Here is a 108,660-nt window from a genome sequence, read left to right as displayed (position 1 = left end):
AGCTCGAGCCACGCCTCGGTGCCCTCCGATGGCTGACGCAGCGCAACCGTGACCTCGGCGGACGATGCCCCGGAGTGCTTCACCACGTTGGTGAGCGCCTCACTCGCGACGAAATAGGCGTTCCGTTCGATCTCCTGCGGAAGCACCGTTCCGTCCGGGAGTCGGTCGACGACGGTGGTGGGGACCGCACTGCGCACCGCGGCCGACTCCAGCGCGGCAATCAGGCCGCGATCCATCAGGATGGGCGGCGCGAAGCCGCGCGACAGTGCCCGCAACTCGTCGAGCGCATCCTTCGACTGCTCCATCGCCTCCGCGATGAGGCCGCGTGCCTTCTCCGGGTCGGCAGCGAGTTGGCGATCGGCCGCGGCAAGGTCCATCTGCAGGCGTACCAGGCGCTGTTGCGGACCATCGTGGATGTCGCGCTCGAGCCGGCGCAGGGAGTGCCCCTCCGCCGAGATCGCCGCCCCGCGGGACTCGCTGAGGGTCGCCACCTGGCGCTCGAGGGCGTCCGACTTGAACGCTCCGAGCAGACCGCGGGCAATGCCGTGGTGCGCCAGGGTGAGGCCGCGAGTCACGAAGGGCAGGGTGACGAGCAGAACGACGCCGCCCAGGAAGTAGAAGAACGGATCCCACGCGATGTAGTCGGACTGCGACGCGCGCCCGCCGAAGAGCCACAGCACGGACTGCGAGAGGAACCAGCCGTCGTTGTGGGCCCGCGCCGGGAGGAATCCGTCCCAGAACCAGTAGCTGACGCCGCCGAGCCCCGCCGAGACCCAGACGACGGTGATCGTCCAGGTGACGGTCGCGACCACGTAGTTCACGATCATCGTGTGCACGAGGTAGAGCCAGTAGTGTCCATTGCCGAGCACCGCACGCAGCCAGCCGAAGAAGCCGGTCTTCGCCCTCGCGTCCTGCCATTCCGGCCTCTCGATGGCCGGACGACCGGCCCATGCGAGTCGAGTCAGTTCCAGGATCCCGAAGGCACGGGACACGTACAGCGCCGCGATTGCCAGGACGACGCCGATGAAGAAGGTGACGAGCGTGCCGACTCCGGCGGAGAACAGGCCGATGGTCACGGCGAAGCCCGCCGTCGCGAGCGGCAGCCCGAGCAGAAGGAAGCCGAGTTCCCTCGGCACGAGGCGCCAGAGACGAATGTAGGAGTTTCTGTGGAAGGAGTCGCTCACGGGCGTGGGCGTGACAGATCGCGCTGCCCGGGTGTCAGTTGTCGTCATGAATCCAGCATCGCGACGCGGCCTCCCCACGGTAATCCGGACACCCGACGAACCGGAGGTGGGGTTATCCCCCTTATTGTTCAGGCCCACAGCTCAGGCCTGGTCGGTCGGGCACCAGTAGAGCTTGCGGCCTGCCGCCATCTCCATGACGATGTTCGTTCCGCACACCCGGCACGGGAGCCCTTCGCGGTGGTACACCCAGTGTCGGTCGGCGCGATTGGCCAGAGCCCTGCGATACGCCTCATCGTCGAGACCCTCCATCGTGAGCATCTGTCCCGTCTCGACACCGATCGCCAGCAGATGGGCCCAGTCACGCCACAGAGCGCGCACCATCTCCTCGGGTACGAGCTTGCCCGGGGTGTGCGGATTGAGCCGCGCCCGGAACAGCAGCTCTGCGCGATACACGTTGCCGATTCCGCTCACGACGGACTGGTCCATGAGCAGCAGGCCGATCGGGGTCTGCTTCTTTCGCACCGTCGCGGTGAAGCGATCCTCGGCCTCGCGGGAGTCGTCCACGAGCGGATCCGGGCCGGACTTCGCGACGATCGCCGCGACTTCGGCGGACGTGAGGACCTCGCAGGCGGTCGGCCCGCGCAGGTCTGCCACGGCATCCGTGGTCAGCAGCCGCAGCCGAACCTGGCCGATGGGCTCCGGCGGGAAGGACTGGATGTCGTCCTCCACCTTTTCCTGCTCGGCCATGCGCAGACGGGTCCGGCGTGGCGCTCCGATGCTGTGCAGCGAGTCCTCGCCCGCGCTGTCCCGAATCCCGCCGCTGTCCCGTGACGCATCGTCGAGCGTCGTTCCCTGCTGGTTGGTCTGCCCCATCCGCCCGTTCGCGGATGCCGTGGTCGCGTCTGCGGTGATGTCACCGGCGAAATCCCAGGCGCCGTATATCCCCAGATGGACCCTCAGGAACAGCTCGTTGTCGAACTCGAGGAACAGCTGTTTTCCAATGGCCCACGCGTCGATCATCCGGCGCCCGGTGATCTCGGCGGCACCGGCCGCGAACCTGCCCTGCGGGGATGAGGCCGCGACCTCGTGCCCCACGAAGTGAAGAGCAAACTGTCTGGCGATGCGGTGAACTGAATGGCCTTCTGGCATATTCACTGTCTACCATGCGGCACCGGCACGCGAGATCTCCGTCCACGGCCGTCGCCAAGACGAATAAGTTTCTCGGAATGCGAGCCGCGGCACGCTATCATGGCAGCTTAAGAGGGCTGCCTTTTCATGCCCTGATTCCGCCAGAATCCACCTGTTGTCGGCGGGGTTGGAGATCAGGCCGCGCTCGACGCAGAGGAGTTTTCATTGACCGCCTATGACGACAATGTCATCGAGTTCCGTCGAGCCATCCGTGGATACGACCCGGCAGACGTCGACCGCATCGTGGCCGAACTCTCCGAGAGGGTCGAGCGCTACGAAGCCGAGCGACTGGAGAACGGGCGACTGATCCAGCGCCTCACCCGCGAGCTCGCGGAGGCGCACGAGCGCTCCGCGCAGGTGAAGCCGAGCTTCGCAGAACTCGGCACCGCGTTCGAGGAGACCCTGCGCGTCGCAGAGCGCCAGGCGGGCAAGATGCTCGCAGACGCCGCGGAAGAGGCCTCAGAGCGGCTCTCGAAGGCGCGCGCGGAAAGCACGAGACTCCGCACCCAGAGCACCCGCGAGAGCCAGACTCTTCTGGCCGACGCCCACCAAGCCGCGGAAGAGCTTCGTCTCGAGACCGAGCGCGAGGTCGCGCAGGCCAGGCAGCAGGCGGCAGACGAGACCGCCAAGGCACGCAACACCCGCACCCGCGCAGAGCGCAGCAGCGCCACCATGATCAGCCAGGCCGAGCGCCAGGTCGCACAGCTCCAGGCCGAGGCGAGCCACCAGGCTGAACTGACCAAGCGCGAGGCGGCGGAGCTGCTGCACGAGGCGCAGCAGAAGCTCGTCACGACCGAAGCGATCATCCGCGAACAGCAGGACGAGGCGGAGACCGCCCGCGCCGCGATCCACGACGAGGCAGAACGCTACGCGCAGAAGGCCTACGCGCAGGCCGATGCCCACGTCAGCGCTGCAGTCCAGCGCGCGGAAGACCTCAGCGTCGAAGCAGAGTCGATCGTCGCGCGCGCCACACAGCGCGCCGAGGAGGAGACCCAGAACGCCCGCGCATACTGCGAGCGTCTCGTCTCCGCCACGATCTCCCGCGCCACGGCTGTCAACCGCGACACCGACGAACTGCTCACCTCGATGATGATGGATGCCGAGACGCAGATCTCGGACCTGCGCCGCCAGCAGCACACGCTGAACCAGTACGTGCAGCGGATGCGCGCCTTCTCCCTCGCGGACGAGACCGAGTCAAGCGACGACATTCCGGATTACACGCCTCCGGGACCGCGCGGAATCAGCGCCTGAGCCACATCGGCGCGTAGGCGGCATCCGTGCCTGCGCGGTCGGCCATCACTCGATGGGGTGGCCGGCGATCTCTCCTGTGCGCTCGTACTCTGCGAGCTGGGCGATGCGCCTGGCGTGACGCTCCTCCCGCGAGAACGGCGTGGCGATGAAGTGGTCGATGAAGCTGACCGCCTCCTCGACCGTGTGCTGCCTCGCACCGATGGCGATCACATTGGCGTCGTTGTGCTGGCGTGCGAGTTCGGCCGTCGAGATGTTCCAGACCAGCGCGGCGCGCGCACCGAGCACCTTGTTTGCCGCGATCTGCTCGCCGTTGCCTGAACCGCCGAAGACGATGCCGAGTGCCTCGACTCCGGAGTTCTGGTCCGCGACCACCGCGCGAGCGGCACTGATGCAGAACGACGGGTAGTCGTCGAGCGGCTCATAGCTCTGCGGCCCGTGGTCCACGACCTCGTGCCCGGCATCCCTCAGGTGTTTCTGCAGGTCCTGGCTGAACTCGAGGCCGGCGTGGTCCGTGGCGATGTGGATGCGCATCCCCTCATTCTAGAAGTTGCGCACCAGCCCGAATCACGGAACCCAGTAGCCCGTCTTCCCGAGCAGCTGCACCTCACGGTTTGCTCCAGCGGGCACCTCGACCTCCGGGCCGAACACCCCCATCGAACGCCACATGTCGAGATTCGGCGCGAGCATCTCCCACAGTGCGTCGACGAGTTCGGGCGACAGCGAGAACTCGATGCCCAGGAGCTTCGCGATCGACCACGCCTGGAACGCACGGTAGATCGACATGTGCTCGAGCGCCTCCCCCATCGTGAAGTCGCCGTAGCTGAGGTGCGCCGTCGCGCTCGGATCGTCGCTTGCGACCACCGCTGCCGTTGCCAGGTCGTTCAGGCGGTCATAGGCGGCGATGGGGTCGCTTCCCAGCAGATCGCCGGAGTAGCGATCGTCGACCTCGGCAGCGGTGCGGCCCGCGAGGACGTCGGGAACCCAGGCCTCGTCGAAGGCGTGGGCCGCGAGGATATCGCGCAGCGTGGGATTCTCGACGCGAGACCACTCCGCGGGAACCGCGAGCGCGAGCTGCTCCGGGCGAATCCGATCGATCACGGATCGCAGTGCAGCATCGGACTGGAGGAACAGTTCTTTCTGATTCATCCGGGAAAAGTAGCACCGTCTGCTGACAACGACAACGGCGGGCTGAGCCGCCGGGTCATGAGTCGAATCCGAGCCCCACGGCATCCAGCGTCCTGAGCAGGAGGTTTCTCCTGCCCTCGTTGTGATCTGCGCGGTTGAGCGCCCACCGGGATGCCTGCACCCCCGCGTAGGCCGCAGGCTCCGGCGGGAAGGGCACGGGCATCGATTTCACCATCTGGAGGTTCGTGCGCTCGGTGTCGAGCCCGGCCAGATGGTCGAGCATGACGTTCGCGGCGAACCTGCTCGCCCCGACGCCGAGGCCGGTGAAGCCCGCCGCGTGCGCAACCCTCCCCTGGCGTGCCCTGCCGAAGAAGGCGCAGAAGCGGCTCGAGGTGTCGATCACTCCCGCCCAGCGATGGGTGAACTTCACCCCTTCGATCTGTGGAAAGGTCGTGAAGAAGTGTCTCGCGAGCTTCTCGAAGCTGTCTGGGCGATCCTCATACTCCGCGCGGATGCGCCCGCCATAGTGGTAGATCGCGTCATAGCCGCCCCACAGAATGCGGTTGTCGGCGCTCAGCCGGTAGTAGTGGAACTGGTTTCCGGTGTCGGCGATCCCCTGCCGCCTGTCCCAGCCGATGCTTGCCAGCTGCGCATCGCTGAGCGGCTCGGTCATGAGCACGTAGTCGTAGACAGGCACGGTGTGCAGGCGGAAGCGCTTGAGGAGCGAGGGAAAGACGTTGGTCGCGAGTGCGACGCGGTCCGCTGCGACGAATCCGTCTTTCGTCATGACGCTCACCGGCCCACTGCGAAGCTCGCTGTCGAGCCCCGTGACGAGCGTGTTCTCGAAGATCTCGACCCCGGCATCCGTGCAGGCTCTGGCGAGCTCCATCGCGAGCTTCGCCGGATGCACCATCGCGGTCTCCCGCATGCTCCACAGGCCACCGAGGTAGGTGGGCGAATTCACCTCGGCGCGCATCGCCTCCCCGTCGAAGAAGATCTCGGTCGTGCCGTTATGAGCGGCCCGCAGGTCCTCGAGCTGGTACTTCTCGAGGGCGACCGCGAGTGCACCGGTGCGCTCGAAGTCGCAGTCGAGGGAGAGCTCGCGCACAGTGGTCTCGATCTCGTCGAGGTTCTCGACCCCGAGGCGCGTGAGCTGCTCGAGCTCCCGCGGAAACCGGTTCTCGCCGTTGAGCTCGCCATGGGTGAGCGACGCCTCGCAGAATCCGCCGTTGCGTCCGGAGGCCGCCCATGCGATCGACTTCGCCTCCAGGATGACGACCCGGGCATCCGGGTCACGCTGCTTCGCCTGCAGCGCAGTCCACAATCCCGTGTATCCGCCGCCCACGACGACGAGGTCCGCGCTCCTGGTACCCGAGTACCGCGGGAACGCCACGCGCCGTGGCAGGTCATCGAGCCAGAACGGTTTCAGCCGTGACCCATCCAGTGCGGCCGCGACGATTCGTTGGTCCGGGCGAGAACGCTCAAAAACGGTAGTGGCCATGCCCTAAGACTATCGAAACCGTAGCAAAAAGGCCCACGATCCGACTGAATCCGTTGTCAAACTGCTATTCAAAGATCGGATCCCGAGTGCGCGAACGTTTGAGTTCGAAGAATCCGTCGTAGCCGGCGAGACCGACGACGTTGTCCCACAGCGCGGCGGCCTGCTCCCCGCTCGGTGCGGGCGAGATGACCGGGCCGAAGAAAGCGCTGTCTCCGACCGCGATCACCGGCGTGCCGACATCCTGACCCACGCGGCCGATGCCGTCGAAGTGTGACGCTCGCATCTGCGGGTCGTACTCGTCCGAGTCGGCGTAACGCGCGAGGTCGGCGGAGAGCCCGGCCTCGGCGAGCGACTCCGCGATGATCGCGTCGACGTCCTTGCGGTGCCCGGGGTGGATGCGCGTGCCCAGTGCGTCGTAGAGCGGCTTGACCGCCTGCTGCCCCTGCAACTCGCGAACGGCAGCGACGAGCCGCGTGTAGCGCAGCGCCCGGGGGAAGAAGGCCCGGTGCTCCTCGTCCACGTCGTTGTTCTCGTTGAGCACGGCGAGGCTCATGATGTGCCACGTGACGTCGATGGGTCGGTATTTTGCGACCTCGTCCACCCAGCGACTCGCCATCCATGCCCAGGGGCAGGAGGGGTCGAACCAGAAATCCACGGTTTGCGGTGCAGCGCTGCTCTCACTCATGTCGTGTGTCAACCTACTCCGCCCTCCCGCTATTCCTGTGTGAAACCCGTGTCGGCCGTTTAGCCTCTGGCTTCCGCGCACAACTCGGAGGAGACTGGAAGGAGAGATTCCCCGGAGGTCGAAATGCCGAAAAGCGAGTCGCCTGTCATCATGCCCGTTCTGTCGGCGGGCAGGCATAGAAGTCCGCGTCGAGGCGCCTGCTTCATGGAGTTCGCGTCCTGGCTTGCGGGCGAGCGCTGGAGTGATCACCCCGCGTGCACCCACCCCGCCTTGGCGTCGCTCGCCAGGCTCGTCAACGACTGCAGCACGAGAGACGGTCGCGCTGGCCTGGTCGAACTCATCCCCTCGGTCATCGGACTCGTCGATGACGAGCCACTCGCCGGAGTGCTCGTCGCGGTGCGCGCCGCCCGCACGGCCATTCCGATCGCGAACGATGACCGGCAGCGCGCACTCGCCGTGGGGCTCCTCTGCTTCGAGCGCCACCTCAGCACACTGGATGGGCCGGTCGCTGACAGGGCACGGGCGCTCATCCGGGATGGGCTCGCTTCAGCGCCAGCCGCTAAGCGCTGGGCCGAAGAGTTCTCGCTCGGCCAGCCGCTGCCACGGGAGAAGGACGTGGATCGCGTCTGCGTCGCCGCGCTGCGCGTCTCGGTCATCGGCATCGCGGAGGCGTGCGTCGAGAATCCGGATGCCGTGCTTCACGGGCTCCTCGCGGATGCCATCGATGACTTCGGTGCGCGTCAGCGGCCCGTCGGAACGGTCGCTGCTCGCGAGTTCGCAACCGGGCAACTTTCGTCCGTGAGCTGAATCCACAGGCGAACGGCGGTGCTCAGCGAATCCAGCTGAGGCTCTGGCCGTGGCCGCCGGCAAACGCGACCGGGAGGCCGTCCTGCGCGAGAACGAAGAGCGCGGGGTCGGGCGGCGCAGCCTTCAGCCGCTCCTGGACGCCTGGCACCACGGATAGCCCCTCGTTCGAGATCCAATGGCCGCCCAGGCCCGCAACCAACTCCACGAAGGAGTTGCGATCATCCGCCGTGAAGTAGGCGAGCACCGCGCTGTGGAAGACGACGAGCGTGGCATTTCTCGGGGCTTCGGCGGCGAGAGACGAAAGCGTATCGAGCGCGTTCGCCCGCTCGATCCTGGGCGGCTCGCGCCGCACGATGTCGATCGCGTTGTGGAGTCGTTCCCTGCGCTCGTCGTGCTCCGGCCAGACCAGTGCGTCGAGCCAGGCGACGTCCGTCTCCGATGAGACGTCGAGCGGATTGAGGTCGACGCCGACCCGCCAGGCGATCTGCGGCACGCGCTCAGGCACCGGGACCGGCCCATCGAGGCGGGGCGCCAGCGTGACGGTGCTCGGGCCGTCCTGCGGGTGCAGCATCGCGTCGCCATACCGGTAGCTGTACCGGTCGGGATACAGGCACAACCCCGCGGATGCGCCGACTTCGATCAGGGCGAGCGGCTGCGGTAGCGCAGCCAGCAGGGGAAGCAGTACGGCACAGCGGGCGGCCTCGTTCGTCTGCGTTGCTCGGGTCATGGCGATCTGTCGCACCTGCTGCCAGTGCTCTATGAGCCATTCACGGAAGCCCTCATAGTTGGTCTCCGGCACCCCGGCGGCCCGCGCCGCAGAGAAGACGAGGTTCACTTGGCGTCTCGCCCGGGGCAGTTCGTCGATGAGAGCGATGACTTTCGGGTCATCGGCCACGCCGCCCGCCCAGGCCTCATACAACGGCGACAGGCCACGCGCCTCCACCAGGGCGAAGTCGCGATAGCGCGTCGCGGTGTCCGCCGTGGGATCGGTGACCGGTTCCATGAATCGATTCTGAATGGTCCATGGATCCTGCGCTACTAGTCTTGATTCGGGACACAATCCGCGTCAGACAAGGAGGAGCGTAAAGCGTGCCAGGAGAGAACCTCACCAGGGTCGAAGCACAGGAGCGCAAGGCGCTCGTCTCGGTCAGCAGTTACGACGTCAGCCTCGACCTCACGACGGGTGACGAGACCTTCCTCAGCACGACGGTCGTGACCTTCTCGGCCGCCTCCGGCGCATCCACCTTCATCGACGCGTTCACCCGCACGGTTCGCTCAGTGAACCTCAACGGCGTCGAGCTCGACGCTGCTGCCGTGAGCGACGGCGTGCGCGTCCAGCTGGACGGCCTCGCGGACGACAACGTGCTCACGGTCGTCGCGGATGTCGCGTACACGAACACGGGCGAGGGCCTGCACCGCTTCGTCGACCCGGTCGACGGTGAGGTCTATCTCTACTCGCAGTTCGAGGTGCCGGACTCCCGCCGCGTGTTCGCGGTGTTCGAACAGCCGGACCTCAAGGCGCGATTTACCTTCACGGTCACCGCACCCAGCCGCTGGGCTGTCGTGAGCAACTCTCCCACGCCCGAGCCCGTCGTGCACGGGGACTCCTCAACCTGGCACTTCGCGCCGACTCCGGTGATCTCCTCCTACGTGACCGCGATCGTCGCGGGGCCGTACCAGTCCGTGCACAGCGAGCTGACCAGCCGCGACGGCCGCACCATCCCTCTCGGAATCTACGTGCGGGCATCCCTTGCCGAATATCTCGACGCCGACTACATCTTCGAGAAGACCCGCCAGGGCTTCGCGTACTACGAAGAGAAGTTCGATCACCCCTACCCGTTCGAGAAATACGACCAGTTGTTCGTCCCGGAGTTCAACGCCGGGGCGATGGAGAATGCGGGGGCGATCACCTTCACCGAGACCTACGTGTTCCGTTCGAAGGTGACCGACGCCATCAGGGAGCGTCGCGTCGTCACGATCCTGCACGAGCTCGCACACATGTGGTTCGGTGACCTCGTCACGATGAAATGGTGGAACGACCTCTGGCTGAACGAATCGTTTGCAGAGTGGGCGTCCACGATCGCGACGGCAGAGGCGACCGAGTGGACCGAGGCGTGGACCACCTTCCAGGCGATGGAGAAGAGCTGGGCCTACCGCCAGGACCAGCTGCCGTCCACGCACCCCGTGGTCGCCACCATCAACGACCTCCAGGACGTGCAGGTCAACTTCGACGGCATCACCTACGCCAAGGGCGGCTCGGTCATCAAGCAGCTCGTGGCCTGGGTCGGGCGCGAAGCATTCTTCTCCGGGGTCGCCGCGTACCTGAAGAAGCACGCCTGGGGCAACGCCGAGCTGAGCGACCTGCTGGTCGAGCTCGAGGCCACGAGCGGCCGCGACCTCACCCAGTGGGCCAAGCTCTGGCTCGAGACCGCGGGAGTGAACACCCTGCGACCGCAGATCGAGACGGATGCCGCGGGCACCATCACCGCGTTCTCCGTGCTGCAGTCCGCGCCTGAGGACCAGCCCACGATTCGCCCGCACCGCCTCGCGATCGGCTTCTACGACCTCGTCGACGGCTCTCTCGTGCGGGTGCACAGGGTCGAGACCGACATCGACGGCGCCGCAACGGCCATTCCCGAGCTCGTCGGGCTCGCCAGGCCCGCGCTCGTGCTGGTCAACGACGAGGACCTCGCCTACGCGAAGATCCGGCTCGACCCGGAGTCGCTCGTCGTGGCGATCGAGAACCTCTCCGCGATCAAGGATCCGCTCGCCCGGGCACTGGTGTGGGGCGCCGCCTGGGATGCCACGCGCGACTCCGAGCTCAAGGCGAGCGACTACGTGCGGCTGGTTCTCGGCAACATCGTGACCGAGACCGAGAGCACGACCATTCGCACGACTCTCGCGCAGCTCGGCACGACGGTGCACTTCTACGTCGCTCCCACGCGCCGCACCGCCGCGATCGCGCAGGCCGGGGATGCTCTCTGGGCGCTCGCCCAGTCTGCTGCCCCCGGATCCGACGCCCAGTTCCAGTTCGTGAAGTATTTTGCGAACCTGGCCTCGACTCCCGACCACGTCACCGCGCTGCGAGGGCTCCGCGACGGTTCGATCGCGCTCGACGGCCTCGCGATCGACACCGACCTCGGCTGGGAGCTGCTGGAGGGCCTCGTGCTCAACGGCGCGGCCGGCCAGTCCGAGATCGACGCGGCACTCGCGAAGGACAACACGGCCAATGGGCAGCAGGCCGCCGCCCGAGCATCAGCGACCATTCCGACGGTTGCGGGCAAGCAGGCCGCCTTCGATTCGCTGGTCACGAGCGACGACCTTCCGAACTCGATCGTGCGCAACGTGACCCTCGGCTTCCAGCACACCAACGACGCGAGCGTGCTCGAGCCGTTCGTGCCGCAGTACTTCTCGATGCTGGGCGACATCTGGAACAACCGCAGCTACAAGATCGCCGAGTACATCGTGGTCGGCCTCTACCCGGCTTCGCTCGCCTCGGCGGAGCTTCGAGATGCCACCCAGGCCTGGCTCGACGCGAACCCGGAGGTGCCCGCCCTGCGCCGACTCGTCACCGAGAATCTCGCGGGCGTCATCCGCGCCCTCAAAGTGCAGGCGCGCGACGCGTAAATAGCGCGTGCGACGCCAATACACTGAACGCGCAGCGTGAACCTGCAATGACCGGAGTGGGTGAGCAATGACCTGGAACAGCTTCTGGACGGTGATCGCCGGCTTCTTCTCGACCTCGCCGTGGGGAAAGCTGTTGTCGATCGTTGTCATCATCGTCGTCACGCTGCTGCTGCGGTGGGCGCTGCACTTCGTGCTGCGCTACGTGGTCAATCGCATCGTCAACGGTGTGAAGAAGAAGCAGGGCGCTGAGGACACCCAGGCGCTCATGGTCTCGCCGCTGGCCGCCGTGCGCCTCGTGCAGCGCACAAGGACGCTGGGATCTGTACTCGGCAACATCCTCAGCATCCTGCTGTTCATCGTTGCCGTGCTGCTCATCGTCAACACGGTCGACTCGACCATCCTCGGCTCGTTCGCGCTGCTCACCGCAGCCCTTGGCGCGGGGCTGGGCTTCGGCGCGCAGAACATCGTGAAAGATGTGCTGGGCGGTCTGTTCATGGTGATCGAGGACCAGCTCGGGGTCGGCGATGTCGTGGACCTCGGCTCGGCGACGGGCGTCGTCGAGTCGGTGGGCATCCGGGTCACCCAGGTGCGTGACGTCAACGGAACCCTGTGGTTCGTGCGGAACGGCGAGATCCTGCGGGTCGGCAACATGTCGCAGGGCTGGGCGCGCGTGATCGTGGACCTCAGCATCCCCTATGAGACGGATGTCGACGCAGCACAGGAGGCGATCCTCGCCACCGCACAGGACCTCGCCCAGAACTCGAAGTGGCGCAGCCGCATCCTCGAGAAGCCGGAGCTCTGGGGGCTCGAGTCGATCTCGGCGGACGCCCTCGTCATCCGACTCGCGATCAAGACGCGATCGACCGCGAGGGATGACGTGGCGAGGGAGCTGCGCACGCGCCTCAAGAAGAGCCTCGACGCCCTGGGCGTGCACCTGCCCGCCCTCGACACTCCCATGCTCACGGGCTACGAGGGTGCGGGCTCCGTGACCGGATCACGGCCACCGAAGACGAGACCGCTGCCGGTCACCCCGGCCGCACCGCGCGCCCCCCGCGCACCACGCAAGCGCGAGGACTCATGAGCGACGCATTCCAGCCCAGCACCAGGGAACCCGGCGAGACGAGCACCTTCTACCAGCGGGTCGGAGGCAGGGCCACCTTCGAGCGGATCGTGCGGCTGTTCTACGCCGGCGTCGCCGCAGACGAGGTGTTGCTGCCGATGTATCCGGAGCAGCCGGATCTCGAGGGCGCGATCCAGCGTCTCACCGGCTTCCTCGAACAGTACTGGGGCGGCCCGGAGACCTATAGCCAGAAGCGCGGGCACCCGAGGTTGCGCCTGCGGCACCAGGCATACAAGGTCAACCCGGATGCCCGCGATCGCTGGCTAGGACACATGCGAGTTGCCCTCGACCAGATGGAACTCTCGCCGCTCGACGACGAGACGCTGTGGAACTACCTCGAGCGCTCGGCACACCTCTTGGTTAACACCTTCGAGGAATAGCACCCGACCGGTCTCGATACATCGCGGCGCGAGCACTCGACCCGCGATCGATCACCCTACGCCGAGGCCGATGCCGTACTCGGAGTCATCCTGAACCGCAGGTTGCGTCTCTGCCGTCGGCGTGTCGCCGCTGTCTCCCGAGGACGCCGGCTGGTTTGTACAACCAGTCATGAGCATCCCCAGGGTTGCCGCTACGGCCAAGCCGGCCATCATGCGTTTATTGAGCTGCCTTCCATGCTGTGACTCGGCGACGCCGCTCAACTGCGGCCTGGCTCGTCGCGAAGAGCGTCCCGACACTACCCCGATAGTTCCCGGAGTGTCGCGCACTTTTGTGCGAAATTCGACGTTTAGAACGTCATATCCGTGTCACGTCCTCCTTTTCTTTGGAGGACAACCGCCGATTCCGTCGTTTCGGACGGATATGCGGACAAAACGGTCCGAACCAGCGGCACTCCCGGCCGGTACGCGAGGTGGACATAACTCGGTGCATCGAGGACGACCAGGTGCGCCTTCTTGCCGACGGCCAGCACGCCGATGTCCGAGCGCTCGAGGGCCGCCGCTCCCCCGGCGGTCGCCGCCCAGACCGCCTCGGCCGGGCTCATCCGCATGTTCCGCACCGCGACGGCGATGCAGAAGGCCATGGACGTCGTGTAGCTGGAGCCGGGGTTGCAGTCGGTGGCGATGGCCACGGTGACGCCCGCGTCGAGCAGCCTGCGGGCATCCAGGTAGCGCTGGCGGGTGGAGAACTCCGCCCCGGGAAGCGCGGTGACGACCGTGGTGCCTGCGGCCAGGGCGTCGATGTCTGTCTCGCTCAGGAAGGTGCAGTGGTCGACGCTCGCCGCGCCGAGCTCGACCGCGAGCTGCACGCCACCGGAGACGGCGAGCTGCCCAGAGTGCATGCGGGTACCGAGCCCTTTCGCCCGCCCGGCCAGGAGGATGCTCCTGGCCTGGTCGACGCCGAACGCTCCGCCCTCGCAGAACACGTCGATCCACTTCGCGTACTGAGCGCAGGCGTCGAGCATTGCGCCCGTCACGAGGTCGACGTATCCCGCCGGGTCGCTCGCGTACTCGCGAGGCACGACGTGAGCACCGAGGTAGGTCGTCTCCTCCGTGAGCTGTCTCGCGATTCTCAGCAGGCGTGACTCGTCGGCCGTTGTCAGGCCATAGCCGCTCTTGATCTCCACCGTCGTCGTGCCCTGTGCACGCATCTCGGCGACCAGCCGGGACGCGCCTTGCAGCAGGGTCTCGTCGCTCGCCGCCCGCGTCGCCGCGACGGTGCTGTTGATGCCGCCCGCAGCATAGGACTGCCCGGACATGCGGCGTTCGAACTCTTCTGCCCGGTCTCCGGCGAAGACCACGTGGCTGTGGCTGTCGACGAAGCCGGGAATGACGCAGCGGCCACCGGCGTCGATGCGGTCGTCGGCATCCGGGGCCCTGGTGCTGTCTCCGAGCCAGGCGATGCGGCCGCCCTCGATCACGATCGCTGCGTCTCGGCGCTCCGCGGTGAGGTCGCCCATCGCCGGGTTGTTGGTGACCAGGAGGCCGATGTTGTCGACCAGAGTTGTCTTCGCTGTGCCGCTCACTGGCGCATCCTCACGGCCGCGGCGAGCTCGAGCACGCAGAGCGCGACGAGTCTCACCGTTCTGCCATCGGGAGTGTCTGTCGATGCGTCGACCTCGGTCAGGTCCACCGACTCGACGAGGGGATGCGCCCCCGCGACCCTCGCCGCCGCGCGCAGCTCGTAGGCGGAGATGCCTCCGGGCAGGGCGGCGGGGCAGGCCGGGGCGACGGAGCGGTCGCACACGTCGACGTCGAGATCGACATGGATCGGGCCGCCCGCGGACCCCGCGATCTCCAGGGCCTCGGCCATGACATCCGCCATGGGCCTGCGGGCCACTTCGTCGCGGTGGATCACCGTGAGTCCCAGGTCGGCCGCGCGCGCCGCGTATTCCGCGGAGTTCGCGAAGTCCGCGATGCCCACCTGCACGACACGGGTGCCGCCCAGCCCCGCCTCCACGAGCCTGCGCACGGGAGAACCGTTGCTGATGCCGTCGCGCAGGTCGTGATGCGCGTCGACGGTGACGAGGCCGGCCGTGCCGATTCGGTCTCCCCAGACGCCGAGAGCCGCCGGAACAGTCGCCGCGTTGTCACCTCCGAGCACGACGAGCAGGCTCGCCGCCCGCGCTGCTGCCGCGACGGACTCGATGGCTCGTGCCTCGCCCTCGGCGCCGTCCGGCTCCTCGCAGTCGCCCCAGTCCTCCGCCACGAGGGCGCGAGCATCCACCCGCCGGGTTGCCGAGCGATCGACCGGCCAGTACTCGCTGTAGTAGTTGAGCGCGGCACGCACCGCCGCGGGTGTGCTCCCCGCGCCGCCGGGCGTGATGGACGTGCGCCACGTGGGGACGCCGAGCAGGGCCAGATCGACGACGGGCCCGCCGGAGGGCGATGGCCAGCTTCCCGCGCGCGGCCACAGTGGATCGTGCGACAGCGTCATTGCTCCCCTTCGCGCATCGGAATCCGTACGTGCAGGCGCTCAGCGACCTCGATGGCTTCGTCGTATCCGGCGTCTGCGTGTCGAATGACACCCATCGCCGGATCGTTGCCGAGAACCCTAGCCAATTTCTCAGCCGCAATGGCGGTGCCATCTGCAACGGTCACTTGGCCGGCGTGAATCGAGCGGCCGATGCCTACCCCTCCCCCGTGATGAATTGAGACCCAGGTCGCGCCGGAGGCCGTGTTCACGAGCGCGTTAAGCAGCGGCCAGTCCGCGATCGCGTCCGATCCATCCTTCATCGCCTCGGTCTCCCGGTACGGGGAGGCAACGGAACCGGAGTCGAGATGGTCGCGGCCGATCACGATCGGTGCCTTCAGCTCGCCCGAGGCGACCATCTCGTTGAACTTGAGGCCCGCGCGATCCCGCTCGCCGTAGCCGAGCCAGCAGATGCGAGCGGGCAGGCCCTGGAAGTGCACTCGCTCGCGCGCCATGTGGATCCACTTGGCGAGCGACTGGTTCTCGGGAAACAGTTCGAGGATCGCCCGGTCGGTCGCGTAGATGTCTTCGGGGTCGCCGCTGAGGGCAGCCCAGCGGAACGGCCCCTTTCCCTCGGAGAACAGCGGCCGGATGTACGCCGGCACGAACCCGGGAAACTCGAAGGCCCGCTCGAAGCCCGCCGTCTTGGCCTCCGTGCGGATGTTGTTGCCGTAGTCGAAGACCTCGGCCCCGGCGTTTTGGAAGCCCACCATCGCCTCCACCTGCACCGCCATCGACGAGCGGGACCGGTCTGCGAAGCCGGTCGGATCCGCCTCGCGCGTCGAGTGCCAGTCGTCGAAGGCGATGCCGAGCGGGAGGTAGGCGAGCGGGTCGTGCGCGCTGGTCTGGTCTGTGACGATGTCGATCTCTGCGCCGCTCGCGAGCATCCGCGGGAACACGTCTGCCGCGTTGCCGAGCAGGCCGATGGAGAGCGCCTCCCTGCGGTCGCGGGCGGCGTAGGCGAGCTCTAGCGCGTGCTCGAGGGAGGTGGCCTCCACGTCGAGGTACCGGTGCTCGATGCGCCGGTCGATGCGGCTCTGGTCGACGTCGACGCAGATCGCGACGCCGTCGTTCATCGTGACGGCGAGTGGCTGCGCGCCGCCCATGCCGCCGAGGCCGCCGGTGAGGGTGATCGTGCCGGCGAGCGTTCCGCCACTGTGCTCGTCAGACCCGCCCTTGCGGGCGGCGAGCTTGTTCGCGACGGCGGAGAAGGTCTCATAGGTGCCCTGCAGGATGCCCTGGGTGCCGATGTAGATCCAGGATCCCGCCGTCATCTGCCCGTACATGGTGAGACCGAGCTGGTCGAGCCTGCGGAACTCGTCCCAGTTGGCCCAGTCGCCCACGAGGTTCGCGTTGGCGATGAGTACGCGCGGTGCCCACTCGTGGGTGCGCATCACGCCGACCGGCTTGCCGGACTGCACCAGCAGGGTCTCGTCGCTCTTCAGTGTGGCCAGCGAGCGCGTGATCGCGTCGAAGCTCTCCCAGTTGCGGGCCGCCTTTCCCGTGCCGCCGTAGACGACGAGCTCGTCGGGGTGCTCGGCGACCTCGGGGTCGAGATTGTTCTGCAGCATCCTGAGCGCGGCCTCCTGCGGCCAGCCGAGGGTGTTGAGGGTGCTGCCACGAAAGGCTCGCACGGGCCGGGGCCCGCTGGTGGTGCTCATAGAAACTCTCCTCCGTGCTTCGAGACGACGGATGCTGCCGCCGCCAGTAACGATCCGTCGACGACCAGGCGGTGTGCGGCCGCGATCTCGGGCGCCAGGTAGCGGTCTGCTCCCGGGCCGTCGACGTCCCGGCGCAGCCGTGCCTTCACCGCAGCGGACACCGGCCCGGGCGTCAGCGGTGCCCGGAGGTCCATGGCGCGGGCGGAGGTGAGCAGCTCGATGGCGATCACCCTGCTGAGCCCGTCGATCGAGCGGCGCAGCTTGCGCGCCGCACTCCAGCCCATCGACACGTGGTCTTCCTGCATGGCAGAGGAGGGAATCGAATCGACGCTCGCGGGAGCAGCGAGCCGCTTGAGCTCGCTCACGATCCCCGCCTGCGTGTACTGCGCGATCATGTGGCCCGAGTCCACGCCGGGATCGTCCGCGAGGAACGCGTTCAGGCCATGGCTGCGATTCGCATCGAGGAACCGGTCGGTACGCCGCTCGCTCATGCTCGCGAGGTCCGCGGTGACGATGGCGAGGAAGTCGAGCACGTAACCGACCGGAGCGCCGTGGAAGTTCCCGTTCGACTCGACCCGGCCGTCGAGCGTGACGACAGGGTTGTCGATCGCGGACGCGAGCTCGCGGGCGGCAACGGAGGCAGCGTGATCGATCGTGTCTCGCACCGCTCCGTGCACCTGCGGAGCACAGCGCAGCGAGTATGCGTCCTGAACGCGGGTGAAGCCCTCGGGACGCGAGAGCATGGGCGAGTCCGCGAGTACCGCGCGCATGTTGGCGGCGGAGTCGCGCTGCCCCGGATGCGGCCGCAGCTCCTGCAGGTCGGCCGCGAACACGGCATCGGTGCCGGTGAGACCCTCCACGCTCATGGCCGCGGCAAGATCGGCCGTACTCACGAGCGCGCGCAGGTCTGTGATGGCGAGCACGAGCATCCCGAGCATGCCGTCCGTGCCGTTGATGAGGGCGAGTCCCTCCTTTTCGCGGAGCTCGAGCGGGGCGATGCCCACTGCCTCGAGCACCTCGGCAGCCGGGCGGAGCGTGCCTGCGGCATCCCGCACCTCTCCCTCACCCATCGCGGCCAGGGCACAGTGCGCGAGCGGGGCGAGGTCGCCAGAGCAGCCGAGGCTGCCGTACTCGTAGACGACGGGGGTGATTCCGGCGTTGAGCATGGCCGCGTAGGTCTCCGCCACGACGACGCGCACGCCCGCGCGGCCGGTCGCGAGAGTGGCGAGGCGCAGGAGCAGGAGCGCCCGGACGACCTCCCGCTCGACTTCCGGACCGGAGCCCGCCGCGTGGCTGCGCACGAGCGAGCGCTGCAGCTGGGCGCGCAGTTCGGTGGGAATCTGCTTCGCGGCGAGTGCGCCGAACCCGGTGGAGACGCCGTAGTGGGGAACGGTATCTTCTGCGAGCGCATCGATGACGGCGCGGCTGGACGCCATGACGGATCTACTCTCGCCCGCGAGCGCGACGGGCGCCTCGTGGCGTGCCACGGCGACCACCTCATCGAAGGTCAGGGGGCCGTGGCCGAGGACGACAGTATCCATGTACTCATTAGAGCCTCAGAACGATCCCTGCCACTCGGCTTTGGGCGATATGGTGTCTGGGATACGAGACAATATGGAGGGCGTGTGAGTTCTGTTCCCGCGGCACGAGACGTGCTCCGCATCATCAAATACCTCGCCGGTCACAGCGGCCCCGTGCGCGCGGCAACCATCACGCGCGATCTCGAGCTACCTCGCTCGACCACCTACCACCTGCTCAAGGTGCTGCAGGGCGAGGGTTTTCTGCTGCATTCCCCCGAGACCCAGAGCTACGTGCTCGGACCGCTGATCTCCGACATCGGCTCCTCCGTGCTCAGCGCGAACACGCTCGCGAGGCTCGCAGGCCCGCTGCTGGAGCGCCTGGTCTCGGAGACGCGGATGCCCGTGGTCGCCCACCTGGGCGTGCTCAACCACTCGGATGTCGTCTACGCCTCCAAGGTCTCGGCGAACCGTGCGCCCGCGGTGGTGACGAGTATCGGCGTGAGGCTGCCCGCACACCTGACGGCGACAGGTCGCGCGATGCTCTCGGCCCTGCCGGAGGCACAGCTCCGCGCGCTCTATCCCACCGCCGCGTCGCTCGTGACCCACGCGGGCCCGGGGCCGACCACGCTCGCGGAGCTGGACCTGATTGTCGCCGAGGTGCGCGAACGCGGCTGGGCACGGGAAGACGGCGAGATCACTCTCGACTACGCTTCCGTGGCCACCGCGGTTCTCGACCACAACGGGTACCCCGCCGCCGCGATCGGGCTCACCTTTCGGGGCGCGACGGTCGATCAGCCGCAACTGCAGCGCCTGGGACTCGCGACGGCCAGGGCCGCAGCTGCGCTGAGCCAGCGCATCCGGGGCAGGATCTGAGCGAACGACCGCGGTTCTCGTGGTCAAATAGCTCATGACCCTCGCGCCCTACCTGGCCTTCTGCGGCCTCTGCCTGCTGCTCGCGCTCACGCCGGGGCCCGACACCTTTCTCATCCTGCGATTCAGCATGCGCCGGTCCAGCACGGGCATCGCGGCGAGTATCGGCTCGGGGGTCGGCTCCATCTTCTGGGCTGTGCTCGTCGGCGTCGGGCTCGCCGCGCTCATCGAGCAGTCTGCGGAGGCCTACCGCATCGTCAAGATCCTCGGCGGCCTCTACCTCGTCTATCTCGGCATCCAGGCCTTCCGCCAGTCGCGGGCTGCGGTTTCGGGACAGGTCTCTCTCGCGCCCGCGATGCATCGTGCCCGGTTCTCGGCGTTCGGCGCTGGCCTGCTCTCCACCGCGATGAATCCCAAGGTCGGCCTGTTCTTCCTCGCCGTCGTGCCGCAGTTTCTCCCGGCACACGGCGACCGTTTTGCCATCACCATGCTCCTCGGCGCGACGGATGCCGTGATCGCGATCGTCTATCTGTCGGTGCTCACCGCGGTCGCTGCGAAGGCCAATGCCTGGCTCAACCGGCCGAAGGTCACCACGGTGTTGGAGCGCACCTCCGGCGGAATCCTCGGCGCACTCGGTCTCGGCACGGTCGCACTCGGCGTCGCCGAATAGGGGTTACCGGCTCATCCGCACGACGCGCTCCGCGTGGCGCAGCACGGGGCCGTCGACCATCTGGCCGCGAAAGCGGAAGACGCCGCGCTCGTTCCGGGCCGCCTCGAGCAGCTCGCGAGCGAAGGTCAGTTGCCCCTGCGTCGGCCGATAGGCCTCCCGGATGACCCCGACCTGGTCGGGGTGGATGCACGCGGTCGCGGCGAAGCCGATGGCGGCGGCGTCCTCGGCCTCGGCGGCGAGACCGTCGAGGTCGGCGATCTCGAGATGGATCGTGTCGATCGCGGCCTTGCCCGACGCCCCGGCCGCCACGAGGATGCTCGAGCGGGCGTGTTGGGCGATGTGACGATAACTGCCGTCGGCGAACCTCGTCGACGAGCCGCCGAGGGAGGCCACCAAGTCCTCCGCACCCCACATGAGCGCGATCACGTTCTTTGTCGTTGCCAGAGCGGGCGCGGCCAGCACCCCCCGCGCCGTCTCGCACAGGGCGATCACCCGGTAACGGTCGAGCCCGGAGAGTTGCTCCGGGTCCTCCGACTTAGCCACCATGACGGTGCGGTATGCGGTCTGCCCGAGAGCCATGAGGTCGTCGGCGAAGTAGCCGGAGTCGAAGGCGTTGACGCGCACGACGGTGGTGTCCGGGTCGAGCGGGTGCGCGACCATGGCGTCGCGGGCGGACGCCTTGCGGGAGGCGCCGACGGCATCCTCGAGGTCGAGGATCACCGCATCCGACCGTTCGGCGGCCTTCTCGTAGCGGTCTGGACGATCCGCCGGGCAGAACAGCATCGCGGGGCCGAGGTCGAAACTCATTGCTCGACCTCCGCAGTCGGAGCACACCACATGAGCGCAGAGCGCACGGCGCGCGCGACGATCACGCCGTCCTGATTGCGGGCGAGGTGCTCGAAGGTGACGATGCCCTGGCCGGGCCGTGACGTCGACAGGCGCTTGCCCAGCACGGTCGATTCCGAGTACATCGTGTCTCCATGGAACAGCGGATGCGGGAAGGTGATCTCGCTGAAGCCGAGGTTGGCGACGGTGGTGCCCTGGGTCAGCTGGCCGACCGAGGCGCCGACCATGGTCGCGAGAGTGAACATCGAGTTCATCAACCGCTGGCCGAAGGGCTGGGTCGCCGACCACGCTGCATCCAGATGCAGAGCCTGCCCGTTCATCGTGAGAGTCGAGAACAGCACGTTGTCCGCCTCTGTCACTGTGCGGCCCGGGCGATGCAGGTAGCGGACGCCGGGCTCGAGCTCCTCGAACCAGAGGCCGCGCTGCACGACCTCGCGGGGAGCATCCGCCTTCTCGTTCTCGTTCATCAGGCCGCCTTCGTGGGTACGGTGGGGTGGGTCTCGCCGAGACCGAGGGAGCGCGCGATGATCATGAGCTGCACCTCGTTGGTGCCCTCGCCGATCTCCAGGATCTTGGAGTCGCGGTAGTGGCGGCCGACGAGGCTCTCGTTCATGAATCCGTAGCCACCGAAGATCTGGGTGGCATCCCGCGCGTTCTGCATTGCGGCGTCGCTCGCGACGAGCTTCGCCATCGCGGCCTCGGTCTTGAACGGCAGTCCCGCATCACAGCGGCGGGCCGCGTCGTACCAGGCGAGTCGTGAGGTGTAGACCCGCGCGCGCATCTTCGCGATGGTGAAGGCGATGTACTGGTGGGATGCCACGGGAACTCCGAAGACGACCCTGGACTTCGCGTAGGCGATCGCCTCGCTGAGGCAGCCCTCCGCGGCCCCCGTGGCGAGAGCGGCAATCGCTACGCGGCCCTCGTCGAGCGCCTCGAGAAAGTTCGCGAACCCCCGGCCGCGCTCCCCGAGGAGGTTGGATGCGGGCACCCGCACCTCGTCGAAGGTCAGCGGATGCGTGTCCGAGGCCCGCCAGCCGACCTTGTCGTAGGCGGGTTCGACCGTGAACCCCGGGGTACCGTGCGGCACGATGATCGTCGAGATCTCCTTGGCCACGCTGCCGTCGGCCCTCGTGCGCTCTCCCGTGACCGCGGCGACCGAGACGAAGCTCGAGATCGATGTGCCCGAGTTCGTGATGAACTGCTTGCTGCCGTTGATCACCCACTCGTCGCCGTCGAGCCTCGCGGTCGTGCGGGTCGCCCCGGCATCCGACCCCGCTTCGGCCTCGGTGAGTCCGAAGCCGGCGAGCGCACGGCCTGCCACGAGGTCGGGCAGCCACCTGGACTTCTGCTCGTCCGTTCCGTGCCGATAGAGAGGAAGGACTCCAAGTCCCACCGCCGCTTCGAGCGTGATGGCGAGCGACTGGTCGACCCGGGCGATGGCCTCGATCGCGAGGCACAGGGTGAGAAAACTGCCGCCCTGCCCTCCGTGCTCCTCGGGAACGGGGAGTCCGAACAGCCCCATCTCGCCCATCTGCGCGACGATGTTCATCGGCAGGCGGTGTGCGCGGTCGGCCTCGTACGATGCCGGAGCGATGACGGTGTCTGCAAAGTCCCTGACCGCGTCTGCGAGGTCCTGTTCGTCCTCGGTGAGACCGCAGCTGAGGGTTGGGGCGAGCTTGTGGCTCATGATTCCTCCTTGGTGCTGAACTGATCGGTGCTGATGGGGTCGGTGGTGGCGGGGTCGGTGGTGATCGTCGCGAGCAACTGGTCGAGCCTGACCAGGTCGCCCGGGGCAGCCGTCGTCCGGACGATCCCTGTGACAGGGGCGGTGAGCCGGTGCTCCATCTTCATGGCCTCGACGGTGAGGATCGTGTCCCCCTGCCCGACGCGGGTGCCGTCGGTGGCCGACACGGTGACGACCGTTCCCGGCATCGGCGAACGCACCTCGGGGCGCGTCGGCTTCTCGGCCCTCTCGATGCCGTCGAGCATCTCGGCGATCTGCGTCTCGCGACTCATGATGCCGAGGGGCCAGCTGAATCCCGTCTGCCCGAGCCACAGTGTGTCGCCGTCGCGCGCGACGACCCAGGCGCTCGAAGCACCGTCGAGTTCGAGGCGCGCTGTGCCCGCATCCGCGACATCGATCCGCGCACAGTGCTGCACTCCGTCGATCGTGACGGTGTGATCGGTGGCGGTGCCGTCGGAGACGAGCACCTCCGCGCGACCGGTGCTCGAGGTCGCGAAGGTGTAGCGGCGAGCGCGCGGAATGCCGCTCATCCGCCAGCCGCTGCGGGACTGCCAGACGCCGACCGGGTGCGGCTGCGCATCCAGGTACAGCGCCGCGGCGGCCAGCAGCACGACATCCGGATGCCGGAACGCGAGGGTAGGGAGTCTGCGCTCGATGAGCGTCGTGTCGAGGTCGCCGGCGCGCACATCCGCGTCGGCGAGCAGGGCCCGCAGATACTCGAGGTTCGTGCGGACGCCGAGCACGGTGGTGTCGCCGAGCGCGCCATCCAGCCGGTTCAACGCCTCGGCCCGGTCGGTACCCCAGGCGATCACCTTGGCGAGCATCGGGTCGTAGTGCGGTGATACCGCAAGGCCGGTGACGAGAGAGCTGTCGACCCGAATTCCCTCGCCCTCCGCTTCGGCGAGCGCGATGATCGTTCCGGTGCTCGGGAGGAAGCCGCTCTCCGGGTCTTCCGCGTAGACGCGGGCCTCGATCGCGTGGCCGGTGAGAGTGACGTCGTCCTGCGCGATCGTCAGGTGCTCCCCCGCGGCGACGCGAAGCTGCCACGCGACCAGGTCGAGTCCGGTGACGAGCTCGGTGACCGGGTGCTCCACCTGCAGCCGGGTGTTCATCTCCATGAAGAAGAACTCGTCCGGGTGGTCGGCGGAGACCAGGAACTCGACCGTGCCGGCACCGACGTAGTCGACGCTGCGGGCCACAGTGCACGCCGCCTCGCCGATGCGCGCCCTCGTCTCTGCGCTGAGCAGCGGCGACGGCGCCTCCTCGATGACCTTCTGGTGGCGACGCTGCAAGGAGCACTCGCGCTCACCCAGGTGGATGACGTTTCCGTGCGTGTCTGCGAGCAGTTGCACCTCGATGTGCCGGGGCGCCGTGACCAGACGTTCGAGCAAGAGCGTGTCGTCGCCGAAAGCGGAGGAGGCGATCCTGCGGGCGGTCTCGAGCGCTTCGGTCAGCTCGGAGGCGGCGTGCACGGGCACCATGCCCTTGCCTCCCCCGCCGGCCGAAGGCTTCACCAGAATCGGAAAACCGAGCTCGATCGCCGCCGCCTCGAGTTGCTCGTTGTTGAGGCCCGGCGAGGAGACGCCCTGAATCACCGGAACACCGGCCTTTGAGACGTGCTGCTTGGCGCGGATCTTGTCGCCCATGAGGCCGAGGGCCTTCACTCCTGGCCCGATGAAGACGATGCCCGCAGCCTCGCACCTGACGGCGAAGTCCGCGTTCTCCGAGAGGAAGCCGTATCCGGGGTGGATGGCCTGCGCTCCGCTCGCGCGCGCCGCGGTGATGATCGCGTCCGCGTCGAGGTAGCTGTCGTGCGCGGGCGCCGGGCCGATGCGCACGGCCTCGTCCGCCAGCGCGACATGCCTGGCCCCGCGATCCGCGTCGCTGTAGACCGCGATGCTGCGGATGCCGAGGGCGCGCAGAGTGCGGATGATGCGGCAGGCGATCTCGCCGCGGTTGGCTATGAGGACTCTCTCGAACATCCGCGTCACATCCTGAACAGGCCGAAGGAGGTCTCCGGCAGCGGAGTCCTGGAGCAGATGTCGAGGGCGAGGCCGAGAACCATCCTGGTGTCGGCGGGGTCGATGATGCCGTCGTCCCAGAGGCGCGCGGTGGAATAGTATGGGCTGCCCTGCCGCTCGAACTGCTCCGCGATGGGCGCCTTGAACGCCGCCTCGGCATCCGCTGACCACTCCTCGCCGCGGCGCTCGAGCTGTTCACGCTTGACGGTGGCGAGCACCGAAGATGCCTGTGGACCGCCCATGACCGAGATACGACTGGCGGGCCACATCCACAGGAAGCGCGGCGAATAGGCGCGCCCGCACATGGAGTAGTTGCCCGCACCGAAGGAGCCGCCGATGACAACGGTGAGTTTGGGGACGCGGGTCGTGGCGACAGCGGTGACCATCTTCGCGCCGTGCTTGGCGATGCCGTCGGCCTCGGCGTCCGTTCCGACCATGAAACCGGAGATGTTCTGCAGGAAGACGAGCGGAATGCCGCGCTGGTCGCACAGCTCGATGAAGTGCGCGCCCTTCTGCGCTGACTCGCCGAACAGCACGCCATTGTTGGCCACGATGCCGATCGGATGCCCGTGCAGCCGAGCGAACCCGGTCACGAGCGTCGTGCCGTACTCACGCTTGAACTCGTGAAACTCCGACCCGTCCACGAGTCGCGCGATGACCTCGTGCGCGTCGTAGCCGGCCTGCACGTCGACCGGGACGACGCCGTACAGCTCGCCCTCGTCGACGACCGGGTCACGGCTTTCGGTCACGTCCCAGGCGGGCTCCTCCGGCTGCGGCAGCGTCGAGACGATGTCACGCAGAATCTGCAGCGCGTGCTGGTCGTTCTCGGCCAAGTGGTCGACGACGCCGGAGGTACGTGCGTGCAGCTCACCGCCGCCGAGTTCCTCTGCCGTGACGACCTCGCCGATGGCAGCCTTCACGAGTGGCGGCCCGCCGAGGAAGATGGTGCCCTGGCCGCGCACGATCACCGTCTCGTCGCTCATCGCGGGAACGTAGGCACCGCCGGCCGTGCAGGAGCCCATGACCGAGGCGAGCTGCGGGATCTTTGCGGCCGACAACCGGGCCTGGTTGTAGAAGATGCGACCGAAGTCGTCCACGTCGGGGAAGACCTCGTCCTGCAGCGGCAGGAACGCGCCGCCTGAGTCGACGAGGTAGAGGCAGGGCAGGTGGTTTTCGAGCGCGATCTCCTGCGCCCGCAGGTGCTTCTTGACGGTCATCGGAAAGTAGGTGCCGCCCTTGGCCGTGGCGTCGTTGGACACGACCATGACGTGGCGACCGTTTACCAGGCCGATGCCGGCGATGAGACTCGCGCCCGGCGCATCGTCGCCGTACATGCCGTTCGCGGCGAGCGGGGCAATTTCGAGAAACGGGCTGCCGTCGTCGAGCAGCTGTTCGACCCGCTCGCGCGGCAGCAGCTTGCCCCGGGCGATGTGGCGCTCGCGGGAGCGCTCCGGTCCGCCGAGGGCAGTGACTGCGAGTCTCTCCTGCAGTTCGGCGACGAGTGCGCGCTGGGCCTCGTTATTGCGCCGGAACGCGTCGCCTGTCGCATCCACCTGGCTGCTCAGGATCTCCATCGGCACTCCTCAGCCTTCTGCACCGGCGTTTGTGCGCCCTGTACGCTCTCGCGGTGGTGCCTGTTCGCACCGTTGCGCTTTTCAGTTAGTTGTGACTAACTGGCTTTTAGGTTAGTCATGATTAACTGGAATGTCTACAGTGTCGAGCGGTTAGTCGAGAAGGGGCAGCATGAACGAGGATGTCGCCACGACGTCGCGCGGTCGCGCCAAGGCCGACCGCCGTCAGGCCCTGCTGAGCTCCGCCGCCCGGCTGTTCGCCGAGAACGGTTTCGCCCGCGTGTCGCTCGAAGACCTGGGATCTGCCGTTGGCGTGAGCGGCCCGGCCGTCTACCGGCACTTCGACAGCAAGCAGGCCGTGCTCGCGGCGCTCCTGGTCGGGGTGAGCGAGAGGCTCGTGAGCGGGGGGCAGGGAGTCGTCGCCGGAGCCGCGGACGACGAGGACGCGCTGCGCTCGCTCATCCGCTTTCACGTCGAGTTCGCGCTCGTGAACCCGGATGTGATCCGAGTGCAGGATCGCGACCTCGACAGTCTTGCCGACGACGACCAGCACACTGTGCGCGCGCTGCAACGCGAGTATGTCGAGCTCTGGGTCGCGGTGCTCGGTCGCGTTCACCCGGGGACAGACACGGAGTCGCTGCGCATCCGCGCGCACGCCACCTTCGGGCTCATCAACTCGACTCCGCACAGCGCCCGCGCCCACGCCACGCAGGCGACCCGCGCCATCCTCGAGCAGATGGCCCTCGCCGGGCTTTCCTGACTCTCTCTCCCGCAGGTCGAGCTTGTCGAGACCTCACCCACGAGCTGCTTCTCCGGGAGGTCTCGACAAGCTCGACCACCGGTAACAGGCTCGACCAGCGAGAAATTAGTCAGCGGTGCAGACGCAGAGTTCGTTGCCCTCGACATCGGCCAGCACCCACCAGTCCGGTGCGTATTGGTCGGTCATGAGGGTGCCGCCCGCCTCGATGGTGGCCTGCACCCGGGATTCTGCGTCGGCCGTCGGAACGTAAACGTCCACGTGGATGCGATTGCGATCGGTGCGCGGCGGGTCCATCTGCTGGAACCAGATCGTCGGCGCGATGCCGCGCGGATCCACCAGCTCTACCCAGTCATCCGTCCGCTTCTCCTCGTAACCCATGCCCACCCGCCAGAAGTCCCGGATGCCGTCGGCATCGATCGTATCGATGGCGATCGTGTAGCGGGCGGGCGGTCTCGTGTCTGCGCTGGCCTCCATCGAGTCGGCAATGGCCTGAATACGCGCAGCAAGTTCCAGATCGCGATCGGTCACTCCACCCGCATCGTGCGAGCTGAGCTCGAAGGCGACGGAACCGTAGCCGAGCCTGATCTCGGGATGGTGATTCAGCTCATCCGCAACGCTCGCCACCTGCACCACGAACGCGGTCGCGGTGGCGAAGTCAGCCGTCTTATATGAGGCGTAGAGCGAGGGAGGCAGGTGCACGAACGCGGTACCCGCCAGACGTTCGGCTGTGTCGGAGGAAGTGAGCGTTGAATTGGCCATACTCAACTCTGCCGCGCCAGCCGTGGCGGTGGCCACTTGTTCAGAGAATTCCAAGGAGCGACACGATGACCAGCAGCAGTGAGATTCTGACGGATGCGATGGCTCGCGTGAAGGGTTCCGTGCATGGCGCGGTCAAAGACCTCGATGCGGCACAGCTGGCGACGAAGCCATATCCGAACGGAAACACCGTCGCCTGGCTCCTGTGGCATCTCACGAGGATCCAGGACGACCATATTGCCGATGCCGCGGGTTTCGAGCAGCTATGGACTTCCGACGGCTGGTATGAGCGCTTCGGCCTGCCCTTCGAGCCGGAGGCGACCGGGTACGGCCAGGGCCCCGCGGAAGTGGCTGCGGTGCAGGCCGATCCGGCGCTGCTCCTCGGGTATCACGACGCGGTCAGTGCACGAACCACGGAATGGCTCGGCAGCCTCACCGAAAGCGACCTCGACCGCGTAGTCGACGAGTCCTGGGATCCGCCGGTGACGCTCGGCGTGCGCCTGGTCAGCGTGCTCTCTGACAATCTGCAGCACGCCGGCCAGGCCGCCTACCTGCGCGGGCTGCTCCTCGCGCGCTAGACCATCGTGAGCAGCATGCCGGGGTCGGAGAGGATCGCACCGACGTCGGCAAGAAACTTCGAGCCCTGCTCCCCGTCCACGAGGCGGTGGTCGAAGGAGGCACTGAGCGTCACCACCTGGCGAAGCGCGATCTCGTCGCGGAACTCCCACGGCATCCGCTTGACCGCACCCATGGCAAGGATCATGGCCTCGCCCGGATTCAGGATGGGCGTGCCCGCGTCGATACCAAAGACCCCGATGTTCGTGATCGAGATGGTTCCACCGCCGAGGTCTGCCGGGCTCGCCTTGCCCGCCCGCGCCGTCTCGACCAGGCCGGACAGCGCCTCGGCCAGCTGCGCCAGGCTCAGACGGTCGGCATCCTTCACGTTCGGCACGACGAGGCCGCGCGGTGTCGCCGCCGCGATCCCGAGGTTGACGTAGCCGAACTCGACGATCTCCTGCGCCGCATCATCCCAGTGCGAATTGACGGATGGCGTGCGCGCCACCGCGATGCACAGCGCCTTCGCGACGACCGTGAGCAGGTTCACCCTGAGCCCCGCGAACTCGCGGGACGCCTTGAGCTTCGCGATCAACTCCATCGTCGGCGTGACGTCGACCGTGAGGAACTCGCTCACGTGCGGGGCGGTGAACGCACTCGACACCATGGCCGCGGCGGTGTGCTTGCGCACGCTACGGATCGGGATGCGGGTCTCGCGGGCGCGGTCTCCGGCCCGATTGCCAGCCGGTGTCGGCTGGGGCATCGCGGATGCGTGGGCCGCGCGCTCGACGTCTTCGCGCGTGATCAGACCGCCATCGCCGGTGCCGGTGAGGTCGGTCAGCTCGACGCCGAGGTCTCGCGCGAGCTTGCGCACGGGCGGGGTGGAGCGGGGGTTGCGGGACGGGGTCTCGGCAGGCGTGATCCGCGGAGTGGGCGCGCCATCGAACACGCGCGCCTTGCGCGCTGGACGGGCTCCGCCCTCGACGGGAGGTCCGTAACCGACGAGAACGGGCTCGCGCTCGACCGCGGCATCCGCAGCGGCATCAGTAGTGGCATCCGAAACACCGGCACCATCGCTGACCTCGAACGCGGCGATCCGCGAGCCGACCTGCACAGTCGTTCCCGGCTCCGCGTAGAGCTGCGCGATCGTGCCCGCAAAGGGCGACGGCAGCTCGACCAGTGCCTTGGCGGTCTCGACCTCGGCGATGATCTGGTTGAGCTCGACGGCGTCGCCGATGGCCACCCGCCAGGAGACGAGCTCTGATTCCGTGAGACCCTCCCCCAGATCGGGCAGGGCGAAGTCCCTGACGGCCATCTACTTGCCCCATCCCGTGAGTGAGTTGCGCTTGTACATGACCCGGTCGACGGCGTCGAGCAGCCGGTCGAGGTTCGGCAGGAAGTGCTCCTCGAGCTTCGCGGCCGGATACGGCACGTCGAAGCCGGTGACCCGGGCGGGGGCGGCCTGCAGATAGTCGAAGCACCGCTCGGTGATGCTCGCGGCGATCTCCGCACCGAGCCCTGCGAACTGCGCGGCCTCGTGCGTGATCACCAGCCGTCCGGTCTTGCGCACGGATGCCTCCACCGTCTCGAAGTCGATCGGCGCGAGCGAGCGCAGGTCGATCACCTCGATCGAGACGCCGTCCGCCTCGGCCGCGAGCGCGGCATCCAGCGCGGTCGACACGAGCGGTCCGTAACAGACGAACGTGACATCCATGCCTGGTTTGACGACGCGGGCCTTCTCCATCGACAGCGTGTCGGGGCCGAGTTCCATCGAGACCTCACCCTTGGCCCAATACCGACGCTTCGGCTCGAAGAACAGCACGGGGTCGTCACAGGCGATCGCCTGCCGGATCATGGTGTGGGCGTCCTGCGGGTTCGAACAGCTCACGACGCGAAGCCCCGCGGTGTGTGCGAAGTAGGCCTCGGGCGACTCCGAGTGGTGCTCGACGGCGCCGATGCCACCACCGAAGGGCACGCGGATGGTGATCGGCATTTTCACCGCGCCCTGGGTGCGATAGTGCAGCTTCGCCACCTGCGCGACGATCTGGTTGAAGCCGGGGTAGATGAACCCGTCGAACTGGATCTCGCAGACCGGGCGATAGCCGCGCATGGCGAGCCCCACCGCCGTTCCGATGATGCCGGACTCGGCGAGCGGCGTGTCCATCACCCGGCGGTCTCCGAAGTCGCGCTGCAGCCCGTCCGTCACGCGGAAGACACCGCCGAGGGTGCCGATGTCCTCGCCGAGCAACACGACCTTCTCGTCGTCTTCGAGCGCGCGCCGCAGCCCGGAGTTGATCGCCCTGGAGAGGGTCAGTGTTTGTGAACCGCGCGTCTCGGTCGCACGCTCCGCCATCAGTGCCTCGCTCATTCCGCACCTCCGAAGGTGCCGAGGTAGGCGGCATACTGGCTCTTCTGCCGGTCGACCCAGCTGTTCGGCGTCGCGAAGACGTTGTCGAACACCGTGAGCGGCTCCGGGTCGGGAAGGCCGAGGCAGGCGTCCCTCAGTTCCTTCGCCGCGGCATCCGCCTTTTGCCGAACGGAGGCGGTGAACTCGCCGGTCATCGCACCGAGCGAGCCGAGCAATGACTCGACGCGTGCAATCGGGTCCTTCGCGGCCCACTCCGCCTGCACGGCGGGGTCGACGTAACGACTCGGGTCGTCGGATGTCGTGTGCGGCCCCATGCGGTAGGTGACGGCCTCGATGAAGGTCGGCCCTCCACCGCTGCGGGCCCGCTCGAGCGCCACGCGGGTGGCCGCCATCACGGCGAGCACGTCGTTGCCGTCGACGCGCATGCTCGGGATGCCGAAGCCGGGGGCTCTCTCGGCGATCGGGCGCTGCGCCTGCAGTCCCACCGGCTCGGAGATCGCCCACTGGTTGTTCTGGCAGAAGAAGATGACCGGGGCGTTGAAGCTGGCCGCGAAGACCATCGCCTCGTTGACGTCGCCCTGGCTGGTCGCTCCGTCGCCGAAGTACGCGACGGCGACCGAGTCGACGCCGTCCATCGCGCAACCGAGCGCGTAACCCGTGGCGTGCAGGGTCTGCGCGCCGATGATGACGGCCGGAGTCGCCATCCCGATGTCGTAGGGGTTCCACCCCGACGAGGCCGTTCCACGCCACACCGGCATGAGTTCGGCGAGGCTCGCGCCGCGACAGTATGCGACGCCGTTCTCGCGGTAGCTCGTGAAGACGAAGTCGTCCGCTCGAAGGGTGCGGGCCGAGCCGATCTGCGCCGCCTCCTGGCCCAGCAGCGGAGGCCACAACCCGAGTTGGCCCTGACGCTGCAGTGCCGTCGCCTCGGTGTCGATGCGGCGCACGACGACCATGTCTTCGTAGAGGGCCTTGAGTTCCTCTGTGCCGATGTCGGCGACCAGAGGGTCGAAGCGCGGATTCGTCACGCGCGTTCCGTCCGGCGTCAGAAGCTGGACGAAGTCGAGACCGAGCAGTTCGGTCTCCAGGTGTTCCTCGGATGCGGTCGTGCGCAACATGGTTCTCCTTCGATCGCCGCCGCCCCGGCAGGTGAGCCGGGCACTGCACGATCTATCACGGCAGCGGTGGATCGCATCGCTGCCGGCTCCAGGCCTCGTTGCCCGGAGTTAAGGCGACGTTACCCGTCGATCCTGAGATTGACAAGCATGCGCGCCGCGCCAACCGCCCGCTCATCTGCCACCTGCCACCTGCCACCTGCGTGCACAAAACACGTGTGGCGGGAATAACCGTCTCGCGGAGGGAGTCACGACTCCAGCCGTGAGAGGTTTTCTCCCGCCACGAGGTGCTGAATGGCTCGAGCGGCTCTGGCAGACTGGCGAAGTACCTTTCACGCGAAACAAAGGAGTTTCCGGATGCCCGACAAGCCTGACGCGGCAACGCCCGTTCCGAGCGGCACCGCTTCGTCTCCCGCCTCCGCTTCGTCCCCCGACTCCAGCGACGCGATCGTCGTCGGTGCCGGTCTCGCGGGGCTCGTGGCCGCATCCGAGCTTGTGGACGCGGGCAAGCGCGTGCTCATCGTCGAGCAGGAACCTCCCGTGAACTTCGGCGGCCAGGCCTGGTGGTCGTTCGGCGGGTTGTTCCTCATCGACTCCGCAGAGCAGCGCTTCATGGGGGTGAAGGACTCTCTCGAGCTCGCGCGGCAGGACTGGTTCGGCACCGCGGGCTTCGACCGCGACGAAGACGAATGGGGCCGCCAGTGGGCCGAGGCCTACCTGCGCTTTGCCGCCGAGGAGAAGCGGGCCTGGCTGCGCGGCATGGGTGTGAAGTTCTTTCCCGTCGTCGGCTGGGCCGAGCGCGGCGGCTACACAGCAACCGGTCACGGCAACTCCGTGCCCCGCTTCCACATCGTCTGGGGCACTGGCCCGGGCGTACTCACCCCGTTCATGCGAAAGGTGCGCCTCGGCTCGGAGCAGGGGCTCGTCGACGTGCTGTTCCGGCACCGCGTCGACGAGCTGATCGTCGAGAACGGCGCGGTCGTCGGCGTGCGTGGTGCGACCCTGGCACCGGATGACGCGGCCCGCGGCGAGGCGAGCAACCGTGACGAGACGGGCACCTTCGAGCACCGCGCCGGAGCCGTGATCGTCGCGAGCGGCGGCATCGGCGGCAATCACGACCTCGTGCGCAAGAACTGGCCGAAGCGGCTCGGCACGCCACCGAAGCACATGCTCACCGGAGTCCCCGCGCACGTCGACGGACGGATGCTCGGCATCAGCGCGAAGGCCGGCGCGCGCCTCGTGAACGAGGACCGCATGTGGCACTACGTGGAGGGCGTCGAGAACCACGCTCCGGTCTGGGCGAGCCACGGCATCCGCATCCTTCCCGGCCCGTCGTCCCTCTGGCTGGACGCCACCGGCAGGCGGCTGCCCGTCCCCCTGTTCCCAGGATTCGACACCCTCGGCACTCTCGAGCACATCGTGTCGACCGGCTACGACCACAGCTGGTTCATCCTCACCCAGAAGATCATCGAGAAGGAGTTCGCCCTCTCGGGCAGCGAGCAGAATCCCGATCTCACCGGGAAGGACATCGGACTGCTGCTGCAGCGGGTGAAGAAGGGCGCGCCCGGCCCGGTCGAGGCGTTCAAGGCCAAGGGCGCGGACTTCATTGTCGCGGACACCCTGGCCGAACTCATCGAGGGGATGCAGAAGCTCTCCCCCGACGCGCCGCTCGATGCGCAGCAGATCGAACGCGAGGTGCGCGCCCGCGACCGCGAGTTCGACAACGACTTCTCGAAGGATGCCCAGGTCAACGCGATCAGGCAGGCCAGGCACTACTGGGGTGACAAATTGATCCGCGTCGCGAGCCCGCACAAACTGCTGGACCCGAAGGCCGGGCCGCTCATCGCGGTGAAGCTGCACGTCCTCACCCGCAAGAGCCTGGGCGGCATCCAGACCAACCTCGACGCGCAGGCGCTGGATTCCGAGGGCTCCCCCATCACCGGCCTGTATGCGGCGGGCGAGGCGAGCGGGTTCGGCGGCGGCGGCCTGCACGGCTACCGCGCGCTGGAGGGAACCTTCCTCGGCGGATGCCTGTTCAGCGGGAGGGTTGCTGGCCGAGCCGTCGCCTCGCTCTGATTCGTCGGAATAGCGACACTCTTTGTAGGGTTTTGGTCACCATGACCAATTGGAATGACAACATCATCGCGGAGTTTCACGCTAACGACGGACGGGTCGGTGGCCCATTCGCGGGCGCACACCTGCTCCTGCTCACCACGACGGGAGCGAAATCCGGCCTGCCACGCGTCGCGCCGATGATGTACTTCACCGAGGGCGACTCGATCTATGTGATCGCCTCGAAAGCGGGAGCACCGACGAGCCCTGACTGGTATCACAACCTCGTGGCGAATCCCGAGGTTCACGTCGAGCAGTCGACGGATGCCGGAATCGTCACCTTCGATGCCACGGCAGAGGTGCTCGAGCGCCCAGAACGCGATCGTCTCTTCGCCATCTTCAGCGCCGCGAACCCCGGGTTCGCCGACTACCAGACGAAGACAACGCGCATCATTCCGGTCGTGAAACTGAACCGTACGAACTAGGTAGGCTCAGCGCTGCAGGCTCCAGGCGGGGCGCTTGATCAATACGTGTCCTCGCCTGGTGGTGAGCCTCGTCCACGGGCCGGTCTCGTAGACGCGAACCGCGTCGTCCGGCGCGAGGAAGCCCAGGGTGTGGGCGGCAAAGGAACCACCGGCCGGGATGTGCTCAAGCCCGACCATCGGCCTACCCCACACCTCCCGGCGCACCTGCCGCACCAGCTGCTCGCCCGTGCCGGTCGGAATCGCGGAGGCCACCTCCTCGATGCCGGCCGTCGCCGCGGATTCGAAACGCGCGGGGTCGGCGTCTCCGAGCATCCGCCAGCCTCCCCTGGGCGGAGAGATCGCCGACCAGGTCATGGTGTTCACCTCGATCGGCAGCGTCACCGCCACGGGCGCGTCGCGGTCCGTCTCCGCGCCCTGGAGCCTGCTCAGCCGCTCCTGCAGCGAGGCGAGAGGGACTACGATGTCGAACTGGTCCTTCGTCGTGAGCGCGAAGGTGCGCAGGCCGAGAACTGTCGGCGTCTCGTCGAGAAGAGCCGCCGGATAGAGCACGGCGACGTAGACGGCGAGAACGCCTGAGCCGACGATGAGGCGCACTGAGCCGCCCTCCACTCTGGCCGCGCGTGCGAGGAAGACCTGCAGGTCATCGAGGGAGGGAGAGTCAGCGAGAGAAAGTGTGTGGCTCATGTGACCTCTAAACTACCTACATCCGCGGGCGTATATCCATTTCGGGACTCTCTGGCCGCGACGGCGCACTCGGGAGGCACCATGAACGACCCTCTTGCCAATCTTCTCGAAGCGCTCGATCTCACCGATACGCAGGCGCGCACGGAGGAGGACATCTTCATCGGGCCGAGCCAGTGGATGCCCCAGGGGCGTGTCTTCGGCGGCCAGGTTCTCGCGCAGTCGCTCGTCGCGGCGCAGCGTACGCTCGCTGCCGGACGCATCGTCCACTCGATGCACGGCTACTTCCTGCGCCCCGGCAACGTCGAACTGCCGATCACCTTCTCGGTGGACCGCATCCACGACGGCCGCTCGTTCTCGACCAGGCGAACGCAGGCCTACCAGGACGGCCTGCCGATCCTGTCGATGATCGCCTCGTTCCAGGATGAGGAGGAGGGACTGGAGCACCAGATCGACATGCCGAGTGACCTGCCTGGCCCGGAGTCTCTCCCCTCAGCCGCCGAGGCCCTCGGCGACCTCGACCATCCGGTCGCGAAGTACTGGGCCACCGAACGCCCCTTCGACATGCGCCACGTGGGCACACCGCTGTACCTCTCGGCCGACGGCCCTCGCGTGGCTCACCAGGCCGTGTGGCTCAAGGCGATCGGCACGCTGCCGGACGACCCGGACCTGCACCGCGCCGCCCTCGCCTACATGAGCGACTACTCGATTCTCGAGCCGATCTTCCGTCGTCACGGCCTTGCCTGGTCGACCCCGGGCCTCAAGGTCGCGAGCCTCGACCACGCGATGTGGTTCCACCGCTTCGGGCGCGTCGACGAATGGATGCTGTACGTCGAGAAGTCGCCGACCGCGACGAGTGGTCGCGGACTCTCGCAGGGGCGCATCTACAGTCGCGATGGTGTTCTGCTCGCGAGCGTTGCCCAAGAGGGCATGGTGCGGGTCAAGTCCCGCTAGGGTCTGGGCTCGTTAGGGTCTGCCACGCAGCAGCACCTCGTCGCTGCCGACCGCTCGCACCTCGACCGCCGCGATCTCTTGCACGGTGAGGCTCGTCGTGCCCGCGGGCTCGGCATCCTGGCCTGAGCCCGCCGTCCAGGTGGCGATCTGCGTGGCGTTACCCGCGGCATCCCTCACCCACATCGCGTAGTTGCCCGGCGTCTCGGTGCTGTAGCCGTGCCCGTCGGGAGCCGTCGCGTAGCGGCAGTCCATCTCGACCCTGGTTCCCCACGGCTGCGAGACCAGACGGATGCTCGCCCGCAGTGGGCTCTGCACCACCTGGCTGAGCGAGATGGTCTCCGCCGTGGGCTGAGCTGTGCCAGTGATCGTCACCGGAACGATGAGCACGATGGCGAGGGCTGCCGCCGCAGCGAGGCCGAGTGTCGCGCCCGCCGACGTGACCACGCGCGCACGGACTCGCCTGCGGCGAACCGCGTGCACCAGGCGCGGAAGCAGGGTGTCAGGAACGACGGATGCCGCCTCGGGGTCGGCACGAAGGTGGGCCGCCTCTGCCGCGGGCACCTTCGAGAGCAGCCCGGGCATCCCGGCCAGTTCGGCCACAGCCGCGGAGCACGACTCGCAACCCTCGAGGTGCAGCTCGAACTCACGCCGTTCGATCGGCGTCAGGGAACCCAGCAGGTAGGCGGCGTCCCACTCGCTGTAGCGATCTGTCGCGGAGCTCACTGGGTCACCCCTCTCTCCTGCAGGGCCAGCCGAAGCGCGCGCAGTGCGTAGTGCAGCCGCGACTTGACGGTGCCCTCCGGGATCTCGAGCTCACGACTGATCTCGGCAACGGACTGGCCGAGGTAATAGGAGTGCACGACGACGAGGCGGTGATCCTGCGACAGCCCGGAGAGAGCATCCGACACGAGCCAGGCGTCGAGGAGTGCGTCGGTCTGGTCGGCAGACGCCCGATCGGGCAACACATCCGTCGCAATCTCCCTGCGCGACCTGGCGCTTCGGGCGTTGTCGATCACGATGTTCCTGGCAACCGTGAACAGCCAGGCCCTGGCGGATGCCGCGGACTGGTCGAGCACCCGCGGCCTGCGCCAGGCGCGGAACAGCGTCTCCTGCACGACGTCCTCCGCCAGCTCCCTGTCGCCCGTCAGCCAGACGACGTAGCGCCACAGGGCGGGCGCGTGCTCGTCGTGCAGTGCACGCAGCAACTGCTCTTGGGGCTCCGCCACAACAACACCTCCACTCATGACAACGCTATGGACAGCTCTTCGGTTCAGTCACCTTCGCAGATGCTGAGAGCGGTGAACCGAATCCTCCCAGACGTCGTGGTTATGGTGAAAGGTGCGTTTGTACCCGCACACCCGTTTCCTTCCATACACCAGTTTCAGGATCAAGGACTCTTATGAACTCGTCGTCCCCGCTCTCCCGCCGCGCAGCACTCTCGCTCGGGGGCGCCACCGTTCTCGGTGTGACCACAGTCGGGCTCGCCGCCTGCAGCACCGGCGCGGGAGGTGGAAATGCGGCGGCAAACGGGCCGGAGTTCCCGAAGAACACCACCGTCGCCTCGCTCTCCGACATCCCCGTCGGCGGTACCCTGTCCGCCACTGTCGAGGGCAAGCCGCTGCTGCTGGCACAGCCCACCGAGGGAAAGGTCGTGTGCTTCAGCGCGATCTGCACCCACCAGGGCTGCACCGTGGATGCCGCGGCGAAGGACTTCGAGTGCCCCTGCCACGGGTCGACCTACGCCGCGGCCACCGGCGCCGTCACGAACGGACCCGCCGTGCATCCGCTGGCCAAGGTGAAGGTGACCGTATCGGGCGGCTCGGTCGTCACGGCCTGAGTCCGCAGCGGTGATCGAACCGGGGCGTACGACGTGATCGACTACGAGTTCCTGGGCCTGCCACTGCACATCCTGCTCGTTCACTTCGTGGTGATCGCCGTGCCCGCGGCCGCGTTGTGCCTCGTGCTCGCGACCGCCTGGCCCGCCGCGAGGAGGCGCCTCGGGGTGGTCACGCCGATCATCGCGCTTGTCACCATGATCGTCGTTCCCATCACGACGGATGCCGGCGAATGGCTCGAGGCGCGCGTGCACATCACGCCGCTCATCGCCGCCCACGCGGCACTCGGACTCACGCTGATGCCGTGGGCCGTGGCGGTGTTCATCGTCGCGGTGCTGCAGTGGGCGTGGTTCCGATACGGGAGATCCCGGATGCTCGCGAAGGCCTCCCGGGTGACCATCACGGTGATTCTCGCGGCTGCGGTGGCGGTGACCGCCGCCGGGTCGGTCATCACGGTCGTACAGATCGGCGAGGCGGGAGCGCGGGCGGTCTGGACGGGCAACTTCGACACGACTTCGCAGTAGCGAGGCCAGCAGTAGTGCTGTCAGCGCACGCGAGGTTCAGCCGCGTTTGGTGAACGTCACCGGGTCTTCGACGTAGGGCTCCCAGATGTGGCGCAACTCGTCTGAGATTCGCTGCGGGGTTCCCGTGGCTGCCTTCACCATGACGAGCGTCGTCGCGGCCCTCGTAAACAGCTTGCGTGGCGCGACACCGACGGGGGAATAGAGCTCGTAACAGATCTCGAGGCTCGCTCCTCCGATCCGTCCGATCCACATCTCGATGTCGATCGGTGCGCGCATGTACGGGATGGGCAGCAGGTATTCGATCTCCTGCCTGGCGATGAGCGAGATCATCTCTGCGCCCGGGCGGGAATCGAGTACGGCGGTGGCAGCGCCCGATCCGCCCTCGTCGGGCCTCCAGAACGCCTGGATGCGCGCCTCTTCGAGCAGGCGCAGCATCTCTGCGTTGTTGACGTGGGCGTACGCGTCGAAGTCAGACCAGCGAAGCGGAATCGCGAGGTTGAGACGCGTCACGGGTCAGTCCCTCGTGAGCTTGCGGTAGGTGGAGCGGTGCGGCTTGGCCGCGTCAGGGCCGAGACGCTCGAGCTTGTTCTCCTCGTAGGCCTCGAAGTTACCCTCGAACCAGTACCAGTTCGCCGGGTTCTCCTCCGTGCCCTCGTACGCGAGGATGTGCGTGGCGATGCGGTCGAGGAACCATCTATCGTGGGTGATCACCACGGCGCATCCGGGAAACTCGAGCAACGCATTCTCCAGGCTGCCGAGGGTTTCGACGTCGAGGTCGTTGGTCGGCTCGTCGAGCAGCAGCAGGTTGCCGCCCTGCTTGAGGGTGAGCGCGAGGTTGAGACGGTTGCGCTCGCCACCGGAGAGCACCCCCGCCTTCTTCTGCTGGTCGGGCCCCTTGAATCCGAACTGCGAGACATAGCCGCGGGAGGGGATCTCGGTCTTGCCGACCTGGATGAAGTCCTGGCCGTCGGAGACGACCTCCCACAGCGTCTTGTTCGGGTCGATGCCGCCACGCCCCTGGTCGACGTAGGAGATGTCGACGGTATCGCCGATCTTGAGCTCCCCACCGTCGAGCGGTTCGAGACCGACGATGGTCTTGAACAGCGTGGTCTTGCCGACGCCGTTCGGGCCGATGACACCGACGATGCCGTTGCGGGGAAGCGTGAACGTGAGGCCGTCGATGAGGACGCGGTCGCCGAAGCCCTTTGTGAGGTTCTTCGCGTCGATGACCTGGGCTCCGAGGCGCGGGCCCACCGGAATCACGAGCTCTTCGAAGTCGAGCTTCCTGGTCTTCTCCGCCTCGGTGGCCATCTCCTCGTAGCGAGCGAGACGCGCCTTCGACTTGACCTGGCGCCCCTTGGCGTTGCTGCGCACCCATTCGAGTTCCGAGGCGAGTCGCTTGGCGAGCTTGGCATCCTTCTTGCCCTGCACCTCGAGGCGAGCGCCCTTCTTCTCCAGATAGGTGGAGTAGTTGCCCTCGTAGGGATAGAGCTTGCCGCGGTCGACCTCCGCGATCCACTCGGCGACGTGGTCGAGGAAGTACCGGTCGTGGGTGACGGCGAGAACGGCGCCGTGGTACTGCGCGAGATGCTGCTCGAGCCAGAGCACGCTCTCGGCATCCAGGTGGTTGGTGGGCTCGTCGAGGAGCAGCAGGTCGGGCTTCTGGAGCAGGAGCTTGGTGAGCGCGACCCTGCGCTTCTCGCCGCCGGAGAGGGTGGAGACCGCGGCGTCGCCTGGCGGGGTGCGCAGCGCATCCATCGCCTGTTCGAGCTGGGAGTCAAGATCCCAGGCGTCTGCCGCGTCGATCTCTTCCTGTAGGGCGCCCATCTCGGCCATGAGCGCGTCGAAGTCGGCGTCGGGCTCGCCCATCGCGAGCGAGACCTCGTTGAAGCGGTCGAGCTTCGCCTTGATCGGACCGACGCCCTCCTGCACGTTCTCGAGCACCGTCTTGGACTCGTCGAGCTCGGGCTCCTGCATGAGGATGCCGACGCTGTACCCGGGGCTCAGTCTGGCCTCGCCGTTGCTCGGGGTGTCAAGCCCCGCCATGATCTTGAGGATGGTGGACTTACCGGCACCGTTCGGGCCGACCACCCCGATCTTGGCTCCGGGAAGGAACGACATCGTCACGTCGTCAAGAATGAGCTTGTCGCCGACCGCCTTGCGGGCGCGCACCATCGAGTAAATGTATTCGGCCATGCTGACTAGTCTACGAAAGCCGGAGCGTGCGCCCGACCGCGGACACCGCGGACCGTCCTACCAGTCGATGGGGCGCGTCTTACCGACCAGGCAGGTGCCGCTGGTGAGCGCCGCCTGCACCGAGCTCGTGTACTGCGACCCGCTGAGCTGCCCGAGCAGGCATTCCGTGCCGATGCGCACCGAGAACAACACGGAGTCGACCTTGCGACCGATCGTCGTCGTGTCTGGCGTCACCTGCATGTCGGCCTTGTCGAATCCCGCCGCGACGAGCGCGTCGATCACGTCTTTGCCGCCCGCCGACGGATCGCGCTCGATCAGGGTCGTGTTCACGAAGTCGAAATAGGGTTTGTTTGCCTTGGCCGATCCGCCGGGAATGAACTGCGGCGTCGCAGTGCTCGACGGTGTCGCCTCGGGTGCGGGCGCGGATGTCGTGGTGTGTGCCGACGCGGGCCCAGCCGGTGTGGACTCCGTCGAGCACCCCGCGAGCAGGACGAGTGCCAGCACCATGGTCACGGCTCCGGAGACGGCAGGGGCGACGCGAGGCATGCCGCGAGTCTACGGTGTGCGACTGCTATGCAGATCACGTGCGCTCACCGGGGACTCGTCGAGTGAGCCACTGCCGTCAGAACGGAACGGCAACCGATTCTGCATCGAGTTCTGAGGCGGATGGGAAGCTCTCGTCGTCTGCCGAGCTCGGCTGCGAATCCGAGCCGGACGACTCGGTCTCGACGCCAGCGTTCTGCGCCGCCCCCTCCGCGTCACGAGGCTGGCCACCTCCCGTCGCCGTGGGCGTGATGACGCTGCGGGTGAAGACGGCCGTGCCCCACGCAAGATCGTGGCCCACGGCATCCGCCTCGACCTCGATGTTGATGCCCGAGCGCTCGCCCGCCTCCCACCCGCGGATGCGAAGCCTGCCAGAGACCATCAAACGGTCCCCCTTCTTCACGGAGGTGACCGCGTTGATCGCGAGCTGGCGGAAGGTGCTGATCGTGTACCAATTGGTCTCGCCATCTGACCAACGCCCCTGGGCGCGGTCGAAGCGACGCTGGGTGGAGGCGAGCCGGAAGCTCGTGATCGCCAGCCCTTCGCGGGTGATGAAGTGCTTGGGCTCTGTAGCTACGAAGCCGATGAGGGTGATGTTGTCTGTCATGCGCCCAGTGTGATCCGGCGGGGCAGAGCGCAGGGCCGGCCGCATCCGAATTGGGGATGCGACCGGCCCTGTCGTGTCGGTTGAGGAGTGGTTACCTCGGCCCTCTCGGAAAGTCAGTGCTCCCGGAACTCCGGCCACTCCGCGCCCGGCTCGAGGCTCGCGTAGAGCGCGCTTTTTGCGACCTCGAGCGAAGGATACGTACCGCGGAAGTCATCGTCGGTGAGCAGCTTGAAGGTGTACCCGTCGTCGGTGCGATGAACCGAACCGATTGCTCCGGCGGGCCCGGACGCCACCCAAGTCTTGGCTATGTTCAGTGTTGCCGCCATCAGAAACTCCTTTCATCCTCCGTCATCATCGACGGACATCCAATCGTTCTCCTGATACCTCGAGCCTATGTCTTTACACGCACCATAGGCTGTGAAGATGCACGCAGACTACCTCCCGGCCCAGAACCGCTACGACTCAATCGAGTACGCACGAGTGGGGCGAAGCGGGCTGAAGCTGCCGCCTGTGTCGCTCGGACTGTGGAACAACTTCGGATCGGACCGCCCGCTCGACGCTCAGCGCGCGATCCTGCGCCGAGCCTTCGACCTCGGCGTGACGCATTTCGACCTGGCCAACAACTACGGGCCGGGCCCGGGGGCTGCCGAAAGCAACTTCGGCAGGATCTTCGCCGAAGACTTCCACGCCCATCGCGACGAGTTGATCATCTCGAGCAAGGCCGGCTACGACATGTGGCCGGGGCCCTACGGTGACTTCGGCTCCCGAAAGTACCTGCTGTCATCCCTCGACCAGTCGCTCGGTCGCATGGGGCTCGACTACGTCGACATCTTCTATTCGCACCGTCCGGATCCCGAGACGCCGATCGAAGAGACGATGGGGGCGCTCGCCAGGGCCGTCACCTCGGGCCGGGCGCTGTACGTCGGCATCTCCAACTACGACCCGGAGCAGACCCTCGCCGCGCACAGGGCGCTGGCCGAGCACAAGATTCCCCTGCTCATCCACCAGCCCCGTTACAACATGTTCGACCGACACATCGAAGACGGTCTGTTCCCCGTGCTCGACCAACTCGGCATGGGCAGCATCGTCTTCTCCCCGCTCGCGCAGGGGCTCCTGACCGATCGATATCTCGACGGCATCCCCGCCGATTCGCGCGCAGCCGAAGGTCGCTGGATGACCGCGAAGACGATCGACGACACCTACCTCGAGCGAGCACGCGCCCTGAACCGGATCGCACAGGGACGTGGCCAGAGCCTCGCCCAGCTCGCGCTGAGCTGGGTGCTGCGGCAGCCGCAGGTGACCTCGGCCCTCGTCGGCGCCTCGAGCGTCGCCCAGTTGGAGAACAACCTCGGCGTGCTCTCCGCGGCGCCACTGACCGCCGACGAGATCGCGTCGATCGAACCGCACGCTGTGCACGGCACGGGCTCGAGGTAGACCACCTGGTCCGGCCGGATTCCGCTGGGGCACGCATTCGCGGGTTCCGGCTCTATTGTTAGGACAGACACGCGCATCTGGAGCGGCCGAGCGAGAGCAGACACATGGGGAAATTGGTATACGGGGCTGGAGCCGTTGAGGTCGAGTTCGACGATCGGGCACTTCTTCATCTTCAGATCGTGATCGCGAACAAGCTGCGTCTCGGCGAGAGCTTCATGTTCAGTTGGCGAGACGACGCCTCGGTGGGCGATGGCCGCTCCACCGTCTGGATCGACCGTGGCATCCCGCTGCATTTCAAGTTCTACGGCAGCAAGGTGCCGAACGTTAACCCCCTCTGGCTCGACGCGCTCGGCGCATCGGCAAACAGCGGAACCGGCCTGCTCCTGTCGCCGGAGCCCAACGGCCCCGGCTCCTGATTCATCTCAGCCACGGTCGGCCTGGCCGCGAGGAGGCAGCACGCCGCCGGGGTATTCCGGAATCGGTTCGATATCGGAGGGCACTCCCTTTCCCCCGACCGGCGGAAACGAGGGAACCGGGAAGCGCTCCGCCTCCTCGTCTCCGACGATGCCATCCACGAGGCGACTGTCCAGCTGTGTCGCCGGGCCAATGAGGATCGTGCGCTGCGCGACGACCCCGTTCTCTTCGAGGACGGGGATCTCAAGGCTCACGCTCGTCTCGGCGCGAATCACATACTGGGCGTAGTTGAGGAGCGCTTCGGCCACGGCGCTGCCGGTAGTCAGGACTTCTCCCGCGTACGTCAGTCGTCTCATGTCTTCACAGTAAAGAGATCGATGAGCTCAGAACTACCCCTTGCATACACAGGCGGGACATGCATGTCCGCGTGCGAGATCCGATGGGTCTCGCGACATCAGACAGATCGGTACATGCTGCACCGGATACACCCGCGGCGCTGGTAACCTGAATGCGGGTCGTCGCCACGGAGACAGGAACTCAAATGGGAACAATTTTCTATGGTGATGCGCGCTATCCCGTGCCCGTGGAAGACCGTGCGCTCGCCCATCTGAAGAGTGTGATCATCGCACGACTTCGCCGAGGCGAGTCGTGCACATTCTCCTGGCACCCGGAGGGCCAGGAGCATCGCGAGACCATCTGGATCGCCCAGTACATTCCCCTCAACTTCGTCTTTGAGACGGCGACGCGGCCCAAGCTCAACCGCAACTGGATCGAGCTCATGGTGCAGGCCGCCGCGAGCCCGGCCGGCCTCTATGAGATGCCCGAGCCGCCAGAGGACGAACCCGCGCAGTAGATCCAGCTCGCGCACTCCTCACGCCGAGTTCGGATGTCGGTGGCCGGTCTTAGCCTCATCGTGTCCCACTCGATCGGCCGGCAGAATCCGAAAGACACATCATGTTCAACTCTGTACTCGATGACATCGCACCACGCACATCCGCTCCCCTCGCACCGCGCGTGCGTCCGGGGCTCGCAACAGTTCTCGTGCGCGACGCACTCTGGCGCATAACCCGTAAAGACGGCGAGGTGCTCGGCTACGTGGAACGCATCGACAACCCGCGCGGAGACCGATTCAGGGCCAAGCGACTGGATGTCCTCCGACGTCGTTTCGTCTTTCTCGGCGAGTTCTGGAGCGTCGACGACGCGGTGGACTGCCTCCGTTTCGACTGAAACCACTTTGGAGACTCGCCTTTCAGGTCGCAGTGGCCTCTGGCTGTGCGGGTTAGTGTGCCCACATGCAGTGGTGGAATAACTTCGTTGACTGGTTCGGCTCCGACGATGGATGGCGAGTCTTCTCGACCGCGATCCTCCCGTTCATCGCGATCATCGTCGCGGGCATCATCGCCGCGGCCATCGGCCGCAACTCCACTCGCCGGGTCATCGCGCTCAGCGAGCGGGAGACACGCATCGCCGCGGTGACGGCGCTGCTCTCCGCAGCGCGGCGCGCCTCCATCTGGAACACTCTGACGGCGGGCGAGCAGCCCGCGGCAAACCAGGCCGCGATCGACGCCGAGATCCGCCTCCGGCTTCTGGGTGTGCCCGGTGCGGCCCTTGCGGCGGAGTGGACCGCGCACGAGATCGCGGACATGAAGCGCAACTCTGTCTCGTTCAGCTTCCAGGCCGAGCAGACCCTGCTCACGGTGCGCGACCGCCTCATCGAATGGCAGGCCCGGCCGTCCCGTGCCAAGCGCTTGTTCAAGAACGATGTCGACTCCTGGGCCTACGAGTCCTCACTGAGCGACCAGGATCTGGTGCACCAGCAGAAGGCGTGGAATGCACAGCAGCAGGAGACCGGCACCGGGCCGGTGACCACGGCGGCCGCGACACCGGCGGCATCTGCAGCAGCGCCGACCGTGTCGTCGTTCGCGACCACGGCATCCAGCCCGACCCCTGCTACAACGCCCGCTCCCAAGCAGCCAATCGCGCCGTCGCTGTCTGAACCCGAAGTGCAGGCGAGCACTCCATCTTCTTCGGAGCCCGCGAAGAATGAGTTCTACTCTCGCCCGGTTCCCGCGACGGACGTGAGCAAGCGCATCGCTCCCCCGCCGTCTGACGACGAACTGTAGGTGCCCCCGGCAGGATTCGAACCTGCGACCAAGAGATTAGAAGGCTCCTGCTCTATCCCCTGAGCTACGGAGGCGGGGAAATCGGTTCAACGATACCTGAACGCGCCACGGGGCGGCGTCAGAGTGCCATCGAGAGTGCGGTCAGAACCTGATTGACCGTGGGCACGCCTTCCGCGCGAAACACCTCGTCACCCTCGTCGGTGCACACGATCACGGTGGGCGTCGAACGGATGCCCGCGCGCTCGGCCTCTTTCACATCGCGCACGATGTCGAGCTCCGCGATCTTCGCCGCCGGAACCAGCCTGGAGGCCTCGGCCAGCGCCGCGCGCGTGAGCATGCACGGCTCGCAGAAGGCCGAAGCGAAGAAGAGTACTTGCACGGTGGTCACAACCGAGGATGCCCGCGAGAGATTCCCTACTGCCTGCCGCCGCGATCCTCGGGGTCCTCGACCTTGTCGCTGTCGGCCGCGTCGAAGAGATAGGTCACGTGGTACTGGCCGCCGAGTTCGCGCCACGGGCCGGCGGTGTAGTCGATCAGTGCCTCTTTGCCGTCGACTCCGACGACAACCGTCACAGAGCGATCCCAGGAGCCGTCGGTGCTGATGCGCCGATCGGTGCGGCCATCGTTCGGGCCGCCCTGGTAGTGCACGACATATTCGTCACCGCGGGCCAGCGCTGGAGTGTCTTCGCTCATGTGCCCATTGTCGCATCGAACGCGCGAAACCCAGCGTATGCAACTGCATAACGAAGCTATATAGCTTGGTTATATAATCGAGTAATGGCCGACATCAGTTCCATGATTCACGACGTCATCTTCGCGGCACATCGCCTCACCAGAATTGCAGCACAGTCCACGGGAAGCACCACACCCGCTGCGGTCTGGAGCACCCTGTCGATCCTCAGCACAGACGGCCCGCTCCGCATCGGCGATCTGGCGAAGGCGGCCAGGGTCAGCCAGCCGAGCATGACCAAGCTTCTGCAACACCTCGTCGAAGACGAAACCGTGTATCGCATCGCCGACGTCGAAGACTCGCGGGCCTGGCTCATCGCTATCAGCCCGAAGGGCACCACCGCGCTCGCCGACTGGCGAGTGCAGCTCAGCGAGCAACTCGGACCGATCTTCTCCGACCTGAGCCCGGACGAGACCACCACGCTGCAGAACGCGGCGCGCATCCTCACAGCACGTACCAACACGAACAGGAAGGTGGCCTAGTGGCCCACGAACCCGGAGCCGAAAGCACCGCGAGCATCCTCACTCAACCGAAGCAGGTCTGGGCGGTGGGCTTCGCCTGCGTCATCGCCTTCATGGGCATCGGCCTCGTCGACCCGATCCTCCCGGCCATCGCCGAGAAACTGAGCGCTACGCCCACCGAGACCGAGATGCTGTTCACGAGTTACCTGCTCATCACCGGCGTCGCGATGCTCTTCACGAGCTGGATCTCGAGTCGCATCGGCGCCAAGCGCACCCTCATGATCGGCCTGGCGCTCATCGTGATCTTCGCCTTCGCCGCGGCGGTCAGCGGCAACGTCGAGATGATCATCGGATTCCGCGCCGGATGGGGGCTCGGCAACGCGCTGTTCATCTCGACCGCCCTCGCGACCATCGTCGGCGCGGCCAGCGGAGGTACGTCATCCGCGATCATCCTGTATGAGGCCGCACTCGGTCTCGGCATTGCGATCGGGCCGCTGCTCGGAGGCCTGCTCGGCAACATCAGCTGGCGCGGGCCGTTCTTCGGCACCGCGATCCTCATGGCCATCGGGTTCATCGCGATCGTCGTGCTCCTCGGCAAAGACGAGGGTGCAGAACGGGTTCCTGTGAAGTTCTCCGCGCCGTTCCGTGCGCTCGGCAATCCGGCCATCGCCGTGCTCGCGGCGACCGCACTGTTCTACAACATCGGCTTCTTCGTGCTGCTGGCCTATACGCCGTTCCCGCTCAAGATGACCGCGATCGGGCTTGGATTCACGTTCTTCGGGTGGGGGGTCGCCGTCGCCGTGACCTCCGTCTGGATCGCCCCGTTGTTCACTGCCGCGATGAAGCGCACGACGGTGCTCGCTATCGTGCTCCCTCTTCTCGCGCTCGATCTGATCGCCGCGGGAGTGTTCATCTCCTCGCAGCTCGGTCTTGTGATCGCCGTGATCGTGGGCGGCCTGCTGCTCGGTGTGCTCAACACGGTGCTGACCGAATCCGTGATGGGGGCGACGGACCTGCCGCGCTCCGTGGCGTCATCCGCGTATTCCGCTGTGCGGTTCATCGGTGGAGCCGTCGCTCCACCCCTCGCCGCGGAACTCGCGAACATCTTCCTTCCTTCCACGCCGTACTACTTCGCCGCGGGTTCGGTACTGGTTGCGACGATCATCCTCGTGCTTGGATCTCGCACTCTCTCCCACATCAACGGCGGCGCAGAACCCGCTCTCGTCGAAGCCGAGGCCATCGGGCTGGGTGAAAGTGTCTGAGGCCCGGCGCTGCGTCGTCGGTGTCGCGGCCCGGCGATAGGATCGAAAAATGCCGAATAACTCTGATCGACTCGTCTGGATCGACTGCGAAATGACGGGGCTCGATGTAGAGATCGACGAACTCGTCGAGGTCGCCGTCGTCATCACGGATTTCGAGTTGAACATCCTGGATCCCGGATTCGACATCGTCATCAAGCCCAGCCAGGCCGCGCTCGACAACATGGGTGACTTTGTGACGAACATGCACACCGAGTCCGGGCTCCTCGAGGCGATTCCCGACGGAGTGCCCCTTGCCGAGGCCGAGACGGCAGTGCTCGACTACATCACGAAGTTCGCCCCGACCGAGCGCTCTGCACCGATCGCGGGCAACACGATCGGAACGGATCGCGCCTTCATCGCGCGGTACATGCCCAAAGTCGACAATCACCTGCACTACCGCAGTGTGGATGTCTCCTCCATCAAGGAGCTCTCCCGCCGCTGGTTTCCGCGCGTGTACTTCCACGCCCCGGAGAAGCACGGCGGGCACCGCGCCCTCGCGGACATCCTCGAGTCCATTCGCGAGCTGGAATATTACCGTCGAGCGGTGTTCACCTCCGATCCTGGCCCCACCACGGATCAGGTGCAGGCCATCTCCGCCGAGGTGATCGAGGGCTTCGCACAGCATCTCTGAACCCGTCAGCCGAGCAGCTCGCTCGGGTGTCGGTTCACCCTCCCGCATGTATTAGACTCGTGTGGCTGCTTCATTGCACGCATGGTGGTCGTAGCTCAGTTGGTAGAGCGCTGGCTTGTGGAGCCGGATGCCGCGGGTTCGAGCCCCGTCGATCACCCCACAGTGAACATACGACGAAGAACGGCCCCGCTTCGCGCGGGGCCGTTCTTCGTCGGCCAACGCCCGGTCCCGTCATATGTCAGGCTGGATGCATGCCGCAGACTCTGGACCGCACAGAATTGCGCGAGAAGACCGACATCGATTCGACCTGGACGACCGTGGTCTGGAACGACCCCGTGAACCTGATGAACTACGTCTCCTACGTGTTCCGCAGCTATTTCGGATTCTCGAAGGCGGAGGCGGAGCGCAAGATGCTGCAGGTGCACAACGACGGCCGGTCGATCGTGGCCGCCGGGCCGCGTGAAGAGATGGAGCGACACGTCGAGGCCATGCACGGCTACGGCCTGCTCGCGACCGTGGGCAAGGCGGAATGATGAGGGCCTTTCGCTCCGAGCCGGACGGCACGCTCTCGGCAGAACTGACGACCGATGAGGTCGCGATCCTGGTGGATCTCGCCGGACAGCTCTCCGACCTGCTGCAGCAGGGTTCCAGCACTGACGACGCCGTCAGACGCCTCCTGCCGGATGCCTACCCGGATGACCCGGCCGCGTCGGCGGAGTTCAAGCACTTCACCTCGGCCGGCCTGGTCGATCGCAAGGTGGCCACCGCATCCGTGATTCTCACCACGCTGCGGGAGTCGGTTGCGGCGGATACCGATGCCGATGTCGACATCGAGACGCCGACCCTGCTGCGCCTCGACCGGCAGGCTGCCGCCGCCTGGCTCACCGCAGTGGGTGACCTGCGGCTCGTGATCGCCGAGAGGCTCGGCATCGTCCGCGACGGAGACGAGGGCGAACCCGGCGCCGTGATGACCGAGATCTACGACTGGCTCGGATACGTGCAGGGCTCCCTCGTCGACGCTCTGGATGCGGCATGACGGACGGCCTGCAGGGTGCCGGCGGTCTCCAGAGTGACGAGGTTGACGCCGAGGAGTTCGAACGGCTCGTGATCGCCGAGCTCGATCTGCTCCCCGACGAGATGATGGACGGCCTGGAGAACGTGTCGTTCACCGTCGAAGACCTGCCGGAGGATGGAACCCGCGACCTGCTCGGGCTCTACCACGGCGTCTCGCTCACCCACCGTGACAACTACGGCTTCGGAGAGCTGCCTGACCGGATCACGCTCTATCGCCTTCCGCTGCTGACGGCGAGCCGTGACCTGGAGGAGTTGAAAGACCAGATCCACGTGACACTCGTGCACGAGATCGGTCACTTCTACGGCCTCGACGACGACGCGCTGCACGAGCTCGGCTGGGGTTAGGCCCCGGGGACGCTGTGGCCGTCGATGACGACGTCGGCGAGAGAAGCCGGATGCTCGCGGTCGATGAAGACCTGTTCCTGTGCCGCCCAGCGGTCCCAGAACGGTCGGTAGGCGTCTCCGTCGCGGGCGAAGGCACGACGCTGGCGCTCCCCCGAGTCCAGCTCCACCCAGAGCGTGAAGCTCGCCAGTGCACGATTCGCGCGACTGAGAGCACCGCAGCCCTCGATGAGCAGGGGGCAGGTCGGGTCGATGTCGTGCCACTCTGCGCGCGCATCGGCCCGCCAGTCCCAGCGCTGCCAGCGTGCGCCCTCCCCCGCCGCGAGCGGGGCGAGCACGACGTCGTGCAGGTGGTCGCTCGCGGCCTGCAGCCCGTCCCAGCCCGGGTAGATGTCATCCAGGTGAATCACGGTGATCTCGCCCGGATACGCCACCGCGATCGCGAGCGCGAGGGTGGTCTTGCCGCTCCCCGAGCGCCCGTCGAGCAGCACGACGGAACGAGCGGCGGATGCGGCGATCCGATCGACAAGGCCCACCGCGTCGGCGGGCACCGCGGCCTGAACCGCACGCTCAGGCAAGGACGAACTCCCAGCTCCCGAACCCCACGGCCGTCGCGATCGCGACTCCCGCAATGGCCACGCCGATCGCGATGAGCAGCACCTCACGGCCACCGAACGGTGAGGGCCTCGCCCAGGTGCGCGGGATGTCGGAGCCGAAGCCCTTCGCCTCCATGGCGGTGGCGAGCCTGCTGCCCCTGCGCACCGCGATGACGAGCAGGGCGAAGGCCTGGCCACCGAAGCGACGGATCCTGCCGCTGTCGCCGACGCCGCGCGCGCGACGAGCGAAGGCGAGCTGCCTCCAGTCCTCGATGAGCACGCCGACGAGGCGCAGCGCGGCGAGGCCGCCGAGCACGAAACGAGCCGGGAGGTGCAGGATCTGGCTCAGGCCATCCGCGAGATCGGTCGGATCGGTCGTCGCGAAGAGCACTATGCCAGGCACGCCGATGGCGAGGATGCGCAGCGCGATCGCAACCCCGAGCGAGAGCGAACCCTCGGTGATGCTCACGAAGCCGAAGTGCCACAGCACCGCGCCGGAGTCGCGGCCGTAGAGCACCGTCGTGAACCCGGCGAGCGGAGCGGCAATCCACAGCGGCGCCGTGCGCAACACGAACTGGCGCGCGCTCAGTCCGCCCCAGAACACGAGCGCGGCCTCCAGGCCGAGCGCGACCGCTGCGGAGATCCAGTCGATCGAGAGCAGCAGCGCGATGCTGAGGATCACGGCCGCGAGCAGCTTGGCGACGGGGTTGATGCGGGCGATCGGGGTCTCGGCGATCGTGGGCGTGACGACACTCATCGGGTGAGCACCGCCGCCGTCGCGCCTCGGAAGGTGGAATCCGCGTCGAGTCTCGGGGCCAGCCGCACCTCGACGTCGGCGAGCGCACTCACGAAGTCCGCGTCGTGGGTGACCGCCACGACGGAACTGCCCGCCTCCAGCAGCTCGGCAAGGAGAGCGACGAGCTCCTGCCAGGTGCGCGAGTCCTGGCCGAAGGTCGGTTCGTCGAGCACGAGAACGCGCGGCGCGCTCGCGAGCACCGTGGCGACCGAGAGCCTGCGCTTCTCTCCGCCCGAGAGAGTGAAGGGGTTCGCCCCTCCGAGCGCGTCGAGCCGCAGCCTGCCCAGCAGCCGATCGACCCGCTCCGTGATCTCCGCCTCGCCCAGGCCGAGGGCACGCGGGCCGATCGCGAGTTCGCCGCGCACGGTCGCGGACAGGAACTGGTGCTCCGGATTCTGGAACACGGTGCCGATGCGCGTGAGCAACTGCCTGGACCTCCAGGCGTGCGGATGCGGCCCGATGCCGGCCGCCAGCACCTCACTCGCCTCCACGGAGCCGGAGGCCGGGGCCAGGAGTCCGGCGAGCGTCAGCGCGAGCGTGGACTTCCCCGCACCGTTCACCCCCGTGATCGCGGTGGCGAGGCCTGCGTCTACGCGCAACCCCATCCCCTCTGCGGGTGGGTCGACTTCCGATGCACTCCTCCCGCCGCGGCGAGGGTGGCCACGACGGGGGTGGCTGCGGCCACGGCCGATTCCGAGCGCGGTCGTGCTCAGCAGGGTGCCACCCGATGGCGTGGTCCCCGGCCTGCGCCCTGGCAGTGCCGGCGGGAAGCCGGGCACCCACACGCCCGCCTCTGAGAGGCGCTCCCCCGCCGCGAACAGCACGCGGTTCGGCGCTCCGTCGGCAAGGATCCCGCCGTGTGCGCCAAGCACAATCACGCGGTCAACGAGATCGAGCCACACCGAGACGCGATGTTCAATCACCACGAGCGTCGTCGTGCGGTCGTCTAGAGCGCGGGCGACGGAATTCCGCACCTCCGCGACGCCCGCCGGGTCGAGGTTTGCTGTCGGCTCGTCGAGCAACAGCAGCCCCGGATTCATCGCGAGCACGCCAGCGAGCGCGAGACGTTGCTTCTGCCCGCCGCTCAGCGACGAGCTCGGATGGTCGAGGGGAAGGTCGAGTCCCACCGCATCGAGGGCAGCGCCGACCCGTCGCCAGATCTCCTCGCGCGGAATGCCGAGGTTCTCGCATCCGAATGCCACATCGTCGCCGATCCTCGCCAGCACGACCTGCGAATCGGGGTCCTGCAGCACGAGACCGGTGCGACCGCGGGACTCGGCGGGGGGACGCCCGTCGACCAGGAGTTCTCCGCTCTGCTCGCCGTCGTCATCCCCGCCGAGCACGCCGGCGAGAGCAGAGAGCAGGGTCGACTTGCCCGCGCCGGACGGTCCGAGCAGCAGCACGCGCTCCCCCGGCTCGATGTCGAGATCGAGATCGGAGAGAGCGGGTCGCAGCCGACCGGCGTGCCTCCAGGCCCAGCCGCGGGCGCTCACTCGAGCGCCCGCGGTCGAAGCCTGACGAGGTGTCACGGGCACGGTCAGACCGCTGCGGTGCTCTCGCGACCCGCGGCGAACCTGCTGAGCGCGCCCGTTCTGGCGAGCCCGCGCACAGCGAGCCACGAGAGCGCACCGGCCAGAACCACCCCGGAGACCACCGCGGAGAAGAAGTAGACGAGCTTGTACTCGAACGCGAGGGCGGCATAGCTCGTGAAGTTCGTGTCGAGTAGCCCGACCGCGACCCCGGCGCCGACTCCCGCAAGGAGAGCCGCCCACAGGCGCCAGTTGGCGTAGAGCAGGATCGCGAAGACCAGCTCGGCGCCAAGCCCCTCGATCAAGCCCCAGATGAGAACCGAGAAGCCGAACTGCGTGCCGATGAGCGCAGAGACGATCGCTGCGACCAGCTCGGTGAAGACGGCCGCACCCGGTTTACGGATGACGAGCCCGCCGAGCACCCCGGCGAAGAGCCATCCACCGGCGAGGAGTCCCTCGAGGCCGGGCGTGAATGAAAGCAGGCCGCTCAACGGCGTCCACGCGAGATCCCAGGCCCAGAAGATGATGCCGCTCGCCACACCGAGCACGCTCGCGACGACGATGTCCACCACCCTCCAGCGGAAGCGCGAGCGCGTCGTGGACTTCTGGGATGTTGGGGTAACTGTCTGCACTGTCGTGCCCTTTCGTTATGAGGGCACGGGTTGGGGCCGCGACAGGGTGTACGCAACCCGGAGAGAATGCCTCCCTGCGCTGGCATGATCCAGATCAGGTTCGACGGTCGAAGCTTGGAGCAGCTTCCTCTCAGCCCGGCTCACCGGACTCCCGTGTTCTCTGCCGAGTATAGTCGAGGGCTACCTCACCGGCTCGAGAATGACGACCGGGATGTCACGCTCGGTCTTCCGCTGGTAGTCCGCGTAGTCGGGGTAGACGCCGACCATTTTCGTCCAGAGCGCCGGCTTCTCCTCCGCGGTCGCGGTGCGGGCGATGGCCGTCATCACGCGATCCTTCACCTGGATGCGCACCTCGGGGTTCGCGCTGAGGTTGAGGTACCAGAGCGGATGCTTCGGCGCGCCGCCCATGGACGCCACGACCAGGTAGCGGCCGGCGTCCTCGCCGCAGATGAGCGCCGTGCGCTGCCAGAGGCCGGACTTGCGACCCTTCACGGTCAACAGCAGCAACGGCGTTCCGTTACGGAAGTTCGGCTTCGCGCCGTTCGTCTCGAGGTAGGCACTGATCTGTTCCGCGACCCAGTCGGTGGGGCTGTCAATGGGGTTCTCTGGGGTCGTTCCTGCGGGGGTCGTTGTCGCACCGTCGGTCATGCCTCCAGCCTACGTCTGCGCTGCGACTCGACGGGCCGCTCAGTAGTCGATGCGGTGGGCGTTCTGGGCGTCACCGCGCGGGGCCTGGGCCTTGATGAGGGACGCAGGGCCCAGCGTGCCACGACCGAAGCGGGCGCTGACGGCGTCGATGGTGTCCTCGGCGTCGCGCCAGCCGTCATCCGTCTCCCACAGTCCGAGCTGCTGCCCGTCTGCCGGGGCCAACTGCTCCATGCGCACCCCGATGAGGCGAATCGCCTCCTCGGTGCCGAGCGCGGCGTAGATCTCGCGCGCCTCCTCATAGATGCGACGCCCGAGATCGGTGGGCTCGCCGAGGGTGCGCGAGCGGGTGATGGTGCGAAAGTCCGAGAAGCGCAGCTTGAGCACGACCGTGCGCCCCACGACACCGCCCGCGCGCAGGCGCACGGCGACGGCGTTCGCCTGGCGCAGCAGTTCCCGCCGCAGCTGCTCGCCGTCGGAGACATCGGTCTCAAACGTCACCTCGTGCCCGATGCTCTTCTCCACGCGCTCCGTCGTCACGACCCGTGGATCGATCCCATGCGCGAGCTCATGGAGTTTGCGACCGGATGCCTCCCCCAGCGCCCGCTGCAGCACCGGCAGCGAGGTTGCGGCGATGTCCCCGACCGTGTGCAGTCCGCGCTTCAGGAGAGATTCCTCCATCGCGGCGCCAACGCCCCACAGCGCGCTGGCCGGCAGCGGGTGCAGGAAGGCGAGCGTGTCGTCCTTCGGAACCACGAGCATCCCGTCGGGCTTGGCGCGCCCCGAGGCGAGCTTCGCGACGAACTTGGTCGCGGCCGCGCCGACGGAGCAGCGGAGTCCGGTCTCCTCATACACGCGGCGCCGGAGCAACTCGCCGATCCGGGCGGGTGGGCCGAACACGCCACGGGCGCCCGCGACATCCAGGAAGGCCTCGTCGATGCCCAGCCGTTCGACGAGCGGGGTCACGTCGTCGAAGATCGACATGACCTGCGTGGAGTAGTGCCGATATTTGTCGAAGTGCGGCTCGAGCACGATCGCCTGCGGGCAGAGCCGCATCGCGCGGGAGAGTGGAATCGCGGAGCGCACCCCGAACTTGCGGGCCGGATAGTTCGCCGCGGTGACGACCGAGCGCGCCGACTTTCCCGCGACGACCACGGGCACGTTCGCGAGCTCCGGCCGGTCGAGAAGTTCGACGGAGGCGAAGAACGCGTCGAGGTCGACGTGGAGGATGGTGGCAGAGCTGCTGTCGACGGAGGCCGCGCTCACCTGCCGCTGGCTGCCATCCTGTCTGCCCATGCATCGAGGCTAACCCGGTGCGCCGACGGTGTGGCGAAGCTTTCGCTTCGTGCCATGCTGCGCCACGATAGCGGAGTGCAGAATCTTCGTCTCGGCCAGCGCAGGATCGACATCTTCTTCATCGTGATCTTCAGCGCGTTCACCATCACCTCGCTCATCAGCGATCTGTTGCCCACGATCGGGGTGGACTTCACCCACGCCTCGAGCAACTTCTTCGCGAACTCGAACTACTGGTATGCGCACGACGCCGACCCGCTGTTCATGCATCCGCCGGTCTGGATGCGCATCGTCACCGGCCTCTCGGCGTTCGTCTACATGCCGTTCTACATCGTGCTCGTCGCCGCTCTGGTGCGGGGGTGGAACTGGATCCAGCTGCCGAGTGTGATCTACGCGACCACGATCGCGATGATCACCGGCGTGGTCGTCTTCGGCGTGGAGTTCTTCGGCGAGCCGGAGTTCCAGACCCAGAATCCGCTGAAGTTCCTGGCCTTCAATCTGCCGTACGTGCTCATCCCGATCCTGCTGCTGATCCGGATGCGCAAACCGCAGCCGTTCACGCGCCGCTTCTAGCGAGGGCGTCCGCGGGAGGGGCACGAGTCCTCAGCCCAGTCGGGCGTGCATCCAGGCGAGCGGATTCACGGGTCTGCTCCCGAGATGGATCTCGAAGTGCAGATGGGCACCCGTGCTCGCACCGGTGTTCCCGACGAGACCAATGACCTGCCCGACGGAGACGACATCCCCGACCTTGAGGTGCATCGATCCGCGCTGCATGTGGCCGTAGACGCTCGTGACCGACTTGCCGTCGATGAGATGCTGGATCTGCACGTGTATGCCGAGCGCACTGTAGCCGGGGTTGTTCGTCTCGGTCACGACACCCGCCGCGATCGCGTGAACGGGAGTGCCGTAACCCGCGTCGAAGTCGACGCCCTCGTGGTAGCTCGAACATCCGGCACACGGCGCGACGCGTGGGCCGAAGCCGTCCGCGATCCTGCTCGCCGGATTCACCGGCCAGCGCAACGGTGCCGATACGGTGACGGCGTAGTCGTCGTGGCCGCTGTCCGGATGGTCGGCCAGGGCAGAGACGGTCACGGTCTGCAGCGAGGGTCGTGACGATGGCACGGTCGGGTCCTGGGCGTAAGCGGGAAGAACGTACCCAGTGCCCAGGAGCAGGCCAAACAGGGCGGATCCGATCGCGGCGTTACGTCTGAAGGTGCGCAGGGCGTGCGAAAGCACGCGTGTGTCGGCTGGTGGCACGAGTCGGAGTCTCCGGGGTCTGTCACGCGCGAATCGAGCGCGGGGGAAGGTAGTCGAATGCACATCATCGAGCAGCGGTGGCACCCCGACCGTGGCGGAGCACTGTGGGCGATCAGTAGCCCGGCCGGCGGATCTACCACACCGGGGACACGGCTATCGCCTTGTTTCTCTCCGTCGAGGAGACCACATCAAGCTCCGTGTCAGCTGAGTGCTCCGCTCAGTCGAGCAGGGCGACGAGCTTGCCGACGGTGTTCCAGTTGCGCGCAGTCACCGGCTCGGTGAACTGCTTCCAGAACGATTTCGGCACCTTCGTCTGCAGGCTGCCCTCAGGAAACCACTGGTAGATCGCACCATCTCCGAGCCGCAGGATTTCCGGGGCCAGGGCGGCGGCATCCGGCTCCTCGAGCGTCACCGGAGAGCGCGCGGCGGGTGCGGAGAGAAAGGTCACGAACAGCTTCGACCCGTCCGTCGCGACACTCGTGAGCGGATTCGCCTCCGCGATGGCCAGGAAGCTGTCTCGGTCGAAGACCAGCACGCTCGAGCGCACCCCCGTGGCTGAATGCACGGCAGCCTCGATGACGGATGCCGTGTCGGCTGGCAGCGCAACATCCGCCTCGAACACCACGTTCCCGCTGCGCAGCAGGGTCGTCACGCCGGTGAATCCCAGCTCGCGGAACACCGCGGCGAGCTCGGCCATCGGCACGGACTTCGCCGTGCCCACGTTGATCCCGCGCAGTAGTGCGACATATTTCATCCCTCGACGTTAGCTTTCCCGAGAATTTCCTGCACGCGGGAATACCGCGGATTTCTATGCGCTTGCATACACCATGACGAATCTCATAGACATTCACCCTGACTACCAGGTCGGCACCTGGACCCTCGACCCCGCTCACTCCGAGGTCTCCTTCACCGTCAAGCACATGAAGATCAGCAAGGTGCGCGGCAAGTTCGAGAAGTTCGAGACGACCATCGTGACCGCCGAAGACCCGAGGGACTCCACCATCGAGGCCATCATCGATGTCGCCTCGGTCAACACCGGGCAGGAAGCCCGCGACAACCATCTGCGCACGAGCGACTTCTTCCTCGTGGAGGAGCACCCACAGCTCATCTTCCGTTCAACATCGATCGACTTTGACGGCGACGACTTCACCGTCGACGGTAACCTCACCCTGCGCGGCGTCACCCAGCCGGTAACACTGAAGGGCGAATTCGGCGGCACCGTGACCGACGGTTACGGCCGCGTCAAGGCAGGAGCCACGGCATCCACCAAGATCAACCGTCACGACTTCGGTGTGAGCTGGAATGCCGCACTCGAGGCCGGCGGCTTCACCCTCGGCGACGACGTGACCATCAACCTCGACCTGCAGGTCGTGCTGCAGAAGTAACCACCGTGCACACCGGGCGGGTTCGCGATTGACGCGGGCCCGCCTTTTAGTCGTCGACGGTGCTCAGTCGTCAGCGGTGCTGCTCGGACTCGTGCTCGGCGTGAGCGAGCGGCTCCAGCTGGAACGTCGAGTGTGCAACGTCGAAATGCTCACTCAGGCATTCGCTCAGCGAGTCGAGCAGTTCGTCGGTTCGGCACTCGCTGAATACCGCATCGTCGACAACGATGTGGGCCGAGAAGACGTTCGAGCCCGGCGTGATCGACCAGACGTGCACGTCGTGCACGGAGATGACCCCCTCTTTGCTGAGCACGTGCGAGCGGATGAGCGAGACATCCGTTCCCTTTGGCGTGCCCTGGCTGAGCACCCGCAGCACGTCCCGCAACAGGGAGAGAGCGCGAGGAAGGATGAGTGCCGCGATTGCGAGTGAGGCGATGGCATCCGCTCGTTCGAAGCCGGTGAACAGGATGACCACGGCCGCAACAGCGACGGCGACCGACCCGAAGAGATCTCCCAGCACCTCGAGGTAGGCACCCCGCAGGTTGATCGAGTCCTTCGCGCCCGCGCCAAGCACGCGCAGCGCAGCCACGTTGGCGATCCCGCCGATGATGGCGATGACGAGCATGAGCCCGCCCTGCACCTCGGCGCCCGGTTCGATGAGTCGTTGCACGGCTTCGACGACGATCGCCACCACGACGACGAGCAGGATCGCGCCATTGATCATCGCGCCCAGCACTTCCGCGCGGCGATTGCCGAAGGTGCGGCGGTCGGTTGCGGGCCTCGCGGCGATGATCGTGGCCGTCAGCGCGACGAGCAGCCCGGTGAGGTCGGAGAGCATGTGTCCCGCGTCCGCGAACAGAGCGAGCGAGCCGGAGAGAAGTGCACCGATGACCTCGACCACGAGCACGGTGCCGACGATCGCGATGGCGATGCCGAGTCTTCGGCGATTCGCCAGGCTCGCGCCGTGATCGTGTCCGTGTGTGCTCATTGTTCCCGCCTCACTTCCAACTCTAGGAAGGGCTAGGCCCCGCGGCCAGCATTCCGAGCAGATGGTAATGACAGCCATTCTCAGTGCCGTGCAGAATCGCCCCGCGCGTAATCTTCAGAACGGTGGAATCATTTGGATCGTCAGCCGATTCTCTTCACCAGACCGAACGGAGAAGTATGGTGCACACGGACGACGGATACAACTGGCTTGCGCTGCAGAAGCAGGCCCACCGCGAGTTCGGACGCGCCGTCGCCGCCATCACCGACTGGAACGCGCCGACGCCCGACGCCGAGTGGAACGTGCACGATCTCGTGCTCCACGTCGTGCAGGAACAGCAGTGGGTCCCCCAGCTGCTCTCCGGCCTCACCATTCCGCAGGCCAAGCGACAGCTCGCCCACCTCGGCAGCGACCTCAGGGCCGAGTGGCGGCTGTACTCGCTCGCCGCAACCGCCGCCTGGGATGAGGCGAAGCCCGACGCGCTCGTGACCCTCTCGTACGACACGGTCACCGTCGAGGACTATCTGCGCGAGCAGACGAGCGACGTCGCGATCCACGCCTGGGATCTCGCTCGCGCGACGGGCGCGGACGAGAGGCTCGACCCGATGCTCGTCGAAGCGGTCTGGACCGTGTTCGAACCGCAGCGGGAGACCCTCGCCACGAGCGGCCTCTACGCATCTCCCGTCACGCTCGCGGATGACGCCCCACTGCAGTCGAGGCTGCTCGCGATCACCGGCCGCGACGACCGGCGGTAGCTCGCTACTCGACTAACGCAGGAAGCACGAGGCTCACGCCGAGCACGATCATGGTGACGGCGATGATGCCGTCGAGGATGCGCCACGCGAGCGGCTTCGCGAACACTCCCGAGAGCAGCCGCGCCCCGTACCCGAGGCCGGCAAACCAGATGACGCTACCGAGGGCCGAGCCCACACCGAACCACCAGCGGCCGACATCCCCATGGGTGTTGGCGATGGAACCGAGCAGTAAGACGGTGTCGAGGTAGACGTGCGGGTTGAGCCAGGTGAGCGCGAGCGTCGTGAGCACGACACTGCGGAGCGTGGAGCCATTGCCGCCCTGCTCGACCTCGAGGCGTCCGCCGAGGAACGCGCGCCGCGCAGCGAGGAGGCCGTAGCAGACGAGGAACGCCGCTCCGAGCCAGCGAACGACGACGAGTCCGACCGGGAAGCGTGCGATCACGAGGCCGACCCCGCTGATCCCGAGGAAGATCAGTATGAGATCCGAAAGGGTGCAGATCACTACGACGGCGAACACGTGCTGTGCGCGGATGCCCTGCCGCAGCACGAAGGCGTTCTGCGCGCCGATGGCCACGATGAGCGACAGTCCCAGGCCGAGGCCGGCGGCCACGGGAAGCAGCGCGGCGGAGGGGACGATCACAACTCGACGCTACGGCCTGGAGCTCGCTTAGCCCAACTAATGTTCCTACAGCTGCATTAGCATCGCTAATCATGGATCTGCAATTCGATCAACTTCGCGCCTTCGTCGCCGTCATCGACCAGGGCTCATTCGAGGCCGCCGCGCGCGAACTGCGGATCACCCCGTCCGCGGTCAGCCAGCGCATCAAGGCACTCGAGACCGGCGTCGGACGCATCCTCGTGCAGCGCCAGAAGCCCGCGAGCGCAACGGAGTCGGGTGAGGCCGTGCTCCGACTGGCGAGGCAGCTCGCCCTGCTCGAGAACGACACCATCGCGGCGCTCGACGCGAGTGGTGCGCGCGAGGCCGCGAGCATCCCGATCGTCATCAACGCCGATTCGCTCGCCATCTGGGCCCTCCCCGCCCTCGCGGAGGTGTTCGCGAGCCACGGCGTTTCGTTCACCGTGTACCGCGAAGACCAGGATCATTCCACGGAACTCCTGAGGCGCGGCACCGTGATGGCGGCGATCACCTCGGTCTCGACGCCGGTGCAGGGATGCCTGGTGCGCCCACTCGGACGCATGCGCTACCGACCGATGGCGACTCCGGAATTCGTGAAGCGCTGGTTTCCGGATGGTGCGACGGCCGAGAGTCTCGCCGCCGCCCCTGTCGTGCTCTTCGATCGCAAGGACGAGCTCCAGGACAGCTATCTGCGCAGCCGCGGCTCGGCACTGAACCCGCCGCGCAGCTACATCCCGGCATCCACCGAATACGCACGCGCGGTCGAGCTCGGGCTCGGCTGGGGGATGCTCCCGGGCGCGCAGAGCGACCGGCAGGAGTCCGCGGGCACGCTCGTCGCCTTCGACCCCGACGGCTCCATCGACGTGCCGCTGTACTGGCAGCAGTGGAAACTGCACTCTCCCCTGCTCGCGGCCGTCGCCGATGCGGTCTCACGTGCCGCGACACGACACCTCGGCTAGTGTCAGCTCACCCAGCGTCAGGGGCGCAGGCTACGGTGAGCCGATGGGTGCGAACAGCGAGAAGGAAGTCCTCCACTTCGAAACTCCTGCCGAATGGGAGCGATGGCTGGCCGAGCATTTCGCGCGCACCGAGGGCGTGCGCCTGAAGCTTCGCCGCAAGAATGGCAGCCTTCCCGGCGTGAGCTACGCGGAGGCGCTCGATGTCGCGCTCTGCTACGGCTGGATCGATGGCCAGGTCGGCGCACTGGATGACGATTTCCATCTGCAGGTGTTCAGCCCGAGACGCCCGCGCAGCATGTGGTCACAGCGCAACCGCGATCACGTCGCCCGACTCATCGCCGAGGGGCGGATGCGGCCGTCCGGTCAGTCTGCCGTCGACGCCGCGAAGGCGGACGGCCGCTGGGACGCCGCCTACCGTCAGAGTGACAAGACAGTGCCGCACGATCTGCAGGTAGCGCTCGACGCGAGCCCGAAGGCCGCGGCCTTCTTCCTGCGGCTGACCGGTCAGAATCGCTTCGCCATCCTGTTCCGGGTCGGCACCGTGAAGCGCGAGGAGACTCGAGCAAAAAAGATCGCGGAATACGTGGCCATGCTCGAGCGCGGTGAGACGATCTACCCCCAGAAGAATCGGGGAAACTCCTGAGAGCTTGCTGATGACCCCCATGCAGGGGTCACGCCAACCTAGGCTGAAATGGCCGACCACGAGGTGAGCATCGAACACTCGAAGGAGAAATCGCATGAAGGCAGACAAGAAGCTATCCGACAACCTGCAGGCCGTACTCGTCGACCTGATCGAGTTGGGCATCCAGGGCAAGCAGGCGCACTGGAATGTCGTCGGCACGAACTTCCGAGACATGCACCTCCAGCTCGACGAGATCATCGCTGCCACCCGTCTCGCGTCCGACGAGGTCGCCGAGAGGATGCGTGCGCTTCACGCGCTGCCGGACGGCCGCTCCGAGGTCGTGACCAAGACCACCACCCTGCCCAAGCTTCCGCCGGACCAGTTGGCCACCTCGGAGGTCGTCGACCTGATCACCGAGCGACTGGATGCTGCTGCCGCGACCTGCCGCCGGGTCCACGATGAAGTGGACGAGGCAGACCCGACGAGCGCGGACATCCTGCACACGGTCATCCAGATGCTCGAGCAGTACTCCTGGATGGTTCGCGCCGAAAACCAGAAACCACGAAAGCGCGCCAGCTGAGGCGGCACAAAACGTAGAGTGGGCGGGTGAGCACAGAAACTCCCCGCCCCTGGCTTTCCCACTACGCACCGGGCATTCCCCACGACATCGAGCTGCCGACCGATTCCCTGTACGACCTGCTCGAGACCTCGGTCGCGGCGTACGGAAACCACGTCGCACTCGAGTTCTTCGGTGCTACCACGAGCTACCGGGAACTGGGCGAGCAGGTCGCCAGGGCCGCTGAAGGGCTACGCACGCTCGGGGTGAAGAAGGGCGACCCCGTTGCCATCGTGCTGCCCAACGCTCCGCAGCACATCGTCGCGTTCTACGCCGTGCTGCGGCTCGGGGCGATCGTGGTCGAGCACAATCCGCTCTATACACCGCGGGAGCTGCGGCACCAGTTCGAAGATCACGGCGCGAAGGTCGTGATCGCCTGGAACAAGGTGGTCGAGACGATCCAGGCGTTCCCGGCGGATGTCGCGGTCGACACGATCGTGTCCGTCGACATCACGAGGTCGATGCCGCTTCTCACCCGCGCCGCGCTGCGCCTGCCGATCGCCAAGGCGCGGGAGTCCCGCGCCGCCCTCACGACCCGGGTGCGCGGCACGGAGAAGTGGAGTGCGCTACTGAAGAACGAACCGATCGCCTCCGAGGTCGAACGCCCGACCGCCGCCGACGTCGCCGTCATCCAGTACACGAGCGGCACCACCGGCCACCCCAAGGGTGCCATTCTCACCCATCTGAACCTGAATTCGAATGCGGCGCAGGCCCGGGCCTGGGTTCCGACGATCGAGCGCGGAACCTCGATGGTCTACGCGGTGCTGCCGATGTTCCACGCCTACGGGCTCACCCTCTGCCTCACCTTCGCGATGAGCATGGGGTCTCGGCTCGTGCTGTTCCCCAAGTTCGACCCGGCGCTCGTGCTCAAGGTGCTGCGCAGGCGGCCACCGACCTTCCTCCCGGCCGTGCCGCCGATCTACGAGCGATTGATGGCCGCGGCCGAGGCCGACGGCGTGTCGCTCGCGGGCATCCAGATCGCCATCTCCGGAGCGATGCCTCTTGCCCAGTCGCTCGTCGACCCGTGGGAGAAGCTCACGGGCGGCTACCTCGTGGAGGGCTACGGTCTATCGGAGACGTCGCCAGTGCTCATGGCCAACCCCGTGTCGGAGAGTCGTCGCGCCGGCACCGTCGGGCTGCCGCTGCCGAACACGGAGGCGCGGGTCGTCGACCCGGAGAACCCCACGCTCGATCGCGCGTCTGGCGACGAGGGAGAGCTCGTCGTGCGCGGTCCTCAGGTCTTCGGCGGGTACTGGAAGAAGCCGGATGAGACGGCTGCCGTGTTCGTCGCCGACCCCGCCGGCGGTGCACCCTGGTTCCGCACCGGCGACATCGTCACGATCGACGCCGACGGCTTCGTGAGCGTCGTCGACCGCATCAAGGAGCTCATCATCACGGGCGGCTTCAACGTGGCGCCGTCCGAGGTCGAGGAGGCCCTCAGGGCGTTCCCCGGCGTCGCGGATGTCGCCGTCGTGGGCCTGCCGAGCGCCCACAGCGGCGAGGATGTCGCTGCCGCGGTCGTCATGGAGGCCAATGCCAGGTTCGACGAGGCCGCCATCCGCGCCTTCGCCCGCGAGAACCTCACGGCCTACAAGGTGCCGCGCCACATAGTCGTCGTGGATGAGCTGCCGAAGTCGCTCATCGGCAAGACTCTGCGACGTGTGGTGAGGGAACGATTGATCGCCGGGGAACCCAACTAAAACCAGTCCAGTCCTGCGGCGCGCCGAGGTATCCCCTCGGCGCACGAGTGTTTCAATCAAACCGTGGCCGAGAAAACAGACGAAGAGTCAGCACCCCGACGGCGCAACGCGAGCACGCGCCTGATCGTCATGCTCGTGGCCGGAATTATTGCCGCGGCCATTACAGGGCTCAGCTGGGATTGGCAATTTGCGACGGCGGTCGGCTGGATCGCGGCTGCGTTCGTGTACTCGGCCTGGATCTGGATCCTCATCGGCTCTCTGGACGCAACGAAGACCAAAAGCCGGGCCAGCCGCGAAGATCCGACTCGTGGCATCTCGGACCTGCTCATCGTGCTCCTGAGCATTGCCAGCCTGTCTACGGTCGTGATCACTCTCGTGCAGGCCAGCACCGCCCACGGCGCAATGAAGGGAGTCCTCGCCGGTATCGCGCTCGGAAACGTCGCGTTTTCCTGGATCCTGCTGCACACGCTGTTCACTCTGCACTACGCCCGCATCTATTACACCGACGGCGGCACGGGCGTGAACTTCAACCAGGATGACCCGCCCCGTTACCTCGACTTCGCCTACCTGTCGTTCACCCTCGGTATGACCTACCAGGTGTCCGACACCAACCTCACAACCTTCCGTATCCGTTCGCTCGCGCTGCGGCACGCGCTGCTGTCGTTCCTGTTCGGCTCGATCATCCTGGCCACCACGATCAACCTCATCGTGGGCCTCACGAGCGGCGGCTGACGGCGCGGGCTGGTCTGCCCACTCGCCTGCTCTCGTCCCGCCTCATCTCCGCACTGCCCCCTCCGCGCGTCGCTTCCGCCCGTCCTGCCCGTCGCTTCCGCCCGTCGCTTCCGCCCAAATGAAGGAGTTGCCGGCGCTGTTCCCCGCGTTTACGGGAAAGGTCACGCCATGGGAGCGCTCCACTCCTTCATTTGGGCGTTGCGCGGGGATTGCGGTCTGCGGGGCGGGGCGCTACTGGGTGACGAAGTCGATGAGCTGCTCGACGCGGCCGAGCAGGGCCGGTTCGAGGTCGGCAAAGGTGCGCACCTGACCGAGGATGCGTTGCCAGGCCCGTGCGATATCCGCCTGGTCCTCGTGCGGCCAGCCGAGGGCGTCGCAGATGCCGTGCTTCCACTCGAGCGAGCGTGGAATGACCGGCCACTCGGCCATGCCGAGCCGGGCCGGCTTCACCGACTGCCATACATCGACGAACGGATGCCCGACCACGAGCACGTGCGCTTGATACGGACCACGGGCCACGGCATCCGCAATCTTGCTCTCCTTCGAGCCGGCAATCAAATGGTCGACCAGAACACCGACCCGGCGATCCTTGCCCGGCGCGAAGTTCCGCAGCACCTCGTCCAGGTGGTCAACACCGTCGAGATATTCAACCACGACGCCCTCGAGCCGCAGATCCGCGCCCCACACCTTCTCCACGAGTTCGGCGTCGTGACGGCCCTCGACGAAGATGCGACTGGGCAGAGCTACGCGCGCCGTCTGGTCGGCGACGGCGAACGAACCGGATGCTGTGCGCGCCGTGCCCGCAGGCCGCCTCACGGGAGCCACGAGGATCACCGGCTCGCCCTCGAGCAGGAACCCCGCACCGAGCGGAAACACCCGCACCTTGCCCTTGTAGTCCTCGAGCTGCACGAGCTTGTTCTCGATTCCCACCACGGCGCCGCAGAACCCGGTCTCGACCTCTTCGATGACGAGGTCGTGCACGGCTTCGACCTGCGGCACCGCCGTGCGGCCCGCGTTGCGCCAGTCGCCGGCGAGCACGTCGGCGCCATAGCGGTCAGGGCCCAGATCGTCGATCATCGTCTGCGGTAGCGGGCGATCCGGTAGCGGATGTCCGTCTTCGACACCGCCCAGCCCTCGGTCGGCTCCACAGACTCACGAACCCACTCGGGTCCGAGTTTTGGCGCGAACGCATCGCCCTCCACCCGCAGATCCAGCTCGGTCACGACGGCGACCGTGGCGACATCCACCGCATCGCGGTAGACCCTGCCGCCGCCGATGATCCAGATCTCATCTGTGTCTCCCGCCGCCTCGAGCGCGGCCTCGAGGGACTGCACCGCCATGGCGCCCTCCGCCCGCCATCCGGGATCCCGCGTCATCACGATGTTGCTGCGCCCGGGAAGCGGGCGCCACTTCTGCGGCAGCGCGTCCCAGCTCTTCCGGCCCATGATCACCGGATGCCCCATGGTCACCCGCTTGAAGTGCGCGGAGTCCTCCGGCAGGTGCCAGGGCATGTCGTTGTCTTTGCCGATCACGCCGTCCGCCGTCTGGGCCCAAATCATGCCGATGACTCGATTCATCCCGACGACTCGGTTCATGTCTGGGGGTGGCGCAGCCGCGCTCATACCGCGACCGGCGCCTTGATCCCCGGATGATGTTGATAGTTCACGACCCGGAAGTCATCGAATTCGTAGTCGAAGATCGACGCGGGCGTGCGCGCGAACTCCAGCGTCGGATACGGGTACGGCTCGCGGGTGAGCTGCAGCTTCACCTGCTCGACATGGTTGTCGTAGATGTGGCAGTCGCCGCCGGTCCAGACGAAGTCGCCCGGTTCGAGGCCGAGCTGCTGGGCCACCATCATCGTGAGCAGCGCGTAGCTCGCGATGTTGAACGGCACACCGAGGAACAGGTCGGCGCTGCGCTGGTACAGCTGGCAGGAGAGCCTGCCATCAGCGACGTAGAACTGGAAGAAGGCGTGGCAGGGGGCGAGTGCCATCTGCGGGATGTCCGCGACGTTCCAGGCGGAGACGATGTGGCGGCGGGAGTCGGGGTTCGAGCGCAGGTTCTGCATGAGCTCGGTGATCTGGTCGATGTGTCCGCCATCCGGGGTCGGCCATGAGCGCCACTGCACCCCGTAGACCGGGCCGAGCTCGCCCCCCGGCGATGCCCACTCGTCCCAGATCGTCACGCCGTTCTGCTGCAGCCAGCCGACGTTGGAGTCGCCGCGCAGGAACCAGAGCAGTTCGTAGGCGATGGAGCGGAAGTGGACCCGCTTCGTCGTGATCAGCGGGAACCCCTCCGACAGGTCGAAGCGCAGCTGACGACCGAAGACGCTGCGCGTCCCGGTGCCCGTTCGGTCGGATTTCGGCGTGCCCGTCTCGAGTACATCGCGGAGCAGGTCTTCATACGGCGTGTGCACGACTCAACCCTATGTCGCGCCGACGCCACGGCGCCGACGCCACTCGCTGTTACCTCGGTGCCTCTCCCCATCCGCGCGGATTGTTGGTAGGACGCGGGTCAGGCGGGGTCGGATGTGCCCGGCTCGAGCGGCGGGGCGAGTTCGAGGTATTTCTCCGCGATCTGGGCGCCGCGGTGGATGCTGCCCGCGGCATCCGTCTGTGGCTCGTCGAAGTCGACCCACCACTGGGTGCCGCGCTCCGCATTTCCCCAGACGCCGGCGATCGCCGAACCGGCCGATCGAACGATCACTCCCGTAGGTTCCCCCGAGAAGGGCGCGGCATCCGCGGGTGAGGCATCCCGGACGTGAACCTGGGCTCCGACTCCGAACCCCTCACTCATCGCGGGGCACCCGATCCGTCGTGCCGCAGAGAATGGTCAGCGCTCGAGGCGCTTCATGATGTGTGCGGGGATCGCCACGGCGACCGAGATCGCGAGGATGCCACCGATGAACATGAAGCCGGGGCCAGCGATGTCGGGGCCGAATGAGTACCCCATGAGCAGGAGTCCGCCCACAAAGAAGATGAAAGCTACAACGAAGCCGGCGATGTTCATACTCGAACTTTAGCAAGGCCCGCGGCGGATTACCGCACGCCGGGCGCGAGCAGGATGCCCGTCGAGACCAGTTCGCGCACGCTCGGCAGCAACTCCGCGGTCAGCGCGGCCTCATCGGCGCCGAGCAGTTCGGCCAGCGCGGCACAGATCGCGCGGATGCTCAGATCGCCATCGCAGGCGCCGACGAGCGCCGCGAGCGCCGTCCCTGCCTCCACGGTTCGCCCGAACCCACCGCCCTGCCGCAGCGTTATGACGGTCGGATCCGCATCTCCCGGCCAATAGTGACGTTCCTCCGTCACGTCCGATGCGACCGTGAGCGTGGCCAGCAGGAGCGACTCATCGCTGAGGCCCGCCTGCCAGCCCTGCGCCGCGAGGCACGTCGCGAGATGTTCTCCGAGACCGGCGGTATTGGTGCCGAGCGGGGCGTGCAGGCGCTCGATGCGTCGGAGCCCGGCCGCGGCATCCGCCCGCCTGCGCAGGAGGATGTAACCGAAGCCGACTCGGGTCACCCCGCGCTCCTCGAAGTCGTCGAGCCACGCGCCGTAGAGGCGATCGAACTCGGGCGTGCCTGGTTTGGTGCCGCCGTCCCTGATCCAGGTCTCGGCGTAGCTCGCGACGTCCTGCACCTCGCGCTCGATCACCCAGGCGTCAAGCCGAGCGCCCGCGGCGACCTCCGCGTCTGCGAGCCAACCGCGCACCCGATCGAGGCGGTCTTCCCCGTCGCGGTACTCCCAGTTGCCGAGCAGTTGAGCGATGCCTCCCGGCACGAGGTGCGGTGTCATTCCCCGGATGACACTCGCCACGAGCGCGTCGCCCACCATGCCGCCATCCCGGTATTCATACTCCGGAACTCCCTCGGCGCGCGGGGTGATGACGAACGGCGGGTTGGAGACGATCTGGTCGAAGGTCTCGCCCGCAACCGGGTCGAACAGGCTGCCGGAGCGCAGCTCGATGGTGTCGATCTCGTTGAGCTCCGCGTTGAGCGCGGCGAACCAGAGAGCCCGCTCCGAGATGTCGGTGGCGACGACGTGGCGGGCGTGGCGCGAGGCGTGCATGGCCTGGATGCCGCACCCGGTGCCGAGGTCGAGCACCGTCCCCGATGCGTCCTCGCGTGGCGCGATCATGAGTCCGGTCAGGGTCATGGATGCTCCGCCGACGCCGAGCACATGGTCCGGCCTCAGCGCGGCACCGCTCGACACCTCGCCGAGGTCGCTTGCGATCCACCACTGGCCCGCGCCACGAGCATCCGTGAACTCGTAGGGGCGCAAGTCGATGAGCGGGTGCACCTGGCCATCGGCGGCAATAAGCCCCAGCTCGACCGCGCCATCGACGCCGAGCGCGGGAAGCGCGGCGGCGACCTCATCGCCCGGCTGCGGCATCCCGAACATGAACAGCCTGGCGAGCGTCGACGCCGGCTCGGGTGTCCGTTCAGCGCCGCGCTCGATCGACTCGTGCCGCGCGAGCTCCCGCAGCGCGGGTACCCGCTGCCCACGAAACAGGGCGGATGCGGCCTGCTCGCCCCAGAGCACATCGAGCGCATCGACGAAGAAGTGGGCCGCGCGCAGGTCGGAGCGCAGCAGGGAGACGAGTGCAGGATTCACCGTCCCATTCAAGTGCACGCCAGACCGGGCCAAGCACCGCCCTGCGGCGGGAGAAATGTCGTGGCGGCGGGAGTCATGACTCCCGCCACGAGGTGCCAACTCCCGCCACGAGAGACGAGCTGCGTGTCAGCTGCCCTTCAACACGGAGAGCACGTTGCCCGCCGGATCCTTGAACCAGGCGATGTCCGGCCCGCGCCCGTTCCCGCGCGCGATGCCCTTCGCATCCGTCGGGAAGTCGGCGTCGTCGTAGATCTTGGTGACCACTCCCCTGGCGTTCAGGTCGTCGACGGCGTCGTCGACATCATCCACGTCGAAGTTCAGGATGGTGAAGCTCGCGGGAATGTGGTTCGGCTTGCCGTAGACGATGACCATCGCGCCGCTGCCCAGGTGGAGTTCGAGAATGCCCATCTCGTTCTCCGTGACCTCGAGGCCGAGGGTCTCGCCATAGAAATCTCGTGCAGCAGGGATGTCGTCGACGGAGAACCCGCTGAAAGCTTTGACCGGTGAAAACATGACCTGCTCCTTCGCGCTCTGTTCCACCACGGCGAAGCGCACCGTTCGCACCATGGTCACACCACCGGGCCACTCGCGCAAGAGTGAGCGATGTGGCGGGGTTGAGTTCTCGTGGCGGGAGTCATGACTCTCGCCGCGAGCCGCTAACTCCCGCCACAACCACTCTCGGCCGGCTCAGGCGAGCTGCTCGCGAACGAGCGGCACCACCTCGCGCCCGTACAGCCCGATCGAGCTCATGAGCTGCTCGTGCGGCATGGTTCCCGTGGCGTACTTGAGGTCGAAGCGCGACAGTCCGAGACCCTGCACCGTGCGCACGATCTTGGCAGCAACAGTCTCGGGCGACCCCGCGAAGATCGCGCCGTTCGTCACTTCGCGATCGAACTCCTCGCGCCCCATCGCGGGCCAGCCGCGCTCCCTGCCGATGCGCTCGTGGTTGGCGCGGAAGTGTGGCCACAGTTCTTCCCTGGCCTGCTCATCCGTTGCCGCGATGTGCCCGGGAGAGTGTGCAGCGATCGGCAGCTCAGGACGTTCGAACTGCGTGAGCGCACGCTTGTAGAGGTCGGCGTATGCGGCGAAACGCAGCGGGTCTCCCCCGATGATCGCGAGCACGAGCGGCAGACCGTAGCGGGCCGCGCGCACCACGGACTCCGGACTTCCGCCGACGCCCACCCAGGTGCGGATCGATCCGGATTCGCTTGGCGGATACACGGACTGGTTCGTGAGAGCGGCACGCGTCGTGCCGGACCAGGTAACCGGCTTCTCCTTGAGCAGTTCGGCGAAGAGCTCGATCTTCTCTTCGAACAGCACGTTGTAGTCCTCGAGGTTGAACCCGAACAGCGGGAACGACTCGGTGAACGACCCGCGCCCGAGGATCACCTCCGCGCGACCGTTCGAGAGCGCGTCGAGGATCGAGAAACGTTCGAATACGCGCACCGGGTCATCCGAACTCAGCACCGTGACGGCGGAACCGAGACGGATGTGCGTGGTGCGCGAGGCGATCGCCGCGAGCACCATCTCGGGAGAGGAGACCGCGAAATCGTCGCGATGGTGCTCGCCGATGCCGATGAAATCGAGTCCGACCTCGTCGGCGAGAACGGCCTGCTCGACGATGTTGCGGATGCTCTGCGCGTGAGAGAGCTTCTCGCCAGAGCGGTCCACCGTGATGTCACCGAAGGTGTCGAGTCCGAATTCGAGCGTGTTCATGGGCCATTCCGCCTTTTCGCTAGGTTCATGCGTTTGCATATTTATGCCCAACCGTTCACAACATTCTCCTATTCCGCCCTGCCTGATGCATTTATCTGCTTTCGGGGGTAGTGTCGGCGATACCGAAGCCGTCCGTGCTTCCGAGGGAGGGATGCCCTATGGCAGACAAATCACCGAAGAAGAGCAGCGCCAAGACCGTGGCGGCCAAGTCTCTCAAGGAAAAGCGCGCCGATAAAAAGGCCAAAGCGAATTCCAAGAGCGCGAGTGCCTAAGCTGTTTTAGAGCAATGCCATGGAGCGATGCCACGAAGCACCGCGGCCTATGACGCACCTTCAGGAGCCGGATCTTTTCAGATCCGGCTCCTTTCGTTCGAGCGCTGGTAGCGCTACGCCACGTCTTCGGGAATCAGGATCCACAGCACGATGTAGGCGATCACCTGCGGGCCGGGCAACAGGATGCTGAGCACGGTAATGAGCCGGACGATGCCCACCCTCCAGCCGAAGCGGCGCGCAATCGCGGCGCACACTCCGGCGATCACACGGCCGGTTCTGGGTCTGCTGAGATTCATGCTTCGAGCCTCGCATCCCTGCGGCACGCTCGCTATCGGGGTATCCCCCTAAATCTCCCTGCCCTAAATCGCCCGAGCACGGGGTCGAATGTCGGTGGAATAAACGACACTATTAACACGGTTGCTTCGCACGCGGCCTGTTCTGGCGCGCACACCTCTCCCACCAGCTACCTCCGACCGGAATGCCCATGACTGAAACCACCCCGATCGCTGTTCCGACCGCGGATGACCGACAAGCCGCCGCGAGCGCCTCACTGAGCGCACGCAACCGCCTCGTCATCAGCCTGCTGCTCGTCTCGACCTTCGTCGTCATCCTCAACGAGACGATCATGGGCGTCGCGATCCCCCACCTCATGAAGGATCTCCACATCTCGGCGTCCGCCGCCCAGTGGCTCACGACCGCCGTGATGCTCACCATGGCCGTGGTGATCCCGATCACGGGCTTCCTGCTGCAGCGCTTTCACACGCGTCCGGTGTTCATCACCGCGATGACGTTGTTCAGCTTCGGCACCCTGATCGCCGCTGTCGCACCCAACTTCGAGGTGCTGCTCGTGGCGCGCGTCGTGCAGGCCTGCGGCACCGCGATCATGATTCCGCTGCTGTTCACCACCGTGATGACGCTCGTGCCAGAGCAGTCCCGCGGTCGCACGATCGGCAACATCTCGATCGTCATCTCGGTTGCCCCGGCAATCGGCCCGACGATCTCCGGCATCATCCTCGACCAGCTGGACTGGCGCTGGATGTTCATCCTCGTGCTTCCGATCGCGATCGCCGCGCTCATCCTGGGCGCCATGCGCGTGCCGAACGTCACGGAGCCGCGAGTGACGCCGATCGACGTCGTGTCCGTCGTGCTGTCCGCGTTGGGTTTCGGCGGGCTGGTCTACGGTCTCAGCAGCCTGGGCGCTCCCGGCGGCGGCATCACCAAGCTTTCGGGATGGCTGCCGATTGCGGTGGGCGTGATCGGGCTTGCACTGTTCATCTACCGCCAGATCCGCCTCCAGCGCCGGGATCGCGCGCTGCTCGACCTTCGCACCTTCCGCTCGAAGACCTTCAGCTACGCGATCGTCATGGTCATGATCAGCATGATCGCGCTGTTCGGCACGATCATCCTGCTGCCGTTCTACACGCAGCGGGTGCTTGGGCTCGACGTGCTCAGCACGGGGTTGCTTCTGCTACCCGGTGGGCTGCTCATGGGTCTCCTCGCGCCGTTCGTCGGCCGCTTCTATGACGCCCGTGGCACGAGACCCCTTGTGATCCCCGGGGCGATCATCGTCAGCGCCGTTCTCTGGTCGCTGACCTTCCTCGGCGTGGGTACCTCGTTCTGGTGGGTGCTGGTTGCCCACATGTCACTGAGCTTTGGGCTCGCACTGCTCTTCACGCCGCTGTTCACCGCGGGCCTCGCGGCGCTCAAGCCCGAGCTCTACTCGCACGGAAGCGCAATCGTCGGCACGGTCCAGCAGGTGGCTGGCGCGGCGGGAACCGCGCTGTTCATCTCCGTGATGGCCATTGGATCGGCGCCGCTGCTCGAGGGTGGGGCTTCGGTCGCGGAGGCCACTGCCTCGGGAATCCATGACGCCTTCCTCTACGGCGGGGTCATCTCGCTCCTGGCCATCCCCGTGGCGTTCTTCATCCGCAAGCCGGCCAGCACGCCTGACCACCACGAGGCGGTCTCAGCGGCGCAGTGATCGGCAACTGAGCGTGAAGCCCACCCAGCCCGCGAGCAGGGTGATGCCGAGTGCGATCAGGATCTGGCCCCCACGGCTCGCGTAGCGCTCCGGTGTTTCTGCCAGTTCGCCGCCGAGCGGAGCATGAGAGCTCGGGAGCCCCGGGTAGAAGGCCATGTCCGACATCGGCGCATAATGCCCCCACCCCGCGACGAGCGAGAGGTGGGTGCACACCAGGACGATGCCGACGAGCAGGAACGCCCCGCCCATAACCAGGACGCCCCAGCGTCGTATGAGCGGAGCAATGATCACGTCCCTGACGTTACCGCATTCTGTGTACCGTTCTGTCCACTTAGGTGACGTCGTCGATAATCTCCGGGCTGCAAGCATCTCCTCCCGTAGACTTCGCACATCACATCGGCAACGGCGCTGGAAGGATGATCATGATTCCCGACATCAACTATTGGGCGGTAATCCTGGCCACGATCTCGACGATGATCGTCGGCTCGATCTGGTACACCCCGAAGGTCTTCGGGAACTACTGGATGAAGGCGGCCGGAGTGACACCGGGCAAGGCGAGCGACGCGGTCGGTCCGATCGTGACCACGGTGATCGTGAGCTTCGTGACCGCCTGGACTCTGGCCGGCACGGCGTTCATGGCCTGGACGTTCTACGGCGGCGGCTTCTTCGTGAGCGCCGTGGTCACCGGCATCCTGCTCTGGGCGGGCTTCACCGCTGCCCGCTTCATCACTCACGACGCCTTCGACAAACGCCCGGCCGGGCTCACCGTGCTGAACATCGCACACGAACTGGTCACGATCGTCATCATGTCCGTGATCATCGGCGTGTGGCCGCCGGCTTGAGCCTGCGGTCGCGGCGTCATTCTGCCCTCGCGGCACCGCTGAGGTTCAGCTCACTCCAGTAACGCCGTCGCAGTATGGCTCGCTCCACGAAGGTCCACGCGGTCGTCGTGACCAGGTAGAGAGCTGCGGCGAGCGGAACGAACGCGGCGAACACAACGGCGACGAAGGGCAACCAATTCAGGATGCCGGACACGCCCGCGGGCATTGCCGGGGCGTCCGTCCTCTGGGCCGGGGTGGCCTCCGGAGCGAGCCGCAGAGCGGTGCGGCGAGAAAACCAGGCCGTTGTGCACATGATCGCGAAAAGCACGGCGTACACCGCGATGCCGGACACGCCAAGGCCCGATGCCACGAGATGCGTGAACGACGCTCCCAATGGCACACCCAACAGATGTTCCGTGAGCAACGCGTTCGGATGCCCGTCGACCGTGGTGCGCAGGAAAAGGGCGTACACGAGCGAGAGCACGGGCGCCTGAGCGAGCGTGGGCAGTATCCCGGCAAACGGCGAGACCTTCTCCTCCTTGTACAACGCCAGAGTCTTCTGCTGCAGCAGCTGCGGATTCTTCTTGTACTTGCGCTGCAGCGCCTGGAGCTTGGGTGCGAGCTTGCGACGCGCCCACTCCGCCTTCACCTGGGAGACGCCAACGGAGACGAGCGCGGAGCGCACGAGCACGGTGAGAACGATGATGGCGACGGCCGCGGCCGCACTGCCCGCGATCGGGGTGAACAACGTTGCTATTCCCTGGACGAGCGCGTAGACGGCGCCCAGAACGGCAGCGATGGGAGGAAAGGAAAAGAGGTCCACGAAAAGAGTCCTTGCAGTCGACAACGGAGGGGTGACCGTATGGCCACGACACCCGCCTCCTCGTGCAGAGGGACAGGACGGTTACGCGGCCGCTATCGACCGCGCGGGGGCTCGGGTGAGTGGACGCCCGGCCGTGGACGGATGCGACGGCGCGGGCATTCCGCTCAGCGCCTCACGATGTGCGTGGGCGCGTCGACCGACGACGATCTCGCGAGAGCCCGTGACGAGTGCCGCGGAGCGAACGGCAACGAGGCCTGCGATCGCGACGGCCGCGATGCTGGCGACCAGCACCGTCGTGTGTCCGCCCTGCGCCACGGCAAGCGCGACGAACAGCATGGTCGAGAGCACGACCATCCGTTCCTGCAGTGCGCGCATGCGATCCTCTCGGGCTTCACCTTCGACGCTACAACAGGGCTGCACGACCCGACATACTCCGGGCGTGGTATTCGCTCAGGGCGAAGAGCTACAGCTCCCTGCGCCGGAAGAGCAGCGCGGCCACCGCGACGAGCAGGATCGACAGCGCGAGGGACGTCAGCACGGGCCACAGGGATGACGGGGTGGTCGTGTGCGTCGCGAGCGTCGCGGCCTGGCCGGGAAGTCCCGCGGGCGAGTAGTCCTTGAGCGGCGTCCAGATGGAAGCGATCGACAGCAGTGCATACACTCCGATGCCCGCACCCGCCGCTCCGGCCGCGGAAGAGATCAGCACCGAGAACAGGGTCATCACGGCCATGAACAGCACACCGTAGACGAGCCAGACCAGAGACGACGTCCACAGCGGGCCGCCCGGCGATGCGCCGAAGACCACGGCGGTGACCGCCCACGTGACGAGCGTTCCGAGCACCACGAGAACCGCCAGGAAGAGCGAGTGCACGACCGCCTTGACGACCACGAACGCGCCGCGCGACACCGGCTTGGTGAGCACGAGGATGGCCGTACCGCTTCTCGTCTCCGCCGAGACGATACCGCCGTAGATGATGATGAAGGCGAACAGGGTGATCTGCGAGAGGTTCTTGATCCAGGCCGCATACGCATCGACATGGGTCGGATCGGGAAGTGTGATGGCTCCGAGTTGGCTGCCCGCCAGCGCGCCGACGATCTCGGGCGTGAACCGGGCGATCACCGGTCCGCTGAGCGCGAAGAAGAGCAGGATCGCCGGGAGCACCCAGATCCGCCAGGTGCGCACGATCTCGCGCAGTTCCTTGCCGATGAAGACGCCGTAGCCGTTCACGACGCACCACCGCCGACGAGCTCGACGAAGACCTCTTCGAGGCCGAGCTCCCCCGCGTCCAGCCGAGCGAGGCCGATGCCCTGGTCGCTGACCATCGCGGGGATGTCGTGCTGTGCTGCGGCGACATCCGTCACCGTCACCTCGATCGAGCCCTGGGGCCCGCGGGCGACGGATGCCGTCCAGTCGCGCCGTGCGATAGCCGCGGCAAGGGCGTCCGCACCCTCGGTCACCTCGACGACCACCTTCTGCTTGCCGTAGCGACGCTTCAGTTCATCGATCGGCGCCTGCGCCACCACACGGCCGTGATCGAGAATGGCCACCGAGTCACAGACGCGCTCGACGTCACCGAGGATGTGCGTGGAGAAGAACACCGTCGTGCGGCCGCGCAGCGACACGATCATGTCGAGCACGTCCTTGCGCCCCATCGGGTCGAGCGCACTCGTAGGCTCGTCGAGCAGCAGCAGCCGCGGAGCGTTGACGAGCGCCTGCGCGACGCCGAGACGCTGCTTCATGCCGCGCGAGTACCCACCGATTTTCGTCTTCACGTCGCTGAGGCCGGCGAGATCGAGCAGCATCGCGGTGCGTTCGGTGAGGAGTGTGCCGCCGAGCCCGAACAGGCCGCCGGCAAAGCGCAGAAAGTCCGCCGCGGTCATCCACTCGTAGAACGCAGGAACATCGGGAAGGAAGCCGATCTTCGCGCGCACCGCGTTGCCCGCCGACGCCACGTCGTGACCGAGCACTTCGATGGAGCCGGAGGTCGGCCGTGCGAGCCCGGTCACCAGGCGCAGCATCGTGGTCTTGCCCGCGCCATTGGGCCCGAGGAAGCCGAAAATGGATCCCTCGTCAACCGAGAGGTCAATGGCGTCGAGCGCGCGTTTGGGACCGTAGCTCTTGCTCAGCCCGGTGGCACGGATCGCAGGGGTCACGGAGCGCCCGAGTCGTCGCGGCGGCCGTAGAGACTGTCTGCGATCGAGTCGGTTGTCGTGGCGCTCGCGCGCGAGGGCGCGGGCTGTTCTTCCGGCACGTCGGTCTTACGCCCGATCACGAAGTAGAGCACCGGTCCGACGAGATTCACCAGGAGGATGATCGCGACCCACACCCACTTGTTGCCGAGTGCCACCTGGCTCAGCGGGCGCCGGTAGAGACTCACGAGCGCAATCACGTCGAGTGTGATCTCGATGGCGGCTACGACCGCGATGACGACCAGAATGCCCGTGGGAAGCGTAGACAAATCGGGGTTCATCGTGGTCTCCTTCTCATCGCCGCGCCACCGCAGGCCACACCTGCGAATTTAGCAGCGCACAGGGAATGTCGCGTGACGAAACATACCTGGGCGGTCAATCCCGGGCGGCGACCGACCTCGCGAGGCGTTCGCGCGGCATCCGCAGTGCATAGACGGATGCCGCAAGCATCAGCACCACCGCCGATCCGAAGGCCGCGGGGAATGACACCGCGTCCACGAGCGCGCCGGCTGCGAGCGGTCCGATGATCGCCCCGAGGTCCGAGAACGCGGAGAAGATCGCGACGGGCTGACCGTTTCTGCCGGTCGCGGCATCCCCCACCGCTGCCGCGGGTGCCGTGCCCATGAACGCGGCGGCAATGCCGTAGACGCACAGGAGTGCCGTCAATGTCCAGATGTCCCCGATGAAGGGCATGGCGAAGAGGGTGACGCCGCCGAGCGCGTACGCACCGACGATCGCGGGACGACGACCGATCTTGTCAACGAAGGTGCCTGCCGGGCCGAGCGCGATGGTCTGGGCTGCGGCAGCGACCGCGAAGGCAATGCCGGTCCAGAGCTCCGGCTCATGCAGCACCTCGACGACGAGCACCGGGATGAGCGCGCTGCGCACGCCGAGGGAGGCCCAGCCGGAGGAGAAGTTGGCCAGGCACGCGGCGCGGAACCGTGGATCTGCGATGACGCCGCGGAAGGGAATCGCGGGGGTGGCATCCGCCGTCTCGGTCTTCGCGTGCTTCGACACCGGACGCAGGAAGGCGAGTCCGACCGCGCCCGCGACGACGAGGGTTCCCGCGTAGAAGAAGAACGGCGCGCGCAGCGAGATCACGGCGAGGAGCCCGCCGAGTGCAGGCCCTGCCATTCCTCCAATGAGGAAGCCGCCCTGGTAGAAGCCGACGGCACGACCGCGCATCGACGGTGCCGTCGTCCCGAGCAGCAGCGTCATGGCCGAGATCGAGAACATGGCCGAGCCGATGCCGCCTGCACCGCGCAGCACGAGCACCTCGAGATAGCTGTGCGCGATACCGACGAGCGCGCTCGACACCGCGACGATGCCGATGCCGATCGCGAGGATCGTGCGCTCGCCGATCCAGTCGATGAGCTTGCCCACGAAGGGGCTCGCGACCAGGCGCATGAGCGCGAAGGCCGAGACCACGGCACCGACCTCGGTGTAGCCGACGTGGAAGCTCCGCACGAACACGGGCAGCACGGGCACGACGACGCCGAATCCCACCATGACGAAGAAGGCGATGATGCCGAGGACGATGACCTCGCGGGAGAGGCGGGGCTTCACTGCAGGGGTCGACACTGTCTCAGGCTACGGGGTCGTGGAGTTGCCGGCGCACGTCACGGGATGAGCGCGAGTTTGCCGCCGGGATGACCGGTCTGGAGGAGTTCCAGCGCCTCGATCGCGCCGGCGAGCGGGAAGGTGCGCGCGACCGGAACGACCAGCTCGTCGCGGGCCGCGAGGTCGATCAGTGATGCGCGCACCGAATCCCGGAACGCCACGCTCGGCCCCCGCCGACCACCGATCGCCAGGATCCCGTCGCGTTCGGCCCGCTGCGGCGCGGCGATCGTCACGATTCGCGCGCGATCGCTCACGAGGGCGAGGGACACATCCACCGCCTCGTCCGTTCCGACCGTGTCGAGCGCAACGCTCACGCCCTCGCCTGCGAGCTCCCGCACGCGCTGTTCGAGTCCTGCGCCGTAGGGCACGGGCTCAGCACCGAAGCGCTCCAGCGTGGCGAAGTTGCGCGGGCTCGCGGTGCCGATCACGCGCATGCCCAGAAGCCTCGCCTGCTGGACGAGGCTCACACCGACCGCACCGGATGCGCCGTGCACGAGCGCGGTCTCCCGGGCCTTCGCCGCGGTCACGTGCAGCATGTCGGCCGCCGTCGCGCCCACGAGCAACAGGTTCGCCGCCTCGGGGAAGCTGAGATTCTGCGGCTTGGCGAACACATCGCGGGCCGGAACCGTGAGCCGTGACGCATAACCGCCCCTGGTCCGGAAGGCGAGCACCTCGTCGCCGAGAGCGACCGGACCGGATGCGATAGCCGGGGGGCCGGCGCTCGGGCCGATCGCAGAGATCACTCCGGCCACCTCGTAACCAACAGCAATCGGGAGCGTGCTCGGGTCTCCACCGCGGATGTTCTTGGCATCGGCCGGATTCACCCCTGCCGCGCGGACGTCGATCGTGACCTCGCCCGGGCCCGGAGTCGGAACCTCCGCTTCCTCGAACGCGAGCACCTCGAGCCCGCCGAATCTGCGGGCAACCCACCTCATCGCGCTGGTCATGGCCTCCTCCTGTTCCTGCGCTGGGCTCGCACTAGGCGGCCCCGATCTCCATTGCCTGCGCGGTCAGCCCGACCGAACGCAGGCGGTCGGCGATGAGCGGCGATTGGTGCGCGATGATCAGTTCATCTGCGTCGACGGATGCCGCGAAGTTGTCGAGGAAGCCGCGCACGGTCTCCGGCGTGCCCACCGCCGTGTACCGCATCATGTTGGCGATCTGGCGCCCCTGCGGTGTCGTCAGGAAGGCGTCGATCTCCTCGTCGCTGTAGTGCGGAGCGGGCTGGCTGACCCCTCCGAGGTCCACGGCGACCGGGCCGCGCGAGATCATGCCGCGCACCCTGGCGCGACGGGTCGTCTCGAACTGGCTCACGGCATCCGCCTCGTCCTCTGCGGCGATCACGTTGACCCCGGCGATGACGTACGGCTCTGCCAGCTGCGCAGAGGGCTCGAAGTCTCGGCGATAGGTCTCGACCGCCTCGAACAGGGCGTCCGGCGCGAAGTGCGATGCGAAGGCGTAGGGCAGGCCGAGCGCCGCCGCGAGGCTCGCACCGAAGAGCGAGGAACCCAGGATGTAGAGGGGCACGTTGGTTCCAGCACCCGGCACCGCCTGCACACCGGGAATCACCGACTCGCCGCGCAGGTACCCCTGCAGCTCGAGCACGTCCTGGGGGAAGGTTTCTGCGGACGACGGGGTGCGCCGCATCGCCCGCATCGTGTTCTGGTCACTGCCGGGAGCGCGCCCGAGTCCGAGATCGATGCGACCGGGGAACATACTCTCGAGAGTGCCGAACTGCTCGGCGATCGTCAGCGGCGCGTGGTTCGGGAGCATGACGCCGCCCGCGCCGAGACGAATGGTCGAGGTGTGCGCGGCGACGTGACCGATCACGACGCTCGTGGCCGACGAGGCGATCGTCGCCATGTTGTGGTGCTCCGCGTACCAGACGCGCAGGTATCCGCTCTTCTCGGCCGCCTGCGCCAGCGCGATGCTCGCCTCGAAGCTCTCCCTCGCGGTCTGTCCCTCCGCGATCGGGGCGAGATCCAGAATGGAGAGCGAGAGGGACATGCTGCATACCTTCTTTGCGGTCGGGATCAATCGATCCGGGTCGTGCGCGGCGGCGAGACAGGTCGCCACACCCAAGTCAACCGCACTCGCGTCTGGATCGTTCCCGCGCGGCGAGGTTGCCGGTGTCATCGGCGCGGGACAGACTGGGAAGCGGATGTCCGACGCCACCAGGTCCGACACCACCAGATCGAGAAGAGCACCGCATGGCTGAGCCAACAGAGGGTCGCGTCGCGGTCTACATCGACTTCGACAACATCGTCATCTCCCGCTACGACCAGAAGCACAAGCGCAGGCGCGGGCAGCAGGACAGCCTGCGCGACATCACCGCGGAGTCACTGCGCGCGGATCCCGCGCTGGCAGCACGCCTGGCGGAGGCGCGAGTGGATCTCGGCGCTGTACTAGATTTTGCGTCGTCGTTCGGCTCCATCATCGTCAGCCGCGCATACGCCGACTGGTCAATCGAGGTCAACGCCGCCTACCGCAACCAGCTCATGGAGCGGGCGGTCGAACTGGTTCAGCTGTTTCCTGCGGTCAGGCCCGCGAAAAACGGCGCGGACATCCGCCTCGCCGTCGACGTCGTCGAAGATCTCTTTCGACTGCCCGACATCACCCACGTCGTGATCGTCGCGGGCGACTCCGACTACATCGCGCTCGCCCAGCGCTGCAAGCGACTCGGGCGCTACGTCGTCGGCATCGGCGTCGCCGGCTCGACGAGCAAATTCCTGGCCTCGGCGTGCGACGAGTTCGCCGACTACGACGCGCTGCCCGGGCTCACGGATGACGACGACAGCGACCTCGACGAGGCAGAGCTCGATGCCGACGCCGACGATGGGACCGCGAGCAACTCAGAGGGCACGGCCACATCGGAGTCCTCGCAGGGCGGCACCGCCACGAAGCGCGGCAGGTCCACCGGCCGCAGGGCCACAACGGCCACTGCTACCGCTGCTGCCTCGGATTCCCGCGTCAAGCCCGCCGTCGCGAAAGCCGCAACCGACCTGCTCCGCCGTGCCCTTCGACTGGGGCAAGCGAAGGAAGACGTCGACTGGATCGCCAGCTCAGCAGTCAAGAACCAGATGCTGCGGATGGACCCGTCGTTCCAGGAATCCGCGCTCGGCTACAAGACCTTCACCGACTTCGTGAAATCCCGCCACAACATCGTCGAGCTCAAGGAGGAGGGTCAGCTGCGGCTGATTCGGCTGCGGGTTTCCCGGGAAGTAGAGAAATAGCACCGAGAGTCGATTGGCCTCTACCCCGTTCGTCATAGAGGTGTCAGTATCGACCGATCGGAAGGATTTCCCATGCGATATTCGCTACTTCTCCACAACCAGGAGGCCGAAGAGGCCGGCGTCACCGAGGAACAGATGGCACCGTTCCGCGCGGCCTTCGACGCCTACGCCACGTCGCTCGACAAAGCCGGAGTGCTCGTGTCTGCCGACATCCTGCAACCGTCCGCGGCGGCCACCACGGTCACCCTGCGCGGTGGCACCCTGCAGGTTCAGGATGGCCCCTTCGCCGACACGAAGGAGAAGCTCGCCGGCGCCTTCGTGATCGAGGTGGCCGATCTGGATGCCGCCATCGCCTGGGCGGAAAAGTGCCCCGGTGCGCAGTACGGCGTGATCGAGATCCGGCCGTCCGAGATAGTGTTCCGCGACGGACAGTGGCAGACGCTGGTCTGACGGTTGCGGCACGCGCCGAGCAGGTGGCCCGTGCCTCCTACGGTTGCTACACGATCCAGTGGCAGCGAGTTTCGAGTGCGACGGACCCCGGCATCCAGCGATTCCAACCGGCCTGGGCGACCCGAGCCCACCTGCTCGCCGAACTGGGGCAGTCGATGACGCGAAAATCGCCTTTGCCAGGGCGATCTCGCTCACGACCGATCCGCGACTCCGCGACTACCTGCAACGGCGCGGCGATTCGATCACCTAGCCGCACCCTGCGGCGGGTGGACATCCGGCATCGCGCTCGATTTTCCTCCCCGGCAACAACGGCATAGTCTCGCAGGCATGCCTGTCGACTCACCGATCGCCGCAAGGCCCTCGCGCGAGCCCGGGCTGTTCAGCCGCGGCTACCTGTGGGTGACGATCGGATCCTGCGCTCTCGTCTTTCTCTCCGCCTTCGAGTCGCTCGCCGTGACGACCGTGATGCCGATCGTCAGCGCCGACCTCGGCGGCGCGAGCCTCTACGCGCTCGCCTTCGCCGGGCCGCTCGCGACGGGTGTGATCGGCATGGTCGTGGTGGGCAACTGGTGCGACCGCATCGGACCGGTCACTCCGCTGTACACCTCAACCGTGCTGTTCACCGTGGGGCTCATCGTCGCGGGCGCGGCAAGCACGATGCCGATGCTTGTGGGTGGTCGCCTTCTGCAGGGGCTCGGCAGCGGCGGCACGACGGTCGCGCTCTACGTCGTGGTGGCGCGCGTGTATCCGGCCAGGCTGCATCCGTCGATCTTCGCGGGGTTCGCCGCGGCCTGGGTCATCCCCTCGCTCGTCGGCCCGGTTGCCGCGGGCTTCGTTGCGGAGACCTGGAGCTGGCACTGGGTGTTTCTCGGAGTCGTCGGGCTCGTTCTCCTCGCCACCGGGATGATCGTGCCCGCGCTACGTGGGCTCGAGCGCGGCCGTGGAGAGGCGGCCCTCGCGCCCTGGGCTGCGGGCCGTATCGCGTGGTCCGTCATCGCCGCCGGCTGCGTACTCGCGCTCGACCTGCTCGCGGACATCCCGACCATCGGCGGTGTTCTCGCGGTGGCGGCCGCGGTGGTCGCGGTCGTGGCGGTGCGCCCGCTGCTGCCGCGCGCGACCTTGCGTGCGAAACGCGGACTGCCGAGCGTCATCCTGCTGCGCGGGCTCGCTGCCGCCACCTACTTCGGCGCGGAGGTGTACCTGCCGTACCTGCTCATTGCGGACTACCAGTTCTCGGCTAAGCTCGCGGGCCTCGCACTCACCCTCGGTGCCGTCGCCTGGGCAGGTGCCTCCTGGCTCCAGGGCCGGATGAGCGAGACCATGCGCCATGCAACGTGCACGGTCATCGGATGTGCCCTCGTCATCGTCGCGATCGTCGTCGCCTTCGTGACCGCGCTGTTCGCGCTCGACCCCATGATCGCGATCGTGGGCTGGGCGATTGCGGGCGGCGGCATGGGGCTCATGTATCCGCGCATGAGCACGCTGACGCTCGCCTTCTCCTCGCCAGGAAACCAGGGGTTCAACAGCTCGGCGCTGACGATCGCCGATTCCCTCGGCGGAGCACTCGCTCTCGCCGCCACGGGCCTCGTGTTCGCGAACAACTCCTTCGCAGGGGTGTTCGCCTTCACCGCCGCGATCGGCGTGCTCGCGCTCGTGATCGCACCGCGCGTCTCACCGCGACGCGTCGCCCGCACGGGGGTTCCGGTGGGCGACAGCGTCGCGTTCGACTGACTTCTACTGCTGGGCGCGCTCCAGCACCAGTTCGCGAACGCGTGCGGCATCCGCCTGGCCCTTCATGGCCTTCATGACGGCGCCGATCACGGCACCGGCCGCCTGCACCTTGCCGTCGCGGATCTTCTCGAGAACATCGGGCTGGGCGGCGAGAGCCTCGTCGATCGCGGCGATGAGGGCGCCGTCATCCGAGACGACCTTCAGGCCGCGCTTCTCGACGACCTCGGCCGGCGATCCCTCTCCCGCGATGACGCCCTCGAGCACCTGCCGCGCGAGCCGGTCGGTGAGCTCGCCGGAGTCCACGAGCGACACAAGCGCGGCGACGTGCTCTGGCGACACGAGCGATGAGGGGTCGGCATCCGCGATGTTGGCGAGCCTCGCGATCTCGCCGGTCCACCACTTTCGGGCGGACTGGGCCGTCGCACCGGCCGCAACAGTCTGCTCTATCTCGGTGAGCAGGCCCGAGTTCTGCACGTCCTGGAACTCGAGGTCGGTGAAGCCCCACGCCTCCTTGAGCCGGCGACGACGGATGGCCGGCGCCTCGGGCAGCGCGGCACGCAGCTCCTCGATCAACTCGGCCGAGGGCTCGACCGGCAGCAGGTCTGGCTCGGGGAAGTAGCGGTAGTCATCCGCGTCGCTCTTCGGACGTCCGGCGGAGGTCACGCCCGTGTCTTCGTGCCAGTGGCGCGTCTCCTGGGTGATCGTGCCGCCCTTCGCGAGGATGGCCGCCTGACGCTGGATCTCGTAGCGGATGGCACGCTCGACACTGCGCAGGCTGTTCACGTTCTTGGTCTCTGTGCGGGTGCCGAGTGTGCCTGAGCCACGCGGCGAGAGCGAGATGTTGGCGTCGCAGCGCAGGTTTCCGCGCTCCATCTTCGCCTCGGAGATGCCGAGGGAGACGACAATGTCGCGAATGGTCGAGACGTAGGCCTTCGCGAGCTCCGGGGCGTCGTGTTCGGCTCCGGTGATCATGTTGGTGACGATCTCCACGAGCGGAACACCGGCACGGTTGTAGTCCACGAGCGAGTGATCCGCACCCTGGATGCGGCCGGTCGCGCCGCCGACGTGCGTGAGCTTGCCCGCATCCTCTTCCATGTGCGCGCGCTCGATCGACACCTGCACGACGCGGCCGTTCGGCAGTTCGACCTCGACGTTGCCGTCGTGAGCGATCGGCTCGTCATACTGGCTGATCTGGTAGTTCTTGGCGAGGTCGGGATAGAAGTAGTTCTTGCGTGCAAAACGGCTCGATGGCGCGATCTCGCAGCCGAGTGCCAGGCCGAGGCTGATCGAGTACCGTATCGCCTGCTCGTTGACCACGGGCAGGGAGCCCGGCAGCCCGAGGTCTACCGGCGTGATGTTGGTGTTCGGCTCACCGCCGAAGAAGTTCGGTGCGTCCGAGAACATCTTGGTGCGCGTGTTCAGCTCGACGTGCACCTCGAAGCCGAGCACCGGCTCGAACAGTTCGAGGGCCTTGTCGAAGTCCATCAGTTCTGCCTTGGCCATCAGGCACCCACCTTCAGCTCGGGGGCCTGGCTTATCAGCGTGTGCCCCCACTTGTCTTCGAGCAGCGCCTCGAGGGCCGCTCCCACCGAGTAGAGCCGCGCATCCGCTCTGGCTGGCGCCATGAGCTGAATGCCCGTGGGCAGGCCGTCCTCGGGCGCGAGCCCCATGGGCAGGCCCATTCCGGGCACGCCGGCGAGGTTCGCGGGGATCGTGGTGACGTCGTTCAGGTACATGGCCAGCGGATCCTCGAGCTTCTCCCCCAGCTTGAATGCCGTGGTCGGCGCCGCCGGGCTGATCAGCACGTCCGCCTTCTCGAATGCGGCGTCGAAGTCGCGCTGGATGAGCGTGCGCACCTTCTGCGCGCTGCCGTAGTAGGCGTCGTAGTAGCCGGCGCTGAGCGCGTAGGTACCGAGGATGATGCGACGCTTGACCTCTGGACCGAACCCGGCCTCACGCGTCGCGGCCATGACATCCTCGACCGTTCCACCGCCGGGTGGGTTGACGCGCAGGCCGAAGCGCACGGAGTCGAACTTGGCCAGGTTGCTCGAGGCCTCCGCGGGGAGGATCAGGTAGTACGCGGCGATCGCATACTCGAAGTTCGGCGCGGAGACCTCGACGATCTCGGCACCGGCCGCGGTCAGCACCTCGAGCGATTCTGCAAAACGGCTGCGAACGCCGGCCTGGAAGCCCTCGCCGTTCAGCTGCGTGACGACACCGATGCGTACGCCCTTGAGTGAACGATCGCGAGCCCCGTCGCGGGCCGCATCGGCGAACGACGGCCAGGCATCCCCCAGCGAGGTCGAGTCGCGCGGGTCGTAGCCGCCGATCACGTCGTGCAGCAATGCCGCGTCGAGCACCGTGCGGGTGACAGGACCGACCTGGTCGAGGGATGACGCGAGCGCGATGGCGCCGTAGCGCGAGACTCCGCCGTAGGTCGGCTTCACACCCACCGATCCGGTGACCGCCGCGGGCTGCCTGATCGAGCCTCCGGTGTCTGAACCGAGCGCGAGGGGAGCCTCGAAGGCGGCCACCGCGGCGGCCGAACCGCCGCCGGAGCCACCGGGGATGCGGTCCAGGTCCCACGGGTTGTGGGTTGCGCCGAACGCGGAGTGCTCGGTGGAGGAGCCCATCGCGAATTCGTCCATGTTGGTCTTGCCGAGGGGAACGAGATGCGCTTCACGGAGCTTGCGCACCGTGGTTGCGTCGTACGGCGGCACCCAGCCCTCGAGCATCTTCGAGCCAGCGGTCGAGGGCATGTCGATCGTGCAGAGCACGTCCTTGATGGCGATGGGAACCCCCGCCAGAGGCCCAAGCTTCTCCCCCGCCGCACGGCGTGCGTCGACATCCGCGGCAACATCCAGGGCGGCGGATGACACGTGCAGGAAGGCGTGGACGTCACCGTCGACCGCGGCGATGCGATCCAGGTGGGCGCGGGTCGCCTCGACGCTCGAGACCTCCCTGGCCTCGAGTCTCGCGCCCAGCTCGGCCGCGGTGAGTCTGGTCAGATCAATCATTGTTCTTCTCCCAGGATCGCGGACACACGGAATCTGCTGCCGTCGTGGTCGGGCGCCCCGGCGAGCGCCTGCTCCGTCGTGAGCGTCTCGCCCGGCACGTCGGGCCGGAACACGTTGACCATTCTGATCGGATGGCTCGTAGCCGGAACATCCGCCGTCGCCACCTCAGACACCTTCGCGATCGAATCGATGATCACGCCGAGCTCGCCGGTGAGCTTCTCGATCTCCTCGGGGGTGAGGGCGATCCTGGCGAGGTTTGCGAGGTGTGCGACCTGATCTGTGGTGATCGCGTCGCGGGACTCAGGACTGGTTTCAGACATACGGCTCCGTGCTCAAGGCTTCGCGGGAATACGGCAATTCTAGTCGGTGGGCACCCGGCGCCTTCCGCAGGAGCCGCGTCCGGCGACGGTCAGCGAAGCGTGCGGCTCGCATCCATCGTCGTGCCCTGGGTGACGAGCGACCCGTGGTTCAGGCCGATGAGCGCAAGGTTGCGCATCGACTCAGAACCGGGCGCGAAGTAACCGAGGTGGCCGGCGGACGCTGTCAACGCGTTATGCGTGATCGGGTCAACGCCGCCAGCCACACTCATCCTGTGGGCACCAAAGGTGCTCGACCCCGGGTCACTGCCATAGAAGGCAGAATTGACCACGGGATCCCAGGCTGCTTCCCCCACATAAACATTGTTGTTCGTCACGGACAACGCCGAGGCGGTCTGGGCCGCGCTGCCCGGCGATCCGATCAGCGCGAGGGCATCCACGTGCATCGCGCCCTTGGCGAGTTCGATCATCGCCGCGGTCGAGCCGTAGGAGTGCCCGATCACCGTCACGAACGGCTCAGAGCCGCTGCGCACCGCCTGCACCCCGTCGATTGCGCGCCCGATGAGGTCAGCGCCCTGGTCGGCGAGTGTGAGGGATGCGATGCCCGTGATCCCCGGGGTCTGGTAGCCGATCCAGGCCACGGTGGCCACCGTCTTGCCCGCCATCGAGGGATCGTGCGCGGAGAGTCTGGAAACCCACGCAGTCTGCTCACGGTTCAGATCGGTGGCGACGTTCGTCCAGGTGTTCAGCGCGGTGTCGACCGAGAAGAACATGCCGGGCACGAGGTAGCTCACGTAGTCAGCCGTGGCGAGATCGCCGATGACGATGGCCGCTCTGCCCGAGCCTTCTGACTCGAACGTGAGCAGCGACTTGTCCGGTGCCACAGAACCCGGTGCTGCCTCAGACGTGGGACTCCGCAGCGCCTTCTGCACCTGCTCGAGCATGTGCAGTTTCACTCGCGCGTTGACGATTTCTCCACGACCGAGCCCGCGCATCGACGACTTCAACTCGTGTATCGACGATTTCAGATAGGTACGGTTTGCATCATTGCGCACCTCAAACGGCACACCGGGCAGGTTGCCGAGGACCTCGGGCGAGACCTTCACGAGTGATGCGCGCGCGCTCGGCGAAGCCGCCGCCCACCAGGCCGAGACCTCCCGCGCGGCCGGCGGGTTCTTCACGAGGCCGTGCATCAGGCTCTTGTTCTGTGACACGAACTCGCTCAGTTCTGCGCGCGGCAGCAGGGCGAGCTGGTTGAGCAGCGCCGTGCCCCTCAGTTTCGGCAGCAGCGCAAGATCCACCCTCGTCGCGGCCGTGCCGCCGTTCGCCGTTGCCACCCCATCGCCGACACCCGCGCCGACGCCGCCAGGGGTTCCCACGACCGACGCCTCCGGCTGTGTGAGCGACGCAGGAATGGCCCACGGCAGCGCCGACCCTGTGCCGTCCCCCGCCGCTCCATTCGCCCCCGCAATGATCGACCCCGTGTCACCGGCGCGGATACCAGACAGCAACGGTCCGCGAGCAAGAAAAAAGGAGTCAGTTCGGTCGGTGACCGCGGTCGACACGACCTGCTGACCTATTTCGTGCAGCCCAAAGGCCTCTGCGACGCCATTGACAGCACCAGAGGGGGTAAGTAGAGCTGCGACAATAACCAGCAATTCGGCCTATCTGCTCGCCATCGGCGCCGCGGGGGGACGGCGCCTCAACGAAATTTCCGTGCACCCCCAATAGTAGGGTCATTGTTACCGCTCACCTAGGGATTCCGTGAGAAATATATGTAAATATTTCTTCGCCGGCGGGTGCGACTCAGTCGAGGGCGGCCGGGCCCTCGGTCACGAGAACGGCGAATTGGGCGGCATCGATGATGCGAATACCCAGCTCTTCCGCCTTGCCGAGCTTCGACCCGGCACCGGGGCCAGCTGCGACGAAGTCGGTCTTCTTCGACACGCTCGAGGCGGCCTTGCCTCCCGCGCTGATGATCGCTTCCTGCGCCCCTTCGCGGGTGAAACCCTCGAGGCTCCCCGTGGCGACGACCGTGAGGCCGGCGAGCACTCCCCCGGCGTCGGAGGCCGCGCCAGGGCCGGGGTGACCCGGAATCGAGAACCGCACGCCGGCATCCGTCCAGCGCTCGATGATCTCCACGTGCCAGGGAACCTGGAACCAGGCGAGCAGGGACTCCGCAATGATGCTGCCGACACCGTCGACCGCGGCGAGTTCCGCTTCCGAGGCCGCGCGGATGGCCTCCAGCGATCCGAAGTATGTTGCGAGCGCGCGAGCGGCGACCGGGCCGACGTGGCGGATGTTGAGCGCCACGAGCAGACGCCACAGCTCCTTCGTCTTCGCCTTCTCCAGCTCGCTGATGAGCTTGATCGCCGCGCTCGACAAGACGAAATCTTCGTCCCCGTCGAATTCTGCGGCGGGGTCGAACGCGGGGTCCGCGTCCTTGCCCTTCTTCCTGCGCTGGCGCTGGAACGGCGTCTCGATCCTCGGCGTTCCGTCATCATTCAACTTGATGTGCCCGTCTTCGTTGTCGCGCACGGTCACCCTGATCGGGAAGAGATCGCGACTGGTGAGCGCGAACAGGCCCGCCTCGGTGACGAGCGGCGGGTCGGCCGGGAAATCGGGCTGCGTGAGCGCCGCGGCACCCACCTCGCCGAGGCCTTCGATGTCGAGCGCGCCACGGCTGCCGATGTGCTCGACGCGACCACGCACCTGTGCAGGGCAGCTCTTCGCGTTCGGGCAGCGCAGGTCGATGTCGCCTTCCTTGGCCGGGGCGAGCGCCGTCCCGCACTCCGGGCAGTGGCTCGGCATGACGAACTCGCGCTCGGTGCCGTCGCGCAGTTCGACGACGGGTCCCAGCACCTCGGGGATGACGTCCCCCGCCTTGCGCAGCACGACCGTGTCGCCGATCAGCACGCCCTTCGCCTTGACGACGTCCTGGTTGTGCAACGTGGCCTGGCGCACCTCGCTGCCTGCCACTCGCACCTTCTCCATGACGGCGAAGGGGGTGACTCGCCCCGTGCGTCCGACACTCACCACGATGTCGAGCAGCTTCGTGTTCACCTGCTCCGGCGGGTACTTGTACGCGATGGCCCAGCGCGGGGCCCGGCTGGTGGCGCCGAGTTCTTCGTGCAGGGCCAGTTCATCCACCTTGATCACGATGCCGTCGATCTCGTGCTCGACGCTGGCCCGGTTCTCACCGAAGTGTCGGATGAACTCCGCCGCCTCCTTCGCCGTGCGTTTGACCTCGAAGTGGGTGCTCGTGGGCAGGCCCCAGCCGCTCAGCAGCGCATATACCTCGGACTGCGAGCTGACCGGCGGACCGTTCTGATCAGAAACGGGCCAGGCGCCGATACCGTGCACGAGCATGCTCAGTCGACCGAGGCGCTGGTACATGCGCTGCAGCTGCACCTCGGTTTTCTTTTCTTTCACCTGTCGCAGGCTTCCGGATGCCGCATTCCTGGCGTTCGCGAACACTCGCTCGCCCGCCGCCACCTGGTCGGCGTTGAGCTGGTCGAAGATGGCGGTCTCGAAGAACACCTCTCCGCGCACCTCGACGATGGGCGGGTGCCCCGTGCCTGCGAGCCTCGTCGGGATGCTCTTCACGTGCGCGATGTTCTCTGTGACGTCTTCGCCGACCACCCCGTCGCCACGGGTGGCGGCACTGACGAGCTGACCGTTCTCGTAGCGCAGGTTGATCGCGAGTCCGTCGATCTTGAGTTCGCACAGGTAGTCGATCCTGCGGCCGGAGCTGCGCTCGGTCTTGGCGGCCCACTCCTCGAATTCCTCGATCGAGAACACGTTGTCGAGACTCAGCATCCGCTCTGCGTGCCTGACGGGTGCGAACAGGGTTGAGTCGGCCCTGCCGCCGACCGTCTGGGTCGGGCTGTCCTGGCTCTGCAGTTCGGGGAACAGTCGCTCGAGTTGCTCGAGCCTGTGGATCATGAGGTCGTACTCCGCGTCGCTCACGAGCACCTCATCGCGCTCGTAGTACGCATCTCGAAGTTCGAGGATGCGCGAGGTCAGTTCCCCGGCCTCCGCGCCCGCCTGCTCAAGGGACAACCGTTCGGTGTCTGTGTCTGCCGCGCCACCCGTCGTTTCTGCCACGGGGCAAGTCTAGGCAGCACCGCCGACAGGACCTTTCATCATTCGGGAGGTGGTGGGACCAGAGTGGCCAAAGTCGACTGGACGGACCTCACCATCCACAGCAGCATCATCCGTCACACATCCTCCTGAATGATGAAAGGTACAGCGGAGAGAGGAACAGCCAGGGCCGATCAGGTGCCGACGGGGACCGCGCTGACGGTGGCGTCGATCGTGAACTGGCCGAGCACGCGGGTTCCGACGTAGATCACCGCGGTCTGGCCGGTGGAGACGCCGTTGATGGGGTTCTTCGGTGTGAGCACGAGCTCGCCGTCAATCAGCACGGCGGAAGCAGGCACCGGATCCGAGTGGGCGCGCACCTGCACGTGACAGTCGAACGGGATCTCAGGATTGACGGGAGGCTGGCCTGCCCAGCTGAACCGGCGTCCGGAGAGCTGCGCGAGATCGAGGGCCTCGCGCGGGCCGACAATGACCTCGTTGCTCGCTGGCTTAACTTCCAGCACGAATCGTGGGCGGCCATCCGGACTCGGAACGCCGAGGTTGAGCCCCTTGCGCTGGCCGATCGTGAATGCCGCGGCGCCCTCGTGGCTGCCGACGACCTCGCCGGAGCGATCGCGGATGACGCCCTTCTCCGCGCCGATGCGCTCGGCCAGCCATCCGCGGGTGTCGCCATCCGGAATGAAGCAGATGTCGTGGCTGTCCGGCTTGGTCGCGACGCTGAAGCCGCGAGCGGCGGCCTCCGCGCGCACCTCGGCTTTCGACGGCGTCGAGCCGAGCGGGAACATGCTGTGCGCGAGCTGCTCGGCGCTGAGCACACCGAGCACGTAGGACTGGTCCTTGGCCCAGTCGGCCGCACGGTGCAGCTCAGGGTTGCCGTCGGCATCCATCACGATGCTCGCGTAGTGCCCTGTGGCGACGGCGTCGAATCCGAGGTCGAGCGCCTTCTCGAGCAGGGCTGCGAACTTGATGCGCTCGTTGCAGCGCATGCACGGGTTCGGAGTCCGACCAGCGGAGTACTCGGCAATGAAGTCGTCCACGACGTCGAGCTTGAAGCGCTCGGAGAAGTCCCACACGTAGTACGGAATGCCGATGATGTTGGCCGCTCGCTGGGCATCCATCGAGTCCTCGATGGTGCAGCATCCGCGGCTCCCGGTGCGCAACGTGCCCGGCATGCGGCTGAGCGCCAGGTGCACGCCGACCACCTCGTGCCCCGCGTCGACGGCGCGCGCCGCGGCCACGGCAGAGTCGACCCCGCCACTCATCGCTGCCAAAACCTTCACCGGTCAAGTGTACGCGGGCCGCCCCGAGCCGCCGATTCATGCAGGTCAGGGATGCGGTGAGGGTCTTCTCCACTGCGCCGAAGCGAGCGTCGATCGTGTCGAGGCGTTCGAGGATCGCGGGGTCTTTTCGCGATCCCGCCGCCCAAATGAAGGAGTCAAGGGGCTTGGCGCGCAGCACTTCCCTATATTTCCGGGGGACCGCCAGCGCCGACGGCGACCAACTCCTTCATTTGGGCGGAGGAGAGACGGATGCGGGCGGGGAGCGGGCGGGGGCGGGGGCGGGCGGCGCGGTCAGCGGGCCACGTCGCGCGCGGCGTAGCCGGCGCGGAGGGCGCGCTCGTGAGCGGCGGGCAACGCGGCGAGGAAGGCATCGACATCGTCATCCGTCGTGGTGTGGCCGATCGTGATGCGCAGCGCGCCGAGCGCCTCGGATTCGTCGAGTCCCATGCCGATGAGCACGTGCGAGGCCTCGGGGATGCCCGCCTGGCAGGCCGAACCGGTGCTGACCGAGACGCCCGCGGCATCCAGCAGGAAGAGCAGTGAGTCGCCCTGGCAGCCGGGGAAGGTGAAGTGCACGTTGTTGTCGACGCGATCGACCGGGTCTCCGCGCAGCACAGCGGACGGCACCGCGGCACGCACCCCCGCGATGAGCCGGTCGCGCAGCGGCCGCAACGAGGTCGCGGGATGCTGCGCCGCCACACCGAACCCGATCGCGGCCGGCGCATCCTGGGTTCCGGAGCGCACGTCGCGCTGTTGCCCTCCCCCGTGGATGAGCGGCACGACGGATGCCCGGCGCGAGAGCACGAGCGCCCCGATGCCGAGCGGGCCGCCGATCTTGTGCGCGGAAACGCTGAGCGCCGCAAGGCCCGACGAAGCGAAGTCGATCGGCACGTGCTTGTACGCGGAGACCGCGTCCACGTGCACCGGTATGCCGTGAGCCTCTGCGAGCGCGACGACCTCCGCGACGGGTTGGATCGTTCCCACCTCGTTGTTCGCCCAGAGCAGGCTGACGAGTGCAACGTCATCCGGACGCTCCAGGGCCGCGGCGAGCGCATCGAGACGGATGCGCCCGAGCTCGTCGATCGGCAGCCACTCGATGACGGCACCCACGTAGTGCTCCAGCCACTCGACCGTGTCGACCGTGGCGTGGTGCTCCCCGCGCGGGACGAGGATGCGGGGGCGGGGTCTCGATACGGTCGCAGAGCGACCTACTCGACCAGCGGGCGCCGCACCATTGCGCGCCCAGTACAGCCCCTTGATCGCGAGGTTGACCGACTCCGTTCCTCCCGAGGTGAACACGACCTCGATCGGATCGCAGCCGAGCGAGTCCGCGACCTGCTCGCGGGCCTCCTCGAGCATCCGCTTCGCGTTCTGCCCCTGGCTGTGGATCGAGGACGGGTTGCCGACCAGGTCGAGTGCGTCGACGTAGGCCGCGCGCGCCTCCGGCAGCATGGGCGTGGTCGCGGCGTGGTCGAGATAGACGGCCATCGCATCCTCCCCGCGGGCCGTGACACCGACTGCTCGCTCGCAGTCATTACTCTAGAACGCATGCCTGATGCAGAGCCGTCCACCGCGACCGACCCCCTGCGCGATCTCGGGGTGCGTTCCACCGGCGACGGCGGGCAGATCCGCGTCTTCTCGGCCTCCGCAAGTTCGATGGAGCTGTGCCTGCTCAACGACAACGACTCCGACTGGGTCTCCGAGTCCGTGCCGCTGACGAAGGACGCCGACAACGTCTGGTCCGGCACGTCCCCGCAGCTGATCCCCGGAGCCCGATACTCGTTACGCGCCGATGGACCGGACGTCCCGACGAACCACTTCGACCCGACCATGCACCTGATCGACCCCTATGCGCGAGGTCTCGCCCGCACCGCGACGGGCGAGTGGCGTTCCTATGTACAGGACAACGATTTCGACTGGGCCGGGGTCGGCAAGCCGAACGTGCCGCTCGACCACACCGTCATCTACGAAGCGCACGCCAAGGGCATCTCGAAGCTCAACCCCGCGGTTCCGGAGGAGTTGCGCGGCACCTACGCCGGACTCGCCCACGACACGGCGATCGCGTACCTGAAAGATCTCGGCGTGACCGCGATCGAGCTGCTGCCCGTGCACCAGTTCGTGAGCGAACAGCGACTGATCAAGCAGGGGCTCAGCAACTACTGGGGCTACAACACGCTCAATTTCTTCACCCCGCACGCGGCCTACGCGTCGCGCTCGGCCCAGTTCGGCGGTACCGGTGCCGTGCTGCGCGAGTTCAAGGGCATGGTGCGGCTGCTGCACGACGCGGGCCTCGAGGTGATTCTCGATGTCGTTTTCAATCACACCTCGGAGGAGGGCATCGGCGGCCCGACGACGAGCCTGCGCGGCCTCGACAACGCGAGCTACTACCGGCAGGATGCCCAGGGCCACTACATCGACGTCACCGGATGCGGCAACACGGTCAATTTCGCGTCCCCGGTCGCGCAGCGGCTCGTGCTCGACTCCCTGCGCTACTGGGCGAACGAGGTGCAGGTCGACGGCTTCCGCTTCGACCTGGCCGTGACGCTCGGACGTGACGAGAACGTGGACTTCGACCCCGCGCATCCGCTGCTCGAGGCCATCGTGAACGACCCGCAGCTCGCGGGCGTGAAGATGATCGCCGAGCCCTGGGACGTCGGAGAGGGCGGCTGGCAGGTCGGCGGATTCCCGCGTGGGTGGTCGGAGTGGAACGACAACTATCGCGACCGCGCGCGCAGCTTCTGGCTCACCGACATCGCGGCGGCGCGGTCGACCGGGGCCGCGCCGATCGGGATCGGCCAGCTCGCGGCCAAGCTCTCCGGGTCATCCGGCACCTTCTCGCCCGAGCGTGGTCCGCTCGCGAGCGTCAACTTCATCACCGCGCACGACGGCTTCACCGCAGCGGATCTGGTCTCGTACAACCAGAAGCACAACCTGGGCAATGGCGAGAACAACCGTGACGGCACGGACAACAACAACTCGTTCAACTACGGCGTCGAAGGCCAGAGCCACGACCCCGGCATCATCGCATCCCGCGAGAAGGCGATCCGCAACCTGCTCGGCACGCTGCTGCTCTCGGCCGGCCTGCCGATGATCACGGCCGGCGACGAGTTCGGCCGCAGCCAGCGTGGCAACAACAACGCCTACTGCCACGACAGTGTGCTGACCTGGCTGCCGTGGGAGCGCGAGGACTGGCAGGACAACCTGCTCGCCGTGTCGAGAACGCTGCTGCGACTGCGGCGCGAGAACCCGGCGCTGAGACCGGTGAACTTCGGAGTCTCCGGCGAGAACGTGCCGTCTGCCAGCCAGATGGACTGGTTCAACAAGGACGGCGTCTCCATGTCGATCGAGGACTGGGACTCCCCTGCGGAGCGCACGCTTCAATATCTGGCGGCATCCACTCCGGAGTTCGAGGAGTTCAACCGCATCCTGCTGGTGGTGCACGGCCTCGAGTCCGACGAGACCGTCACGCTGCCACATCACGAGGGGGTCAGCGCGTACACCCTGCTCTGGAACAGCGCAGCGGATGATGCCTCGGCCGCCGAGCACGAGCCGGGCGCGAGGCTCGAGATCGCCGGCACCTCGATGCAGCTGTTCCGCGCACACTAGGGGCAGGCGCTCATGGCAAACGGCACACCGGCGACGGTCGCGCTCACGGCGGCGGGCATCCGCTTCGTCGCCCACTCCTACAAGCACGACCCCGCGAACCGCCACTTCGGCACGGAGGCGGCGAGCGCGCTCGGCCTCGAACCTGAGCGGGTTTTCAAGACCCTTGTGGCGGATGTCGATGGCCGCCTCGTCGTCGCCATCGTTCCGGTGACGGGAAGCCTCGATCTCGGTGCGCTGGCCGCCTCGCTCGGCGGCAAGCGAGCATCCATGGCCGATCCGGCGCTCGCGCAGCGCAAGACCGGCTACGTCGTGGGCGGCATCAGCCCGATCGGGCAGAAGACCACGCTCACGACCGTGCTCGACGAGACCGCGGAGCTCTTCGACACGGTGTTCGTCTCGGGCGGCAAGAGAGGCTTCGACATCGAGCTCGCTCCCGCCGACCTGGTCGCCGCGACCTCCGCGCTCCTCGCCCCCATCGCCCGCGACTAACCTCGTCGGCCTCCCGCGCCGCAGCACAGCGGATTGTTGGCGATTTCCGCCCTAAACTGCACGTCTTAAGGCGGAAATCGCCAACGATCCCCGGAACGAGGCCGGGACCCGGTCAGAGGGAGCGGAAGCCGGGACGCAGGTAGTCGAAGAGCACGCTCGTGTTGGTGTCGGAGACCTCCGGGCGCACGCTGAGGGTCCCCGCGACGAGATCGCGCAGCGCCACGGAGTTCTCGACGGCGACGTGCACGAGAAAGTCGCGATCCCCCGTGACGAAATAGATGCTCTCCACGCTCGGCAGCTGCGCGAGAAAGTCCCGGAACGCGGCGATCTTGGGGCGCGCGTGAGAGTGCAGACGGATGGAGATGAGCGCCTGCAGGCCGCGCCCGAGTGCGACGGGGTCGATGTCGGTGCGAAAACCGCGGATGATGCCCCGTTCGCGCAGGGATCGGATGCGCGCGAGGCAGGTCGAGGCCGCAATCCCGAGGTGCGCGGCGATCGCGTTGTTCGGCGTGCGCGCGTCGTCGGCGAGCACGCGCAGGATGCCGCGATCGATCTCGTCCAGACCCGACCGAATTTCATTCGGTTCAGTGCCGTGATCGCCGCGTGTGCTTGATGATGTGGCCATGCATCCGATCATATACAGAATTATCTACGGCATAATTGAGAATCTGCGGAATTATCTTCACAATGGAGTCGATTGACGGTCATCGTCGACCGCCGTGAGTTCCGGCCGCCCGGCCGAGGAGAAGAGAGCCAGCAGATGAGCGTCACAGCCCCACCGAAGTCCGCGATCGTCGTAGGGGCAGGGATGGTCGGGCTCGCCACGGCCTGGCACCTGCAGGAGCACGGCGTCGAAGTCACCGTTCTCGACAAGGCCGGAGTCGCCAGCGGCTCGTCCTGGGGCAACGCCGGATGGCTGACCCCCGGCATGGCGATGCCGTTGTCTGACCCCTCGGTCTGGAGCTACGGCCCCAAGGCGCTGCTCGATCCGAACGCTCCGCTGCACGTGCCGTTCCGCGTCGACCCGAAGCTGTGGAGCTTCCTCGCACGCTTCGTGAGCCGCGGCACCCAGCGCGCCTGGGACAAGACGATGGCCGCGCTGACCCCCATCGACAGGATCGCGCTCGAGTCGTTCGACGAGCTGACGGCCGGCGGCGTGGACTCCGTCACCCACGAGGGGCCGTTCGTGGTCGGGTTCGTGCGCGAGAAAGACAGCCGCGGCTTCGTGCACGAGCTGGAGAGCGTCGCAAAGCACGGGCAGAGCGTTCCACTGCACCGACTGGAGAACCCACGCGAGCTCGCACCCCAGCTCTCCGACGCGGTCTCGACGGTGTTCGCCCTCGAAGAGCAGCGCTTCATCGAGCCGGGCCCCTTCGTCGCTGCCCTCGGGCGCGCGGTCGTCGCCCGCGGTGCACGGCTGGACAGCGCGGCGAACGTCACGAACGTGAGGCCGGACGCCGGAGGCGTCGTCGCCGAGATCGCCGGCGGGGAGTCCGTGCGAGCGGACGTCGCCGTGCTCGCCACGGGCGCCTGGCTCCCGAAGCTGGCCAGGCCGCTCGGCCTGCGCACGCTCATCCAGGCCGGGCGAGGATATTCCTTCAGCGTTCCGACCGAGAAGCCCACGAAACATCCGGTGTACTTCCCGGTGGAGCGCATCGCCTGCACGCCCTACGAGGGGCGCTTCCGCATCGCGGGCACGATGGAGTTCCGCAGGCCCGACGAGCCGTTCCAGCGCCGCCGCGTCGACGCCATCCTCTCGACCGTGCGGCCACTGTTCACCGGCATGGACCTGGATGACCGCAAGGACGAGTGGGTGGGCTCGCGTCCGGTGACCCCGGACGGCCTGCCCGTCGTCGGTGCCAGCGCCGCGCCCGGCATCTACATGGCAGGCGGACACGGGATGTGGGGCATCGTTCTCGGGCCCGCCACCGGCAAGCTGCTCGCCCATCAGATCGTCACCGGCGAGGTTCCTGCGGAGCTCGCACCGTTCGACCCGTTACGCTGAGTCGTGCCTCGCTCGAGCCTGTTCCCCTCCGCTGACGGCCCTCGCGCGGTCATCGACCTCGATGCCATCCGCCACAACGTCGGGGTTCTGATTCGTGCGGCGGCGCCGGCGAAGGTCATGGTCGTGGTCAAGGCCGACGGCTATGGCCACGGCGCGGCGGCCGTCGCGAGAGCGGCGCTCGAGGCCGGAGCGGCCGAGCTCGGCGTCGCCACGGTCCCGGAGGCGCTCGCGCTGCGGGCCGCGGGTGTGACCGCGCCCGTGCTCGCCTGGCTGCACACGCCATCCACCGACTTCGAGAGCGCACTGGATGCCGACGTCACGCTCGGCGTCTCGTCCGTCGACCAGCTCGCGGCCATCCGCACCGCGGCGCGGGCCCTCGGTGTGCAGGCCAGGATCGACCTCAAGATCGACACCGGCCTGAATCGCAACGGCTGCGCCGCGAGCGACTGGCCTGCCTTCTTCGCGGAGGCGGCGCGAGCCGTCGCGACGGGCGAAGTGTCCGTGCGCGGCATCTTCTCCCATCTCGCCTGCGCGGATGACCCGGCGAGCCCGGTGACCGAGCGACAGGTACTGAAATTCCTCGAGGGCATCGCTGCCCTCGAAGCACACGGCATCACCCCGAGGGTGCGTCACCTGGCCAACTCGGCCGCGACGCTCACGCGGCCGGACACCCACTTCGACCTGGTGCGCGCGGGCATCGCGAGCTATGGCCTCTCCCCCGTCGATGGGCAGGACTTCGGGCTCACGCCGGCGCTCTCCCTCGTCGCACCGGTCGCCCTCACCAAGCGGGTTGCCGCGGGCGAGGGCGTGTCATACGGCCACACCTGGACCGCGCCACACGACACGACGGTCGCGCTCATCCCGCTCGGCTATGCGGACGGCATCCCGCGCTTGCTCTCGGGGCGCTTCGACGTCGCGATCGGCGGCAGGCGCTACCCCGCGATCGGGCGGGTGTGCATGGACCAGTTCCTCGTCGATCTCGGTGACGAGTCGTCCGTGGAGGTGGGAGACGACGCCACGATCATCGGCGCGGGCACGGACGGGCTCACGGAGTGGGCGCAGCGGCTCGGCACGATCCACTACGAACTGGCCACGAGCATCCGCGGGCGCGTCGAGCGCGTCTACACCGGCGTGTAACCCGGAGCCCCGCCACACCGGGCAACGACCAGCGGACTCAGTGCGCGAGGACGATGAGCCCGAGTTCCGCGGGCGAGGCGAGCAGCGGATGCTTCGGCACGACACGCACGTTGTAGCCGAAGCCACCAGCGCGGTCGAGCGTCACGCTGCCGCCGAACTGCACCGCCCCCGCGTCATCCGCGCGATCGGACTGGTTCCGCGTGGCCGCGACCGTCTGCCCGGAGACCATCTCGAGCTCGGTGTACTGCGGGTCGATGAGCTCGTCGCCCGAGCCGGTGCGCCCGTGCGCGACCTGCACCAACACGTCATCGGGGCCCAGGCCGTCGAGGTTCACGTACGCCCGCACGTGGAGGGTGTCGCCGAGCTGCGGTGCAGCATCCACCCCGCCGGATTCGACGTGGGGAACGGAGACGCGAGGCCAGGCCTCGATCACGCGCGCCTTCCACGCTGCGAGATCGCGCGCACCCGCGTAGGAGTCCGCAGCGACGGCGCGCTCGGAGTGCGCAGCGGGCACGTAGAGCCGTTCCACGTACTCCCGCACCATCCGGTCGGCGGAGAGCTCCGGCGAGAGCGTCGACAGGGTGTGCCTGATCGACTCGACCCAGCGCGTGGGCACCCCGTCGCTGCCGCGGTCGTAGTAGCGCGGCGCGATCTGGTGCTCGATGAGGTCGTACATCGACTCTGCCTCGAGCTTGTCGCGCTCGGCGGCGTCACCGGCCGAGTCAGCGCTGGGGATCGCCCAGCCGTTCTCCTCGTCGTAGAGCTCGGCCCACCATCCGTCGAGGATCGAGAGATTGAGCGAGCCGTTGAGCGCCGCCTTCATGCCAGAGGTGCCGCAGGCCTCGAGCGGCCGAAGCGGGTTGTTGAGCCAGACGTCGGTGCCCGGGTAGAGCTGCTGCGCCATCGCGATGTCGTAGTTGGGCAGGAACACCATGCGGGTGCGGATGTCCGGGTCCTGCGAGAATTCGACGAGCTGCTGGATGAGACGCTTGCCCTCGTCGTCCGCGGGGTGGGACTTGCCCGCCACCACGATCTGCACCGGATGCTCCTTCGACAGCAGGATCGAGCGCAGCCGTTCCGGATCGTGCAGCATGAGCGTGAGGCGCTTGTAGGTGGGAACGCGCCGGGCGAACCCGATCGTGAGCACGTTCGGGTCGAGCAGCTCCGAGTACCAGGCCGGGGCGGCGATGCCCGGGTTCTGCTCTGCCCAGGCGGCGGTGACCCTGCGGCGTGCATCGACGACGAGACGTTCCCGCATGCCCGTGCGGACATCCCACAGCTCGCGGTCGCTCACCGCCGCAGATCTCCAGTCCGCGTGTGCCGGGGTATCTGCGCCGAGCGTGGACGCCGCGAGCGCGTAGAGGCTCGGGTCGGTCCAGGTGGGCGAGTGCACCCCGTTGGTCACCGAGGTGATCGGTACCTCATCCGACTCGAAGCCCGGCCAGAGTGCGCCGAACATGTGGCGGGAGACCTTCCCGTGCAGCTTCGAGACGCCGTTGGCCCTCTGCCCCAGGCGCAGGCCCATGACGGCCATGTTGAAGGTGTCGGGCGTTCCGCCCTCGTAGTTCTCCGCGCCGAGCGCGAGCACCTCGTCGGCGGTGACGGCGGGCAGCAGTTCCGTGGAGAAGTAGCGCTCGATGAGTCCGCTCTCGAAGCGGTCGATGCCCGCGGGGACGGGAGTGTGGGTGGTGAACACGGTGCCGGCGCGAACGACCTCCAGCGCCTCCGCGAAGGAGAGCCCAGCGCCCACCAGGTCACTGATGCGCTCGAGGCCGAGAAATCCCGCGTGGCCCTCGTTGGTGTGGAACACCTCGGGCATCTCCGCATCGCTGAGCTCGGCGAGCAGCTTGAGCGCTCGCACTCCTCCGATGCCGAGCAGGAGTTCCTGCAGCAGTCGGTGCTCTCCGCCACCGCCGTAGAGCCGGTCGGTGACCGTGCGCAGGGACTCGTCGTTCTCGGGGATGTCGGTGTCCAGCAGCAGAAGGCGGATGCGGCCGACCGCGACCTGCCACACCCTCGCGTACAGGGTGCGGTCATCCGGAAGCGCGAGCACGACCTGTGCCGCGGTGCCGTCGGGGTGGCGCAGCACGGTCAGCGGCAGGCCGTCGGGGTCGAGCACCGGGTAATCCTCTTCCTGCCAGCCGTCCGGCGAGATGGACTGCGCAAAATAGCCCGAGCGATAGAACAGGCCGACACCGATGATCGGCACGCCGAGGTCCGAGGCGCTCTTCAGGTGGTCGCCGGCGAGGATGCCGAGACCGCCGGAGTACTGCGGCAGCGCTGCGGCGATGCCGAACTCCGGCGAGAAGTATCCGATCGAGCGCGGTGTTCCCTCCGGAAGCGACTGGTACCAGCGCGGCTCGCGCAGGTAGGCGTGCAGGTCGTCGAGCAGGCTGTTCGTCGCCTGCACGAAGTCTTCGTCGTCCGCGAGCTCCTGGAGCCTGCCATTGTCGATCTCGCCGAGCAGGGCGATCGGATCGCGCCCAACCGCGTCCCACGCCTCGGGCGAGATCCGCTCGAACAACTCGCGCGTCGGGGTGTGCCACGACCATCTGAGATTCGTCGCCAGCTCCGCCAAGGCGGACAGGGACTCCGGGAGCACGGTACGAACGGTAAATCGACGTATGGCTTTCACGGTCATCCAGCCTAGGCGCTCCCTCTGAATGCCGCAGGGGTCCCCATCCGGCCCAAAGGCGGCTACCCTCTCCGTTATGACCGGGATCGAGGGCTGCGAGATACCCCCGCGCGACGAGACACTGGGCGAGACGGCTCTGCTGATGCGCATCCAGTCCGCCGTGATCGGCGACGACCGCCTGATGGACGGCCCGTACGGCCAGAAGCCCGTGACCTACGCCGACTACACGGCAAGCGGCCGCGCGCTCGGTTTCATCGAGGATTTCATTCGCGACGAGGTGCTCCCCCGCTACGCGAACACCCATTCCGAGAGCAGCGGAACGGGCCTGCAGACCACGAGGCTGCGCGAGGATGCCCGCGCAACCATCAAGGCGGCCGTCGGCGGCGATGACGACACCAAGGTCATCTTCACCGGCAGCGGATCGACCGCGGCCATCGACAAGATCGTCGGGATCCTGGGGCTGCGGATCCCGCGCGAGCTCGATCTCGCACACGGGCTCAGGGCGCGGATCCCCGCGGACGAGCGGCCCGTGGTGTTCATCGGACCGTTCGAGCACCACAGCAACGAACTCCCCTGGCGGGAGTCGATCGCGGATGTCGTGACGATTCACGAGGACGCAGACGGCCAGATCGACCGGGCCCAGCTCGACGCCGAGTTGCTGAAGTACGCCGACCGCCCGCTGAAGATCGGATCGTTCAGCGCGGCGAGCAACGTCACGGGAATCATCAGTGACACCCACGCCATCACCCGGCTGCTGCACGAGCACGGAGCGCTGGCGTTCTGGGACTTCGCGGCGGCCGCACCGTATGTCGACGTGGAGATGAACCCCCGCGGGCGAGACGGCAAGCCCGCCGACCCGGCCGAACGCAAGGACGCGATCTTCCTCTCACCCCACAAGTTCATCGGCGGCCCTGGCACGCCCGGCGTGCTCATCGTCAGCAGCGCGCTCCTGACCAACGCCGTGCCCGACGCGGTGGGCGGCGGCACGGTGAGCTACGTGAACACCGAAGACCACCGTTACATCGCGCATCCAGAGCACCGAGAGGAGGCGGGCACTCCGGCGATCATCGAGTCGATCAGGGCCGGGTTGGTCTTCGCCCTCAAAGAGGCCGTGGGTGTTGACGCGATCCAGGCGCGCGAGCACGACTTCCTGCGCCGCGCCGTGGCGGTGTGGAACGCGCATCCGGCCATCGAGGTGCTCGGCAACACGGAGGCGGAGCGGCTCTCGATCGTCTCCTTCGTGATCAAGCGCCCCGACGGCACCTTCCTGCACCACAACGCTGTCGTCGCAATTCTGAACGACCTGTTCGGCATCCAGAGCAGGGGCGGATGCTCGTGCGCCGGCCCCTACGGGCACCGGCTTCTCGGCATCGACCTCGAGCGTTCTCGCGAGTTCGAGCAGGAGGTGCTGGGCGGCTGTGAGGGCATCAAGCCGGGCTGGGTGCGGGTGAACTTCAACTACTTCATCAGCGAAGAGGCGTTCCGCTACATTCTCGATGCGGTCGTGCTCGTGGCAGAGCACGGCTGGAAGCTGCTGCCCGACTACCGTTTCGAGCTGGCATCCGGCCTCTGGCGGCACCGCAACGGGCCGGTCGAGCCCCCGCTCAGGCTCAGCCAGGTCGGCTACGACGCCGACGGGGCGCTGACCTTCCCGCGCCAGGACGACGTGGCCCCGGCATCCGCCCGCCAGGACGCGCTCGCCTACGCCCGCGCCCTGTTCGACACCCCGCCGCGGCCCGCGCAGCAGAACTCACCGACCGTCACCCTCGACGAAAGCGTCGAGCACCTGCGCTGGTTCGAGCTGCCCGCGGAGTGCCTTGCTCCCTGACGCTGGTCAGTGCTTCACTTTGCCGTGCCGCAGGGTTCATTGGTCTGGCTTCCGTCCGGGTGCAGCCACGTTGTTTCGGATAGCCCGTGCGCGCCTAAAAGGAATTCTCCCGAGATTCCGTCTTCGGCCCTGACGGCGTTCAACGTCACAGTGATGTCCGAACCCGCGCTCATCGACGGATCTCCAAGGAGCATCCCGGAACGCCCCGAGATCCCCTGAGAGGGCCTAAGGAAGGTGCCTTCGCTTAGGTGTGCAGAACCTCGCTCGGTCCAGAAGCGATGCCACGGAACTTTTTCACCTTCGTTCCGTTCGGACGCGAAACCATCGATGACATCGATGGACTGGCATACGGCGACCAGGAGATGCGCACCATCGCGCTGGATGGACATCGGTCCCCAGAAGATGGTGTTATCGCAACCAGTCAAACTAATCGCGGAGGCACCCAAAACAAGGACGACACCTATTGCCTTACTCTCGGTCACTACCAATCGCACGCGAGATACCCCCCGACCGGCCCGGCTTGTCGTTCAAGAGGATTCAGGCATCCACCGCCACCGCTCTGGTTATTCCCGGTAACGATTGAGGCCAAGTGCTGGCATGATCATCATCCTTCGCGGAATCAGACCCTCCACACAACCCGGGGCGATTCATATTGCAAAGGAATGATCGTTTGCCCCAATTGGGTCACGGAAACGCGCAAGCAGCGATGAATGAACCAGGAGAACTTGTGACTACAACGAGACACCATCAGTTACTGCGCGAACTGGACGCAATCGTTCGGAAGAGTTGGGCCGAAGAGGCGCTCTATTCCTGCCTATCCCGCTTGATCGTCGGCAGCCTGACTGAAGGAAAATACGTCGACGTCATTGACGCTTGGGTCGGCCCTGGCGACCAAATAAGTGTTGTCTACATTGCACCATGGGGCAGTGAGACCATTGGGCTCCGGCGGCACAGAGGGACACCAGCGCGAACAACTTATCCAGACGGCGTGAGCATCGACGGCATGAGCGCCCGCGCCTTTGGCGAAAACGTGGCGGATTGGGACATCGGTGAGCCGATTGGTCCGTCGGATGACCGGTGGTGGCATGATTCCCACAGCGTGGCATGGTGGGGCGATTTCGGGACCTTTGAGCCGAGCGCGTGAGCGAGGTTGGACCGCATTGGTCCGAAGATTGATCCGACTATTGTTCAAGGCTTGATCAGGTGGCAATATACGAGTCTGAGGAACGTTATCGAGATCGTCGAAGGCATTGGACAACGAAAATGGGCAAACCGGGTCGCGAGGAGGTTTTCTCGGTGACCCCGTCTCAGCTCGGGATTATTTTCGGTACCCGACTTGGTCTGCTTGTCTGTGCAATCGTGCTCTTCACCGTTGGGGCAACTGTCCCGATTGGCGTCGGCCAGTATCTGGTGCTCGTCTCCTTTCTCGTTGCTGCCCTGTATCTCTACGTTTATTTCCGCACTCGCTCTCGTCTCAAGAGAAGTCTCTCGAACGCTCGTGGGCGAGATCCTCGTAGATACGCGGAAGACCAGTGAGATCTCTACGTGCGCGATTCCTATGGGCCGCTGCAGCCTTGGTTTTAGCCCTACTGAGTACCAGCCGAATAGTTGCCGACCTCCAGCGCGCGGCCAGAAGTTCAGACCCGGCGGCATTCGGAGGTCGAGTGCAGTTCTACGTCACCGTCATGTCGATCTGCGTTATCGTGCTCCTGCTCTCATCGCTCGTTTTTCTTCCTGGGGCTATGCGGTTGAAGGCTCTCCGAGCTTCCAACATTGGAGTTCGCTCAGGCACAGCTCGCTGGAATGCGTCGTTCAGCTCTCGGCTGCGTGCATCTGGCTTCGTCGATTCTTATAGCCGCAATGGTCGCGACTTCACCTTCGCATATACGGCGGATAGCTCCGGATTGGGCTTTTGGCGCGGTGTCCTCCGGCCGGAGCGGTTTGGTCACATTGATTGGTCAGCGATTCGTGCCATCCATCTCGGTGTGATCGACAATTCACTGCGACCGATGGGCGCACTCTGTGTCGAATTGTGGGAGTCACCCGAATCATTGAGTTTTGCGGTGACGGGTAAACGCTCGGTCGCGACTCTTCGGGCCGGAAGTGCCGAATTGAAGACCTTGGTAAGCCAATTGGAGCAGGATCGGTTGGCTGCTGTAGGGGAGCACAAATAAGACGCTGAATCGGCCTGACTTTTGTTCCGTTCTTCAAGTAAGGATGGAACACGGTGAACAGGACATATTCACTGGAGATGCGTGGGCGGGCGCTGCGGATGCTTGCGGAGGCTCGGCCGGAGCGCCCGACGATGATGAGCGCGATCCGTCACGTTGCCGGACTACTCGGGATGAGCCCCTAAACGCTGAGGCTGTGGCAGCGCCGCTATGAGGTCGACGCCGGGCTGAAGCCCGGGGTCACCACCGATGCCGCCGCGGAGATCAAGCGGTTGCAGAAGGAGATCGCCGAGCTGCGCAAGGCGAACGAGATCCTCAAGGCTGCGAGCGTGTTGTTCGCGAAGGAGCTCGACCTCCCCTGACCGAGATGATCCGGTTCATCAATGAACACCGGGGTCGTTTCGGGGTCGAGCTCATCTGCCGCGTCCTCCTACCGGCAGTTCAGGGGTTCCTCACCTCGCGCGGCTATCGCGCCGCGGTGATTCGGGCGCCGTCGGCCAGACAGTTGCGGGATGACCGGCTGGTGCCGGAGATAGCACGGCTGCATGCGGAGAACTACGGCGTTTATGGGCGCCGGAAAATGCACGCCCTGATGCGTCGGCAGGGCTGGGAAATCGGCCGGGACCAGACAGAACGGCTGATGCGTCTGGCCGGGGTTCGCGGGGTGAAGAAGTCCAAACGCGTGTTCACCACGAAGATCGACAAGGCCCTGTCCTTGCCTTCGGATCTCGTGAATCGCCGATTCCGGGCCGACGCTCCGCGGCGGCTATGGGTCTGCGACGTGACTTATGTCGCGACCTGGTCTGGGTTCGCCTACGTGGCCTTCGTCACCGACGTCCCCTCGCGCCCGATCGTGGGCTGGAACGTCACTGCGGCACTCAAAGCGGAGATCTTGCCGTTGCAGGCGCTGGACATGGTCGCCTGGGACGCCGGCGGAGGCCTGGCCGGGCTGACCCATCACTCGGATCACGGCTCGAACTATATGGCGATGGTCTACACCGACCGAATCATCGAGCTCGGCGCAGTGCCCTCTACCGGAACAGTCGGCGACTCGTTTGATAACGCCCTCGCCGAGGCGATCAACAACCTCTACAAGACCGAACTGATCCGTCAACAAGGCCCCTGGAGAACCGTCGAGCAGGTCGAAGGGACTGCTGAGGGTTTCGGTTACTCGTATTCTTAGGCCGCGTTTGCGGTCGTTGTGGTCATGATGGTCTCGAACTCGATGGGTGTCAAACGGCCGAGG

General features: G+C 66.9%; 116 protein-coding genes, 2 tRNA genes and 1 riboswitch (1 of these 119 only partly in view). Of the genes, 48 read left to right on the top strand and 70 right to left on the bottom strand.

The features are described 5' to 3' along the window. Together ABUA28_RS04820 and ABUA28_RS04815 are read right to left on the bottom strand one after the other, a co-directional pair. Window positions 1-1,232, bottom strand: partial view of a sensor histidine kinase gene (locus tag ABUA28_RS04820; protein ID WP_349902816.1) — the 5' portion only. It extends 169 nt beyond the left edge of the window; 1,232 of the gene's 1,401 nt are visible here — the first part of the coding sequence; it begins with the start codon at window positions 1,230-1,232; its stop codon lies beyond the left edge, outside the window. 93 nt (window positions 1,233-1,325) lie between these two features. Further along, window positions 1,326-2,333 carry an Fpg/Nei family DNA glycosylase gene (locus tag ABUA28_RS04815; RefSeq protein ID WP_349902815.1) on the bottom strand — a complete coding sequence of 336 codons (1,008 nt, stop codon included), beginning with the start codon at window positions 2,331-2,333 and terminating at the stop codon, window positions 1,326-1,328. A gap of 204 nt (window positions 2,334-2,537) precedes the next feature. Between ABUA28_RS04815 and ABUA28_RS04810 the strand changes: the two genes are divergently transcribed. Further along, complete coding sequence (locus ABUA28_RS04810; RefSeq protein ID WP_349902814.1) at window positions 2,538-3,623, top strand: DivIVA domain-containing protein; 1,086 nt, start codon at window positions 2,538-2,540, stop codon at window positions 3,621-3,623. Between the two features lie 45 nt (window positions 3,624-3,668). Here the strand turns inward: ABUA28_RS04810 and ABUA28_RS04805 are convergent, their stop codons facing one another. The 4 genes from ABUA28_RS04805 to ABUA28_RS04790 form a co-directional block, all read right to left on the bottom strand. After that, window positions 3,669-4,154 carry a ribose-5-phosphate isomerase gene (locus ABUA28_RS04805; RefSeq protein WP_349902813.1) on the bottom strand — a complete coding sequence of 162 codons (486 nt, stop codon included), beginning with the start codon at window positions 4,152-4,154 and terminating at the stop codon, window positions 3,669-3,671. A 33-nt stretch (window positions 4,155-4,187) separates the two neighbouring features. After that, window positions 4,188-4,769, bottom strand: a complete 582-nt coding sequence (locus ABUA28_RS04800; protein WP_349902812.1) for a DinB family protein — start codon at window positions 4,767-4,769, stop codon at window positions 4,188-4,190. Between the two features lie 55 nt (window positions 4,770-4,824). Beyond that, window positions 4,825-6,249, bottom strand: coding sequence for an NAD(P)/FAD-dependent oxidoreductase (locus ABUA28_RS04795; protein WP_349902811.1), 1,425 nt, complete (start codon window positions 6,247-6,249; stop codon window positions 4,825-4,827). A gap of 64 nt (window positions 6,250-6,313) precedes the next feature. Further along, entirely contained in the window at window positions 6,314-6,934 is a 621-nt protein-coding gene (locus ABUA28_RS04790; protein ID WP_349902810.1) for a mycothiol-dependent nitroreductase Rv2466c family protein, read from the bottom strand. 204 nt (window positions 6,935-7,138) lie between these two features. On the opposite strand from ABUA28_RS04790, the gene ABUA28_RS04785 reads away from it, so the two are divergent. Beyond that, window positions 7,139-7,741, top strand: a complete 603-nt coding sequence (locus ABUA28_RS04785) for a hypothetical protein (RefSeq protein WP_349902809.1) — start codon at window positions 7,139-7,141, stop codon at window positions 7,739-7,741. Between the two features lie 22 nt (window positions 7,742-7,763). On the opposite strand, the gene ABUA28_RS04780 is transcribed toward ABUA28_RS04785, so the two are convergent. Then, complete coding sequence (locus ABUA28_RS04780) at window positions 7,764-8,744, bottom strand: DUF2332 domain-containing protein (protein WP_349902808.1); 981 nt, start codon at window positions 8,742-8,744, stop codon at window positions 7,764-7,766. Window positions 8,745-8,830: 86 nt separating this feature from the next. On the opposite strand from ABUA28_RS04780, the gene pepN reads away from it, so the two are divergent. The 3 genes from pepN to ABUA28_RS04765 all read left to right on the top strand — a co-directional run bounded on the left by pepN (window position 8,831) and on the right by ABUA28_RS04765 (window position 12,868). Next, complete coding sequence (gene pepN / locus ABUA28_RS04775) at window positions 8,831-11,368, top strand: aminopeptidase N (protein WP_349902807.1); 2,538 nt, start codon at window positions 8,831-8,833, stop codon at window positions 11,366-11,368. 67 nt (window positions 11,369-11,435) lie between these two features. Next, on the top strand, window positions 11,436-12,449 hold the full coding sequence (locus ABUA28_RS04770; protein ID WP_349902806.1) for a mechanosensitive ion channel family protein: 1,014 nt from the start codon (window positions 11,436-11,438) through the stop codon (window positions 12,447-12,449). Continuing rightward, a complete protein-coding gene (locus ABUA28_RS04765) occupies window positions 12,446-12,868 on the top strand; it encodes a globin (protein WP_349902805.1) in 423 nt (140 codons plus the stop codon). Before ABUA28_RS04770 ends, ABUA28_RS04765 begins: the two co-directional genes overlap by 4 nt. Before the next feature lie 347 nt (window positions 12,869-13,215). On the opposite strand, the gene hutI is transcribed toward ABUA28_RS04765, so the two are convergent. The 4 genes from hutI to hutH all read right to left on the bottom strand — a co-directional run bounded on the left by hutI (window position 13,216) and on the right by hutH (window position 18,600). Beyond that, the gene (gene hutI, locus ABUA28_RS04760) at window positions 13,216-14,385 is read right to left on the bottom strand and encodes an imidazolonepropionase (RefSeq protein ID WP_349903277.1); all 1,170 of its coding nucleotides are present in this window, start codon (window positions 14,383-14,385) and stop codon (window positions 13,216-13,218) included. Window positions 14,386-14,447: 62 nt separating this feature from the next. Then, a complete protein-coding gene (locus ABUA28_RS04755) occupies window positions 14,448-15,362 on the bottom strand; it encodes an arginase family protein (protein ID WP_349902804.1) in 915 nt (304 codons plus the stop codon). Then, on the bottom strand, window positions 15,359-17,059 hold the full coding sequence (gene hutU / locus ABUA28_RS04750; RefSeq protein ID WP_349902803.1) for a urocanate hydratase: 1,701 nt from the start codon (window positions 17,057-17,059) through the stop codon (window positions 15,359-15,361). The genes ABUA28_RS04755 and hutU overlap by 4 nt, the downstream gene beginning before the upstream one ends. Continuing rightward, window positions 17,056-18,600 carry a histidine ammonia-lyase gene (gene hutH / locus ABUA28_RS04745; protein ID WP_349902802.1) on the bottom strand — a complete coding sequence of 515 codons (1,545 nt, stop codon included), beginning with the start codon at window positions 18,598-18,600 and terminating at the stop codon, window positions 17,056-17,058. The genes hutU and hutH overlap by 4 nt, the downstream gene beginning before the upstream one ends. An 84-nt stretch (window positions 18,601-18,684) precedes the next feature. Between hutH and ABUA28_RS04740 the strand changes: the two genes are divergently transcribed. Next, the gene (locus tag ABUA28_RS04740) at window positions 18,685-19,452 is read left to right on the top strand and encodes an IclR family transcriptional regulator (RefSeq protein ID WP_349902801.1); all 768 of its coding nucleotides are present in this window, start codon (window positions 18,685-18,687) and stop codon (window positions 19,450-19,452) included. A gap of 34 nt (window positions 19,453-19,486) precedes the next feature. Beyond that, on the top strand, window positions 19,487-20,119 hold the full coding sequence (locus ABUA28_RS04735; RefSeq protein ID WP_349902800.1) for a LysE family translocator: 633 nt from the start codon (window positions 19,487-19,489) through the stop codon (window positions 20,117-20,119). Window positions 20,120-20,122: 3 nt separating this feature from the next. On the opposite strand, the gene ABUA28_RS04730 is transcribed toward ABUA28_RS04735, so the two are convergent. Genes ABUA28_RS04730 through ABUA28_RS04710 form a run of 5 tightly spaced genes read right to left on the bottom strand, consistent with a single transcriptional unit; the run spans window position 20,123 to window position 26,304 of the window. Next, window positions 20,123-20,926 carry an HpcH/HpaI aldolase/citrate lyase family protein gene (locus ABUA28_RS04730; RefSeq protein WP_349902799.1) on the bottom strand — a complete coding sequence of 268 codons (804 nt, stop codon included), beginning with the start codon at window positions 20,924-20,926 and terminating at the stop codon, window positions 20,123-20,125. Continuing rightward, the gene (locus tag ABUA28_RS04725) at window positions 20,923-21,432 is read right to left on the bottom strand and encodes a MaoC family dehydratase (protein WP_349902798.1); all 510 of its coding nucleotides are present in this window, start codon (window positions 21,430-21,432) and stop codon (window positions 20,923-20,925) included. The genes ABUA28_RS04730 and ABUA28_RS04725 overlap by 4 nt, the downstream gene beginning before the upstream one ends. Continuing rightward, window positions 21,432-22,652: an acyl-CoA dehydrogenase family protein gene (locus tag ABUA28_RS04720; protein WP_349902797.1), complete on the bottom strand. Its 1,221-nt coding sequence runs from the start codon at window positions 22,650-22,652 to the stop codon at window positions 21,432-21,434. Before ABUA28_RS04720 ends, ABUA28_RS04725 begins: the two co-directional genes overlap by 1 nt. Then, window positions 22,649-24,691 (bottom strand): acetyl/propionyl/methylcrotonyl-CoA carboxylase subunit alpha, encoded by a 2,043-nt coding sequence (locus ABUA28_RS04715; protein ID WP_349902796.1) that lies wholly within the window; start codon window positions 24,689-24,691, stop codon window positions 22,649-22,651. Before ABUA28_RS04715 ends, ABUA28_RS04720 begins: the two co-directional genes overlap by 4 nt. Before the next feature lie 5 nt (window positions 24,692-24,696). Further along, a complete protein-coding gene (locus tag ABUA28_RS04710) occupies window positions 24,697-26,304 on the bottom strand; it encodes a carboxyl transferase domain-containing protein (protein ID WP_349902795.1) in 1,608 nt (535 codons plus the stop codon). A gap of 169 nt (window positions 26,305-26,473) precedes the next feature. Here ABUA28_RS04710 and ABUA28_RS04705 point away from each other — a divergent pair, with 169 nt between their 5' ends. Beyond that, a complete protein-coding gene (locus tag ABUA28_RS04705; protein WP_349902794.1) occupies window positions 26,474-27,061 on the top strand; it encodes an SACE_7040 family transcriptional regulator in 588 nt (195 codons plus the stop codon). 105 nt (window positions 27,062-27,166) lie between these two features. On the opposite strand, the gene ABUA28_RS04700 is transcribed toward ABUA28_RS04705, so the two are convergent. After that, window positions 27,167-27,820, bottom strand: coding sequence for a VOC family protein (locus ABUA28_RS04700; RefSeq protein WP_349902793.1), 654 nt, complete (start codon window positions 27,818-27,820; stop codon window positions 27,167-27,169). A gap of 65 nt (window positions 27,821-27,885) precedes the next feature. Between ABUA28_RS04700 and ABUA28_RS04695 the strand changes: the two genes are divergently transcribed. Further along, window positions 27,886-28,395, top strand: a complete 510-nt coding sequence (locus ABUA28_RS04695) for a mycothiol transferase (protein ID WP_349902792.1) — start codon at window positions 27,886-27,888, stop codon at window positions 28,393-28,395. Here ABUA28_RS04695 and ABUA28_RS04690 read toward each other — a convergent pair. The 3 genes from ABUA28_RS04690 to pdhA are packed head-to-tail and all read right to left on the bottom strand — an operon-like array spanning window position 28,392 to window position 31,858. Further along, a complete protein-coding gene (locus tag ABUA28_RS04690; RefSeq protein WP_349902791.1) occupies window positions 28,392-29,687 on the bottom strand; it encodes a dihydrolipoamide acetyltransferase family protein in 1,296 nt (431 codons plus the stop codon). The two genes, ABUA28_RS04695 and ABUA28_RS04690, sit on opposite strands and share 4 nt — an antisense overlap. After that, entirely contained in the window at window positions 29,688-30,740 is a 1,053-nt protein-coding gene (locus tag ABUA28_RS04685) for an alpha-ketoacid dehydrogenase subunit beta (protein WP_349902790.1), read from the bottom strand. Beyond that, entirely contained in the window at window positions 30,737-31,858 is a 1,122-nt protein-coding gene (gene pdhA / locus ABUA28_RS04680; protein ID WP_349902789.1) for a pyruvate dehydrogenase (acetyl-transferring) E1 component subunit alpha, read from the bottom strand. The genes ABUA28_RS04685 and pdhA overlap by 4 nt, the downstream gene beginning before the upstream one ends. A gap of 354 nt (window positions 31,859-32,212) precedes the next feature. On the opposite strand from pdhA, the gene ABUA28_RS04675 reads away from it, so the two are divergent. Continuing rightward, entirely contained in the window at window positions 32,213-33,931 is a 1,719-nt protein-coding gene (locus tag ABUA28_RS04675; protein ID WP_349902788.1) for an FAD-binding dehydrogenase, read from the top strand. A 41-nt stretch (window positions 33,932-33,972) separates the two neighbouring features. After that, on the top strand, window positions 33,973-34,392 hold the full coding sequence (locus tag ABUA28_RS04670) for a nitroreductase family deazaflavin-dependent oxidoreductase (RefSeq protein WP_349902787.1): 420 nt from the start codon (window positions 33,973-33,975) through the stop codon (window positions 34,390-34,392). A 6-nt stretch (window positions 34,393-34,398) separates the two neighbouring features. Here the strand turns inward: ABUA28_RS04670 and ABUA28_RS04665 are convergent, their stop codons facing one another. Continuing rightward, complete coding sequence (locus tag ABUA28_RS04665) at window positions 34,399-35,076, bottom strand: hypothetical protein (protein ID WP_349902786.1); 678 nt, start codon at window positions 35,074-35,076, stop codon at window positions 34,399-34,401. 81 nt (window positions 35,077-35,157) lie between these two features. On the opposite strand from ABUA28_RS04665, the gene ABUA28_RS04660 reads away from it, so the two are divergent. Then, complete coding sequence (locus ABUA28_RS04660; protein WP_349902785.1) at window positions 35,158-36,027, top strand: acyl-CoA thioesterase; 870 nt, start codon at window positions 35,158-35,160, stop codon at window positions 36,025-36,027. A 12-nt stretch (window positions 36,028-36,039) separates the two neighbouring features. On the opposite strand, the gene ABUA28_RS04655 is transcribed toward ABUA28_RS04660, so the two are convergent. Both ABUA28_RS04655 and ABUA28_RS04650 read right to left on the bottom strand, forming a co-directional pair. Continuing rightward, window positions 36,040-36,750 (bottom strand): anti-sigma factor family protein, encoded by a 711-nt coding sequence (locus ABUA28_RS04655; protein ID WP_349902784.1) that lies wholly within the window; start codon window positions 36,748-36,750, stop codon window positions 36,040-36,042. After that, window positions 36,747-37,271: a sigma-70 family RNA polymerase sigma factor gene (locus ABUA28_RS04650; RefSeq protein ID WP_407075412.1), complete on the bottom strand. Its 525-nt coding sequence runs from the start codon at window positions 37,269-37,271 to the stop codon at window positions 36,747-36,749. The genes ABUA28_RS04655 and ABUA28_RS04650 overlap by 4 nt, the downstream gene beginning before the upstream one ends. 155 nt (window positions 37,272-37,426) lie before the next feature. Here ABUA28_RS04650 and ABUA28_RS04645 point away from each other — a divergent pair, with 155 nt between their 5' ends. Together ABUA28_RS04645 and ABUA28_RS04640 are read left to right on the top strand one after the other, a co-directional pair. Then, entirely contained in the window at window positions 37,427-37,864 is a 438-nt protein-coding gene (locus tag ABUA28_RS04645) for a Rieske (2Fe-2S) protein (RefSeq protein WP_349902782.1), read from the top strand. 33 nt (window positions 37,865-37,897) lie between these two features. Next, on the top strand, window positions 37,898-38,386 hold the full coding sequence (locus ABUA28_RS04640; RefSeq protein WP_349902781.1) for a hypothetical protein: 489 nt from the start codon (window positions 37,898-37,900) through the stop codon (window positions 38,384-38,386). A 36-nt stretch (window positions 38,387-38,422) separates the two neighbouring features. Here the strand turns inward: ABUA28_RS04640 and ABUA28_RS04635 are convergent, their stop codons facing one another. The 5 genes from ABUA28_RS04635 to ABUA28_RS04615 all read right to left on the bottom strand — a co-directional run bounded on the left by ABUA28_RS04635 (window position 38,423) and on the right by ABUA28_RS04615 (window position 42,058). After that, window positions 38,423-38,896, bottom strand: coding sequence for an acyl-CoA thioesterase (locus ABUA28_RS04635; RefSeq protein ID WP_349902780.1), 474 nt, complete (start codon window positions 38,894-38,896; stop codon window positions 38,423-38,425). Between the two features lie 3 nt (window positions 38,897-38,899). Then, window positions 38,900-40,582 carry an energy-dependent translational throttle protein EttA gene (ettA, locus tag ABUA28_RS04630; protein ID WP_349902779.1) on the bottom strand — a complete coding sequence of 561 codons (1,683 nt, stop codon included), beginning with the start codon at window positions 40,580-40,582 and terminating at the stop codon, window positions 38,900-38,902. Between the two features lie 57 nt (window positions 40,583-40,639). Further along, a complete protein-coding gene (locus tag ABUA28_RS04625) occupies window positions 40,640-41,128 on the bottom strand; it encodes a DUF6993 domain-containing protein (protein WP_349902778.1) in 489 nt (162 codons plus the stop codon). 76 nt (window positions 41,129-41,204) lie between these two features. Beyond that, window positions 41,205-41,732 carry a single-stranded DNA-binding protein gene (gene ssb, locus ABUA28_RS04620; protein ID WP_349902777.1) on the bottom strand — a complete coding sequence of 176 codons (528 nt, stop codon included), beginning with the start codon at window positions 41,730-41,732 and terminating at the stop codon, window positions 41,205-41,207. A 113-nt stretch (window positions 41,733-41,845) separates the two neighbouring features. Beyond that, window positions 41,846-42,058 (bottom strand): methyltransferase, encoded by a 213-nt coding sequence (locus ABUA28_RS04615; protein ID WP_349902776.1) that lies wholly within the window; start codon window positions 42,056-42,058, stop codon window positions 41,846-41,848. 97 nt (window positions 42,059-42,155) lie between these two features. On the opposite strand from ABUA28_RS04615, the gene ABUA28_RS04610 reads away from it, so the two are divergent. Then, window positions 42,156-43,166 carry an aldo/keto reductase gene (locus ABUA28_RS04610; RefSeq protein WP_349902775.1) on the top strand — a complete coding sequence of 337 codons (1,011 nt, stop codon included), beginning with the start codon at window positions 42,156-42,158 and terminating at the stop codon, window positions 43,164-43,166. Between the two features lie 104 nt (window positions 43,167-43,270). Next, on the top strand, window positions 43,271-43,582 hold the full coding sequence (locus ABUA28_RS04605; RefSeq protein WP_349902774.1) for a DUF7882 family protein: 312 nt from the start codon (window positions 43,271-43,273) through the stop codon (window positions 43,580-43,582). A gap of 6 nt (window positions 43,583-43,588) precedes the next feature. Here ABUA28_RS04605 and ABUA28_RS04600 read toward each other — a convergent pair whose 3' ends face one another. Further along, window positions 43,589-43,936, bottom strand: coding sequence for a hypothetical protein (locus tag ABUA28_RS04600; RefSeq protein ID WP_349902773.1), 348 nt, complete (start codon window positions 43,934-43,936; stop codon window positions 43,589-43,591). 185 nt (window positions 43,937-44,121) lie between these two features. Between ABUA28_RS04600 and ABUA28_RS04595 the strand changes: the two genes are divergently transcribed. The 3 genes from ABUA28_RS04595 (at window position 44,122) to ABUA28_RS04585 (ending at window position 45,703) form a co-directional block, all read left to right on the top strand. Next, window positions 44,122-44,433, top strand: a complete 312-nt coding sequence (locus tag ABUA28_RS04595) for a DUF7882 family protein (protein ID WP_349902772.1) — start codon at window positions 44,122-44,124, stop codon at window positions 44,431-44,433. A gap of 101 nt (window positions 44,434-44,534) precedes the next feature. Next, a complete protein-coding gene (locus tag ABUA28_RS04590) occupies window positions 44,535-44,807 on the top strand; it encodes a hypothetical protein (protein ID WP_349902771.1) in 273 nt (90 codons plus the stop codon). Window positions 44,808-44,872: 65 nt separating this feature from the next. After that, window positions 44,873-45,703 (top strand): hypothetical protein, encoded by an 831-nt coding sequence (locus ABUA28_RS04585; protein WP_349902770.1) that lies wholly within the window; start codon window positions 44,873-44,875, stop codon window positions 45,701-45,703. Between the two features lies 1 nt (window position 45,704). On the opposite strand, the gene ABUA28_RS04580 is transcribed toward ABUA28_RS04585, so the two are convergent. The 3 genes from ABUA28_RS04580 to ABUA28_RS04570 all read right to left on the bottom strand — a co-directional run bounded on the left by ABUA28_RS04580 (window position 45,705) and on the right by ABUA28_RS04570 (window position 46,396). Further along, window positions 45,705-45,777, bottom strand: a tRNA-Arg gene (locus ABUA28_RS04580). Window positions 45,778-45,821: 44 nt separating this feature from the next. Further along, window positions 45,822-46,091, bottom strand: a complete 270-nt coding sequence (locus ABUA28_RS04575; protein WP_349902769.1) for a thioredoxin family protein — start codon at window positions 46,089-46,091, stop codon at window positions 45,822-45,824. A gap of 26 nt (window positions 46,092-46,117) precedes the next feature. Beyond that, window positions 46,118-46,396, bottom strand: coding sequence for an oligoribonuclease (locus ABUA28_RS04570; RefSeq protein WP_349902768.1), 279 nt, complete (start codon window positions 46,394-46,396; stop codon window positions 46,118-46,120). 84 nt (window positions 46,397-46,480) lie between these two features. Here ABUA28_RS04570 and ABUA28_RS04565 point away from each other — a divergent pair, with 84 nt between their 5' ends. The 7 genes from ABUA28_RS04565 (at window position 46,481) to ABUA28_RS04535 (ending at window position 50,245) form a co-directional block, all read left to right on the top strand. Then, entirely contained in the window at window positions 46,481-46,915 is a 435-nt protein-coding gene (locus ABUA28_RS04565; RefSeq protein ID WP_349902767.1) for a MarR family winged helix-turn-helix transcriptional regulator, read from the top strand. After that, window positions 46,915-48,156, top strand: coding sequence for an MFS transporter (locus ABUA28_RS04560; RefSeq protein ID WP_349902766.1), 1,242 nt, complete (start codon window positions 46,915-46,917; stop codon window positions 48,154-48,156). The genes ABUA28_RS04565 and ABUA28_RS04560 overlap by 1 nt, the downstream gene beginning before the upstream one ends. 49 nt (window positions 48,157-48,205) lie before the next feature. After that, window positions 48,206-48,826 carry an oligoribonuclease gene (gene orn, locus ABUA28_RS04555; RefSeq protein WP_349902765.1) on the top strand — a complete coding sequence of 207 codons (621 nt, stop codon included), beginning with the start codon at window positions 48,206-48,208 and terminating at the stop codon, window positions 48,824-48,826. An 84-nt stretch (window positions 48,827-48,910) separates the two neighbouring features. Next, a tRNA-His gene (locus tag ABUA28_RS04550) sits at window positions 48,911-48,986 on the top strand. A 91-nt stretch (window positions 48,987-49,077) separates the two neighbouring features. After that, window positions 49,078-49,359 (top strand): ATP-dependent Clp protease adapter ClpS, encoded by a 282-nt coding sequence (clpS, locus tag ABUA28_RS04545; protein WP_349902764.1) that lies wholly within the window; start codon window positions 49,078-49,080, stop codon window positions 49,357-49,359. Then, entirely contained in the window at window positions 49,356-49,862 is a 507-nt protein-coding gene (locus ABUA28_RS04540; protein ID WP_349902763.1) for a DUF2017 family protein, read from the top strand. Before clpS ends, ABUA28_RS04540 begins: the two co-directional genes overlap by 4 nt. Beyond that, entirely contained in the window at window positions 49,859-50,245 is a 387-nt protein-coding gene (locus tag ABUA28_RS04535) for a metallopeptidase family protein (protein WP_349902762.1), read from the top strand. Before ABUA28_RS04540 ends, ABUA28_RS04535 begins: the two co-directional genes overlap by 4 nt. Here ABUA28_RS04535 and ABUA28_RS04530 read toward each other — a convergent pair. From ABUA28_RS04530 to dinB, 6 genes are all read right to left on the bottom strand, one after another. Continuing rightward, a complete protein-coding gene (locus tag ABUA28_RS04530; RefSeq protein WP_349902761.1) occupies window positions 50,242-50,820 on the bottom strand; it encodes a nucleoside/nucleotide kinase family protein in 579 nt (192 codons plus the stop codon). The genes ABUA28_RS04535 and ABUA28_RS04530 overlap by 4 nt on opposite strands. Further along, entirely contained in the window at window positions 50,813-51,595 is a 783-nt protein-coding gene (locus ABUA28_RS04525) for an energy-coupling factor transporter transmembrane component T family protein (RefSeq protein ID WP_349902760.1), read from the bottom strand. The genes ABUA28_RS04530 and ABUA28_RS04525 overlap by 8 nt, the downstream gene beginning before the upstream one ends. After that, a complete protein-coding gene (locus tag ABUA28_RS04520) occupies window positions 51,592-53,163 on the bottom strand; it encodes an ABC transporter ATP-binding protein (protein ID WP_407075422.1) in 1,572 nt (523 codons plus the stop codon). The genes ABUA28_RS04525 and ABUA28_RS04520 overlap by 4 nt, the downstream gene beginning before the upstream one ends. 8 nt (window positions 53,164-53,171) lie before the next feature. Then, the gene (locus ABUA28_RS04515; protein WP_349902758.1) at window positions 53,172-53,795 is read right to left on the bottom strand and encodes an ECF transporter S component; all 624 of its coding nucleotides are present in this window, start codon (window positions 53,793-53,795) and stop codon (window positions 53,172-53,174) included. Between the two features lie 54 nt (window positions 53,796-53,849). Further along, window positions 53,850-53,960: riboswitch (TPP riboswitch) on the bottom strand. A gap of 15 nt (window positions 53,961-53,975) precedes the next feature. Then, window positions 53,976-54,443, bottom strand: a complete 468-nt coding sequence (locus tag ABUA28_RS04510; protein WP_349902757.1) for a nitroreductase family deazaflavin-dependent oxidoreductase — start codon at window positions 54,441-54,443, stop codon at window positions 53,976-53,978. 39 nt (window positions 54,444-54,482) lie between these two features. Further along, window positions 54,483-55,736 carry a DNA polymerase IV gene (gene dinB / locus ABUA28_RS04505; protein WP_349902756.1) on the bottom strand — a complete coding sequence of 418 codons (1,254 nt, stop codon included), beginning with the start codon at window positions 55,734-55,736 and terminating at the stop codon, window positions 54,483-54,485. A 54-nt stretch (window positions 55,737-55,790) separates the two neighbouring features. On the opposite strand from dinB, the gene ABUA28_RS04500 reads away from it, so the two are divergent. Then, window positions 55,791-56,306, top strand: a complete 516-nt coding sequence (locus tag ABUA28_RS04500; protein WP_349902755.1) for an EXPERA domain-containing protein — start codon at window positions 55,791-55,793, stop codon at window positions 56,304-56,306. 30 nt (window positions 56,307-56,336) lie between these two features. Here the strand turns inward: ABUA28_RS04500 and ABUA28_RS04495 are convergent, their stop codons facing one another. Continuing rightward, a complete protein-coding gene (locus tag ABUA28_RS04495; RefSeq protein ID WP_349902754.1) occupies window positions 56,337-56,990 on the bottom strand; it encodes a M23 family metallopeptidase in 654 nt (217 codons plus the stop codon). Between the two features lie 217 nt (window positions 56,991-57,207). Next, window positions 57,208-57,744 carry a DUF1697 domain-containing protein gene (locus ABUA28_RS04490; protein WP_349902753.1) on the bottom strand — a complete coding sequence of 179 codons (537 nt, stop codon included), beginning with the start codon at window positions 57,742-57,744 and terminating at the stop codon, window positions 57,208-57,210. Between the two features lie 73 nt (window positions 57,745-57,817). Between ABUA28_RS04490 and ABUA28_RS04485 the strand changes: the two genes are divergently transcribed. Next, window positions 57,818-58,375: a YceI family protein gene (locus tag ABUA28_RS04485; RefSeq protein ID WP_349902752.1), complete on the top strand. Its 558-nt coding sequence runs from the start codon at window positions 57,818-57,820 to the stop codon at window positions 58,373-58,375. A gap of 70 nt (window positions 58,376-58,445) precedes the next feature. Here ABUA28_RS04485 and ABUA28_RS04480 read toward each other — a convergent pair whose 3' ends face one another. Beyond that, window positions 58,446-59,360, bottom strand: a complete 915-nt coding sequence (locus ABUA28_RS04480; RefSeq protein ID WP_349902751.1) for a cation diffusion facilitator family transporter — start codon at window positions 59,358-59,360, stop codon at window positions 58,446-58,448. A gap of 176 nt (window positions 59,361-59,536) precedes the next feature. Here ABUA28_RS04480 and ABUA28_RS04475 point away from each other — a divergent pair, with 176 nt between their 5' ends. Beyond that, on the top strand, window positions 59,537-60,112 hold the full coding sequence (locus ABUA28_RS04475) for a TIGR03086 family metal-binding protein (protein ID WP_349902750.1): 576 nt from the start codon (window positions 59,537-59,539) through the stop codon (window positions 60,110-60,112). Window positions 60,113-60,116: 4 nt separating this feature from the next. On the opposite strand, the gene ABUA28_RS04470 is transcribed toward ABUA28_RS04475, so the two are convergent. Beyond that, window positions 60,117-60,749, bottom strand: a complete 633-nt coding sequence (locus ABUA28_RS04470; RefSeq protein WP_407075421.1) for a LysE/ArgO family amino acid transporter — start codon at window positions 60,747-60,749, stop codon at window positions 60,117-60,119. Between the two features lie 74 nt (window positions 60,750-60,823). Here ABUA28_RS04470 and ABUA28_RS04465 point away from each other — a divergent pair, with 74 nt between their 5' ends. The 5 genes from ABUA28_RS04465 (at window position 60,824) to ABUA28_RS04445 (ending at window position 65,378) form a co-directional block, all read left to right on the top strand. Beyond that, window positions 60,824-61,708 (top strand): LysR family transcriptional regulator ArgP, encoded by an 885-nt coding sequence (locus ABUA28_RS04465; RefSeq protein ID WP_349902748.1) that lies wholly within the window; start codon window positions 60,824-60,826, stop codon window positions 61,706-61,708. 43 nt (window positions 61,709-61,751) lie between these two features. Next, on the top strand, window positions 61,752-62,351 hold the full coding sequence (locus ABUA28_RS04460; protein ID WP_349902747.1) for a YdeI/OmpD-associated family protein: 600 nt from the start codon (window positions 61,752-61,754) through the stop codon (window positions 62,349-62,351). A gap of 94 nt (window positions 62,352-62,445) precedes the next feature. Continuing rightward, window positions 62,446-62,910, top strand: coding sequence for a Dps family protein (locus tag ABUA28_RS04455; protein ID WP_349902746.1), 465 nt, complete (start codon window positions 62,446-62,448; stop codon window positions 62,908-62,910). 26 nt (window positions 62,911-62,936) lie between these two features. Then, window positions 62,937-64,646: a long-chain-fatty-acid--CoA ligase gene (locus ABUA28_RS04450; RefSeq protein WP_349902745.1), complete on the top strand. Its 1,710-nt coding sequence runs from the start codon at window positions 62,937-62,939 to the stop codon at window positions 64,644-64,646. 63 nt (window positions 64,647-64,709) lie between these two features. Further along, window positions 64,710-65,378 carry a DUF1345 domain-containing protein gene (locus ABUA28_RS04445; RefSeq protein ID WP_349902744.1) on the top strand — a complete coding sequence of 223 codons (669 nt, stop codon included), beginning with the start codon at window positions 64,710-64,712 and terminating at the stop codon, window positions 65,376-65,378. Between the two features lie 231 nt (window positions 65,379-65,609). On the opposite strand, the gene ABUA28_RS04440 is transcribed toward ABUA28_RS04445, so the two are convergent. The 9 genes from ABUA28_RS04440 to ABUA28_RS04400 all read right to left on the bottom strand — a co-directional run bounded on the left by ABUA28_RS04440 (window position 65,610) and on the right by ABUA28_RS04400 (window position 72,272). Beyond that, window positions 65,610-66,455 carry a DUF3097 domain-containing protein gene (locus tag ABUA28_RS04440; protein ID WP_349902743.1) on the bottom strand — a complete coding sequence of 282 codons (846 nt, stop codon included), beginning with the start codon at window positions 66,453-66,455 and terminating at the stop codon, window positions 65,610-65,612. Then, window positions 66,452-66,955, bottom strand: coding sequence for a dihydrofolate reductase (locus ABUA28_RS04435; RefSeq protein WP_349902742.1), 504 nt, complete (start codon window positions 66,953-66,955; stop codon window positions 66,452-66,454). The genes ABUA28_RS04440 and ABUA28_RS04435 overlap by 4 nt, the downstream gene beginning before the upstream one ends. A gap of 41 nt (window positions 66,956-66,996) precedes the next feature. Beyond that, complete coding sequence (locus ABUA28_RS04430) at window positions 66,997-67,794, bottom strand: thymidylate synthase (protein ID WP_349902741.1); 798 nt, start codon at window positions 67,792-67,794, stop codon at window positions 66,997-66,999. A 98-nt stretch (window positions 67,795-67,892) separates the two neighbouring features. Beyond that, window positions 67,893-68,174, bottom strand: coding sequence for a hypothetical protein (locus ABUA28_RS04425; RefSeq protein WP_349902740.1), 282 nt, complete (start codon window positions 68,172-68,174; stop codon window positions 67,893-67,895). Between the two features lie 36 nt (window positions 68,175-68,210). Then, window positions 68,211-68,387: a hypothetical protein gene (locus tag ABUA28_RS04420; protein WP_349902739.1), complete on the bottom strand. Its 177-nt coding sequence runs from the start codon at window positions 68,385-68,387 to the stop codon at window positions 68,211-68,213. 29 nt (window positions 68,388-68,416) lie between these two features. Continuing rightward, window positions 68,417-69,988, bottom strand: coding sequence for a DUF7059 domain-containing protein (locus tag ABUA28_RS04415; RefSeq protein WP_349902738.1), 1,572 nt, complete (start codon window positions 69,986-69,988; stop codon window positions 68,417-68,419). A 126-nt stretch (window positions 69,989-70,114) separates the two neighbouring features. Next, window positions 70,115-70,501, bottom strand: coding sequence for a VOC family protein (locus ABUA28_RS04410; protein ID WP_349902737.1), 387 nt, complete (start codon window positions 70,499-70,501; stop codon window positions 70,115-70,117). Between the two features lie 174 nt (window positions 70,502-70,675). Continuing rightward, complete coding sequence (locus tag ABUA28_RS04405) at window positions 70,676-71,704, bottom strand: LLM class flavin-dependent oxidoreductase (RefSeq protein ID WP_349902736.1); 1,029 nt, start codon at window positions 71,702-71,704, stop codon at window positions 70,676-70,678. A 385-nt stretch (window positions 71,705-72,089) separates the two neighbouring features. After that, the gene (locus ABUA28_RS04400; RefSeq protein WP_349902735.1) at window positions 72,090-72,272 is read right to left on the bottom strand and encodes a PspC domain-containing protein; all 183 of its coding nucleotides are present in this window, start codon (window positions 72,270-72,272) and stop codon (window positions 72,090-72,092) included. 182 nt (window positions 72,273-72,454) lie between these two features. On the opposite strand from ABUA28_RS04400, the gene ABUA28_RS04395 reads away from it, so the two are divergent. Further along, window positions 72,455-73,957 (top strand): MDR family MFS transporter, encoded by a 1,503-nt coding sequence (locus tag ABUA28_RS04395; protein WP_407075411.1) that lies wholly within the window; start codon window positions 72,455-72,457, stop codon window positions 73,955-73,957. On the opposite strand, the gene ABUA28_RS04390 is transcribed toward ABUA28_RS04395, so the two are convergent. Beyond that, the gene (locus ABUA28_RS04390; RefSeq protein ID WP_349902733.1) at window positions 73,943-74,248 is read right to left on the bottom strand and encodes a hypothetical protein; all 306 of its coding nucleotides are present in this window, start codon (window positions 74,246-74,248) and stop codon (window positions 73,943-73,945) included. The genes ABUA28_RS04395 and ABUA28_RS04390 overlap by 15 nt on opposite strands. A gap of 131 nt (window positions 74,249-74,379) precedes the next feature. Here ABUA28_RS04390 and ABUA28_RS04385 point away from each other — a divergent pair, with 131 nt between their 5' ends. After that, window positions 74,380-74,799 carry a DUF1761 domain-containing protein gene (locus ABUA28_RS04385; protein ID WP_349902732.1) on the top strand — a complete coding sequence of 140 codons (420 nt, stop codon included), beginning with the start codon at window positions 74,380-74,382 and terminating at the stop codon, window positions 74,797-74,799. Window positions 74,800-74,815: 16 nt separating this feature from the next. On the opposite strand, the gene ABUA28_RS04380 is transcribed toward ABUA28_RS04385, so the two are convergent. From ABUA28_RS04380 to ABUA28_RS04345, 8 genes are all read right to left on the bottom strand, one after another. Continuing rightward, a complete protein-coding gene (locus ABUA28_RS04380; RefSeq protein ID WP_349902731.1) occupies window positions 74,816-75,601 on the bottom strand; it encodes a YidC/Oxa1 family membrane protein insertase in 786 nt (261 codons plus the stop codon). Window positions 75,602-75,682: 81 nt separating this feature from the next. After that, the gene (locus ABUA28_RS04375) at window positions 75,683-75,976 is read right to left on the bottom strand and encodes a hypothetical protein (RefSeq protein WP_349902730.1); all 294 of its coding nucleotides are present in this window, start codon (window positions 75,974-75,976) and stop codon (window positions 75,683-75,685) included. Between the two features lie 88 nt (window positions 75,977-76,064). After that, on the bottom strand, window positions 76,065-76,829 hold the full coding sequence (locus ABUA28_RS04370; protein WP_349902729.1) for an ABC transporter permease: 765 nt from the start codon (window positions 76,827-76,829) through the stop codon (window positions 76,065-76,067). Continuing rightward, window positions 76,826-77,755: an ABC transporter ATP-binding protein gene (locus ABUA28_RS04365; RefSeq protein WP_349902728.1), complete on the bottom strand. Its 930-nt coding sequence runs from the start codon at window positions 77,753-77,755 to the stop codon at window positions 76,826-76,828. Before ABUA28_RS04365 ends, ABUA28_RS04370 begins: the two co-directional genes overlap by 4 nt. Continuing rightward, complete coding sequence (locus ABUA28_RS04360; protein WP_349902727.1) at window positions 77,752-78,072, bottom strand: PLD nuclease N-terminal domain-containing protein; 321 nt, start codon at window positions 78,070-78,072, stop codon at window positions 77,752-77,754. The genes ABUA28_RS04365 and ABUA28_RS04360 overlap by 4 nt, the downstream gene beginning before the upstream one ends. 94 nt (window positions 78,073-78,166) lie before the next feature. Next, window positions 78,167-79,372 carry an MFS transporter gene (locus ABUA28_RS04355; RefSeq protein WP_349902726.1) on the bottom strand — a complete coding sequence of 402 codons (1,206 nt, stop codon included), beginning with the start codon at window positions 79,370-79,372 and terminating at the stop codon, window positions 78,167-78,169. Between the two features lie 38 nt (window positions 79,373-79,410). Then, the gene (locus tag ABUA28_RS04350; RefSeq protein ID WP_349902725.1) at window positions 79,411-80,358 is read right to left on the bottom strand and encodes an NADP-dependent oxidoreductase; all 948 of its coding nucleotides are present in this window, start codon (window positions 80,356-80,358) and stop codon (window positions 79,411-79,413) included. A gap of 31 nt (window positions 80,359-80,389) precedes the next feature. Next, window positions 80,390-81,418 (bottom strand): LLM class flavin-dependent oxidoreductase, encoded by a 1,029-nt coding sequence (locus ABUA28_RS04345; protein WP_349902724.1) that lies wholly within the window; start codon window positions 81,416-81,418, stop codon window positions 80,390-80,392. Between the two features lie 203 nt (window positions 81,419-81,621). Between ABUA28_RS04345 and ABUA28_RS04340 the strand changes: the two genes are divergently transcribed. The 3 genes from ABUA28_RS04340 to ABUA28_RS04330 all read left to right on the top strand — a co-directional run bounded on the left by ABUA28_RS04340 (window position 81,622) and on the right by ABUA28_RS04330 (window position 84,825). Beyond that, a complete protein-coding gene (locus tag ABUA28_RS04340) occupies window positions 81,622-82,644 on the top strand; it encodes an NYN domain-containing protein (RefSeq protein WP_349902723.1) in 1,023 nt (340 codons plus the stop codon). Between the two features lie 72 nt (window positions 82,645-82,716). After that, window positions 82,717-83,094, top strand: coding sequence for a YciI family protein (locus tag ABUA28_RS04335; RefSeq protein WP_349902722.1), 378 nt, complete (start codon window positions 82,717-82,719; stop codon window positions 83,092-83,094). A gap of 327 nt (window positions 83,095-83,421) precedes the next feature. Beyond that, window positions 83,422-84,825 carry an MFS transporter gene (locus tag ABUA28_RS04330; RefSeq protein ID WP_349902721.1) on the top strand — a complete coding sequence of 468 codons (1,404 nt, stop codon included), beginning with the start codon at window positions 83,422-83,424 and terminating at the stop codon, window positions 84,823-84,825. Window positions 84,826-84,828: 3 nt separating this feature from the next. Here the strand turns inward: ABUA28_RS04330 and gatB are convergent, their stop codons facing one another. The 7 genes from gatB to ABUA28_RS04295 all read right to left on the bottom strand — a co-directional run bounded on the left by gatB (window position 84,829) and on the right by ABUA28_RS04295 (window position 95,031). After that, complete coding sequence (gene gatB, locus ABUA28_RS04325; protein ID WP_349902720.1) at window positions 84,829-86,328, bottom strand: Asp-tRNA(Asn)/Glu-tRNA(Gln) amidotransferase subunit GatB; 1,500 nt, start codon at window positions 86,326-86,328, stop codon at window positions 84,829-84,831. Continuing rightward, complete coding sequence (gatA, locus tag ABUA28_RS04320; protein ID WP_349902719.1) at window positions 86,328-87,842, bottom strand: Asp-tRNA(Asn)/Glu-tRNA(Gln) amidotransferase subunit GatA; 1,515 nt, start codon at window positions 87,840-87,842, stop codon at window positions 86,328-86,330. Before gatA ends, gatB begins: the two co-directional genes overlap by 1 nt. After that, entirely contained in the window at window positions 87,839-88,162 is a 324-nt protein-coding gene (gene gatC, locus ABUA28_RS04315; protein ID WP_349902718.1) for an Asp-tRNA(Asn)/Glu-tRNA(Gln) amidotransferase subunit GatC, read from the bottom strand. The genes gatA and gatC overlap by 4 nt, the downstream gene beginning before the upstream one ends. 89 nt (window positions 88,163-88,251) lie before the next feature. Beyond that, window positions 88,252-89,724, bottom strand: a complete 1,473-nt coding sequence (locus ABUA28_RS04310) for an alpha/beta hydrolase (RefSeq protein ID WP_349902717.1) — start codon at window positions 89,722-89,724, stop codon at window positions 88,252-88,254. Window positions 89,725-89,965: 241 nt separating this feature from the next. Continuing rightward, on the bottom strand, window positions 89,966-92,266 hold the full coding sequence (gene ligA, locus ABUA28_RS04305) for an NAD-dependent DNA ligase LigA (protein ID WP_349902716.1): 2,301 nt from the start codon (window positions 92,264-92,266) through the stop codon (window positions 89,966-89,968). A gap of 170 nt (window positions 92,267-92,436) precedes the next feature. Next, window positions 92,437-93,543 carry a tRNA 2-thiouridine(34) synthase MnmA gene (gene mnmA, locus ABUA28_RS04300; protein WP_349902715.1) on the bottom strand — a complete coding sequence of 369 codons (1,107 nt, stop codon included), beginning with the start codon at window positions 93,541-93,543 and terminating at the stop codon, window positions 92,437-92,439. A gap of 291 nt (window positions 93,544-93,834) precedes the next feature. Beyond that, a complete protein-coding gene (locus ABUA28_RS04295; RefSeq protein WP_349902714.1) occupies window positions 93,835-95,031 on the bottom strand; it encodes a cysteine desulfurase family protein in 1,197 nt (398 codons plus the stop codon). Window positions 95,032-95,091: 60 nt separating this feature from the next. On the opposite strand from ABUA28_RS04295, the gene glgX reads away from it, so the two are divergent. Both glgX and ybaK read left to right on the top strand, forming a co-directional pair. Further along, a complete protein-coding gene (gene glgX / locus ABUA28_RS04290) occupies window positions 95,092-97,149 on the top strand; it encodes a glycogen debranching protein GlgX (protein ID WP_349902713.1) in 2,058 nt (685 codons plus the stop codon). Between the two features lie 12 nt (window positions 97,150-97,161). Beyond that, window positions 97,162-97,638: a Cys-tRNA(Pro) deacylase gene (gene ybaK, locus ABUA28_RS04285; protein WP_349902712.1), complete on the top strand. Its 477-nt coding sequence runs from the start codon at window positions 97,162-97,164 to the stop codon at window positions 97,636-97,638. Window positions 97,639-97,750: 112 nt separating this feature from the next. On the opposite strand, the gene ABUA28_RS04280 is transcribed toward ybaK, so the two are convergent. Further along, window positions 97,751-98,263, bottom strand: coding sequence for an Lrp/AsnC family transcriptional regulator (locus ABUA28_RS04280; RefSeq protein WP_349902711.1), 513 nt, complete (start codon window positions 98,261-98,263; stop codon window positions 97,751-97,753). 135 nt (window positions 98,264-98,398) lie between these two features. Between ABUA28_RS04280 and ABUA28_RS04275 the strand changes: the two genes are divergently transcribed. Beyond that, window positions 98,399-99,643 carry an NAD(P)/FAD-dependent oxidoreductase gene (locus tag ABUA28_RS04275; RefSeq protein ID WP_349902710.1) on the top strand — a complete coding sequence of 415 codons (1,245 nt, stop codon included), beginning with the start codon at window positions 98,399-98,401 and terminating at the stop codon, window positions 99,641-99,643. A gap of 3 nt (window positions 99,644-99,646) precedes the next feature. After that, complete coding sequence (gene alr, locus ABUA28_RS04270) at window positions 99,647-100,780, top strand: alanine racemase (protein WP_349902709.1); 1,134 nt, start codon at window positions 99,647-99,649, stop codon at window positions 100,778-100,780. A gap of 37 nt (window positions 100,781-100,817) precedes the next feature. On the opposite strand, the gene glgP is transcribed toward alr, so the two are convergent. Continuing rightward, the gene (gene glgP / locus ABUA28_RS04265; protein ID WP_349902708.1) at window positions 100,818-103,415 is read right to left on the bottom strand and encodes an alpha-glucan family phosphorylase; all 2,598 of its coding nucleotides are present in this window, start codon (window positions 103,413-103,415) and stop codon (window positions 100,818-100,820) included. A gap of 76 nt (window positions 103,416-103,491) precedes the next feature. On the opposite strand from glgP, the gene ABUA28_RS04260 reads away from it, so the two are divergent. After that, window positions 103,492-105,243 (top strand): aminotransferase class V-fold PLP-dependent enzyme, encoded by a 1,752-nt coding sequence (locus ABUA28_RS04260; RefSeq protein WP_349902707.1) that lies wholly within the window; start codon window positions 103,492-103,494, stop codon window positions 105,241-105,243. Between the two features lie 14 nt (window positions 105,244-105,257). Here ABUA28_RS04260 and ABUA28_RS04255 read toward each other — a convergent pair whose 3' ends face one another. Next, entirely contained in the window at window positions 105,258-105,725 is a 468-nt protein-coding gene (locus tag ABUA28_RS04255) for a hypothetical protein (RefSeq protein WP_349902706.1), read from the bottom strand. A gap of 506 nt (window positions 105,726-106,231) precedes the next feature. On the opposite strand from ABUA28_RS04255, the gene ABUA28_RS04250 reads away from it, so the two are divergent. The 4 genes from ABUA28_RS04250 to ABUA28_RS04235 all read left to right on the top strand — a co-directional run bounded on the left by ABUA28_RS04250 (window position 106,232) and on the right by ABUA28_RS04235 (window position 108,597). After that, complete coding sequence (locus ABUA28_RS04250; protein WP_349902705.1) at window positions 106,232-106,387, top strand: hypothetical protein; 156 nt, start codon at window positions 106,232-106,234, stop codon at window positions 106,385-106,387. A 520-nt stretch (window positions 106,388-106,907) separates the two neighbouring features. Then, complete coding sequence (locus ABUA28_RS04245; RefSeq protein ID WP_349902704.1) at window positions 106,908-107,417, top strand: hypothetical protein; 510 nt, start codon at window positions 106,908-106,910, stop codon at window positions 107,415-107,417. 53 nt (window positions 107,418-107,470) lie between these two features. After that, on the top strand, window positions 107,471-107,599 hold the full coding sequence (locus ABUA28_RS04240) for a hypothetical protein (RefSeq protein WP_349902703.1): 129 nt from the start codon (window positions 107,471-107,473) through the stop codon (window positions 107,597-107,599). 182 nt (window positions 107,600-107,781) lie between these two features. After that, window positions 107,782-108,597, top strand: coding sequence for an IS3 family transposase (locus tag ABUA28_RS04235; protein WP_349902702.1), 816 nt, complete (start codon window positions 107,782-107,784; stop codon window positions 108,595-108,597). Window positions 108,598-108,660 lie beyond the last annotated feature (63 nt).

The sequence above is a fragment of the Parafrigoribacterium humi genome, from assembly GCF_040227205.1.
Classification (GTDB): Bacteria; Actinomycetota; Actinomycetes; order Actinomycetales; family Microbacteriaceae; genus Parafrigoribacterium_A; species Parafrigoribacterium_A humi.
The sequence above is the reverse complement of the archived record's forward strand: the minus strand, read 5'-3'. Positions and strand labels throughout refer to the sequence as shown.

What these genes read in the sequence shown, in the direction of transcription:
- ABUA28_RS04815 (WP_349902815.1), bottom strand. Translation starts at nt 2,333, where the DNA reads ATGCCAGAAGGCCATTCAGTTCACCGCATCGCCAGACAGTTTGCTCTT.
- ABUA28_RS04805 (WP_349902813.1), bottom strand. Translation starts at nt 4,154, where the DNA reads ATGCGCATCCACATCGCCACGGACCACGCCGGCCTCGAGTTCAGCCAG.
- ABUA28_RS04800 (WP_349902812.1), bottom strand. Translation starts at nt 4,769, where the DNA reads ATGAATCAGAAAGAACTGTTCCTCCAGTCCGATGCTGCACTGCGATCC.
- ABUA28_RS04795 (WP_349902811.1), bottom strand. Translation starts at nt 6,249, where the DNA reads ATGGCCACTACCGTTTTTGAGCGTTCTCGCCCGGACCAACGAATCGTC.
- ABUA28_RS04790 (WP_349902810.1), bottom strand. Translation starts at nt 6,934, where the DNA reads ATGAGTGAGAGCAGCGCTGCACCGCAAACCGTGGATTTCTGGTTCGAC.
- ABUA28_RS04785 (WP_349902809.1), top strand. Translation starts at nt 7,139, where the DNA reads ATGGAGTTCGCGTCCTGGCTTGCGGGCGAGCGCTGGAGTGATCACCCC.
- ABUA28_RS04780 (WP_349902808.1), bottom strand. Translation starts at nt 8,744, where the DNA reads ATGGAACCGGTCACCGATCCCACGGCGGACACCGCGACGCGCTATCGC.
- ABUA28_RS04770 (WP_349902806.1), top strand. Translation starts at nt 11,436, where the DNA reads ATGACCTGGAACAGCTTCTGGACGGTGATCGCCGGCTTCTTCTCGACC.
- ABUA28_RS04765 (WP_349902805.1), top strand. Translation starts at nt 12,446, where the DNA reads ATGAGCGACGCATTCCAGCCCAGCACCAGGGAACCCGGCGAGACGAGC.
- hutI (WP_349903277.1), bottom strand. Translation starts at nt 14,385, where the DNA reads ATGGGCGACCTCACCGCGGAGCGCCGAGACGCAGCGATCGTGATCGAG.
- ABUA28_RS04755 (WP_349902804.1), bottom strand. Translation starts at nt 15,362, where the DNA reads ATGACGCTGTCGCACGATCCACTGTGGCCGCGCGCGGGAAGCTGGCCA.
- hutU (WP_349902803.1), bottom strand. Translation starts at nt 17,059, where the DNA reads ATGAGCACCACCAGCGGGCCCCGGCCCGTGCGAGCCTTTCGTGGCAGC.
- hutH (WP_349902802.1), bottom strand. Translation starts at nt 18,600, where the DNA reads ATGGATACTGTCGTCCTCGGCCACGGCCCCCTGACCTTCGATGAGGTG.
- ABUA28_RS04735 (WP_349902800.1), top strand. Translation starts at nt 19,487, where the DNA reads ATGACCCTCGCGCCCTACCTGGCCTTCTGCGGCCTCTGCCTGCTGCTC.
- ABUA28_RS04730 (WP_349902799.1), bottom strand. Translation starts at nt 20,926, where the DNA reads ATGAGTTTCGACCTCGGCCCCGCGATGCTGTTCTGCCCGGCGGATCGT.
- ABUA28_RS04725 (WP_349902798.1), bottom strand. Translation starts at nt 21,432, where the DNA reads ATGAACGAGAACGAGAAGGCGGATGCTCCCCGCGAGGTCGTGCAGCGC.
- ABUA28_RS04720 (WP_349902797.1), bottom strand. Translation starts at nt 22,652, where the DNA reads ATGAGCCACAAGCTCGCCCCAACCCTCAGCTGCGGTCTCACCGAGGAC.
- ABUA28_RS04715 (WP_349902796.1), bottom strand. Translation starts at nt 24,691, where the DNA reads ATGTTCGAGAGAGTCCTCATAGCCAACCGCGGCGAGATCGCCTGCCGC.
- ABUA28_RS04710 (WP_349902795.1), bottom strand. Translation starts at nt 26,304, where the DNA reads ATGGAGATCCTGAGCAGCCAGGTGGATGCGACAGGCGACGCGTTCCGG.
- ABUA28_RS04705 (WP_349902794.1), top strand. Translation starts at nt 26,474, where the DNA reads ATGAACGAGGATGTCGCCACGACGTCGCGCGGTCGCGCCAAGGCCGAC.
- ABUA28_RS04700 (WP_349902793.1), bottom strand. Translation starts at nt 27,820, where the DNA reads ATGGCCAATTCAACGCTCACTTCCTCCGACACAGCCGAACGTCTGGCG.
- ABUA28_RS04695 (WP_349902792.1), top strand. Translation starts at nt 27,886, where the DNA reads ATGACCAGCAGCAGTGAGATTCTGACGGATGCGATGGCTCGCGTGAAG.
- ABUA28_RS04690 (WP_349902791.1), bottom strand. Translation starts at nt 29,687, where the DNA reads ATGGCCGTCAGGGACTTCGCCCTGCCCGATCTGGGGGAGGGTCTCACG.
- ABUA28_RS04685 (WP_349902790.1), bottom strand. Translation starts at nt 30,740, where the DNA reads ATGAGCGAGGCACTGATGGCGGAGCGTGCGACCGAGACGCGCGGTTCA.
- pdhA (WP_349902789.1), bottom strand. Translation starts at nt 31,858, where the DNA reads ATGTTGCGCACGACCGCATCCGAGGAACACCTGGAGACCGAACTGCTC.
- ABUA28_RS04675 (WP_349902788.1), top strand. Translation starts at nt 32,213, where the DNA reads ATGCCCGACAAGCCTGACGCGGCAACGCCCGTTCCGAGCGGCACCGCT.
- ABUA28_RS04670 (WP_349902787.1), top strand. Translation starts at nt 33,973, where the DNA reads ATGACCAATTGGAATGACAACATCATCGCGGAGTTTCACGCTAACGAC.
- ABUA28_RS04665 (WP_349902786.1), bottom strand. Translation starts at nt 35,076, where the DNA reads ATGAGCCACACACTTTCTCTCGCTGACTCTCCCTCCCTCGATGACCTG.
- ABUA28_RS04660 (WP_349902785.1), top strand. Translation starts at nt 35,158, where the DNA reads ATGAACGACCCTCTTGCCAATCTTCTCGAAGCGCTCGATCTCACCGAT.
- ABUA28_RS04650 (WP_407075412.1), bottom strand. Translation starts at nt 37,271, where the DNA reads ATGAGTGGAGGTGTTGTTGTGGCGGAGCCCCAAGAGCAGTTGCTGCGT.
- ABUA28_RS04645 (WP_349902782.1), top strand. Translation starts at nt 37,427, where the DNA reads ATGAACTCGTCGTCCCCGCTCTCCCGCCGCGCAGCACTCTCGCTCGGG.
- ettA (WP_349902779.1), bottom strand. Translation starts at nt 40,582, where the DNA reads ATGGCCGAATACATTTACTCGATGGTGCGCGCCCGCAAGGCGGTCGGC.
- ABUA28_RS04625 (WP_349902778.1), bottom strand. Translation starts at nt 41,128, where the DNA reads ATGCCTCGCGTCGCCCCTGCCGTCTCCGGAGCCGTGACCATGGTGCTG.
- ssb (WP_349902777.1), bottom strand. Translation starts at nt 41,732, where the DNA reads ATGACAGACAACATCACCCTCATCGGCTTCGTAGCTACAGAGCCCAAG.
- ABUA28_RS04615 (WP_349902776.1), bottom strand. Translation starts at nt 42,058, where the DNA reads ATGGCGGCAACACTGAACATAGCCAAGACTTGGGTGGCGTCCGGGCCC.
- ABUA28_RS04610 (WP_349902775.1), top strand. Translation starts at nt 42,156, where the DNA reads ATGCACGCAGACTACCTCCCGGCCCAGAACCGCTACGACTCAATCGAG.
- ABUA28_RS04605 (WP_349902774.1), top strand. Translation starts at nt 43,271, where the DNA reads ATGGGGAAATTGGTATACGGGGCTGGAGCCGTTGAGGTCGAGTTCGAC.
- ABUA28_RS04600 (WP_349902773.1), bottom strand. Translation starts at nt 43,936, where the DNA reads ATGAGACGACTGACGTACGCGGGAGAAGTCCTGACTACCGGCAGCGCC.
- ABUA28_RS04595 (WP_349902772.1), top strand. Translation starts at nt 44,122, where the DNA reads ATGGGAACAATTTTCTATGGTGATGCGCGCTATCCCGTGCCCGTGGAA.
- ABUA28_RS04590 (WP_349902771.1), top strand. Translation starts at nt 44,535, where the DNA reads ATGTTCAACTCTGTACTCGATGACATCGCACCACGCACATCCGCTCCC.
- ABUA28_RS04585 (WP_349902770.1), top strand. Translation starts at nt 44,873, where the DNA reads ATGCAGTGGTGGAATAACTTCGTTGACTGGTTCGGCTCCGACGATGGA.
- ABUA28_RS04570 (WP_349902768.1), bottom strand. Translation starts at nt 46,396, where the DNA reads ATGAGCGAAGACACTCCAGCGCTGGCCCGCGGTGACGAATATGTCGTG.
- ABUA28_RS04565 (WP_349902767.1), top strand. Translation starts at nt 46,481, where the DNA reads ATGGCCGACATCAGTTCCATGATTCACGACGTCATCTTCGCGGCACAT.
- orn (WP_349902765.1), top strand. Translation starts at nt 48,206, where the DNA reads ATGCCGAATAACTCTGATCGACTCGTCTGGATCGACTGCGAAATGACG.
- clpS (WP_349902764.1), top strand. Translation starts at nt 49,078, where the DNA reads ATGCCGCAGACTCTGGACCGCACAGAATTGCGCGAGAAGACCGACATC.
- ABUA28_RS04540 (WP_349902763.1), top strand. Translation starts at nt 49,356, where the DNA reads ATGATGAGGGCCTTTCGCTCCGAGCCGGACGGCACGCTCTCGGCAGAA.
- ABUA28_RS04535 (WP_349902762.1), top strand. Translation starts at nt 49,859, where the DNA reads ATGACGGACGGCCTGCAGGGTGCCGGCGGTCTCCAGAGTGACGAGGTT.
- ABUA28_RS04525 (WP_349902760.1), bottom strand. Translation starts at nt 51,595, where the DNA reads ATGAGTGTCGTCACGCCCACGATCGCCGAGACCCCGATCGCCCGCATC.
- ABUA28_RS04510 (WP_349902757.1), bottom strand. Translation starts at nt 54,443, where the DNA reads ATGACCGACGGTGCGACAACGACCCCCGCAGGAACGACCCCAGAGAAC.
- dinB (WP_349902756.1), bottom strand. Translation starts at nt 55,736, where the DNA reads ATGGGCAGACAGGATGGCAGCCAGCGGCAGGTGAGCGCGGCCTCCGTC.
- ABUA28_RS04500 (WP_349902755.1), top strand. Translation starts at nt 55,791, where the DNA reads ATGCTGCGCCACGATAGCGGAGTGCAGAATCTTCGTCTCGGCCAGCGC.
- ABUA28_RS04490 (WP_349902753.1), bottom strand. Translation starts at nt 57,744, where the DNA reads ATGAAATATGTCGCACTACTGCGCGGGATCAACGTGGGCACGGCGAAG.
- ABUA28_RS04485 (WP_349902752.1), top strand. Translation starts at nt 57,818, where the DNA reads ATGACGAATCTCATAGACATTCACCCTGACTACCAGGTCGGCACCTGG.
- ABUA28_RS04480 (WP_349902751.1), bottom strand. Translation starts at nt 59,360, where the DNA reads ATGAGCACACACGGACACGATCACGGCGCGAGCCTGGCGAATCGCCGA.
- ABUA28_RS04475 (WP_349902750.1), top strand. Translation starts at nt 59,537, where the DNA reads ATGGTGCACACGGACGACGGATACAACTGGCTTGCGCTGCAGAAGCAG.
- ABUA28_RS04465 (WP_349902748.1), top strand. Translation starts at nt 60,824, where the DNA reads ATGGATCTGCAATTCGATCAACTTCGCGCCTTCGTCGCCGTCATCGAC.
- ABUA28_RS04460 (WP_349902747.1), top strand. Translation starts at nt 61,752, where the DNA reads ATGGGTGCGAACAGCGAGAAGGAAGTCCTCCACTTCGAAACTCCTGCC.
- ABUA28_RS04455 (WP_349902746.1), top strand. Translation starts at nt 62,446, where the DNA reads ATGAAGGCAGACAAGAAGCTATCCGACAACCTGCAGGCCGTACTCGTC.
- ABUA28_RS04440 (WP_349902743.1), bottom strand. Translation starts at nt 66,455, where the DNA reads ATGATCGACGATCTGGGCCCTGACCGCTATGGCGCCGACGTGCTCGCC.
- ABUA28_RS04435 (WP_349902742.1), bottom strand. Translation starts at nt 66,955, where the DNA reads ATGAATCGAGTCATCGGCATGATTTGGGCCCAGACGGCGGACGGCGTG.
- ABUA28_RS04425 (WP_349902740.1), bottom strand. Translation starts at nt 68,174, where the DNA reads ATGAGTGAGGGGTTCGGAGTCGGAGCCCAGGTTCACGTCCGGGATGCC.
- ABUA28_RS04420 (WP_349902739.1), bottom strand. Translation starts at nt 68,387, where the DNA reads ATGAACATCGCCGGCTTCGTTGTAGCTTTCATCTTCTTTGTGGGCGGA.
- ABUA28_RS04410 (WP_349902737.1), bottom strand. Translation starts at nt 70,501, where the DNA reads ATGTTTTCACCGGTCAAAGCTTTCAGCGGGTTCTCCGTCGACGACATC.
- ABUA28_RS04405 (WP_349902736.1), bottom strand. Translation starts at nt 71,704, where the DNA reads ATGAACACGCTCGAATTCGGACTCGACACCTTCGGTGACATCACGGTG.
- ABUA28_RS04400 (WP_349902735.1), bottom strand. Translation starts at nt 72,272, where the DNA reads ATGAATCTCAGCAGACCCAGAACCGGCCGTGTGATCGCCGGAGTGTGC.
- ABUA28_RS04395 (WP_407075411.1), top strand. Translation starts at nt 72,455, where the DNA reads ATGCCCATGACTGAAACCACCCCGATCGCTGTTCCGACCGCGGATGAC.
- ABUA28_RS04385 (WP_349902732.1), top strand. Translation starts at nt 74,380, where the DNA reads ATGATTCCCGACATCAACTATTGGGCGGTAATCCTGGCCACGATCTCG.
- ABUA28_RS04375 (WP_349902730.1), bottom strand. Translation starts at nt 75,976, where the DNA reads ATGCGCGCACTGCAGGAACGGATGGTCGTGCTCTCGACCATGCTGTTC.
- ABUA28_RS04360 (WP_349902727.1), bottom strand. Translation starts at nt 78,072, where the DNA reads ATGAACCCCGATTTGTCTACGCTTCCCACGGGCATTCTGGTCGTCATC.
- ABUA28_RS04350 (WP_349902725.1), bottom strand. Translation starts at nt 80,358, where the DNA reads ATGACCAGCGCGATGAGGTGGGTTGCCCGCAGATTCGGCGGGCTCGAG.
- ABUA28_RS04345 (WP_349902724.1), bottom strand. Translation starts at nt 81,418, where the DNA reads ATGTCCCTCTCGCTCTCCATTCTGGATCTCGCCCCGATCGCGGAGGGA.
- ABUA28_RS04340 (WP_349902723.1), top strand. Translation starts at nt 81,622, where the DNA reads ATGGCTGAGCCAACAGAGGGTCGCGTCGCGGTCTACATCGACTTCGAC.
- ABUA28_RS04335 (WP_349902722.1), top strand. Translation starts at nt 82,717, where the DNA reads ATGCGATATTCGCTACTTCTCCACAACCAGGAGGCCGAAGAGGCCGGC.
- ABUA28_RS04330 (WP_349902721.1), top strand. Translation starts at nt 83,422, where the DNA reads ATGCCTGTCGACTCACCGATCGCCGCAAGGCCCTCGCGCGAGCCCGGG.
- gatB (WP_349902720.1), bottom strand. Translation starts at nt 86,328, where the DNA reads ATGGCCAAGGCAGAACTGATGGACTTCGACAAGGCCCTCGAACTGTTC.
- gatA (WP_349902719.1), bottom strand. Translation starts at nt 87,842, where the DNA reads ATGATTGATCTGACCAGACTCACCGCGGCCGAGCTGGGCGCGAGACTC.
- gatC (WP_349902718.1), bottom strand. Translation starts at nt 88,162, where the DNA reads ATGTCTGAAACCAGTCCTGAGTCCCGCGACGCGATCACCACAGATCAG.
- ABUA28_RS04295 (WP_349902714.1), bottom strand. Translation starts at nt 95,031, where the DNA reads ATGGCCGTCTATCTCGACCACGCCGCGACCACGCCCATGCTGCCGGAG.
- glgX (WP_349902713.1), top strand. Translation starts at nt 95,092, where the DNA reads ATGCCTGATGCAGAGCCGTCCACCGCGACCGACCCCCTGCGCGATCTC.
- ybaK (WP_349902712.1), top strand. Translation starts at nt 97,162, where the DNA reads ATGGCAAACGGCACACCGGCGACGGTCGCGCTCACGGCGGCGGGCATC.
- ABUA28_RS04280 (WP_349902711.1), bottom strand. Translation starts at nt 98,263, where the DNA reads ATGGCCACATCATCAAGCACACGCGGCGATCACGGCACTGAACCGAAT.
- ABUA28_RS04275 (WP_349902710.1), top strand. Translation starts at nt 98,399, where the DNA reads ATGAGCGTCACAGCCCCACCGAAGTCCGCGATCGTCGTAGGGGCAGGG.
- ABUA28_RS04260 (WP_349902707.1), top strand. Translation starts at nt 103,492, where the DNA reads ATGACCGGGATCGAGGGCTGCGAGATACCCCCGCGCGACGAGACACTG.
- ABUA28_RS04235 (WP_349902702.1), top strand. Translation starts at nt 107,782, where the DNA reads ATGATCCGGTTCATCAATGAACACCGGGGTCGTTTCGGGGTCGAGCTC.